Genomic DNA, 90,706 nt, shown 5'->3' with positions numbered 1-90,706 from the left:
CTACCTTATAGTCTAAAGTGGCTCAGCTTTTTTCCAGCGTTTCCACCATAATGGATCACATTTTTCCTGGCGTTAGTGGCTCAACTTTTTTCTGGCGACTGGCTCAGTTTTTTCTTGACAATCGCACATTAAGTCTAACCGAGTAAGCTAGGGTATCCACTAAATGAATTATCGATGTTAGAACTATCAATTGATATACGGTTTTTTCCATAATTTTTCCCTCCATAAAAGGTACAATTAGTAAATAAAATATAACCCCTTATTTTTAAGGAGTTATATTTTATTTGCATTTGATATGTGTTCCAAGTGCTTCCATTTTGTACGTTTAGCTATAATTATTGATTGTACCAGGTGCGATTGGCAGTATCTGCCGGTTAAATCTCGCAGTAGCAGGTGCTGATGAACTAGCAACTTTATTAGTTATGCTGAAAGTACCATAGGTAATTGGGCTAGTTATAACCAGGGGTAAACCAGAGGAACCATCCCCTGGTTTAACATTTCTTATCCACCAACTTTAACTGGCGTTTCTTATAAAACAGAAAAATAAATATAAGAGTATTTACTAAAAAGTTTAAGAAAATAATAGCGATAGAATCTTTTGTGTCTAAACTATTATAGTTAAAAATAAAGGATAATAATTGTATGGGGAAAATGAAAAATAAAACAAATCTAAATAAATATTTTATATATTGTAATTTATCTATCGTCCATTTATTAATATAAAAAAAACCGCAAAAAATAAGTACCAATCCAATAAGAGTATTTTCAATAAGATTTTCTGGTGTAAAGAAATTTTGAATAATCATGGTTATACCAAGAGCTAATGGTGCCCCACTAAAACTTACCTCATGCTTTTCAGACAATTTGGTACCCCCTTTATGGTAGATGTGCTTAACCACATCTACCATAAACATTTAAACTATAGCTCAGAACATACTCCATTTTGCCAAGCCATATTACAAGCTGTTTCACAAGCCCAGAACGTATTTGGTTGTTCAATAAATACCAAACATCCTTTAGTACAAGCAACGAGACTGGAAAATGTATAAACCCACTTGTCAAATATTCCAGCCCCTTTTAATTCTGAGAGGCTATTTAGTGAAACTTATATTGGAATAAGGTAAACTAAAACCACCTCCTTTATTTATAGACAGAAAAAGGTGGTTTTTGGTTTTAAAAAATTATCTTTTTATTTCGACATTATTTTATTTATAGGGATTAATTAGGAATACATAGAAATGTTATAAAATTTTTTGGGCACTTAGGGGGACGTCTATATTAAAACGATTTTTTATCAGTGAGCATTTTGCATATCAAAAATGCTTGGTTTTAAATCATCTGTTGACTTGCAGTGTAACTACGAAGTAGCAGCGGTTACTGCACCTACCAGGGCTGGTGCTTTTGTAGTAGCCATAACTGCTCTAGGTGGAACTGGAGCGGCTGGATATAGTTTATATTCCCCCTGTCACCTGCGGCCTTTGGATCACTTATATTATGAATAAAGGAATTATTATTGTCTAAAAAGAAATTAGAATAGTAATATATATAATATTGAAATTATTGTCCAATACAAAGGGGTGAAAATAATGGTGTCTGAAGTATTCCCCAATATTTATCTTAATGAAATTCCTCTACCTAAAAATCCGCTTAAAGCACTCAATAGTTACATATTTGTATCTGACAAAAGAAATCTAATTATTGATACCGGCTTTAACCTTGATGCATGCAAGGATGCTTTTATGAAGGGTGTTGAGGCACTAAATATTGATCTAGCCAAGACCGATTTAGTCCTAACCCATATGCATGTTGATCATTCAGGACTAGCTGATGATTTAAGAAAATCAGGCTGCCAGGTTTTTATTAGCAAATTGGATGGGGATATACTCAATTCTTTTCGTACTTCAACACATACTGTAATTGAGAAAATGAACAATCTGCTTGATCTAGACCAGAAAGGCCTGACAGCTAATAACAAGGATTTTGGCAAGGGCAGTACCCAACTACTTGATTATTGTCCAATCGATGAAGGAGATATATTTGAAGTCGGTGCTTATATACTGGAAGTGATCAATATTCCAGGACATACACCTGGCCACATTGCTTTATATGAACGGAAACATAAGTTGCTGTTTTCCGGTGATCATATTCTTAATGAGGTTACGCCAAATATTACCTTTTGGGGTCATGAGCTGGATAGTTTAGGAAAATATATCGATAGTCTCAAGAGGGTAGCTGAGTTAGATATTGATTTGGTCTTCCCTGCACATCGCAGCATGGTCAAAGATTATCATAAACGGATAAAAGAACTCATTATCCATCATGAGTATCGATTAGAGGAAATATTAGAAATACTCCGAGAAGGTAAAAAAACAGCCAGTCAGACAGCAGCAAAAATGCATTGGGATCTGATCTATACTAGCTGGGAAGATTTTCCTGGAACACAAAAATGGTTTGCCTCCGGTGAGGCTATGTCACATCTAGAGCATTTAGTCTTTAAGGGCATAGCCCAAAGAATAAAGGATAATGAGACTGTTTATTACCAATTGCTATAGGGTGTCAAGGGCGGGGTGACAGCGTGACAAGGGAACGGGGTTGTTGACATATTTTTTCAGTACATGTCAACAACCCCGTTCCCCGTCACCCTCAATATATAGCGATACATGAAACCGTTTACTATCTTTTTGTGTCTAATATATAGCATAAGAGAGGGAGATGTTCTTGAAGCAAGTTATTTACTTATTCATAAAAAATTTTTTAAAAATTACTGCTATTTTTTTAATATTTAATTTTTTGTTTGTTAAGATTCCTGTGTATCAAGCTGTTTTAATTTGCTTCGTTACTTCAATTCTTAATTCATATTTTATTTATGTGTCAAGGGGACGGGGTTGTTGACTTAATTGTCACCCCCCTAAGGTTAAAGACCCTAGTAGTGCCGAGAGGCACAACCTATAATGTATAATAGGGGGTATTTCATGGCTATTATAGGAAATAGATTAGTCTCAATACTATTTTTCATCGCTTCTTTCGAGGTTTATTTAATACTGCAGAAAATGATAATGACAAAGGTTTCGAATACGATTTTTACTCCCATTGAAGGGCAAATAATTCTGATATTATGCTCACTCGTTGTCATGCTTGGATACATATCACTTCATATTCCCAGCTTGTTAGAAGATAAAAAGCACTACACGATCGGTATTGATATTAAAAAACTAACAACGTACACTCTATTTGGCATCCTGCTTCACTTTCAATATATTATTTATTTTAATTCTAAGCTCAGTTTTTTACTTGGTAATAAATACTATAACATTTTGGTTAACAGTGATTCCCATGTTATCGCCTCTATACTTTTAGGGTATGGCATTGTTAATTCACTAACAAAAAACCAAGCTTCGGCACCATTATAGCATGAAAATTGTGACTCAATGAAGAAAGGGCGACTAGGGGTCGCCCGTACAATCCAAGCCCAGGCCATTATTACGAATAGCCAATCGCTAACTGCTAACAGCTAAAATCACTTTCTCCTTTTCGCCAACTCCCTGTATATTTCCTCGGTACGGACCCCTTGATTGGCCAGCAGCACCAACAGGTGGTAGATCAGGTCGGCGGCTTCGTAGGTAAGTTCTTCTTGACTGTTTTTGGCTCCGATGATTACCTCGGCGGACTCTTCACCGATCTTTTTGCAGATTTTATCCACACCTTTATCAAAAAGGTAAGTGGTATAGGACCCCTCCGGACGTTCTTCCTTACGGCTGAGGATCACCTGAAACAACTGCTCAATGATTTGCGGCCCCATTTGATCCTCTGGATTGCCGTAAACCATAGAAGGGTCGAATTTCTTTTCTCCCTGCACCGTTACAGTACCATCCTGGTTGACCTGGTTATGAAAACAGGAGCGATAGCCTTCGTGGCAGGCAGCTTCCCCCACTTGCTCAGCCAATACCAGTAGGGTATCAGCATCACAGTCATAATATAGGCCCTTCACCCGTTGAACATGGCCAGAGGTTTCACCCTTTTGCCACATCTTCTGGCGGCTGCGGCTGTAAAACCAAGTCACTCCGCTGGCCAGAGTTCTTTGCACCGCCTCCCGATTCATCCAGGCCAGCATGAGGACTTCCTTCGTAGCAACGTCCTGCACAATGGCAGGGATTAGTCCAGCTTCGTTATATTTGAGGTTTTCTAGGTTGAACTGCATTTTATCACCTACTTTGTAATATAGCCTTCAGCTTTTAGCTGTTAGGCTATTCGAAAATGGCCATGGCTAAAAAGCTGACGGCTAAATTCTCACCGGAATCCCTCGCTCTTGCAAATACCTTTTAGCCTGCTCGATAGTATACTCGCCAAAATGAAAAATTGAGGCTGCCAGGGCTGCATCGGCCAGTCCCTCGGTGAGGCCCTGGGCTATGTGTTCCAGGTTGCCTACTCCGCCGGAGGCAATGACAGGAATTTTCACATGTTGGGCGATGGTGCGGGTAAGGGCCAAGTCAAAGCCCTCCTTGGTGCCATCCCGGTCCATACTGGTAAGCAAAATTTCCCCGGCACCCAGTTCCTCCGCCCGAACCGCCCATTCCACCGCATCCAAACCCGTGGAGGTACGACCGCCGTGAGTAAACACTTGCCATTTTTCCGGTGCCACCTGGCGGGCATCGATGGCCACAACGATGCATTGACTGCCGAATTTATTGGCCCCCTCGGCAATCAATTGAGGGTTTTTTATGGCTGCGGTATTAATACCAATCTTATCTGCCCCGGCCTTTAGCATCAGCCTCATATCCTCCACGGTCCGAATACCGCCACCCACGGTAAAGGGGATAAAAACTTCCTCGGCGGTACGGCGAACCATCTCCACCATGGTGGCGCGGCCCTCGGAGGAAGCGGTTATATCCAGGAATACCAGTTCATCGGCTCCTGCCCGATCATATAGGGCCGCCAGTTCCACTGGATCGCCGGCATCCCTCAGGTTAACAAAATTGGTACCCTTCACGACCCTGCCATTGTCAACATCCAGACAGGGAATAATTCTTTTCATAAGCATACTTTATTCCTCCCCCATGGCTATGACCAAGGCCTCTGGCAGTTTTACTGCACTGGTATAAAGTGCCTTTCCTAGAATGGCCCCCTCCACACCCTGTGGCTCCAGCTTTTTAAGCTGTCGAATATCTTCCAGGGAAGCAACACCCCCGGAGGCGATTACTTTAAGGCCGCTGTCCCTGGCCAGTTCCCCGGTGGCTGCCAGATTGGGGCCGGCAAGTTTACCGTCACGCCGAATATCGGTAAAGACAATTCTCTGGATACCCATCCCTTTCATTTCCAGTGCCAGTTCCAGAGCCGTTTTCTCTACTGTTTCCCCCCAGCCCTGGATGGCTACCCGACCATCCTTGGCGTCGATACCCACCACGATCCTCTCACCATATTTCTGTCCGGCCTCTGCCACCAGACCCGGATTGATAATGGCTGCACTGCCCAGGATTACTCGGTTAACGCCCAGGGACAATAAATCTTCAATGGTAGCCAGATCCCGGATACCGCCCCCCACTTGCACCGGCACCTGGACACACTTGACAATCTGAGCAATGGCTTGTCTATTGCGGGGTTGTCCGGCAAAGGCCCCGTCTAGGTCCACCACATGGATAAATTGGGCCCCTTGCTCCTGCCACAACCTGGCCATACTGCCGGGGTCGTCGGAATATACCGTTGCACTGTCCATGCGTCCCTCTACCAGACGCACACACTGTCCTTCCTTCAAATCAATGGCCGGAAATAGGATCATACACCCACCAGCTTTCCAAAGTTCTCTAAAATACGCATCCCCAGAGTACTGCTCTTTTCCGGGTGAAACTGAATACCAAAAACATTATCCCGTCCAACAATGGCCGGAAATTTTACCCCGTATTCTGTTAGTCCCAGGGTAAGTTGCTCCTCGGTGGGCTGCACATAATAGGAATGCACAAAATAAAAGGCTGTCCCATCGGGTATTCCTGCCAGTAGGGGGCTTTCTCCTTTTATCTCCACTTGATTCCAACCCATATGAGGCACCTTCAAAGAACCGGCGGGAAAACGTTTTACCCGACCAGGGAAAATACCCAGTCCCTGGGTGCTGCCAAATTCTTCGCTGGATTCAAAAAGTAGTTGCTGACCTAAACAAATGCCTAAAAAGGGCTTACCCGCTTCTATCGCACCGTGAATGGCCTCCACCAGCCCGCTGTTTTTTAAATTATCCATGGCATCGGCAAAAGCGCCCACACCCGGTAAAACCACCGCCGCTGCAGCGGCCAATTGTTCGGGTCTTTGTATAATTTCCGCCTGGTAACCAGCCTGGCCGAAGCCCCTTTGTACACTGCGCAAATTTCCCATGCCGTAATCAATAATGGCAATCATGTTACAACACTCCCTTGGTGGAGGGAATCCCGGTCAATCTCTGGTCCCTGGCTACAGCCTGGCGCAAAGCCCGGCCCAGGGCCTTAAAGGCCCCTTCGATAATATGATGTGTATTACGGCCATTGAACATCCGAACATGTAGGGTCAGGCCGCCATTAAGGGCCAATGCCCGAAAAAATTCCTCCACCAGTTCCGTGTCAAAATTCCCCACTTTCGCTGTGGGTAAGGGTAAATCAAATTCCAAGTGTCCCCTGCCGCTAAGATCCAAAGCCACCAACACCAACGCTTCATCCATTGGCACCAGGGCATGGCCATAACGGACAATACCACTTTTATCTCCCAGGGACTGCCGTATGGTCTGACCCAAAGCAATCCCTACATCTTCTACGGTATGGTGATCATCAATATAGGTATCCCCCTGGGCTTTAATCACCAAATCCAAGGCCCCATGTTTAGCAAATAAACAAAGCATGTGATCAAAAAAACCAACACCCGTGGCAATCTGAAACTGACCGCTGCCATCAAGATTCACTTCTATGGCAATGTTTGTTTCAGAGGTTAACCGTTCAATTTTTGCCTGTCTATTTTGCATCCTGACAGGCCTCCCTTAGCTGATCGAGAACCTCGGCCAGTGCTTCGATAAAGATTTTATTTTGCTCCAGGGTGCCCACAGAAACGCGCAGGAAACCGGGCAATTCTGGCCCGCCCAGCTTACGAATTAGAACACCTTTTTCTAAAAGCCCCTGATAGATAACTTTACTGCTGTAATTGGTTCGGAAAAGAATATAGTTGGCCAGTGAGGGGAAAGGAGTTACTCCTTCCAGCCCCTGAAGTTGTCGATAAACCTGCTCTCTTTGTTCTTTGATGGCCTTAATTTGTTCCTGAAACAAAGCCGTATGTTCTAAAATCACCTTAACGGCTGCCTGGGAAAAGGAATTTAAATTAAAGGGTTGTTTCACCTTTTTAATTTGACGCAGCACATCTGGGTGGGCCAGCATGTAACCCACCCGCAGACCAGCCAGGGCAAAGGCCTTGGAGAAGGTACGCAGGATAACTAAATTTGGGTACTTATTTAATAGTGGCGTAAAGTCCTCTCCGCCAAATTCCAGGTAGGCCTGATCCACCACCACCAGGGAACTGACCTGCTGCAAAATACCCTCTATTTCCTCCAGGGTGGAACTGTTACCGGTAGGGTTATTGGGAGAACAAATAAACACAACCCTGGTCTCAGGTTTTCTGGCATAACTTATCAGTGCAGGTACATCAACGGAAAAATCACCGCGTCGGGGTGACGGAATGACTCTGGCACCGGCAATCATGGCGTGTATTTTATACATGGAAAAGGTTGGATTGGTAATAATCACCCGCCCATCGGTACCAAAGGTTAATAATATATTAAGTATCAGTTCATCGGAGCCATTGCCTGCCATAACCTGCTCTGGAGACACCTGGCAATATTGGGCAATGGCTTTACGTAGTTCAGTGGCTTCACTGTCTGGATAACGTGTCACCAGTTCACCAGCCACCAGGCTTCCAAGCTGCCTTGCTATTTCTTCCGGGAAGGGGAAGGGGTTTTCATTGGCATCCAATTTGATGACATCGGGATACAGGTGAGCATCGTAGGGTATCAGCTTCTCTAAATCAGGGCGAATCAGGTTGGCAACATTAAAAGTCTCACGCATCTTTTTCACATCCTTTAACGTAAACGCACTTTAACAGCATTGGCATGGGCCTGTAAACCCTCCACCTCAGCCAGACGTATAATATCCGGTCCCAGCCTTTGCAAACTTTCCTCCGAAAAGGCAATGACACTGGATTTTTTCATAAAGGTATCCACGTTTAGCGGGGAATAAAAGCGAGCAGTACCACCGGTGGGCAGCACATGGTTTGGCCCGGCCAGATAGTCACCCACTGGCTCAGGGGAATAATGACCCAGGAAAATTGCGCCGGCGTGTTTTATTTTGCCTAAATACTTCATGGGGTCATCCACCAGGATCTCCAAATGTTCTGGCGCGAAACGATTGGCCCACTGCAGGGATTCGTCAATGCTTTCTGTTAGAATAATGGCACCATGCCTGGCCAGCGACTGGCGAGCAATTTCCTGTCGCGGCAGTTCCGCAAGCTGTCGCTTAAGTTCTAGGCTTACTGCCTCGGCCAGGGCAGTATCGTGGGTCAATAAAATGGACGAGGCCAGGGCATCATGTTCAGCCTGTGAAAGCATATCCGCCGCCGCACAATCTGGTTTGGCGGTATGATCAGCCACCAGTAAAATTTCACTGGGGCCAGCCAGCATATCAATGCCCACGACTCCATAAACCTGTCTCTTAGCCAGGGTTACGTAAATATTACCAGGCCCAGTAATTTTGTCTACCGGGGCAATGGTTTCTGTGCCGTAGGCCAGAGCCGCCACTGCCTGGGCCCCGCCCACTTTATAAATTTCAGCCACTCCGGCTTCCGCCGCAGCCACCAGGGTGTAGGGGTTGACCTTCCCGTTACTCATGGGCGGTGTAACCATAACAATTTGTGCAACCCCGGCTACCTTGGCAGGAACTGCATTCATTAACACAGAGGAGGGATAAGAAGCGGTACCGCCAGGCACGTAGATCCCTACCCGCTCCAGGGGTATGATTAACTGACCCAGCACCGTACCCTCAGAATCTGGTTGAAACCAGGAGCGCGAGAGCTGTTTTTGGTGGAAGTTCTCAATCCTTTCCCTGGCCAGTCGGAGGGAAGCTAAAACCTCCTGATCCACTTGTTGGTAGGCTTCTTCAATTTCCTTTGGACTAACCCTGAGGTCTGCTGGTGCCAGGTTAGCCTTATCAAAACGTCGGGCAAAAAAACATAGGGCTTGATCACCCTGTTCCCTTACTTCCTGTATAATGGAAGCAACTCGTTGGGCAATTTCCCCCTGTTGTTCTGTCCGATTCAGCAATAAACTATTAATCTCTGTCAAATCGGTTGATTTGATAACCCTAACCAGCCCCATTTAGCGTCCCCTCCTCCACCACTTGCCTCATTCTTTCTACCAGGGGATTGATTCTATCACTCTTTAACCGATGGCTAACTCTGTTAGCAATTAACCGGGTGGTTGAACTCAAAACATCTGCCACAGGTATTAGATTGTTCTCACGCAGGGTGCGTCCGGTGGATACTAAATCCACAATCATTTCTGCCAAACCCACAATGGGTGCCAATTCAATATTGCCATGCAGTTTAACAATTTCCATTTGCATACCCTGGTGGCGAAAAAATTCCTCTGCGATGCGGGGAAATTTAGTGGCTACCCTGGTTTGATTCCAAAACTGAAGTTCTTGCTCCTCTTTTCCCTTAGGAACAGCCACCACAAAGCGACAACCGCCATATTTTAGATCTAAAAGCTCATATACATCCTTATGTTGTTCCATGATGGTATCCTTCCCCGCCAAGCCCAGATCTGCTGCCCCATATTCAACGTAGGTGGGAATATCTGTGGGCCGACAGATAATAAAGCGTACTGCTTCCTTTTCCGATTGCAGCAGTAGTTGACGCCCGGGATCCTTCATAAACTCTATATCCAAACCAGCCAAACCCATGAGTTTTACGGTTTCCTTATACAAGGTCCCCTTGGGTATGGCAATGGTCAATAAATCTTTGGCTGCTACCACATTATCACCTCTTTAACTTATTAAATTATTAATATAATAGTATGGTAAATGTATAATTAGTCGGTGTCAAGAGAAAGTTTTCCATGTAGAATAATTAATTGCAATTTATACTATTCGTTTTATAATGGGTTCCGCGGTAACAAGATAATAATTATCGAGATGAAGCTTCGTTTACCCTAATATAATAGAAAAACGCCGATTTACCGGCGTTTTTCTATTTGCTATGAGTCCATTGAAAGGTTAGCATTAATATCCTTCACTCTCGCTCGGATGACAAAAGGGTTTTTATCCTAAAAAACCAACTCCCTACTATTGCCATCCTTATCAACATAAATCCCCCTGGCAGCCCCCAGGCTTCTGGCTTCCGCCTTGGCTTTGGTTGGTGGATATTCGAATAGGGCAATAACCACCTTCTGGCCTTGCTCCCGGAGTTCCCTAGCCACTTGCAGAGCCTTAGCCAGACTCCCATCCTCCCAAGCCACCAGTACATCTGGTGCTGGTTCCTTCGGGGGACCCTGTAGACGCTCCAAGGCCACCAATACACGCTCCAGGTTCACGGCAAAGCCAGTGGCAGGCATGGGGTAACCAAAATTGGCCAGCAACTTATTATAGCGGCCACCACCACAAATGGGAAAACCCATGGCAACGGTATAGCCTTCAAAGACCAGTCCTGTATAATAATCCAGACCCCGCAAAAGGCCGAGATCCAGTGTAATATTTTTTTCCACACCATAACAAGTAAGACCCTGATAAAGCTGGTGCAGATTCTCAATGGCATCTGCGGCCGGTCCCGGTTGAGCCAGTTCACTGGCCCGGTCTAAAATTTCCGGCCCACCCCTCAGTTCAATTAAATCTAAAGCCCGACGGGCTTCCTCCGGGGTAGCCGCATGGGAAGCCAAGATTTCTTCCACTTTCACAAAATCCTTATTGCCCAGTGCTTCCTTAAGGTCCTGGGCCACTTCCCTGGGCAGCCCCAGTTGCTCCACTAAACCATGAAATATCCCTACATTGCCAATGCTAATTTGGAAATCCTCCAGCCCGGTTTGCTTAAGATATTCTGCCACCAGGGCTACCACTTCGGCATCTGCGCCTGGGGAAGAGGGGCCCATCAGTTCTACCCCAGCTTGATAAAATTCCCTCTGACGCCCCACCTGGGGTAATTCATAGTTAAATACATTGGCCAAATAAAACAAACGCAAGGGCGGTGTTATACCCTTCATGCGGGTGGCCACAAGGCGGGCCATCGGCCTGGTCATATCCGGGCGCAGGGCCATCAGATGACCCTGGCGATCTAAAAACTTAAAAAACTTCTCTTCCTGCAGTTCCTCAGAGGACAGGTTTTCCATATACTCAAAGGTAGGGGTAACAACTTCTTTATACCCCCAGGTCTCCACTAGTTTTGTGAACTTTTCCTTAAGCCCGCGCATTAAGTGAGCTTCCGCAGGCAGCACATCCCGCACACCGGGTGCCAGGCGGCCAAATCTGCTTGATGTCATAGAGTCACCTCTTTTATTCTTTTGATTTGTCATTTTGTACTGGGCTGGGATCAGCCAGCCTCCTTAATACCAGCTTGTAACCGTCAGCCCCATAATTTAAGCAGCGCTTAACCCGACTGATGGTCGCTGTGCTTGCCCCGGTATTCGTGGCAATTTCACCATAAGTTCGATTGGCTTCCAACATTTTTGCCACTTCCAGTCGTTGAGCCAGGGAGCGGAGTTCGGATACGGTACATATATCTTCAAAGAACTGATAGCATTCATCAATATTCTCCAGGGACAAAACCGCTTCGAAAAGGCGGTCATTGAGTTTATCTTTTAATTTACCCTGATATTTCAAGGAAATCCCCCCCGTGCTATCTATTATTATGACCAAAATAAGCTTTTTATCATATGTTTCCTCTACCCCTTTTCGACGTTAAAGCATTAAATCCTTTATGATATTATTATTTTAAAGTAACAAATTATTTTTGAAGCCAAGCAGCCTGACCCTATAAACACTATAAACAAAATTAAAAACTTTTCTTCTTGTTGTTCCCCTGAGGAGCGGTTTTAGATATACTCATAGGTGGTTAACATTTTATACCCTCACGTCTCCACTCGTTTTATAAATTTCACTTTAGGCTCGCGCACTAAGTGAGCGTCTGCAGGCAGCATCCAGGTGAATCATGCAAAAATACAAGCCCACCCCTTGAAAGGAAGGATTTAGCATGCCCCATGAGAACCTTGAAAGCCTTGGCATTTCCATTGGTATTCTGTTACTCTTTTTGTTATTTAGAAAGCTTTTTACCAAATACGTTTTCCGACTAATTTTATTTATAAGTAAAAAAACACCTACTGATTTTTTCTCTCACCTATGTCTTTCATTTGAACACCCTTTTCGCTGGCTCTTTATCATCATTGGTATTTATGTTTCAGCCGGTTATTTTCCTTATATTGAGCAAACAAACCCTATATTCTTAAAAATAATCCGGTCTTCTGTAATCGTTATTGTTGCTTGGGGATTATACAATCTCTCTTCTCGTTCATCCATTCTATTTAATAAAATAAATGAACGAATGAACATAGAAATCGACCAAATACTAATCCCCTTTATTTCAAAAGCTATCCGCTTTATTATAATTGCCATCAGCTTTAGCATTATCGCTCAAGAATTTGATTATGATGTAAACGGTTTTGTAGCCGGACTTGGCTTAGGAGGCCTGGCCTTTGCATTGGCAGCAAAGGATGCTATTGGCAACTTGTTTGGCGGCGTAGTTATTATTACTGAAAAACCTTTTTCCATCGGTGATTGGATAATGACCCCTAGCGTTGAAGGTACTGTGGAGGATATTACTTTTCGCAGTACAAAGGTACGGACTTTTGCCCAAGCAGTTGTAACAGTACCCAATGCAACCCTAGCTAACGAAAACATTACCAACTGGAGTAAAATGGGAAAACGACGTATTACGTTCAATTTAAGAGTTACCTATGATACACCCAAGGCTAAATTAGAAAAAACGGTAAGCCAAATAAAGAATGTGTTAAAAAACCATCCGGCTATTCACCCGGATACAATTTTTGTAACCTTTGATAGCTTTAACGAGAACAGCCTCGATATTTTCCTCTATTTCTTTACCAAGACAACTGTTTGGGAAGAATTTTTGAAAGTAAAAGAAGAAATTAATTTTATTATTATGCAGGTATTCGAAGAAGCAGGCGTATCCATGGCCTATCCAAGTAGAACGATTTACTTTCGTTCCCAACCAGAAGCTCTCTCAAAGGTTGAAGTGGTATTTGAACGTGAGAACCAAGAATAGCCTGCCGCTTTATTTGAATGTTTTCTTTTGGGTCTTTTTCTTCGGCTAAGACAACGAAAGGCCAAACCGTCAGATTATGTTTGACAGTTTGGCCTTTTCAATAATTCAATAACATCGTTGTTCATAGACCGCTATTTAGCGGATGGCTATTCTCTGTTTAATGCCCGGTGGGCGATGTCTGATCGATAGTGTGCTCCCTCAAAATGGATAGCCTTTACTCCCTGATAAGCCTGCTCAATGGCTGTGGAGATATCTGGGCCGACGGCGGTTACGCCTAAGACTCGGCCGCCAGATACAACGGCTTGGCCATCCTTTAGGGTTGTCCCAGCATGAAATACTTCGACTCCGGCAGGAACCTGATCACAACCGGAAATAGGCATACCCTTTTCATATTCCCCGGGGTAGCCCTTGGCAGCCATTACCACGCAGACGGCGGCCTGATCCTTCCACTGCACCGATTGCTGGGCTAGGTTCCCTTCTAAGATGGCTTCCATAATATCCACCAAATCGGTCTCCAGCAGGCCAAGTACCGGCTGAGTCTCCGGATCACCAAAACGGGCGTTAAATTCCAATACCTTGGGTCCCTGGGGAGTTACCATTAAACCGGCATAGAGCACACCCCGATAGGGCCGGCCTTCGGCGGCCAAAGCTTTTACGGTGGGGTAGAGAATATCTCTCTCCACAATTTTGGCCAGTTCCGGTGTATAGACCGGTGCCGGGGCATAGGCCCCCATGCCACCGGTGTTGGGGCCGCTATCTTGATCACCCACCCGTTTGTGATCCTGGGAGGCCACCATGGGGACAATGGTTTCCCCCTCCACAAAGGCAAGGATACTTACTTCTTCCCCCTGTAAAAATTCTTCAATGACCACCCGATCCCCGGCTTTGCCAAAGGCCCGTTCGGCCATAATGATATCCACTGCAGCCAAAGCGGTTTCATCATCCATGGCTACAATGACTCCCTTGCCTGCGGCTAAGCCATCGGCCTTGATGACACAGGGGGCCCCGTATTGCCGCACATAGGCCCTGGCTTCCTCTGCTTCTTCAAAGGTGGCATAACGGGCTGTGGGGATATTGTATTTGGCCATAATATCCTTGGCCAAGGCTTTGCTGCCCTCAATTTCCGCAGCAGCCTTGGAGGGACCAAAGATCTTCAGCCCTTCCTTTTGGAATAAATCCACGATGCCGTTGGTAAGGGGTATTTCCGGTCCCACCACGGTGAGATCAATTTGTTCCTTTTGGGCAAAATTTAACAGACCTTGATTGTCCTCTGCGGCAACGTGAATGCAGGTAGCAATTTCGCTGATGCCAGCATTACCCGGGGCACAATATATTTCCTTGACCCGAGGGCTTTGTTTAAGCTTCCAGACCAGGGCATGTTCTCGCCCGCCGCCGCCAACCACTAAAATTTTCATTACAAGACCACTCCTGCTAAGCTATTTAACCCCTGCCAATCTTAAATTCCTAATGCTTAAAATGCCTCATACCAGTGAAGACCATGGCAATGCCATGTTCATTGCAAGCCTGAATAGACTCTTCATCCCGGATGGAACCACCGGGCTGAATGATAGCCTTAATCCCAGCCTTGGCCGCTTCGTCCACCGTATCCCGGAAGGGGAAGAAGGCATCACTGGCCAAAACAGCCCCCTGGGCTTTGTCACCGGCCTGTTCAAAGGCAATCCGGGCCGAACCAACGCGATTCATCTGTCCTGCACCAACACCAATGATTTGGCCGGCCTTGCCCAGCACAATGGCATTGGACTTCACATGCTTGACCACAGTCATGGCAAAAAGCAGATCTTTTAATTCTTCTGCGGAGGGTTGCCTTTCGGTAACAACCTTCAACTCATCCATGTTTAATACCAGCCGATCGGCCTCCTGCACCAAAAGACCACCATTAACCTTACGAACTTCCAATACATCCTTGGTTTGCTCTATCAGTTCCCCGGTGGTCAGCAGCCGAAGATTGGCTTTCTTCGTCAATATCTCTAAAGCCTCGCCGGTAAAGTCCGGCGCAATAATGGCCTCTAGGAAAATCCTAGACATTTCAGCAGCGGTTGCTCCATCAAGTATGCCGTTAACTGCCACAATGCCACCAAAGGCAGAGACAGGATCTGCTTCAAGAGCCCTTTGATAAGCTGCCACTAAACTCTCGGCTGTGGCAGTACCACAGGGGTTGTTGTGTTTAATAATAACCGCACTGGGCTCGGAAAATTCCCTTACCAGTTCCAAGGCACTGTTGGCATCCAAAATATTATTATAGGAAAGTTCCTTGCCGTGCAGTTGGCGGGCATTGGCAATGCAAGGCCCGCTGATGGCAGGATCTCTATAAAAGGCAGCTCTTTGGTGGGGGTTTTCTCCGTAACGCAGCTCTTGAGCCTTTACGAAGGAAAGGTTAAATTCCGGGCGGAATATTTCATCATCTGTCACCTGCCCTAAGTAATTGGCGATGGCTGTATCGTAACTGGCAGTGTGGGCAAAGGCTTCTCTGGCTAGGGCCAAGCGCAGTTTAGCAGATAATTCTCCCCGCTCCTTCAGGGCCGCCAGCACCTCACCATATCTTTGGGGATTGACCACAATGCCCACATAGGCATGGTTCTTGGCCGCCGCCCGAACCATGGTGGGTCCACCAATATCAATATTCTCGATGGCATCTTCCAGGCTAACATGGGGTTTAGCAATGGTCTCCCGGAAAGGGTAAAGATTAACCACCACCAGATCAATGGGGGTAATCTTGTATTGCGTTAATTGCCGGAGATGTTCCTCGGTACGCATGGCCAGAATGCCACCGTGCACATTGGGGTGTAAGGTCTTTACCCGACCGTCCAGAATTTCTGGAAAACCTGTCACCTCTGAGATATAAACCACGGGTACCCCAGCCTCCCGCAAGGTTTTGGCTGTTCCCCCGGTGGAGATAATCTCCACACCCAGTTCTGCCAGACCCTGGGCAAAGTCAACAAGACCCGTTTTATTGGATACACTGATTAAAGCGCGTTTTACTTGCACAAACCTTCACGCCTTTCTTTCGAAATTTAGCCATTTGCTTTAAAACCCTTGGCAGAAGGCCCTGGGCCTTTTGTGCAGGTTTTGGCTTTTGGGTCTTTCGCTCATGGCTCACGGCACACGGCCAGCGTATTATTCCGCAGACAGCAGAACCATCCCTTGTCTTTACTTGATATACACCCGCCGGCCTTCGACCTCTAAGCGTCCTTCGGCATAGAGTTGAATGGCTTCCGGGTAAAGCCGGTGTTCCTGCTCTAAAATACGGGCGGCCAGGGTCTCTTCGGTGTCATCACCTAAAACCGGCACTGCTGCCTGCAAAATGATCGGTCCTGTATCCATACCTTCGTCGATGAAATGTACGGTACAGCCAGATATTTTAACCCCATACTGCAGGGCGTCCCTTTGACCATGCAGGCCGGGAAAGGACGGCAGCAGCGCTGGGTGTATATTCATTATTTTATTGGGAAAGGCCTGCAATAAAGGTTCCCCCACCAGTCTCATATAGCCAGCCAGACAAAGAAGTTGTACGCCGGCCTCCCGAAGTAGTTCCACCACAGCCTGTTCATACTCCCTTTTACTGGGGAAGGCTGCCATCTCCAGGCCATAGGCGGCAATCCCCGCCCGGCGGGCCCGCTCCAGGGCATAGGCCGCTGGTTTATCACTGATCACCACCACCACTTCGGCGACCAGGGAGCCGGCTTGGCAGCGATCCATAATGGCTTGCAAATTGGAACCCCGGCCCGAGGCCAAAACACCTAATCGTAATTTTTTCATCAGAATTATCTCCCTCAGACCTTCACGGACTCATACCGAACCTGTGGCGCACCGCTCTCCACCCGTCCAATCCGATAGGCTTGCTCCTGGCAGCTTGCTAAATCCTGCATGATCGCCGCTGCCTCTGCTGCCGGAACGATCAATACCATACCAATGCCCATATTAAAGGTGCGCAGCATTTCTTCCGGGGCCACTCGGCCTATTTTTTGAATCAGCTTAAACACCGGCAATACAGGCCAAGTCGAGGGATCCAATACCACCTGAACCTCAGGGGGCAGAATCCGGGGAAGATTTTCTGTTAAGCCGCCGCCGGTGATGTGGGCCATCCCCTTAATGGAATACTTCTCTAGCAGACTTTGCACGGATTTAACATAGATACGGGTGGGCATCAGCAGTTCGTCCCCCACTGTCCGGCCAAGTTCTGGCAGGAAATCAGTGACACTGTAGCCAGACACCTCTAACAGGGCCTTACGGGCCAGGGAATAACCGTTACTGTGTAAGCCCGAGGAACCGAGACCTATGACCACATCCCCGGGTGCAATATCTTTGCCGTTTATTAGGCGGCTGCGATCCACCACACCCACAGCAAAACCAGCAATATCATATTCCTCTTCGCCATAGAAACCCGGCATCTCAGCCGTTTCTCCACCAATCAAGGCGCAGCCAGCCTGACGGCAGCCTTCGGCAACACCCTCCACGATCTCGGCTACCCTTTCTGGTTGGAGCTTACCCACAGCCAGGTAATCCAGGAAAAAAAGTGGTTCTGCGCCCTGGACTAAAATATCATTGACACACATGGCCACGGCATCAATACCGATGGTATGGTGAACACCCGTCAGTTGAGCCACCCGCAGTTTGGTGCCCACCCCATCGGTGCCGGAAACCAACACGGGTTCCTTATATTTATCTGTATTTAAGGCAAAAAGTCCGCCAAAGCCGCCAATCTCGGTAAGAACTTCCGGTCGCAGGGTGCTGCGTACTGCTTGTTTCATCAGCCCCACGGCACGGTTCCCTGCTTCAATATCAACCCCGGCACCAGCATAGGTAAGGGACTTTGCTTTTTGTTCCGTCATCGCTACACTCCCCTATTCCAGACTGTTCTTAGCCTTTTTATTCGTCTTGGGCACTTCTACCGGGTAGTTTCCATCAAAACATGCGGTACAAAAGCACTCTTCTTTTGGTGCAAAAATCTGTAATAAACCTTCCAGACTTAGATAATGCAAGCCGTCTGCCTCGATGGACTGACAGATCTCATCCTGAGACATCTTGGCGGCAATTAACTCCTTTTCATCCGAGGTATCAATGCCGTAATAGCAAGACCGCAGAACTGGCGGTGAACTGATCACCATATGAACTTCTTTGGCCCCGGCCTCCCTGAGCATTGTCACGAGCTTTTGACTGGTGGTGCCCCGTACGATGGAATCATCCACCATCACCACTCTTTTGCCCTCCAGCACCTCCCGGATGGGATTTAATTTAATTTGTACCCCTAATTCCCTCATTTGCTGGGTGGGCTGGATAAAGGTCCGGCCAATGTAACGGTTTTTCATCAGCCCCTCTTCAAAGGCAATACCTGCCTCTTCGGCATAACCTCTGGCTGCCGCGGTACCGGAATCCGGCACCGGTATCACGATATCAGCATCTACCAGATATTCCTGGGCCAATTGACGCCCCATCTCCCGGCGTACCTTGTTGACATTATAGCCATCCATGGTGCTATCGGGGCGGGCAAAGTAAATATACTCAAAAATACAATGGGCTGGCCGGGGGGCTTTCAGACCTTGGGTGGAATTGACCCCGCTGCGGTCAATGCGCAGTATTTCACCTGGTTCCAGGTCACGGATAAAGGTGGCACCTACCGTGGTTAGGGCGCAGGATTCCGAGGCCACCACATACCCTTCTCCCAGGCGTCCCAGACAAAGGGGACGAAAACCATGGGGATCCCGGGCCGCATAAAGGGTATCCTCGGTCATGATGAGCAAGGAATAGGCACCTTTAACGTCGATCATGCACTTCATGAGGGCCTCTTCGATGCTGTTGGTATTGTAACGGGCTATTAAGTTAACCAGGACTTCACTGTCCGTGGTGGATTGAAAGACTGATCCGGTGGAGGCCAACTGAATACTTAGATCCGCAACATTGGTAAGATTGCCATTGTGAGATAAACCCAGCATGCCTTTGGCGTAACGGAAAACCAGCGGTTGGGCATTAAGGGGTTGGCTGGAGCCAGTGGTGGCATAGCGCACATGACCAATGGCAGCAAAGCCGGAAAAACTATCCAAACTGTGACAGGCAAAAACCTCCGGCACCAAACCCATGCCCTTACGCAATTCTATGCCGCCGCCATCCGCCACGGCAATACCAGCGCTTTCCTGGCCCCTATGCTGCAAGGCAAAAAGACCGTAATAGGTAAGCCGGGCCACGTCCAGGCCCGGTGCATAAATGCCAAAAATGCCACACTCCTCCGCCGGCTTATCCGGGTAAAGTATGGGGTCTATTTCATTAAACATTCAATCGCCCCCCGCCAGGTTTCTTCTAACTTTGCTACGGGTAGGTTGACTAGATTGCCGCCGCAGCCGCTGCAACCAGGATTAACCACATTAATATTTAGGTCTGACCCGGCCACCTGGCCTAACTGAGTATAGGGTACACCGACATCTACCAATTTTTTCACCAATTCTACCCCTTTGTCAGGCGGGGTAGAGATTACGATGCGGGATTGACTTTCACCAAAGAGCAGCGCATCCCCCCGGAACCGACGCACCATGGTGATATCCGCTCCCAGACCGCCAGTGATGCAACACTCGGCCAGGGCTACTGCTAAACCACCCTCGGAACAATCATGGGCAGATTTAATCAGGCCGCTTTTTATTTCAGACAGCACAAATTGCTGTACTCTTTTCTCTAAGTCCAAATCCAATTTAGGTGCTTGGCCTTTTTCCAGGCCAAAATGCATCTTTAGATATTCGCTGCCACCCAACTCCGGCAGAGTTTCACCGATGAGGAAGATGGTATCTCCCTCCTCCTTAAAGCCCTGGGTGCAGACTTTATCAAGATCTTCCACCAGGCCTACCATACCAATGGTCGGTGTGGGAAAAACGGCATTGCCCTTGGTTTCGTTATATAAGCTAACATTACCGCCGGTCACTGGCGTTTCCAAGACCCGGCAAGCTTCTCCCATGCCCTCGATACAACGCCAGAAGGTCCACATGACTTCGGGTTTTTCAGGATTACCAAAGTTCAGGCAGTTGGTGACAGCCAGCGGCTTGGCCCCTGAGCACACCAGATTGCGGGCGGCCTCGGCCACAGCAATGGCTGCCCCGGTCTTTGGGTCCAAATAACAAAAACGTCCATTACAGTCGGTGGTCATGGCAATTCCCTTTTTGGTACCCTTGACCCGGAGCACAGCCGCATCGGAACCAGGCAGTACCACGGTATTGAGACCCACCATGTGGTCATACTGCCGATAGACATATTCCTTGCTGGCAATGTTAGGGGAAGCCAATAATTTTAACAATATCTCGTTATAATCTTCCGGCAGATTAAGCTGTTCCAGCGGGTAATTCTGTACCTCTGCCAAATAAGCGGGAACCTCCGTGGGCCGCTGATATAAGGGTGCTTCGTCGGTCAGGGCCTTGGCTGGTATTTCCGCCACCACCGCTTCCCCTTCCTTCAGGCGCAGGATACCGTCTTCGGTCACCTGTCCCACCACCACACAGTCCAGATCCCACTTGGCAAATATTTCCTTAACCTTGTCCTCGCTGCCTTTTTTCACCACCAACAGCATGCGTTCCTGGGATTCTGAAAGCATTAATTCATAAGGGGTCATGCCTTCTTCCCGGCGGGGCACCAAAGCTAAATCCATTTCTAAGCCGGTACCGGCACGACTGGCCATTTCACAAGAGGAACTGGTCAATCCAGCCGCCCCCATGTCCTGAATACCCACTACATAATCGGTTTTGATGACCTCCAGGCAGGCCTCCAATAGCAGTTTTTCCATAAAGGGGTCCCCCACCTGTACGGCTGGGCGCCTCTCTGCTGCTGCTTCGCTAAGTTCCTCCGAGGCAAAGGTCGCTCCGTGGATACCATCCCGACCGGTTTTAGCACCCACCACCATCACGGGGTTGCCGACACCGGAGGCCACACCCTTTTTAATATCCTTTTGCTCGATTAAACCAACACACATAACATTAACCAGGCAGTTGTCTTCATAACTGTCTGAGAAATAAACTTCGCCACCCACCGTAGGTACACCGATGCAGTTACCGTAACCGCTGATACCGGCCACCACGCCATCAAAGAGATAACGTACCCGGGGATCGTTAAGCTCCCCAAAACGCAGACTATCTAAAACAGCAATGGGTCTTGCTCCCATGGTGAAGATATCTCGTAAAATACCACCCACACCAGTAGCGGCACCCTGATAAGGCTCAATGGCCGAAGGGTGGTTATGGCTTTCGATCTTAAACACCACGGCCTGTCCATCACCGATGTCGACAATGCCAGCATTTTCGCCTGGTCCCTGGAGAATGGCCGGTCCCTCGGTGGGTAAGGTTTTTAAAGCTGGCTTGGATGTTTTGTAGCTGCAGTGCTCTGACCACATCACAGCAAAGATACCAATTTCCACATAATTGGGCTGACGGCCCAGTATTTCTACAATGCGCTGGTACTCAGAGTCGGTCAAACCCATCTCACGCCAAACCTTTGCTTCTATTGTCATTAGCCACACCTCCTCTGCCAGGCTGCCAATAGGGATTTAAAAATAACTTGTCCATCGGTATTGCCCAGTATTTCCTCGGCACAGCGTTCTGGATGAGGCATCATCCCAAGCACATTGCCCTGCTCATTGCAAATACCAGCGATGTTGTTAAGGGAACCATTGGGATTGGCCTCTGGGGTAATTTCACCCTCTTTAGTACAATAGCGGAAAACCACTTGGTTATTTTCTTCTAATTGTTTAAGCGTTTCCGAATCGACATAATAGTTTCCCTCTCCATGGGCAATGGGAACCTTCATAACACTGCCCAAATTCCCCAGGGTTGTAAAGGGGGTACTATTGTTCTCCAGCCTTAAATAGGTATCGTGACATAAAAAAGATAAATTTTTATTGCGATGCAGTGCACCGGGCAGCAGACCTGCCTCGGTCAAAACTTGAAATCCATTGCAAATTCCCAGCACCAGGCCGCCTTTGCGGGCAAATTCAATAACCGGTGCCATTACCGGAGAAAACCTGGCAATGGCACCACAGCGTAAGTAATCCCCATAGGAAAAACCCCCGGGCAGCACAATGCAATCATAACCCTCCACGCTGCCGGCTTTATGCCAAATGTATTCCGCCGGCTGTCCGGTGACAACTTTGATGGCATGCAGGCAGTCGGCGTCACAATTGGAGCCAGGAAAAACCACCACTCCAAATTTCACGCTTTACACCTCCACCAATTCAAATGTATAATCTTCAATCACCGGGTTTACCAACAATTTATCACACATATCACGCACTTGTTTTTCTGCTGCATCCCTATCGGCGGCTTCAATATCCACCACCATATACCGTCCAATACGGACTTCAGGAACATTGTCATAGCCCAGAGCAAAAAGGGATTTACGAACCACATTGCCCTGAGGATCTAGTACACTCTTCCTAAGGGTAACGTAAATCTTTGCTTGAAACACGCTAAACCCTCCTTGTATCTTATTGTTAAGCAAAAATGTGTTGACCTTTTCAGGTAGAATTTATTAATATATGATAGGCGTAATGTCGAATCTTGGCTATCGTCTTAACAGCCATGTGCCATGAGACTTGGGCTTTTTTTGCCTGTTTATGATTTGGGGTATGAAGACTCATGGCCCAATGTTTATTCTTCCCCAGTCAACCTTCTTAGTACCTCCTGATAAGCTCCTTCCACATTGCCAAGGTCTCTGCGGAAGCGATCCTTATCTAATTTCTCGCCGGTGGCTTTATCCCAGAAGCGACAGGTGTCTGGAGAAATTTCATCACCCAGGATGACTTGACCTTGGTGAACCCCAAATTCTAATTTGAAATCGATCAGGTCAATGTTAACTGGGGCCAGGAATTCTCGCATAATGGTATTTACTTTAAGGGCTGTTTCTTTGATGAAGGCCATTTGCTCAGAGGTGGCTAGATCGAGTGCAGCAATGTGTGAAGCGTTGATTAAGGGGTCACCCAATTCGTCATCTTTATAATAATATTCAAGAACGGTTTTCGGCAGAATCGTTCCCTCGGGCAATCCGACTCTTTTTGCCAGGGTGCCTGCTACGATATTGCGTACCACAACCTCTACTTTGATGATTTCCAAGGCCTTAACAATCATTTCCCGATCATTGACCAACTCAACAAAGTGAGTGGAAATCCCATTGCTTTCCATAAGCTTAAAGAACACGGCAGATACCTTATTGTTGACGATGCCTTTATTATCAATGGTACCTTTTTTCTGTCCATTAAAGGCAGTGGCATCATCTTTGTACTCTACCCAATAATGGTCAGGGCTATCGGTGCGGTAAACCTTCTTGGCCTTACCTTCATACAACATTTCCAGCTTTTTCAATTAGGTCCTTCCCCCCTTTCCTTTTAACTAGCCGAATATTGGCTTAGCAGGGTGCTTATTATCCCCTATTTAGGGGATAATAAACTTTATTTTTATAAACCAAACCGAGCGTAAATATCGTCGATATGGGATAAATGATAGCTGTAATCAAATAGATCGGTTAGTTCCTGGGAAGTTAAATGCCCTTTGATATCTGCATCTGCTTCCAATCGCTCGATAAACTTAGTATCCGTGCGCCAGGCTTCCATGGCATTTCTTTGTACCAGTTCGTAGGCTGTTTCCCTGGTTAAACCTTTATCCACTAGGGCCAGTAATACCCGTTGGGAAAATACTAAGCCAAGGGTTTTTTCTAGGTTACGTTTCATGTTTTCCGGGTACACCAGCAGTTTTTCCATAATGCCGGTAAAGCGGTAGAGCATAAAGTCCAAAGCCGTGGTACTGTCGGGAATGATCACACGTTCTGCAGAGGAGTGGGAAATATCCCTTTCATGCCACAGGGTCACATTATCCAGGGCTGCCATGGCATTGGCCTTAACCACCCGGGACAAACCGGAAACATTTTCGGCTGTGATGGGATTCCTTTTGTGAGGCATGGCTGAGGAACCCTTTTGACCCTTGTTAAAATACTCTTCCACTTCCAAAATATCTGTCCGCTGCAGATTGCGGATTTCCGTAGCAAACTTATCCAGTGAAGCAGCAATGACTGCCATGGTGCAAAGATATTCAGCGTGACGATCCCGTTGTAAAATCTGGGTAGATACCCGGGCTGGTTCGAGACCAAGGCTTTTGCAGACATAGGCTTCAATTTTGGGGTCAATATTGGCATAGGTTCCTACGGCACCGGAAATGGCCCCCACACTTACGGTCTTAATGGCCTGCTGTAGGCGCTCCATGTTGCGCTCGGTTTCTGCCACCCACAGCAGCATCTTCAAACCAAAGGTCATGGGCTCCGCATGAATTCCATGGGTTCTCCCAATCATGAGGGTTTGACGGTGTTCCTTGGCCCTTTCCAGCAGTACCAAACGCAGTCGTTCTAATTTTTCGAGGATAATTGCACCGGCTTCTTTCATACGTACACACTGGGCAGTGTCTACCACGTCTGAAGAAGTCAGCCCCATATGAATATACTTAGAATCCTCGCCCACGTTTTCTGCCACACAGGTCAAGAAGGCAATCACATCGTGACGGGTAACCTCTTCAATCTCCAGCACCCGCTCAACATCAAAGGATGCCTTGGCCTTGATATTTTCCAATGCCTCCTGGGGAATTTGTCCTAGTTCCGCCATAGCCTCGCAGGCAGCAATTTCTACATCCAGCCACTTTTGAAATTTGTTTTCATCAGACCAGATCTGCTTCATTTCGGGCAAGGTATAACGTTCTATCATTGGTTCGGTTCCTCCGTTTCAATTCGGTTACTTATTATTAAGGTAACCCTCTACACCCAGCTCTTTCAGTTTGCTGTCCTTGGCCTCCACTTCCCTGGCCAACTCTTCCTTCATCCGGTATAACTTTTTTTCCAGTGTATCATCGGCCAAGGCAAGGATTTGAGCTGCTAATATGGCAGCATTCTTGGCACCATTGATGGCCACTGAGGCCACCGGAATTCCCGGTGGCATTTGGGCGATGGAATAAAGGGCATCTACCCCATCTAAAGCGCCGGATTTTACTGGCACGCCAATAACGGGTAAAACAGTATGAGCCGCGATGACGCCTGGCAGGTGGGCTGCCAACCCGGCTGCGGCAATAATGACCTTTAATCCCCTGACCTTGGCAGTACGGGCATACTCAGCGGTTTTATCCGGGGCCCGATGGGCTGAGGATATGGTTACCTCATAGGGGATTTCCAATTGATCCAGCATTTTAACTGTATCTTTCATCAGCGGCAGATCCGAATCGCTGCCTAAAACAATTCCAACCAAAGCCTTCATCACAGTACCTCCTTTAGTTTTACTCGCCACCCAGGAATAGGTAGCGGGCCACAATAATTACGAACAGCAGATACATCATCCAATGTACTTCTTTAGCACGACCGGTGACCACCTTTAAGACGGTGTAGAAAATGATACCGGCAGCGATACCATTGGCGATGTTATAGGTAAAGGGCATGATAATAAATGTCAGGAAGGCTGGAAAGCCTTCGGTAAAATCATTAAAGTCAATGTCGCCAATGGCAGATGCCATCAGCAGACCTACGATAATTAAGGCAGGTGCGGTGGCTGCATTGGGAATCAGACCAGCCAACGGAGCAATGACCAGGGCCAACAGGAACAAAACACCGACGGTCACCGCAGTTAAACCCGTTCGTCCACCTTCGCCAACACCGGCAGCACTTTCAACATAGGAAGTGATGGTACTGGTACCCATAAAGGAACCAAAGGAAACACCCATGGCATCTACCAGCATGGCTTTACCAATTTTAGGGGACTGACCATTTTCGTCCAATAACCCAGCCTTACCGGCAGTTCCTACCAGGGTACCAAAGGTATCAAAAAGTTCCACAAAGGTGAAGGTAAAGACCACGGTCCAGATACCTATTTCAAGGGCACCCATAATATCTAATTTACCAACATATACATTGCTCAGATCGGGTAAAGCAAAGGGGCTGAAGTTCTCAGGAATTACGGTAACACCAAAGGGTATACCGATAATGGTGGATAAAAGAATACCAATTAACAGGGATCCTTTAACTCGTCTGGCCATTAATATACTCGTAATAACAAGGCCAATAACAGTAACGATTACGGATGGATTATGGAAGGAGCCCATGGATAAATTCCACTCAAAAAACTTTAGGGTCGCTGCGCCGCCCGTTTGCAGTCCCTCCAAGGTAGGCGGTATCACCGGGCCTGCTACAACAATGGCTAATTCGGAAAGTTTAAAACCAACGATGGTAATGAATAAACCAATACCAACGGTAATAGCCCGCTTCATGGAGTTAGGGATAGCAACCATTAGGATTTGACGAATCTGTGTTACGGTTAGAATAAGAAAAATAATACCAGAAATAAATACAGCACCCAATGCTGTTTCCCAGGCCATTCCTTGTCCCTGGGCAGCAATGGAAGCAAAGTAAGCATTCAGACCCATACCAGGGGCCAGTGCGACGGGAAAGTTTACATAGAGACCCATGGCAATTGTAACAATACCGGCAGCCACGGCAGTACCAAAAAATACAGCGTTCTTATCCATGCCAGTCCCGGCTAAGATATTGGGGTTCAGGAACAGGATATAAGCCATTGTCATAAACGTTGTCAGACCGGCTACCACCTCTGTTCTAACGGTGGTGTTGTTCTCCTTGAGCTTGAATAACTGTTCCAGCACGTTGAATTTCCTCCCTTAGTTGTCAGTTCCAGCTGTATTAGGCATAAGTGTTTCATAGGTATTATTTACTACGGAAAAAGTTTCATGCAGCTAGGCTCCAACCAAAACAAAAAAAGCCCAGCACGATAGGTCTCCTCACATAGAGTGAAACCTACCGCCTGGGCTTTTATCCCTATCGGTGTAGCGCGCTAACGCCTGTACCGCTCGGTCCAAACCAACCAAAAGGTTGTGGAACCCTAGGTACACTTTCCCTCCCGTAGTCGGGCAATTACGGTCGCCCGGTAGAAACACCTGGGCCAATTCCCAAGCATATACGGAACAATTCATTTTGTACAACCTCATAGTAACAAGAGCTCACTCCTTTGTCAACGAGGAAAGGACAAATTTTTACAAAAAATCTACTAGCCGTTGGCCTTTAGCCATCATCCCTCAGCTATGTCATCCTGAGCGATAGCGAATGGAACAAGGTGCCTGTCCCCTTGTCCCTAAGGAGTTTCTTCTTGAATGTTTTTTAGCAATGAACAACGATATAGGTATGCCGCCAATAAATGAATCTTTTCCATATCCTCATAAAACTCCACGCTTGCTGCATTCAGCATGGTGCGGAGAACCGTGGCCCCGATGGTGATCGTATGCTGCGGTAAGTGTAACTCAATCTCAATATCCTGCCCGGATACCAGACGCTTCGGAGTGAAAAAGTAAACCCCACCGGCAGAAATATTAATCGTTTTGGTGTGAACCTCTCGTTCATCAACCCGATACAACATGGTTAACTCTACACCCAAGCGTAAGTATTTCCGTTTCTTTTTTTTACCCAGATTTGGTGGTACATAAACACAAAACTGATTTTTCAAATCTTGACCCAGGAAGCATATGTAACTATCAAAAACCAGAGACTTGTCCGGCTCGGTAAGAGCTACCGTTATTGGTTGACCGGGATTCATGATGGCCTCTTGCTCCGGATTAATGACTAAATAGGTGCCATAATCCGCTATTATATGTCCTTTATACTCCCGCCCCGAAGCAACATCCCGCATCGTTATCAGGCTATTCTTTGTAAATGGCCCTTGGTTGCTACTCATTTGTCTCTCCCCTTAGGTTTAAAACATTGCTATTATTCCTTTCGGCTTTTCTCATTCGTTCTTAAATAACCTTGTCATTTTCGTTCCTAAATGAAGAGAACAATATGAATAGACAACCCCTGCAACCGGGATAATACAGGGGCTTAAACCGGAATATCCATCATCCGTAAACGTTTCTTTTTCTTTATTTCAAATTGTATTTAGACCTTTCTAACCAGTTCAGATTTTAATTTCATAGCTCCAAAACCATCAATTTTACAATCAATATTATGATCTCCATCAACCAGACGTATATTTTTTACTCTTGTACCCATTTTTAAGACGGATGAACTTCCTTTTACTTTAAGGTCTTTGATTACCGTTACAGAATCACCATCGTTTAAGACATTCCCATTTGCATCTTTGATAATCTTTTTATCTTCACTATTGTCAGTCTCTAATTCTAAAGTCCACTCATGACCACATTCTGGACAAATCAAAAGACTTCCATCATCGTACGTGAATTTTGAATTGCATTTTGGGCAATTGGGTAAACTACTCATAATTTTCACTTCTCCATTCATTATGTTAATTCGATATGCTTATATTCTGCCATATCCTGTATCGATTTGCTACCTTTGAGACAATCCAGTACCATTCATTGATAATCAATCTTAATTTGAACCATTACACGCCTTGATCTGTTTACCAAATAACGTCCAACAGGGGAAAGCAAAGGAACCATTCTTTTGCTTCCTTTTTATATTTTCGGCTTTCATCATGCCACTTTTCCTTAAATACTACTTTTATTCTTCGATCCTCAGTTGATCTTATATCTTTCCCCAAGTATCCCAAATGCTGTTTCCACTTAGTCATTTTTTGATTTCAGCCAGTTCCTTTGAGTTTTTTCTTTTGCTGGCAAAACAAAACTGGTGGTTTAGATGACCTAAAAAACAGTCAAAATTCTAAACCACCAGCCCTAAGAAATCAAACCTATCTAACCTTTATAAACCCCGGCATTACGCCACTTTTACCCTACTCCCACTCAATGGTGCCGGGAGGCTTGGAGGTGATGTCGTAAACCACACGGTTTACTTCGGCCACTTCATTGACCAGGCGGGTGGAGATATTGCCCAGTACATCATGGGGGATCTTGGCCCAGTCGGCGGTCATGCCGTCATGGCTGTAGACAGCTCGTATCACTATGGCATGGGCATAGGTACGCCCATCACCCATAACACCAACGCTGCGCATATTGGGTAATACGGCAAAGTATTGCCAAATTTCTTTGTTCAGGCCAGCGTTTTTAATTTCATCCCTTACGACAAAATCAGCTTCCCGTAGGATGTCCAGCTTCTCTTTCGTGATTTCACCCAGGATACGAACGGCTAAGCCAGGGCCTGGGAAAGGTTGGCGCCAGACAATTTCATCTGGAATACCCAATTCTCCTCCCAAGCGACGAACTTCATCCTTAAAGAGCCAGCGCAATGGTTCCACTAATTCAAATTTCATATCTTCTGGCAGGCCACCTACATTGTGGTGCGACTTAATTACCTGAGCAGTGGCTGTGCCGCTTTCCACAACATCTGGATACAGAGTTCCCTGCACCAGAAAATCAATTTCACCCAGTTTACTGGATTCTTCTTCAAAGACCCGGATAAACTCAGTGCCAATGATTTTACGCTTTTGTTCTGGGTCCGTCACGCCCTTTAGTTTGCCTAGAAAACGTTCTGAGGCATCCACATGGATTAGCTTAATATTAAACTGATCCCGGAAGGTTTTCACAACTTGCTGGGCTTCATTCTTCCGCAGCAGGCCATGATCAACAAATACACAGGTCAAATTATCCCCCACAGCACGGTGTACCAAAACCGCAGCCACTGAGGAATCAACGCCGCCGCTAAGGGCACAGAGCACCCGACGCTGACCAACCCTTTGCTTGATCTCCTGCACTGCCTCTTCTAGGAAAGAACCCATACTCCAGGAACCGCTGCAGCCGCAAATATCAAAAAGGAAACTCTTTAAAATTTCCATGCCCTTGGGGGTATGAATCACCTCTGGGTGGAATTGAACGGCATAAAGTTTTTTTGCCAGATTGGCCATGGCAGCGACTGGTGCCTTTTCAGTTTGCGCAATAACCTGAAAACCAGGTGGTACTTGCTCCACCCTGTCACCGTGGCTCATCCAACATTCCTCATCGGCGGTGAGATTCTTCATAATATTGTCACATTGCATTACCTTTAAGGTTGTTCGACCATATTCGTGCATTTCTGCAGGAACCACCTTGCCCTGCAGTTGATGCGTCATAAGTTGCATGCCATAACAAATACCCAGTACCGGAATACCAAGCTCATAAACCGCCGGGTCAATGGCAGGTGCCTTTTCACCGTAAACACTGGACGGCCCCCCGGAAAAAATAATGCCCTTGGGGTTTTTGGCCTTTACTTTTTCAATGTTTATACTGTAAGGTTCAATTTCACAATACACATTGCAATCACGAATTCGGCGGGCAATCAGTTGGGTATATTGGCCACCAAAATCGAGAACCAAAATTAATTCCTGTTCAGCCAGGGACATGGACAAACCTCCGTTCGAATTAAACTAATTTAAGTTATTTTGCTAATCGCAAAATTATTGGGATAAGACAAAAGGTAAGCAACTTAGCCTTGGTAAATCTCCGGCTTTAATACGGCAATGTAGGGTAAGTTGCGGTAAAGCTCGTTATAATCTAAGCCACAGCCCACAACAAATTCATCGGGAATTTGGAAACCGTTATAGTCAATGGGAACCTCAACTTTACGCCGGTCGGGTTTGTCCAACAAGGTGCAGATTTTCACACTGGCAGGTCCCCGTGATTTTAGATTTTCAAGCATGTACTGCAGGGTAAGCCCGGTATCTACAATGTCTTCCACAATAATTACATGTTTGCCTTCTATGCTTTTATCCAGATCCTTTAATATCCGCACTACCCCGGATGAGACGGTGCCTGCTCCGTAACTGGATACAGCCATAAAATCAATAAAGATCGGCACCTCAATATTTCGCACCAAATCAGCTAGGAAAATTGTGGCACCCTTTAGAATCCCTACCATTAAAATACTTTTCCCCTGATAATCCTGGGAAATTTGTTGTCCTAACTGTTGAATCCGTTCTTTAATCTGCTTCTCATCTAATAATATCTTTTCCACGTGGGGATGCATTTTTTTCACTCCTTACCAGTCATTGCCTACCAAATGAGCATAACAAAAATAGTCATTTTTCGTCAATAGCCCATGTAGATTATAGTTATAGATTTTCCGATTAACACATAAAAAATGCCGTCTCAAATGATACGACATTTTTTTATCTTAGAATGGTTTGAATGGCTGATGGCTATTATCTAATTCGTCGGCGCAGCTATTTGTAGGTCTCTGTTATAGTCCCAAATCTTTATTTTAATATCCAAGCCGTTACCGTCATTTTCAGGTCGATTGGCGTTAATAAAGGCTTGACGAATGTTTACATTCTTTTTATCAACCCAAACTTTATAGTAAAAATCTGAAAACTGCTCTTCCAAATACACATTTTCAACATTGGGTTTTAATTCATAGACGTAACACGCTTCTCCATTCAAGTCCTCTTCACCTAACAACTTGATTTCTGGAATGTCTTTGAAATTAAAATTAGCCAATGGGTTCAGTTCCGTGATAAAAAGTTCGGATTGTGATAGTTTGATATCCTTTAAGGTAAGCCATTTGCCAGAAAAGGGATCCTTCATGTAGGTGTTATCACTGACTTGGGTAAACTCCACCGGGGTTTTTAGAACAGTTCCCTTGATATGTACTTTATCCGGCATCACTCTTTCACCTTCTACCTTACTGTAAAAACCATTGTCCCCCAACAGCTTGGATTCTACATCAAAGCGAAAGCTTTTACTGGCAAAGGTATTGTATAGTGCAGTTTCAAAGGTTTTTTTGTTATCTAACTGGCTAGGGCCTGAAAAAATAGTACCAATCAAAAAAACTCCCAGGACAATGACAACAGCCACCGCTGCTATGGGAACCAGTTTACGCCTATTTAATAAAATCCATCTTGGTGTAAGCACAGACAATCCCCCCAGCTTTTATCTTCTATGTATTAATACGGTGAGACGTTCTACTTTATTCCACCAACACATGAAAAATACACCAGGGGTAACAATAAGAGGCAGCGGGTGGTATAATATACCTGTGAATTTTTTCTAATGCGGGAGTGATTATGTGAGTCTGAAAGACATGCAAAGGGATGTGGATGCTTGGATTGGTCAATTTGAAGAGGGCTACTGGCATCCACTATCCATGCTGGCCCGTTTGACCGAAGAAGTAGGTGAACTGGCCCGGGAGGTTAACCATCTCTATGGTCAAAAACCAAAAAAAGAAGGGGAACCGGAAAACAACCTGGAACTTGAATTGGCCGATATCCTATTTATTGTAGGGTGCTTTGCCAACTCTCTAAATATTGATTTGGACAAGGCCTTTGACAATATGATGGAAAAATACCGCCAGCGGGACAGTAACCGCTGGACCCGTATTGATAGTAAATAATCGTAATGGGCATGAGCCGTGGCCAAAAAGCTGAGGGCTATTATTTTAAGGGAGGTAATTTAGATGCCGAAGGTATTATTAGTAAAAAAAGCTGCTTTGCATCCCCTTTCCCTGTTGGATCGTCTAACTAGGAACTTCGTTCAGGAAGATTATATTCTATCTCACGGGTTTGCTAACCTTGATATTTTATTCAACCGGATGGCTACCCTAAGCCAACAAGGCCGAGGCCAAAAAATCGTTTTTACCATTTACCCGGGTGGAGATTGTTCTTTTATTAATACCATGAAGGATAACAGTGCTTTTATGGACTCAAGCACAGCCGGTTCCCCTGACCAAACCATAACCTTTATCCAGGAGAATATATTGGGGGTCCTGCTAGGCTTAACTCAGGAGGAGCAACAGGAGATTGTTAGTATGGAGGATGTACCCGCGGCCCTTAAGGCCCTGGATGATGGGGAGTATGCATTGGGATTTATTTATTAGCCATCAGCCTCTAACCTTTCTCATGCCGACACAAGAGCACGAGGGGACGGTTCTTTTGTGTTGTTCTATGGAACAACACAAAAGAACCGTCCCCTCGTGCTTGTGCTCTCTAATTATACCGCCCCAGGCGTTTAATCCTCTCCATTTGGCTGATGATGTTGGTGATGCGGACGCCGAAGTTTTCGTTGACTACCACTACTTCTCCGGTGGCCACTAGGGTGCCGTTAACAAGGATATCTACCGGTTCATCGGCCAGGGAATCCAATTCTACCACTGAGCCAGGTGCTATTTTTAAAACATCCTTAATGGGCCTTTTGGTTCTGCCCAGGATAACACTGACCTTGAGCGGAATGTCCAGGATTAAATCCAGATTCCTTTGCTCTAGGGAGCCTAAGGAAAGGCTGGGTTGTGTCTGGGTTGGAAAAGTTGGGACAATTGGTTCGGAAGTCGGAGGGGATAAAGGTTCCTCCTTAAACATATCTGCCAATGGATCTAACTCTGAGGGTATGTTGTCACCCGTCCGATCTGCTGCAGGTCGGGTCTGGGTTGGGGGCTGCGGTTCTTCCATGGCCATGCCCATGATATCCCTTAATAGCAACTCTGCTTCCTCTTTGGCAGTCTCCACTGACATGATCTGCATAATTTCTGTGTCCACCAGATCGCCAATTTTCATATCAAAGGAGACCACCACAATAACATTCTCGATATCCTCTGGTGGTTGGGCCAGAGGATCACCCTTTGTCATAAGTAAATTGGTTTGCGGTGGGGATATATTAATGGTCCGCTGAAACATTTGGGACAGGGATGTTGCGGCGGTGCCAATCATCATATTCATAGCCTCAGATGCTGCACTAATTTCCATTTCCGAGATTTCTTCAGACATGGGGGTACCGTCCCCCCCCATCATCAGACTGGCCATGGTAGCGGCATCGTTCATCTTTATCACCAGTACGTTATAACCATTCAACCCTTCGTTAAAGTCAACCTTAATGACTAAATAAGGGACTTCAAAGGAACCAAATAATTCCTCCTTGGATAAAATCTTAACCCTTGGACTGGTGATATTTACCTTTTGACTGAGTATCTCAGACAGGGTTGTGGAAGCCGAACCCATGGAGATGTTGCCGATCTCTCCCAAGGCATCCATTTCTTCCTCTGTCATTAATTTACCGTAATCCAGTTTCTCTTCCGTTAAAGCCGGACCTTGATTATCCGGCATTTGTCCTTGCAGCATAGCATCAATGGCTGCTTGATCCAATAGGCCGGAACCCTCTGTTACCCCTTGTTGTGTTTCCGTACCCATAACAGCATTTTCAGTATCTGCCGCCAAGGAATCCGGTTCATCATTACCAGACATTTGCCCATTCATTAAGGCATCAATTTCCTCTTGGGTCAATAGCTTAGACATTTTCCCACGCCTCCTCGGCCAGTGAAGTCACCTGAACCGCCAGACTCTGGCCGACCGTACCCACTTGCACCTTATACTTTAATTCGTCATCAATTTGCATATCCAAGTCCTGGGTAAAGCCCCTGTCAAGGGGCAACACATCCCCTACTTGTAGCTGTAAAAAATCCTTAACCGAAAGATCTGCATTTCCCATAATAACGCGAATAGCCACATCGGATTCACCCAGCCAATATTCCAGTGCCATAAGTTCCGATTGCTCCTGTTCCGTTGGCCTGGTAAACTGGCTGGCCATGGAAAACTTAGACAATATGGGATCCAACAAACTATAGGGCAGGCATACATTGATTAAGCCCCTTACTTCACTCCCAACTCCGGTGGAAAAGGTAATCACCACAACAATGTCATTGGGGGACATCAGCTGATGGAGATGAGGGTTGGCATCAATAGACTCTATTCTTGGTGTCACTGACATGGTATCTTTCCAACTGATTGTAAGATGATCTAACAGCTGTTTGATGATCTTATTGGAAACTGACAGCTCAATATCTGTTAGCTCCCTAACTTTTCCGGGCATTTCCCCGGGACCACCAAATTGAAGGTCAATAATGGGGAATAAGAACTGTAGATTTGTCTCCAACAAGGCAGACCCTTTCAGGGGTGCCAAGCTAAAAATTGTCATCACCGTAGGACTAGGCACAGAATTAATAAATTCTTCATAGGTAAATTGACCAATGGAAGCAATTTCTATGGTAATGGGTGTCCTTAAATAGCCAGATAAAAAGTTAGAAAGCAGCCGAGCATAACCCTCATGTAACACCTGAAGGGTGCGCAGCTGTTCCTTGGTAAATTTATTTGGCCGTCGGAAATCGTAGGACTTATATTTCTTTTCTTCTTTACTTTCAATGGCCTCCTGGGATACTTCACCAGACAACATGGCTGCCAGCAGCGAATCAATTTCCCCTTGGCTTAAAACTTCCTTGGACAAACTTTACACCCCCTTGCTGAAAATTCAAGTAAAGAATCCATTAGGCCCGGGAAAGGACACGCTCAATGGCTTGCAAAATACGGTCTTGCTGAAAGGGTTTGACAATAAAATCCTTGGCCCCGGCTTGAATGGCTTCCATAACCATGGCCTGTTGACCCATGGCACTGCACATAATGATATTAGCAGCGGCATCAAGGGCACGGATGGACTTAACACCCTGGATACCATCCATCTCTGGCATGGTGATATCCATGGTCACTAAATCCGGCTTCAGTTCTTTATACATTTGCAGGGCTATGGCCCCATTCTCAGCCTCTCCTACTACCTCATAACCATTCTTGATCAAAATATTTTTAATCATCATACGCATAAATGCCGCATCATCAACAATAAGAATACGTTTACTCATGTTCCTTACTCCTCCTAAATTAAATTGATAACCCCAATGAGTTAAATAATGTATGCAAGGAACCTTGCTCGGTTATCAGGAAAAAATGTCCTTTGATTTGTTCATGATCTTCAAAGAGCCGTGTTTCGATCATTAAAACTTGTTCCTCAACGTATCCGCCAGCAATCATTGATGTACTTATCACAGCACCTAGCATATCCGTCGCAAACATGGGAACAGTGGGAATCATGCTTAAACCAGTCAAGGTAGAAATGGCACTGAGAAAGGAACCGGATAAAACGTTACCTATCTCTTTAACCACAGACTCTCCCATCTCATCCAGTTCCTGGGTGGTGCCCTGTTCCATGCCCATCAACATGTCAACGAGTTTAAAGGTACTATCCAGGTTAAAAAGAAAAAGAATCTGTCCAGGAACATCTCCGGTTAATCTTAGACTAACACAACAGACCACTTCCTCCAGGCCGCCCACCAATTCCATGATCTCGTCCAGCATGAGAAATTTACTCTGGGGAACAGCCATATCAATTCGTTTATTGACCATGGTGGCCAGAGCGGTAGCTGCATTACCCAGACCTATATTGCCTATTTCTTTTAATACATCCAGATGACTCTCCGACAGTACCCGGTTTTCGCTCATTTCATCCCATCCCTTCAGCCATCCGTTGGTTAGTTACTTTTTTCGATAAAAACAAGGGGAAACCTTCTCAAAACCCAATTCCGCATAATTAAAAATAGTTTCACTACCCCCAATAAACAAATAGCCACCGGAATTTAGGGATTGGGCAAAACTCTTATTAACTTTATCCTGGGCCTCCCTGGTAAAATAAATGGTGACGTTGCGACAGGCGATTAAATCGTAGCCCCTGGGGTATTGATCAGCCAACAAATTATGCTGCTTAAAGGTCACCCTGGCTTTAATTCCATTGGTGACTAAATATTTCCCTTGCTCTATTGTAAAATACTTGGCTAACCGATTTGGTGAAACATTTCTAACCGAGTCCGCCCCATAACTTCCATTTGCTGCTGCCTGTAAAATGGTATTATCAATATCCGTGGCATCAATCTGATAGCGATTGCCACCTTTCGCTATCTCCTCCATTATTATAGCAATGGTATAGGGTTCACAGCCATTGGAGCAAGCGGCACTCCATATTTTCAGATTACCTTTCTTTTGCAGCAGGTCCGGCAATATCTTGGTCTCCAGGGTTTGAAACATTTTAACGTCCCTAAAGAATTCTGAAACATTGATGGTCAGGTAATCTAAAAACTCATGCCAGGCATTTTTATTCCCTGTTAAATGCTGTAAAAAGGCCTGGTAATCGGAATATTGCTTACGACTAAGTAAATTATCCAAGCGTCTTTTTAATTGATTTTCCTTATAACTGTTCAAATCAAGACCAAAGGTCTGAAAAATTCGCTCCTTAAAGCGATCAAAATCCGTCATTTTATATCACCTTTAATGGCGTACCAATGGTTCTTATGGTTACCTGGCCGGTGGTTGTATCAAAGATCATGGTTCTACCACGATTGCCGCCCAATTCTTCCGCCAAAACCCTGATACCCAACTGGGACAGGATATTTTTCGTCATCACCGCGTTGCGCTGACCAATATTTAGGACAAATTTTTCGTCCAGACCAGAAAACATTTGGGCCCCGCCGACCAATTTAGCGGTTAACCGACTGGCATTGCCACCCTTTCTCTTGATCTCACTAATCATTAAGGGAATCCCCGTATCCGCAAACTTAGCCGGTTTTGATACATTATTAAATTGTTTACTGTCAGGCAGCATAATGTGCAAGAGCCCCCCGACTTTGGCAATGGAATCATAAAGTGCTACCCCAACACAGGAACCCAACCCCAGGGTTATCAGGCGATAGGGTGAAGCTGTGACCTTATAATCGGCTATACCCACTTGTATTTCAGCGTTTCCCTTTGACAGCTCCATGTATACCCCCCTTAGGTTTATGCATTACTTTCTAAGGTTATTTGCCCTATCCCACATCTCATCCGCGGTTTGGACGGTCCGTGAGTTAGCGGCGTAAGCCCTTTGGGCTTCAATCATACCAATCATTTCCGAGGCTAAATCCACGTTTGACCGCTCCAGATAACCAGAACGAATGGCACCAAAGCTATCTTCACCTGGCACCCCAGAGGTTTCTTCTCCACTGGCCTCGGTTGCCAGGTAGAGGTTGCTGCCCTTACTGGCTAAATTTGAGGGTGCCGGAAAGGTAAACAACTCAATATTCCCTACATCTTCCCGTTGGCCATCCGAAAATCTCTTGCCCCAAACCGTTCCCTTTTCATCAACTGTATAGGATTGATAAGTTTCGGGGTCCAGTTCACCGTCCCAAACCAATTTGTAACCACTGGGGTTGACCAGCACGGTTTCACCATCTATATTCACAATAGACAGGGACCCATCCCTGGTATAATACTCTTGCTCATCATCTTCAAAGGGAGAGGTCACTTTAAAGAAACCTTGGCCTGCTATGGCCAAATCCAAATCCAGGCCGGTATTTATCAGATCCCCTTGATCGATCACCCTGGCCATAGAAATGAGCCTAACCCCGGCGCCACTCTCTGGTCTAGGCTCTGTGACCACAGCAACGCCCTCTTCGCCTAGGGCTTGGCGAACTATCTCGCCAAAATTAGGCGTGCTTTTTTTATAGGAAGTGGTGTTGATGTTGGCAATATTATTACCAATGGTATCTAATCTCAGTTGGTGGGCCCTCATTCCCGATGCCCCGCTGGCCAATGTTTTTATTATCAATTAAACCACCTACTTATTAAAAGTATCTATCGAAATTCTTACATTTTATTTAACACGACCCACTTGGTTAATGGCTTTATCCAGCAATTCATCACTAATTTGCACGAGCTTTTGACTGGATTCATAAATCCGGGATACTGGAATGATGTTGATCATTTCTTGGATTGGGTCTACATTGGATTTTTCCAACCAACCCTGGTTAACCTTGGTGACCATAGCCGATTCGGCGGTTCCTTCTGGGTCCTCAAAGTAATTACCATCGGCTTTCCTTAATAAACTGGGGTCGGCAAACTCCACGATTTGCAGCCGATCAATTTCTTCCGTTTCTTCACCCCACCCCACCAGGATGGTGCCGTCCCCTTTTATCGTCAAATTTTCTGTATCTTCCAAGGTAATGGGGCCGCCTTCACCTAATACCGGATAGCCTTCATTGTTGACTAGGGTCCCTTCTGCATTTATTTCAAAGGAACCATCCCTGGTATATAATTGTTCCCCTGCTTCATTTTCCACCACGAAAAAGCCTTTTCCTTCTAAGGCCAAATCTGTGGCATTACCGGTTTCGGTCAAGGGACCGGGTCTATAGTCAATATGAACCTGAGCAATCAGGTTACCCAGGTTACCTTCCCCAATGGCCTGGCGCCTGGCCCCTGGGCCCTTATTCTCCAAGGCCAATTGCAGGGCTTCAGAAAATTGGCTATCCACCATGGCGTTTCTTTTGTAGCCGGTTGTGGATTGGTTGGCCAGGTTGTTGGAAACGTTATTTAACTTAGCCTGTTGTACATTCAGACTATTCATGGTTATATATAATCCGCGCAGCATTTGTTAACCTCCAACGAACTATTTAAGGGAGTTCTCCAGGTTTTTTCGTAATTTTTTTATCACCTGTGCATGAAGCTGGCAAACCCTGGATTCAGAAACTTCTAATACCTGTCCTATTTCCTTAAGGGTTAATCCTTCACTGTAGTAAAGAGAAAGAATTAATTTTTCCCTTTCAGCCAAAGTCGCCACCGCTTCTGCCAACAATCTTTTCATGTCTTGTTCTTCAATTATGCTTAAGGGGTCAAGGCTGTTGCTATCCTCCAGAAGTTCAATTCTATTGATTAGGCTGCCATCGTAACCGTAGACCTCTTCATCCAAGGACTGCAAATACATTTTACTGGCATTTACCATTAGTTGATGGACTTCTTCTATGGACAGACCCATTTCCTTGGCTAATTGCTCATGGCTAATGGCCTCGCCCTTCTCCCTTTCCCAACGCTCACTGGTGCTTTTTAATAACTGCAGCTTTTGCCAGGCTGTTCTGGGCAGCCAATTTTGCCGCCTCACCTCATCCAGCATGGCTCCCCGGATACGATGATAAGCATAGGAATCAAAGCTATGTCCCATGGCTGGGTCATATTTATCCAAGGCCTCCATTAGACCGATGACACCGTAGCTCTCCAGATCCTCCTTCGAGATAAAGGACGGCAGTTTTACGGCTATTCTCCCTGCCAGATGTTTAACCAGTGGTAAATGATGCAGGATTAATTTCTGCCTGTCTTCCAAGTCACGAAAGGTTATGTATTTATCCCATAAGAAATCAATCGACATGCTTTCCACATCCAATTACTGCCTGTGTTTTATTTGAATCATTCGTTCAAAGACAAAGGCCATAATCATATCCTGCTGCTGGGGTCTAATATCTGTAAACTTAACACCGATGTGATATACTTTAGCTCCCTCATCAATTAGTTGACAACGCATGACCCTGGCTGACAGTATAAATTCTTCGGATTTCTTCTTTGCCTTTAGAAATAAGGGAACCCTTAACTGTAACTTAGTGCCTTGATTAATCGGTTCTTTTGATGCAAACTTTAAACCTCCACCACTGATGTCCACGGTACTAACCCTTTTATATTTTGGCTGTTTGTCATCCGCCACCTGCTCAGCATATTCAATATTCAACATAACAGGTACCCGGGCAAACTCCCTTAGCTGCACTCTGGTAATTTCCGAGTCTTTTGGGTGCCTTAAAATATACATGGGCAGTTTATCCTGTTCTACCCTTCTGCCTAAGGTCTCGGTAACAAATAGGTAGGCACTGCCTTCCCCCATGTATTTTACTCGTACCTGCTGTCTGTGGGCTAAAACAAGAGGGTGCTTATTAGCAAAGGGGATCGGTACATAGATACCCTTTTTGTCCATGTCATACACTGAGCTAATATATTGCTCATCTGATTCCATCGTAAAAATGAAAATCCTTTGACCAATCCTTAGTTTTTCTTCCGCCACTCTATCAGCTCCCTAACGAAACAAACGCATTAATTTTCCAAAGAAACTCTGTACTCCCTTGGATTGCTCCTCTCTGTCGGAAAGCAACTGGCTGGCTATCTGGGATAAATTTTTCGACGCTGGAGCAGAGGGGGAAAGGGTAACATAGGGTTTCTGAGTTTTTACTCCCTTTACGACCGCTTTATCTTCCATGATAAAACCCAAATTTATTAAACTCACCTGCAAAAATTGATTGGTGGTGGATTCCATTGAACGAAAGGTTTGCTGGGCCTCCCTTTCATTGGTTGCCTTATTAACAACCAGCATAATATCCTGATGAACATTGTATTTGCTTAAAACCTTTATCAGACCATAACCATCGGTCAGGGATGTGGGTTCCGGTGTCAGCACTACAATAACCTCATTGGCTGCCGCCACAAAACCTAACACCGTCTTGGAAATACCTGCGCCGGTATCAACCAGCACAAAGTCGAATAGGCGATCCAATTCCTCCAGGCCCTGTCCCAGACGTTTTCTGGCCTCTGTATCCAAATTGGCCAATTCCACAAAACCAGAACCACCGGAAATCACCTTGATTCCTTGGGGGGAAGCAGTAAGGATTTCCTCTATGGTCTTGCCATTAAATAAATAATCATACAGAGTATATTCCGGCGCGATACCAAGTAAAACCTCCGCGTTGGCCATACCTAGGTCTGCATCAAAAATAACCACACGGTGGCCCCTTCGTGTAAGTTCTACGGCCAGGTTAACCACCAGATTTGATTTACCAACACCGCCTTTACCGCTGGTAACAGCTATTACTCTTGCCCTCGAGTGACCGTTAACAATTCTCATAGCTTTCGGCACTCCTAAACAACAGATTGGCTAATATTTTCGGGTAAGCCCTTTTAATATCATCCGGTATGCTCTGACCATCTGTATAGTAGGCAATGGGCAGTCCGGTACGGCTTACCACATTAAGCAGAGAGCCTAGGGTAGCTGTTTCATCCGTTTTGGTAAAAATATATTTATTGAAATTTGCCATGCGGAAATCTTGAATGGTCTTAAATAAATCACGATCTTTGGTACTGGCATTCAAGACCAGGAAAATATCATGCTCCGGCGGCAGAACCTCCAGAAAACCCTTCAGTTCCAAGACTTGCCCTGTGTTATAGGAGGAGCGGCCCACCGTATCAATAAAAATGTGTTCCTTGTCCTGGTGTTTTTCGATGGCCCGACTTAACTCAGCCGGAGTCATAACCACTTCTACAGGCAAATCCATTGACTGGCCATAAATATTAAGTTGGTCTGTACTGCCAAAACGGTAAGTGTAAATCGTAATCAGGGCAATGTCTTTCTTTTCTAAAACCCTAAACTTAGTTGCCATTTTCATGATTGTTGTTGTCTTGCCCACCCCTGGTTGACCAATAAAGGTCAGGCAGTGGGCATCCTGTTCACCCTTATAAGCCGATTTTAAAATCTCTGCTGTCTGACTCATTAATATTAATTCAACCATGTCGTCTACTTCGTTAGCCTTTAGCCTAGGGGATGCAGCATCTAATACCGTTTTAGCCACAGCCGACTGAATATCCATATTTAATAACTTCTGCAACCAACTTTGATAGGCTTGGTCACTGTTGTGTACGGATTCTATGGCCTTAACCTGGCCATTGATCGCTCCTTCAGCCATTTGCAAGAGGGCTTCATCTAACAGGGGCTGAAAACTGGTTTCTGCCATTTTTATTTTAGCTATCTGTTTAGAAAACGGATCATTGCTGCTTTGACTCCTGGTCAGAGGAAATTCCATGTACTTTCGTTCCTCCGATTTCTTAGCTGGCTGGCTTTCTGCTGCTATAGCTGCCGTTTTAGGCGTTATGGCTGGCAGTACCGGGGCATCATCCAGCACTGCCGTCACCTCCAGGGATTTTTTAAACCAACCTAGCCAGCCCTTGCCATTAACCCTTTGGCTGCTCACAATAACCGCCTCGGGACCCAGGTCTTGTTTTATTAATTGGATGGCCTCTTGCATTTCATTGACGGTATACTTTTTTATTTTCAATCAATGCTCACCGTCCCAATGGCTTCTACCTCTATGTTTGCCGGTATTTCATTTAATGACAACACTGCCAAATTTGGCAAATACCTTTCAATTAACCGCCTAAATGGTAATCTTACCCTTGGCGAACAAAGCAGTACCGGATTGGCCCCCCGCATGGTTACATCTTCCACTACGGTATTTAATTGATCCAACAGCTTTCTTACCAATTGCGGTTCAAGTACCGGATAGGACCCAAACTGCGTCTGTTGAATGGCCTCCTGAATATTTTGCTCCAATCTCGGATGAAGGGTCACCACCGATAGTTTACCCTGCTCTCCGACATACCTTTGACAAATCGTACGGGATAAACTTTGTCTTACTGCATCGGTTAAATAATCCAGATCTTTATTTATTCTCACTCCATCCGCCAAAGCCTCTAGGATGGTTACTAAATCTCGGATGGGCACCCTTTCTTTTAAAAGATTCTGCAATACCTTTTGAACTTCACCTAGGGAAAGTATATCGGGTAATAGTTCCTCCACCACCGCTGGCTGCTTCTCCTTCACCACATCGACAAGTTCCTTTACTTCCTGCCGACCCATCAGTTCATGGGCATGCTGCCGGATAATCTCGGTTAGGTGCGTTACCAGCACGGTAGAACAATCCACCACAGTAAAGCCATTGAGTTCTACAAACTCCCGGTCCTGACCGGTAACCCACCAGGCTGGTAAATTAAAGGTAGGTTCTGTGGTGGGAGTGCCGTTGAATTGCAAATCCTGACCCAGGGGGTCCATGGCCAGATGATGACCTGGCATCAGATCGCCACTAGCCACCTCCACGCCCCGGATTTTTATGACATAGGCATTGTAAGGAAGTTGCATATTATCCCGGATACGGATGGGACGAACTAAAATACCCATTTCTGAGGCACACTGGCGGCGCACCGCTGCTAATCTTTGCAACAAATCGCCCCCCTGGGCCTCATCTGTTAGTGATATCAAATTGTAGCCAATTTCTATTTCTAAAGGGTCTACCTGAAAATAGCTAAAGACATTTTCCGGCTCCCTTTTTTGCTGTCTTTGGGTTTGGGCCACTTCGGCCTGCTGTTCTGCCAGTTCCTTTTGTTTGCGCTCCTGCATGAGGGCTTTGGCAGATAATAGCAAGAACCCGGCCATGGATAAGATTAAGAGGTTGGGCATGGCTGGAATTAAGCCAATCACCCCTAATATACCACCGGCCAGCAGCAGCACCTTGGGAAAATTTAAAAACTGTTTGGAAATATCACTGCCAAAGGAGCCGTCGGAGGAAGCCCTGGTCACCAAAATGCCAGCCGCCGTGGAAATTAAGAGGGCGGGTATTTGGGCCACCAAACCATCGCCGATGGTAAGAATGGTAAATTTCTTGAGGGCTTCGGTCATGGGCATGCCCATTTGCACCACCCCAATGACAAAACCACCTAAAATGTTGATTAAAAGTATGACAATGCCTGCAATGGCATCGCCACGGACGAATTTACTGGCACCATCCATGGCACCAAAAAAATCTGCTTCCTTCTGCAGCCTGATCCTTTTGGCCCTGGCCTCATCTTCGGTAATGAGACCTGAGTTTAGATCAGCATCAATACTCATTTGTTTACCTGGCATGGCATCCAGAGTAAACCTGGCACCAACCTCAGCCACCCGGCCGGAACCGTTGGTAATCACCACAAACTGAATAATGGTAATAATGATAAAAACCACTGCACCAACGACATAGTTGCCGCCCACCACAAATTGGCCAAAGGCATCAATGACCTTCCCAGCAGCCCCATCCCCCAAAATCAAGCGGGTTGAAGAGATATTTAGAGAAAGTCTAAATAATGTGGTTACCAGTAACAGCGAAGGAAAAATAGAAAACTGCAATGGTTCAGTGGTAAACATGGTAATCAACATAATCACTAAACCAAGGGACATGCTGAGGATCAGGAAAAAATCCAACATGCCCGGCGGCAAGGGAATAATAATCAGCAGCACAATGCCGATAACTAAAGCGGCAATGATGATGTCACTATACTCTTTAATTCTTCCAACCCTCAACGTCTGTGCTGCCACTGCTAACTTTACCTCCAAAAATACTAAGAGTTTTATAACCCTTTATTTTTCATACGGTAAACCATGGCCAAAATTTCCGCCACCGCTTGGAACATTTCCGTCGGTATGGCCTGGCCCACCTCCACATGTGCATAAAGAAAGCGTGCCACTTCGACATCTTCGATAATCGGTACCTGATGCTCTTGGGCAATTTCACGAATTTGCCGGGCCAGATGATCCATGCCCTTGGCTACCACCATGGGTGCGTCCATGGGTTGTTCATACTTTAAGGCCACCGCATAATGGGTGGGGTTCGTTACCACCACCGTAGCCTGGGGCACTTCCTTGCGGGCCAGGTTGGACAATAACTGACGCTGCATGCGGCGCAGCCAGCCCTTAATCTGGGGGTCCCCTTCGGTCTGTTTATATTCCTCTTTGACCTCTTGCTTAGACATACGCATCTGCTTTTTAAAGGCATAGCGCTGGTAGATTAAGTCCAACAGAGCAATCCCCAGATAGACCACTGCCCCCCAAAGGATTACCTTTAGAGCTATGGTCAGCACCTGATTCAATATGGTCCGCGGTGGTGAGTGGTAGATGGCCAGCAGGTTGGCCATCTCACCCCTAACAGAGGCGTAAACAACCCAACCCACAATGATAATCTTTAATAGTGATTTAACCAGCTCAAACATGGCGCGACTACTGAACATATTTTTTAAGCCCTTGAGGGGGTTAAGTTTTTCAAACTTAGGCTTGATAGCCTCGGGGGCCAGCATAAAACCAACCTGGGCGATATTTATACCCAATGCCACCACTAACATGAGAATAAAAAAAGGTACAAAAACAGCAAAAACATTTAACATGAAATCAATTAATAGCTGCGGCAGGTGGCTATCCTGCCCAGGATTTTTTACAAAGTTATTAAAATAACTATAAAAATAGGCGTGCATGTGGGTAATGATATTATCCTTATACAGGAGAGCAAAGAGACCGGTTATTAACAGCAGCAATGACCCATTGAGGTCCGCACTCTTAGCAACCTGACCCTTACGCCTGGCTTCCTGCAGCCTACGGGGCGTCGCCTGCTCAGTTTTTTCCTGGGAACCTTCTGGCATCAGGCCAACCCCTTCAACAAAAGTAATAAATCTCTATGCAGGGTATCAAACAAGTATTTAAAGACGGAGGTTAAGGCCGGCAAAAGCATGGCCAAAGTGGAAACCCCCACCACGATTTTCAAAGGAAAGCCCAGCTGAAAAATATTCAACTGAGGTGCCGTTTTGCCGATTAGTCCCATGGACAGGTCGGTAATAACCAACACAGCCACAACCGGGGCACAAATTTGTACCGCCAAAGCAAAGGTATCGGTAAAAATACGTATAATTAGCAGTGTTATTTCACCATTAATCCCGGCCGCCGTAAGGGGCACCAATTCATAACTTTTCGCCAGAGCGCGGATCAGGGTATGGTGACCATCGACATTCAGATATAATAACAGGGTCATAAAGAAAAGAAACCGTGAAATCAAGGTATTCATGCTGCCGCTCAAAGGGTCCATCACAGCAGACATAGCAAAACCGATTTGAAAATCCAGTAATTGTCCCGCTATGCGAATCACGTTGAAAAAGAAGGTACAGACCAATCCCAGGGCCAGACCCACTCCCACCTCACTGACCACAGCCAAGCCAAAGCCCCACAGTCCACCGGGAAAACTCGTGGCTGCCGGTTCCACCAGAGGAGTTACCAAGATGGCCAATACAAATCCTAAGCCCGCCTTGACTAAGGGTGGCACACCTGGTATGGCATACAGGGGACAAGCAAAGATAAAGGAAACCATGCGGACAAAAACCAAAAAAAATGTCGTTATTAAATCCAGATTCAGCACGTCCTGCACCCCTAGCGGATTAGGTTTGGTATTTGTTCATATAAGCGGGTGGTAAAGCGGATGGCGATATTTAATAACCAGCCGGAGGCCACGATTAGGGTCACAAAAACAGCCACCATTTTCGGCACAAAGGAGAGGGTTTGCTCCTGGATTTGGGTGGTGGCCTGAAAAATGCCAATGATTAAACCAACCAGCATGGCTACCCCTAGGGTTGGGATAGACAGAATCACCACCATCATCAAAGCTTCCCGGGCTAAGTGTAATACATAGGTTTGTGTCATGGCTCAGCCCTCCTAGCGAAAAGTCTCTACCAAAGATTTTATCACCAAATACCAGCCATCCACCATCACAAAGAGCAATAATTTAAAGGGCAGCGCAACCATCACCGGCGGCAGCATAAACATACCCATGGACATCAGGGTACTGGCCACCACCATGTCAATGACCAGAAAGGGCACAAACAAAACAAAGCCAATTTGAAAGGCCGTTTTTAACTCACTGATAACAAAGGAAGGTACCAGCACAGACATGGGTACCTGATCTACGTTTTGGGGCTTGTCCATTTTGGCAATGTTTAAAAATAACCCCAAATCCTTTTCTCTGGTTTGCCGTACCATGAAATCCCTCAGTGGTTTAGCTGCCTGATCTGTGGCTTGTTCGTAGGTTAATTGGTTGGCTAAATAGGGTTGAATGGCATCTTTATTGATATCTTGATATACCGGTTGCATAATGAAAATGGTTAAAAACAGAGCCAAACCAATTAACACTTGATTGGGCGGTGTTTGCTGGGTACCTAGGGCAGTACGTAAAAAGGAAAGCACCACAATTATCCGTGTAAAGGAGGTTAACATCATCAAAAAGGCCGGTACCATGGACAGCAGGGTTAAAAAGATGAGTAGTTTGACACTGTCCACCACCTGTTGGGGTTCCGTGGCCGTTTCTACATTTAAATTGATGTTGGGTATCGGGATCAGGGGCTCAGCGGCTACCCCCTGGGGCTGCAGGAACAAGAACAAAACGGTCATTATAACGAAGATGTATGTACTATTTTTTATCCTGTTGATCACTTCCCTGACACCCACTCCCGCCTTTTCCTTGCCGCCTACCCGCTAGGTATTGTTGTGTTTGTTTAAACTGCTGGGACAAAACTTCTTTAAAATGAACCGCTGAATCAGTACCTATACCCGAGGTGTTAATTTGCTCCGGCAAAGCGTCAAATTCTTTTAATAGGGTAACATGATTTTCCTGGCAGGCCACCAGATAATACCTACCCCCTATCTCCACTAGGGTCAGACCAGCCTTAGGTCCCAGGGGTAAATGATCGACCCGGCGCATATATTTGCTGCCCATCGCTGCCCCTCCGGCACGGGACAAGCCATACTTGATGGTTAGGTAGGCCATGACTAGGATTAAGGGCAGCAGGGTTATTACCTTGATAAATAGCCAAAGGGTTTCGTTGTCCATTATTCACTCTCTCGTCTGGGTTTTTTAGGGGGAATAATAGAGTTAATTCTCACAGCAAACTTATCGTTGACAATGATGATTTCCCCCTGGGCTGTTTTCTTATCATTGACATAAACACTGATGGCATCCCCGGCAGATTTCTCCAAGTCCAGTACGGACCCCACATCCAGACTTAAAACCTCACGGAACTTGAGCAACCTCTCCCCCAATTCCGCGCTGATGGTTACCTTAACATCATCAATGTGACTTAGACTGGTTTTTATACTTCTTTCCTGCCGCAAAGAATCCAAGGGAGGAAAGCGGACCTTTTTTATAGCCGCTTCCTCCTTGGCTTGTGCACTGTCCAGCTCACCCAGAAACCGTTCTATTTCTTTTTCTGTCATCATCATGCATCACCCTTACTGAGTGAGATATTCAGCGAAGTATACCCGCAGAATTTTACCCTTTTGGAGATTTTTGTTTATCTCCGTCTGTAATTCTGCCGCCACCTTGTCAATACTCTCCGGCGGCTGTACATCGGCCATTTTCTTTTTGCGAATGACTCGAATGATACAGTCTTGTAGCAGCACTTTGCTCTTGCTTAGTTCCTCGGCCAATTTCTTATTTTCTTTGTTTGCTTCATATTCCAGAACTGGGGTGAGTCTCATAAAATTGTTACCACCTGGGTCAGCAAGGTTAACCAGCAAACTGCCCATGCTAAAGGTAACCAATTTCTCCGGGTCCGGGCCAGTTTCTTTGGGGCTGTCGGTGCTTTTCAGGTAAAAATATCCACCCAAACCGATGCCTGTGATGATGATGAGTATAAGTATAATCAGCAAGGTTTTTATGGAAAAGAAACTCTTTTTTGGCACCTGCGGCGCTGCTTCATTTGGTGGCACTCTTTTATTCACCCTTTACACTAGAATTCTTCTCTAACTAATAGACTATCGTTTCAGTTGAATTAGTTCCTCCAGTAGGCTGTCAGATACTGTAATAACCCTGGCATTGGCCTGGTAGCCCCGCTGGGTGGTGATCATGTTGGTAAATTCCTCCGTCAAATCAACGTTGGACATTTCAAGATAATTTGAGTTAATGGTTCCAAAGCCAGATTGATTCGCTTGCCCTGCCTTTGGCTCCCCTGACGAAGTTGAAGTATTAAAGAGATTTCTGCCGGCCTTCTCCAGACCTTCGGGGTTTTGGAAGGTCACTAGCTTGATGATACCCTCTTTTTCCTGTTCCGGAGGTGTCACAGAAGCAGCCGTACCTGATACTTTGTCCGGCTTATCACCCATCAAATCCCCGGCATCCGCTCCACCAATATTGATTTCCGGGGTTTCACCAATTACACCGTTATCCAGGGTCTGCAGCAGCAATTTACCCTCGTTTGTATATTCAACCTTAATCTTGTTTTCGCCAATCTTTTTGTCAATTAATTTTGCTAAGGCAGCTTTTAAAGAGTCTCCATTGATAATGTTAGCAAACCCTGCTTCCTTTTTCTCCCCGGCGGTAAAGGTATATTTAGTACCATTATATTCAATAAAAAAGTCTTTATTAGACCAGTCGGCGGAATTTGACCCTTTTTCAGTTTTATCGGTATAACCAACTAGGTCAACGGCACCATCACCCCTGATCCTAATTTGCGGTATAGTTACTCCATCATTTGGGGTTCCCACGGTCGAAAATTCCAGGTGGTCGATATTCCATTCCACTTTTACATTGGGCACGCTACCTGATACAGTCATACGTGTATCCAGTAACTTTTGTATTTTATCGGCTAAATCTTTCCCGCTGGTAACCTGATCCAACCCGGTGGGGCCAGCTGCTCCACCAATCTTCGAGAAATCATCGACAGTGGTTACTTCTTCCCAACCATGGCCGGTATCAATATAAAAGGTTTTTCCTGTCCAATCCTTAGGTACCACTTCTGTACCAATGTTAGTTATAGGTGGAGTAACACCCGCTTCCAAAGATCCCATATATTTTCCAAAACCGTCTCCACCTATTGTAATACTTGGTTTTACAAATTTAGTTGGTGTTGTACCTGATATGGTCATTTCACTTGTTTTGGTTTGGAATACCAGACCGCCGTTGGGGCTGCTGTCATAGGAAACCACCACTTTGTCCTTTAAAGCGCTACCATCAATTGCCTTTTGTAATTGCGCGGCTAAGTCATACCAACTCTTAACATTCGTTAAACCGGTATTTAATGTAACTGGTCCAATGGGAGTGAGTCCATCGGAATATTCCAATGTAAATCCATACTCAGCAGAATCACTCATATCGATAGCTTGGCCATCAATACCAAGTGGGGCTACATGCGGGCTGCTGCTATTCCCTCGGATCATTGCTTCCTTCAAAGGTTGTGCCACTGGATTAATGGCAATGCCCTTAATCACAGCTTCCTCCACCTTAGGTGATGTGTATTTGGGGGCACCTTTTATACTTGCCTGAGTAGCCGGAATAACAATAGCTTGATTGTCGTTATTGGAAAATTTCAGTGGTTGACCAGCCGTGTTCGTACCTGTGATGGCTCCATCCGGACCAATATTGATCGTTGAAACAGGTCCGTTCAGGACTTGTATATCTTGATGAGTCATGGATTGTACCCTTAATCCATCACTATTTACCATGTATCCTTGCTTGTCAACAAAGAAAATACCTTCTCTTGTATAAAAATCATTAGTGCCGTCACTAACCACAAAAAAACCGTTCCCCTGAATCGCTAGATCAAGGGTTCTGCCGCTGCTCTGCATGGGACCCTGGGTGAAGTTGTTGGATACGGAACCCACCGCCATACCTAAGCCTACTTGAGCAGGATTTGTACTATCCCCACCCGAACGAACGGTTTGACTTAAGGTATCCTGAAAATTCACCCTGCCTGATTTATAGCCAGTAGTATTTACGTTGGCAATATTATTACCGGTAACATCCATTCTTGTTTGGTGGTTTCTCATGCCAGAAATTCCAGAATATAGTGAACGAAGCATTCTTTTCCTCCTTACTAATCCGCCTCAGTCGGTCGGCGGATTAAGGCAGCTTCCTTGCGGGCCGGCTGCAAATTATTTTAAAATAACCGCACTATCTATGTTGGTGAAGACATGTTCCCCCATGCTCTTGCCATCCATTGCCGTAACTACGGTGCGGTTTGTTATACTGGTAACCAAAGCTAAATCTTTATAAAGAATTAAAGAATCCTTAGATCCTTTAGCAGCAGCCTGTTGAACTGCCCTATTGATCTTGGTAAAATCTTCCTGCGAAAAGGATATATTTCTCTCTTTCAATCTTTTCTCAGCATGGGCAGATATTTTTACCTCCTGCTGCTTGACTAACTCCTGATGAAGCAACTCATCAAAGGAAACATTACTCCCCTGGTTCCTCTGGCTGAGCTGACCCGCCTTCTTCGTCTGGGCTGGGTTCAGTTTCGGTGACATCGTCGGGAGGCTGCTGGGAGGGATCATCTGGTTCTTCAGGTTCTTCAGGTTCATCTGGTTCATCAATTACTCCCCTTTCCAACGCAACGATCTGGTCTAAGCTAAAGGGTTTGCCAGACACCCAGATATTTACACTGTTCTTCCCCATTGACACCCTTTCAACTTCACCAATAAGCTGTTCTTCTCCATTAATTAAATTCACCCGCTTGCCAATTAACGATGCAGCATGGCTTAACTCCTGGAGATGATATAGCCTTTCCATATTCGTGTTTAGATTTGTCATTTGCTCCAGGGAAGTAAACATTGCCATTTGTTCAATAAACTTGCTGCTATCCATTGGATTAGAGGGATCCTGATACCGAAGTTGGGCAATCATAATTTGCAGGAAAGCGTCTTTATCCAAGGTTTTCATCGGTTCTTGGGTTTTTCTATTCTCATAATAAAGATCTTCATTGGCCGCCTGATTAACTTGCAAGAAAACACCTCCTTACACAACGAGATTTAAGCCTGAATTCGGTGATATTGCACCACCAACAGGCAACGATTCCTCTACCGAATTAGTTTCTGTTGGATACCCTTTTGCCTTTTTCGGACCGTTCTCCTGCCATCGCTGCCTTTCAGCAAAGGAATTTTGATCCCCCTGATCGTTCGTTTGTTGCCCCATAAATACCGCTGCTTCACTTAACCGAATGTTTTGTTGGGCCAGAAGTTCCCTAAGCTGGGGAAAGGCCGTTTCCAAGGCTTCCTTGGCTAAGCCAGAGGATGTCAGAAACTGCGCAGAAAGTTCGCCCTTGGACCAGATTAGTTTTACGGTTACTTCGCCCAGGTGTTCCGGTTGCAGCCTCATCTTTAATGCGGTATGACCCGCGTGCTGTTGTACAAGCAAGCCCTTCACCATTTCATGCAGTTTGGCTGGCAGTTGTGTTAGCGGAACATCCTTTGGTAGGCTGCTGCTAGCCTCCATACCCTTACCATTCGCATTTTGCGCCAAATTATGACTACTTGGCCCTAGGCTATCCCGGTTGAGATTATCCGGTAAGGGCTTCGTCTCTTCCCTCAGCCTGGGTACTACTCTGTCAGTGGAACCTTGGTTAACCTGATTGCCGATCCCTTTATCCGGGACACTTTTTTCAAAAGCTAAAGGAATGGCTGCTTTTTCCTTTACTAATTGTTTAGCAGGCTGCAATTCCGTATCAAGGCTTGACTCTATGGTTGATTGGGTTTCTATAACATCTTCAATAGGCTGGTCGGAGGAAACCTTACGAATCCCATCTTCCTTTTTAATAAATTTTGGCATCAACTCGACAATTTGGATATTTTCCGGATTTTTATCAAAAGGGCTGGAGTCAACCTCTTTAATAATGGTATTTATCCCATTTTCAAAACCAGAAAAATCCTGCTTCTGCATCACTGGGCTATTTCCAGCTTGCAGCTTTGGCGAATTAGCAGCTTGGGCAATTCTTTCATTGACCATTGGTCCAACCTGAATCTGTCTTTTCCCCTCAACCACTGAATCGACATGCTCCAACCCATTGTCCGCCAGGCTTAACTCCGATAAACCAGCATCTTTAGCGACCAGACCTACCTCTTCGGGTACATTTAAGGTGACACCCTTCACCCCCCCTGATGGATTGTCAGTGCCTTCTGGTTGGCCAATGCCGCTTGGGACTTCATTTGTCCTGACAGGGGTATCATTCGCAACATATAATGGTAAAATTAGCCCAGCGCCATCTTCTAATGGCAATGTTTGTCTCACTGCATCAGCATCTTCTTTGTTCAGATTCATGTCGGTTTCTGCTTGGGCTTGTTCCTGATCCCCTTCAAAATCGGTTAACATACCAGGATAAAGGAATCCTTCAACCAAACCAGGATCGTGTGAAAAATCCTTAATCAATCCATCAGAAGCTGTATCCTGATTGCAATTAGAACCTAATAGGCAATCTAATAACAATGCAAACCCATCACCTTTTGAGCCCTTGGCCGGTACTCCCTGACCGAGAACCTCTTTCTCATAAAGAACCTTATTTACTTGAATGCTTCATCACCTCCTTTTACAGATTCGTTCTATAAGGTTAAAAAGCCTTTCTACCAAATCCCAAAGTAGCCATTTCGTCGATTTCCTTCTGTTCCAGAATGGCTAGGAATTCTTTGAACTCGACCAGTTTTTTCTCCTTCAGCCTTTCCAAAACCATCCGTTCCTGACAGGCCTTCAGGGTTTCCCTTTGTTTCACCTGAAAAATTTCCTGGACTTTCTGAAGCTGCTTTTTCTGACGGTTTATCAATATCTGTAACTGATCCCGATATAGAAGAGTTCTCAGGGTTTCATCGGAACCCGAGACAGTCTCGGAAAAACGCATATTATCATCATATCTTTTTTGGGTGCCTGCCAACTGTCTTTGGCAAATGTCACATTCCTGTCGGGCCTTAGACTGTTCCAGCAGGGCTTGTTCCTCTTTCTTCTTCCTATGCTGTAATAACTGTTCCAACTTAAATTGGAATCCTTTCATCTACCTACCCCCGATCAAAGAAGCTAAAGCATTTAGGGTTTCTTCATAGCCGCTGTAATCAGAGGGCGGCTGTTTTAAAAAGTTTATGATGCCATCATATTTAGCTAACGAAAGATCAATTTTAGGGTTCGAACCCTTGACATAGGCCCCGATGTTAATCAAATCCTCTGCCTCCCGGTAAGTGGCCAGCAGATCCTTAACTACACCGGCCTGGGCTTTATGTTCCTCAGAAGCAATATCTGGCATTAGGCGGCTGACACTTTGTAATACATCAATGGCTGGGTAATGGTTGGCTGAGGCCAGTTTTCTGGTTAAAACAATGTGGCCATCCAGAATACCCCTGACAGCATCTGCTATTGGTTCGTTGAGGTCATCGCCATCCACCAGCACCGTGTAAAAGGCGGTGATGGAGCCATTCTGACCCATGCCGGAACGCTCCAGCAGCTTGGGCAGCAGGGCAAAAACCGACGGGGTGTAACCCTTGGTGGCTGGTGGTTCGCCCACTGCCAGGCCCACTTCCCGCTGGGCCATGGCAAAACGAGTCACTGAGTCCATCATTAACATAACATCTAAACCTTGATCCCGAAAATACTCGGCAATGGCGGTGGCCACAAAGGCCCCCTTCAGCCTAACTAAAGCCGGCTGGTCGGAGGTGGCGGCTACAATGATCGATCTGGCCATGCCCTCTGGCCCCAGATCCTCCTCCAGGAACTCCAGCACTTCCCGGCCCCGCTCACCGATCAGAGCAATGACGTTGACGTCGGCACTGCCATGCCTGGCAATCATGCCCAACAGCGTACTTTTACCCACACCGCTGCCGGCAAAGATACCAATACGCTGGCCCTTGCCACAGGTGAGCAGGCCATCCACCGCCCGAACACCGGTGGGCAGCACCGTGTCGATTCTTTTTCTTTTCAGTGGGTGGGGTGGTTTATTGTCCACCGCAAACTCTTCTCCCTGGACATAGTCTGTTGCCCCTTCTTGTTCCCCTAAGGGTTCGATGGGTCGGCCCAGGCCATCAAGAACCTTACCCTGTAGGTGTTGCCCCACCCTAATGGTTAGATTGTGCCCACTGGGTACCACGGCACAACCGGGGTAGATACCCCGTAATTCGCCAAGGGGCATGAGCAGGGAGAATTGATCCCGGAAGCCCACCACTTCGGCCCGTACTGGTTCGGCCTCGCCCTGGACAATGATGTCACAGACCTCACCTATGCGGGCAGAAATTCCCTGCACTTCAATCATCAATCCAACGACCCTGGTTACTTTGCCGATGGGTTTAATAACCCTGGCTCGATTTATTCTTTCTTTATAGGGACTAAGGTTAACCTTATAGGTCATCCCCTCACTCCTCTTTCCCGTAAAGGGCCTTTAACACTTCCTGCCAGCGGGTTTCCAAGGTGGCGTCCACCGTACCCTGGTCGGTCTCGATTCTACAACCGCCGGGTGTTATGTCGTTATCCACCAAAATGTTCATTTCTACTTTGCCAGGCAACCCTTGCAGCAGTTCATTTTTTCCCTCTTGTACCATATGATAATCTGCATTGTTTACGTAAAGATTAACAAGTGGTTTATTTTTTATGAAATTAATACATTCCCGGGCAATTTCCATGATGGTATGAGGTTCCACGGCTAATTGAGTCAGCACCACCCGTTCCGCCATATCCACTGCCAGGTCAACGATCTCAGCTTCCATTCTTTCTAGGGTTTGTTCATAAATCTCCTTGGCTTGACGCAAAACGTCGCTGGCCTGTTGACGGATCCTGGCAGCCTCTGCCTCGGAAGCTGTGATTCCTTCTTGCCAGCCGGTTTGCTTGGCCTGCTCCTTTAGTTGTTGAGCCTCTTTCTCTGCCTCTGCCAGGGTCTGTCTTTGCAGTCGCTCAGCCTCTTGCCCTGCCCTGTCCAGAATTTCCTCTGCTTGCTTCCTGGCAGTGGCAAGAAGTTCTTCCGGGGACAGATCCGCTTCCTTCACAGGGGGTGGTGCCAGTACCTTTAAGGGTATCAACTGACCTTGTTCTTCCACCGCTGCACTTTTAATAACCTTAAACAAGGATAGCATCCTCCCCACCCCGGGAAATTACAATTTCACCCGCTTCTTCCAGGCGTCTAATTACATTGACAATTCGCTGTTGAGCCTCTTCAACCTCTTTCAAACGCACTGGCCCCATATAGCTAATCTCGTCCTTGAGCATATCTGCGGCACGTTTGGACATGTTTTTGTAAATGCGGTTGTTTACCTCCTGGTTGGAACCTTTCATAGCCAGGGCCAGATCTTTGTTGTCTACTTCACGCAATACCTTTTGAATCGAAACATCGTGTAGTTTAACAACATCTTCAAAGATAAACATCAAACGGCGCACCTCTTCACCAAGAATCGGGTCAGCCTGTTCTAAATCCTCGAAGATCGTTTTCTCCGTAGCCCGGTCCACTCGGTTTAAGATATTGACCAGGCACTGCACACCGCCCACCACCGTCTCTTCATGCTGGGCCACCGAGGCAAGTTTCTTTTCCAGAACCTTCTCCACCTCTTTGGCCACATCCGGCGATATTCTATCTAAGATGGCCACTCTGCGGGCAACTTCGCTCTGCAACTCAGAACCTAACTCAGCCAAGATAACCGCCGCCTGGTCTGGCTTCAGATAGGAAAGCACAAAGGCAATGGTCTGCGGATGCTCCTCCCGTAAAAAACTCAAAATATGTCTGGGGTCTGTTTTGCGCAAGGAACCAAAGGGGACAGACTGCATGGTAGAGCTGATTCTTTCCAGGATTTCTGTGCCCTTTTCATGGCCATAGGTCTTTTCCAGCAGTTCCTTGGCATAATTCACACCACCGTTCAGCAAATAATCACGGGCTTGAATTAACTGAACAAACTCTTCTACCACTTGTTTTTGAATTTCATTCGGTACTTTATCCATTTCTGCAATAGCACCGGTAATTTTCTCAACCTCGTCTTCGGAAAACTCATGTCTTAGCAATCTAGATGAAATGTCTGCCCCAAGGGAGATAAGTAATATAGCAGCCTTTTGTTCTCCAGTAAGTTTTTCATATTGACTCATGACTTCTCTTCACCTATTCCCTAAGCCATACTTTTAATACAGCAGCAATATCCTTGGGCCGATCCTCGGCCAATTCTTTAAGTTGCTTTTGTTTGTCCTTCGGCAGGGGAATTTCCCACTTCGGTTCTTCCTCTTCCTCCGGTTGTATCGTCCCAACAGGTACCACTGGCGGCGTTTCTACAACGATTGGCTCAGCTTGAGCCTTCTTTTTACGGCGACGGCGCAGCCAATAAGCAATGAGCAGCAGGAGGATAAGCAGTCCTCCCACAGCCGCTGCTATGGTCATATATAAAAGTTCTTTTTCCTTTTGGGTATTATCCGGTTGTTGTTCTTCAGGAAAATCATATTGGCTTTGGTCAAAGGGCATGGCGGAAACCATAATTTGATCGCCCCTCTGTTGGTCAAAGCCAATGGCCGCAGTGACTAATTGTTCGATCTTTTCCTGATCCAAATTTGTTACCGATTCATCTAAAACCACTGCGGTGGAAAGCCTGATTAGCCCGCCGGGAGCCTGCACCACAGACTGGGTCATGGAGCCATGCTGGTAATTTCTTATATCATCTGTCTTGGTATAGCTGTCTTGACCAGTGGCATACTCCCCAGGAATACTTTGACCGGGCATTTGTGTCGTGGAACCTGGAACACCACCGCCACTGCCGCCGGTACCTTCCTCATTAATGCTTCGCTCACTAACAATAGGCCCTGGCAAAACCTCGGTGGTATTGGTTTGTTGCTGGTTAAAGTCCATTTCAGCAGTAACCATAGCCACTGCTTTGTTTGGCCCTAAAACCTTAGCCAACATATTTTGCACCCGGTTTTCCAGTTCCTTTTCGTAGGCTCGGCGAATCTGCTGCTGCTTTTCCAGAACGGTACCTGAATAACCAGCACCCGCTATACCGGCAGAATCCTTGAGAAAATCATTTAAGACATTCCCCTCGGTATCAATAATATGTACATTGTCGGTCTGTAAGCCTTCGACACTGCCGATAATCAAATCATTGAGACCCTTCACCTGTTCCGGTTTTAATTTGGCGCCGGGCTTTAATTTAATTACCACAGAGGCTGAGGCCGTGCCCTCATCATCAATAAAAACACTTTTTTTAGGCAGTACCAGATGAACCCGTGCCTGATCAACACCCTCCACCTTAGTAATGGTGCGACTTAATTCTACCTGCAAGGCCCTCTGGTATGATATCTGCTGTTCAAAGTCTGTTTCGCCAAATTTACTTTTGTCAAAAAGCTCAAAACCACTTCCCACACCTGTTAGCACACCATCACTGGCCAACTTCACCCTTATTTCATCCACTTGGCCCTGGGGCACCAGGATGGTTGTCCCCTGATTAGTCAACTGGTAGGGGATCTTTTCGCTTTCCAGTTGGGCAACTATGTTTCCGGCATCCTTGGGTTCCAGATCTCCCAGCAGAAGCGCATAATTAGGCTTTGCCAAGCTTGTTGTTAAGTAAACCAGACCCGCCAGAATTACCGCACTGACCAGGATGACTAATACTTTTTTGTTTTGACTTGTTTCCTGCCAACGCTGTTTAAGTTTATCCAGCAGGTCTCTAAAATTCACAAAACCACCTCAAAGCAGATTACAATTGCATTCTAGATATTTCTTGATAAGCTTCTACGATCTTATTTCTTACTTCCACGGCCAGCTGCATGGTCAATTTTGCTTCCTGCATGGCCCCTGTTACCTGATGGATATCCTGAATTTCCCCCACCAGAAACCTTTGGGTCACTTCATCGGCCTTGATTTGAACATCATTTAATTTTTCTATGGCCTTATCTAATACCTCCCCAAAACCAGCTTCCCCTGCGTACTTGTTATTAGCAGTTGTTTCAGACACCGGCAAGGTCATGGGTACAGGCAAAATATTCATCTGTTACGCCTCCTAACCCCGGGAGATTTCTAAAGCTTTGAGGGCCATGCTTTTGGCCGCATTTAAAGCGGTAACGTTTGCTTCGTAAGTTCGACTGGCCGTAATCATATCAATCATTTCATTTACAATGTTGATATTGGGATAGGCTACATTCCCCTGCTCATCGGCCAGTGGGTGACTGGGGTCATTGACAATACGCGGTGGAGCAGAGTCCGCCACAATGGCCTTTACCCTAACACCGACCCCCTTCGGTTCCAGTCCGTTGGCCTGGAAGGTTTGCCGGAGTTGTTCGGCAAAAAGCGGTACCTTCCGGCGGTAAACCGGACTGTTTGGGTCATTGGGCCGACTGGCCATATTCATATTGGCAATATTATTGGAAATCAAATCCAATCTCAGCCGTTCAGAAGTCATACCCGAAGCACTGATACCAAAGGTATCAAACAATCCCATCGTCCCTACCTCCTACCTCCAATAACAGTCCCTAATAGACTAAAGCGATCAATAAGCCCCTGCGCAATGACATCATGTTGAATGGTCGTGGCGGCTAGATTGACCATTTCTTCATCAATGTCCACATTATTGCCATCAAAACGCATGGTTGTTTCTTTTACCTGCTTTACCTCGGGCTTTATTTCAGGGCCTACTACTCCGATATGCAAAGGATGTGTTCCCTTTAGTGGCGCACCGGTTTTTCCTATGGCCATCTGCAACTGATCCTCAAAACTAACATAGGATTTTTTAAAACCCGGCGTGTTAATATTCGCAACATTATTGGCAATCACCCTCTGGCGCAAAGCAGTCGCATCCAAACCCCTCTGCAGCATAGTAAACATCGTGGTATCGAATATATTCATCAAAATCACCCTTATTTTTATTAAAACTTGCTAAAGATGGCTTGCGATATCATAGGTAAATAGACCTAGATTGATGTTTAAAATAGCATAAATTATCTAACGTTGTAAAAATTCGACAATTTTACCACAAACCCCTTTACCCAATGGTAATTTGTAATGTTTTTTTAATGTATTTTTGTGGGGAAATCATAAAACGTCTGTATAAAAGCACAGACGTAATAGTTGTTTCCTTTTTATACTTTTCTAGATTAATGTTATTTATCGTCGAAATGTACTTATACATTATTTTATTTGAAAACAAGCTGACTTGTCTATGCTTATTTATACGACTTTGGTCCAGTATTAACTAGGACTAGCGTCTAATTATTTTGGTAATATCTTCCTATATTCCGTTAACTATTTCAACAATTTTTTTAATGCTTTCTTCGTCAATTTTCGATTGTACCGGTAAATTAATAACCCGCTGGTAAAAATCTTCGGCCCTTGGACAAAGGGGACCTTCGATGGTGCAGACATCCGGGTGCCCCTGCCACAAATAAATAGGATGCAAGTAAATAGGGTAGAATTGAACACTGGCAGGAATACCCTGCTGAATTAACCGCTCAACAATCTCCCGTCGCCTGTTGATAAGCTGTTCTCCCTTTAAAAGCACGGGGAAAGAATACCAGGCAGCATCCCCTACCGCTTCATTCTTGGGCAACTCCAGCCCTGAAAGTTCTGCCAGCCCGGCAAAGTATTTCTTTGCAATTTCCCTTCGCTGGGCCTGCATCTGATTCATTTTTGCAAGCTGCGGGAGACCCATGGCCGCTTGCAGGCTGGTCATTTGGTAATTAAAGCCTATTTCCTGAGCTTCGTAATGCCAGGGGCCTTCATTTTTTATCCATTCAGCTTGGTCAAGCATTAGGCCGGTATCACGAAATAAGGTCAGCCAGCGGTAATACTCTTGGGAATGGGTCGTTACCATACCGCCCAGTTCGGTGTAAATCCCCTGGGCATGGGAAAAATCAAATACCGTTAGTGGGCTAACCGTTCCTACTTTCCTGCCGCCATAGGTTGCACCCAGGGCTTGGGATGCATCTTCGATGATGACAATTTCTTTCCCTTGAATAATTTTTTCCAATTCAACCATGGCACAGGGTTGTCCCGCGTAATGGGTAGCGATAATCGCCTTGGTTTTATCCGAAATACGCCAACGAACTGCTTCGGGATCCAGCAGCCCTGTTTGTTGATCGATATCGGTGTAGGTAGGCACAGCGTCTAAATAGCGAATGGCGTGGGCCACTTCCGGATGAGCATTGGGAGATAAGATAACCTCATCTTTATGACTTACCCCAGCAGCATAAAGGGCCGCATGTAAAGCAGCGGTGCCATTGGCTACCGCCACAGCATACTTAGCACCTATGACATGGGCAAAGGCCTCTTCAAACTCTTTGACGATTTTCGTTCTTTTTTCCATCGACTAAGCCCCTTTGCAAATTTTAGCAACTATTATTATAAGATGGATTGTTTAATTTAAACAACTGAAAATTAAAGGAAGTATCGTAAAGCTGCTTTTTAGCAGCAAGCGATACTCCCTTTGAGTGTCATTTAGTACCTTTATCATCCCGAGCGACAGAGAAGACTCCTAATGCTCGATTCTACTTAATAAGATCCTTCGCTATTGCTCAGGAGGGACCGGACAACTTCCTAGGCAAATTTATCCACTACTAAACCAAGCACTTTTTTAAAATAGGCTACCATGTTTAATACTCTTTCCGGGGGTATTTCACGAATTACAGATTGATCCTTAGGGTTAACAATTTTAACGATGTACTCCCCGCTTTTTTCATGCAGTTTAAAACGCAGTTCCGTATTGTAAGTCTCCATGGTTTGGTTTAGCTTCTCTATGGCCTGCTCTGCCTGGCCCTTATTAAATTCCCCTGACTTTTCTCCTTTTTCTGAAGGGTCTTGGAAATCCCTTCCTAGCTCCTCTTCCACTTTATCTATTTTTTGGGGGGCATCTTCCCTTAAAGCAGACTGTTGAGGATAACCAATTGGTAAACCTGTAACCCCACCCAAACCCTCTATCATTTTTCTCCCCCTTATATTCTATTTTTTATTATCAATAAAGTAGCCATTGCTTTGCCTTTGGTATGGATAATAGGCTTGTTGGATAACCTTACGATTCATTACATCTTTTATTTTCCCTTTGATAAGAGCCTGTGTTTTCATTATGTTCTCCTTATGTTGTGCATCAAGCGCGATGACCTCTTTGATTATCACTTGGATCTGAAGCTTTAGGTCTTGAATCTGCTTATTCTCTGGTACTGTAGACAAGCTAATCTGCTGATCAAGTTCATCAACCTGACCCATCAGTTCCTGACGCTTCGTTAATAACGCGTCTAAGTCATTTACTTCGTCATCACCAATCGCACCGGACATCTCGTTGGTGACCCTCCATATACCTTGGACTAAACTTTTTTTATTTTGGTAAAGTGCTTCAAGTGTTTTGTTAGCCAAGGGAAATACCTGATTTTACTTGTTTCACAGCCTGTATCCAGGTGTCTCGGAGCTCCTCAGCAAATCCGGTAACTTCCTGAAGAATCTCATGATCCTTTTTTAGGTTCCCTTCCACCAGCCTGCGACTCATATAATCATACATTAGCTCTAGATTTTTTCCCACCTCCATACTGGTGTCCAAGGTATTCATGAGGTGGTTTACTATTTCCTGGGCATGGGTAATGGAATTATGGGCTAACTGGATATCCTTTTTGGTTATATATCCCTGAGCCAGCTTTAGATCCTTCACCAGCCTATTATAAAGCATTGTGGTTAATTCCTCGGGACCAGCACTCATAATGGCATTTTGCTGGTAATTTTTATAGGGATCTTTGGCAATCATTGCTTTACCTCCATCCTTTTTAAATCAGCTATCAGGATGTTTCTTACACCACTGGTTTTCTATAGCTTTTTTCGGTTGTTTCTCAAGTTTCTTGAGTGTATTTATGGTACATTAGAAAGAAAACCTTTCAGTTTTTTGCAAGGAGGCTTTTATTTTGGAGCAATCGACAAGGATCACCTTTGCCCAGGGTCTGCCGGGTTTTGAAAACCTGCGCCAATTTAGCTTGAGTCATGCCTTTGAAGAAACAGAACTATACTACTTGCAATCCAGTGAAGAACCGGACATCTGTTTTCTCTGCATCAACCCTTTTCATTATACAAAGGGTTATGAATTTGTTTTACCGTCAACCGTCCAGGAGGAACTGACAATAAAGCACTTGTCCGAGGTTGCTGTTTTCAACATCGTTACCATTAATGGTGGCCTGGAACAGGCCACTGTCAACCTACAAGCACCGATTATTATTAACACCGCCCTGGGAAAAGGTGCACAGGTGGTTTTAAATGATACTGTCCATAATATTCGAGAGTCCCTGAAAAATTTATTGCAAGGGACGGTGGCAAAATAATGTTAATTCTATCCAGAAAAAAGAACGATTCCATCCGTATTGGTGACAACATCACCATTACGGTAGTGGAAATTAGTGGGGATACCATTAAAATCGGTATTGATGCCCCAAAAAATATCCAGATTATTCGCAGCGAATTGTTAAAGGCAGTTGAACAGGAAAATAAAAGTGCTGCCTCTCCTCGGTCTGCGATTTTTGATCTGGCTCAATTAATTAAAGGTGACCAAAAATAAACCAAAAAACACAGGGGGACGGTTCTTTTGTGTCGTTGAAAACGACACAAAAGAACCGTCCCCCTGTGTTTTTCTCGATTTATTGGCCGCCCCCGAATTGCTGCATCAGCCAGGCATTTTGTTGGTTTAACTGATTGATTGCCGTTTCCATGGCAGAAAACTGCCGCCAATAACGGTCCTCTATTTGCTTGAGACGAGTTTCCCAAGTTTTGATATCATCATTGACATGGTCAATGCGTTTGCCTATATAACTCTCATCTACTTTATTACCGTGGGCCCCGGCTTTATCAATAATGGTATCTATACCAGCAGTGACATGATCTGAAAGTCTCTGGGCCACACCATTAGAACCAGTAAATACATTCATAACTCCCTGCAGGTCATTTTGGATCGCCTTTTTTAAGGTATCTTCCCTTATTTCCAACTTACTGGACATATAGTCCGCCGTAGTGACAATACCTAGCTTTGATAAGCCAACCATGGTAGCCCGTAGTTTATCTCGAACATCCTGCAGAGTCGTATCGTTGCGCAGCATACCACTGCGGGCATTTTCCTTCCATTGGTCAACCTGGCTATCTGTTAACTTTTCCCGTTGAACCTCTGTAAGGGGCCAGGTATATTCTTTATAGCGTTTTTCGGATAGTTTGTTATCAATGGTTTCAATAAGTTTATTGTATTCATCGACAAATCCCTTGATGCTATTGTATACCGCATCATTGTCGGTTTGCACCTTGATCATGGTGGTGGCATTGGGGTCTGCATTTTGCAGTGTATAGGTAACGCCGTTTAGGGTAAACTCGTTGGTTTTGTATTCGGTAATTTGTACGTTATCAATTACCACATCGGCGTTTCTGCCATTGGATATGGCATTGATTGCCGGGGTATCTTCATCCGTCAGCTTTAACTTCTGGGCCAGCGTGTTATTTACCACTTCCAACCCTTGATCTTCACCTGTTTTATTGGTAAACAGGAAAAAGCGATCGATGGTGTTATCATAGGAGGCCCGAACATCCCAGCTTTTCCCCCCTGAAACCTTAGCTGTCACTGCCTTTGCCACATCTGGTTCATTGGATGTGATAAGTAACTCTCCGGCACCATTTTTGGTCAGGGTTGCTCCTTCCGGTTTAATCTTATCAATAATATCTGAAATAATCGCATCCCCGGTTTTAAAGGCAGGGTCGGAAATATCATACAAGATATCTGCCTTGAGGTCTGACTTTGCCAGGCTTTCCGATTCATAGCTAGAATTTGCCTTATTCCAAAGGGCCACTGTTTTATCACCAATGGTAATGGTTAACCCCTCTGCCAGGGCACTGTCAGCAAGCTTTAGGGTTTGCACTTGCTTTTCCGTGGCAGAGGCCCGCTGGGTGGTATTTAGAGACACCCCCGCAGAAGTATGGTTATTAATTCTCCCTACCAGATCATAAATGCTTTCCGTTTTTGGGTCCAGCTTAAAGACCACATCGTTAACCACAAATTCCAAAGCTTCCGTATAATTCGTGTCAAATTGGCCATTTAAGGTGGCTAGGTTTTCCTTCGAGCCTATTTTGGAACTACTGGTTAAGGAGGCACTCTCCGCCAGATGATTGACCGTAATGCGATGGGTTCCCTCATGGGCCAAGGAACTGGCCGTCGCTTTGACGGAATTTTCATTGGATGAGCTAGCGGTTCTGGCCAGAAAAGTTGATTGTAGCTTCATGTTGAAAAGATTATTATCACGAAAGCTGCGAAAGGTTGAATTAATGGTTCTATAGTCCTCTTGCTGCCACTCCAAGACCTGCTTCTCTTGCAGCAATTTATCCATTTTCATGTTCTGGACTTTCATCAAGTCCCTTACAATTTGATCAACATCCATGCCGGAGACTAATCCGCCGATTCTCATAGAAGAAGACATCTCATCTACCACCTTCCCGTGAAACTCTACTTTATTTATCGGCAGCTAAGTAATTTTCTTTAATAATTTATAGCAGGCAACCGATTTGAAATTAAAAAGCAACATGGTAGGCTTGCCTGTTTTAAGCATTGTGGAGGTAGCTTCTGGGAAAAGTAGAAGAATTGCTAATTAATCCCTTCTCACCTTCTTAATCAAAAAGTCAGACAAAAGTAATTCATATTCGACAAATAACGTGATATAAAAAATAAAGAATAAAATATAATATATACGCATCAATATTAAGGATCATAAAATCCAAAAGCAAGTAATTTGCATAAAGTACATTTTAAATATTCTAAATATTATTGGAGGTAAGTTTATGAGCATTTTTAAGAATTTAAAACTAGGTACAAAAATAACGCTATGTTTTGGGGTAATTCTATGTATTCTTGTTAGTATTGGAGCCAATTCAATTTATACATTGAATACGGTCTCTAAAAATTCAGATAAAATAGAACTGTATAATCAGAGAATTGATTACCTTCGAGAAGTCAAAGGTGATTTTGGTATGGCAATCGCTTCATTCAGAGGGTATTATGCTTATGGTGAGGATAAATATATCGATTCATACCAAACGGAAATGCAGAAAACAAAGGGTCACTTGGAAGAACTTCTCCTAATTGCTGAACAAGCAAATGCAGATAAGATTACCGAAATAATTAAAGATCTTAATGCTTATGATAAAAGGATTACCGAAGAGTACATCTTATTGGTGGAGAAATGGTATGAAACTTTTGAAACAAAAGATGACGTTGCTAATGAGCTTTACGATGCTAAAATTACTAGTCTAGCTGGGGAATTAGTACCAGTTACTACACGGTTAACTGAATCACTAAATACCCTCATTGAAGACAATGATCGTTTAATTAAACAAGAGACTAGCCAAATTGATACCTCTATGAAAAATGCTAGCGTTATCGCTATCAGCGCAATGATACTGTCTGTAATTATAGCAATATTCCTAGGCTTGTTAATAATCAGGAGCATTAAAGTCCCGGTTGTTCAGTTATCACAAGTTGCAGATAACATGGCCAACGGAGATTTTACTAAATCGGTTGTTATTAATTCCGGTGATGAACTTGGTGATCTTGGTAATTCCTTTAACAAGATGTCTGAAAATCTAAGGTTTTTAATTGGCGAAATAGTTGGTTATGGAACTAGTATAGCGGCCCACAGTCAGGAACTTGCGGCCAGTAGTCAGGAGATAAGTGCTTCTACCCAAGAAGCAGCCAGTACAACCAATGAGGTTGCAGCTATGTCTGAACAGGCCATGGATTTATCTAACCAAACCCTGAATGAATCTAAAAAAATGTATGAACTGGCTCAAGAGGGAAATGTCTCTGTCAATAACACGATTCATATGATTAATGGAATTGCTCAGGTTGCTAGCGAAACGAGCAAGAGCATGGATTTCTTAGGGGAGGTTTCCATTAAAATAGGAAGTATCACGGATACCATCACTCGGATTGCAGATCAAACTAATTTACTTGCCTTAAATGCCGCTATTGAAGCTGCACGCGCAGGGGAACATGGGAGGGGCTTTGCTGTTGTGGCAGAAGAGGTTAGAAAACTTGCAGAGCAATCTAGTACAGCTGCCAAAGAAATAGGGAATCTAATCAAAGATTCAACGAATACGGTAGATGAATCTGTTAATAATACCAGCAGAACCATGAAAGCGATCTCCGACGGTGTAAGTCTAGCTGAACAGGCTGGGGTATCAATAACTAATATTATTACTGTAATGAATAAAAATGTTTCTATGACAGAAAAGATTAGTACGGATATAAAACATGCTTCAATGGGAACTTCTCAGCTATCTGCTACTTCGGAACAAATAGCCTCTACCACCGAACAGATGGTAAGTGCCGTCCAAGAATTAGCAAGTATCGCCCAAAACCTACAAGTCTCAGTTGAAAAATTTAGAGTTTAACCAATTTCTCTGACCCTGGCATCTTTTAGCAGGGTCAAATTTTTTCTGATACTTAAGTAAGCAGGGGCCGTCCCCTTCTGGGGGAACTAGAAGTCCCAAAGGGCTTGCGGTTCCTTCCCTGAGCAAAAAGTTAGTAGGAAATTTTATCTTTTTAGAGAAGTATACAATTTAATACGAAGTAGATTTTAGCATGGATAACAATCTATCAACGGGGCACGTAACAAGGCGGGTGGTTATTATAAGCAACCTTATGTTAATTGACAATAAAATTTTATCCGTTATCATTCAATACTTGCAGGAAAAAATTTCACCCTATTTAATTGTCCTTTTTGGCTCAGTGGTAAAAGGAAATCTGAGGGAGAGCAGTGATATCGATATTGCCTTTTTAAGTGACCAACACTTTAGTGACTATGAAATATTTATGTATGGTCAGGACCTTGCCGATAGGATAGGAAGAGATGTAGACTTGGTGGATTTAAATAAGGCATCAACCGTGTTTCAAACCCAGGTAATCAGTTCAGGAAGAGTTATCTACTGTGAAGACGAAAGAAAAAGAATGCAATTTTACATGCTTGCTTTAAAAAAATATGCCCGTCTAAACGAGGAACGTCAATGCATTTTTGATAAGTTAATGGAAAGAGGCACTATCTATGATTAATGATGTGATAATAAATAAGTCACAGGTTATTAAGCGCTGCCTGGATCGAATTAATGAAGAATATAAGGGGGATGTGCAAAATCTGCACAACTATACCAAGCAAGATTCCATTATCTTAAACCTGCAACGTGCCTGTGAAGCAGCCATTGATCTGGCCATGCATATAATTGCGGAAAAAAACTTAGGCATTCCCCAGAGTAGTCGCCAGGCCTTTGATCTACTGTGCCAGTATAATATTATAGAAAAGGAACTAGCTGAAAGATTAAAAGCAATGGTTGGTTTTCGCAATATCGCTGTACATGATTACCAGACTATTAATCTAAACATAATACAAAAAATTATTGAATATCATTTGGGAGATTTTAAAATATTTACGAACAAACTCTTGCAGATGTCACAAAACAGCAACAACAACTTCCTGTAGTAGCTAATCCCCCTTCTATGGATTATGTAAAAAAGCTGCAGCTCTACGAAAACCACCGAGTCCGGGAGTATTGGATAACTAATATATATTGAGCAAACTATAATAAAACATCACATTGATATTAAGGCGGTGAAATGAATTGTCCCACATATTTGATGCCAAGAAAAAGGCCAAGTTAGATGACCCTCGAAGAAAGGAACTGATACCACAAAACAAGGTATTTTCCTATTTAGGGATCAAAGCAGGGGAAGTGGTTCTGGATATGGGCTGTGGTATTGGTTTCCTGACACTGCCGGCAGCCCAGACGGTGGGTGCCGGGGGATTTGTCTATGGCCTGGACATCCAGGAGGACATGTTGGTGGAAGCCTTAACCCGGTCCAAGCAAGAAAATCTTTATAATATCGCTTGGGTTTTAACCTACCCCGACAAAATTGCACTTCCCTCCGCCAGTGTAGATTGTGTTATGTTAGGCATGGTTGCCCATGAGGTACCGGATCTAGCACAACTGCTAGCTGAGTGCAGCCGAGTACTTCGGCATGGTGGCAGGATTGGTATTGTGGAGTGGAACCAAACCTTCATCGAAATGGGTCCCCCCCTAGATCATCGTCTAAAACCAGAAACCTTACAGGAGAACCTAATGCAACAGGGGTTTACTGACATCGCTGTTCACAATATCAGCCAGGGAGTTTATCTATTAATAGGTATTCAATAAAAAAGGCGAAAAAGCGGGGCCAGGCTTGCGTTATTGTATTTCAATTTTGCAATAATGCAAGCTTAACCCGCTTTTTCTCAATTTCTCCTGGGGCCGTGATACTAAATCTCGAATTTTAGGGAATTTTTTTGGGGGGTACCCGGGGGTACCGCTTTTCTCTAGGATCAAGTTCTTCATTAAAGAAAGCGCCTTCAGAAAGTAACACCACTTGCTATACTAAGTACTTATAAGGGGTATAATTTTGATAAAGTAAAACTGAGAGGTGAAAAAACTTGAGTTTCTTTACCTCCATTCTACTCGGGTGGCAACAACTATGCATAGTCATCTATGTTATTCCCCAGGTAACCAAATGCTTCCTGGGGAATTGTATTTTCACTATTATCCATCATCTTGGTTAACAGGTTGCTGTTTTGTTCAGCTGTGTTTAGCGCCTTCTTCAAAACTGAAACACCAACATCCTGCTGTAGCTGAGCTTGATTCTTAATTATGGATAATGCTGCAATATCCATGAACAGCGCCTCCTATCGTCTCAATTAACACTCTTTGTTATTGTTAAATTCCCAGTTGTCTAACAAGCTTAGAAAAACTCCATTATTGTCGAATTTTAGGGATACTGGGTACCGAAACTCTTCTTTATTAGCGAAGGAACTGGCAAAAGGCTGCTGTTCAGTTGAGGACATTCAACGAAAACTAAAATTTTTTTAATTTTTCATTGCCTCCTTTACTATAATTAATGCCTCATCAAAACTATTAACAGTATAGATTTTATTAATGATTTTATCCAAAATATTCAAGTCATTAATTTTTTTTACTTCTGATTGTAGACCTAGAGACTGATCCTTAAATCTAGCATCAAGGTATTTACAAATGGAATCCACCATACCCTCGGTTCTTCCTTCCATTTTACCTTCAGCCTTAGCACCAACTATCATGGATAGTTCATCCCTAGCGGCTTTTTCTCTAAGCTCATACAGCCTGCGTTCTTTTTGGTTCTTGAAAAAAATCTGTTCAATCGTCATAGCTTTGCGAATTCCGGGGTTTCCCATGGCAATTTCCTCCATTTCTTCTCCCTGAATATTATTTAAATAGAGTAGCCATTCCTCTAAGCTATTTTGCGGCTTCCTTTTTAGTTTCTTTATCTTCTCTAACTCTATGAAATGTATTTCCAAATCGTCGTTAAGTAACTCTCCGCTTTCATCCTCTCTAAGGTGAAAGGTATGGTGATATTTACCTTTACTGCTGAACCAGTCAAAGCCAAGGATGTTAATCGTGATGGTCTTCCTAAGATGAATAAAATTTTGACCGCTGGCCAATTGCCCATGGTACAATCCTGACCAGTAGAACAAAGTGCGCTTATCAATATTATATTTATTAACTATCTGGACTTCAATATTCACCAATGCACCAGAAGCTGTTTTTGCCAAGATATCAAGTCTAGAGGCCTTGTCAAGTAGGTATTTGGGGTCTAATTCCCGATCCAACAACTCAACTGTGATCAATTCCCGTCCCGGTAATGGCTCCAATACTGCATTTAGGAAACTAACAAGTGCTTCTTTACCTTCTTCCGATCCGAGTATCCTCTTAAAAGCGTAGTCGTTTGTCCGGTTGATAGCTTTTATTTCCGCCAAAGAACTCACTTCTTTCCATACTACTTTCTATAAATTATATCAGATAATTAGGTACTACTTAAGGGGATTGGTAAAAACACAGAAGGAGCAGAGGTTTATTGGGTATCTTTTATTGCATCCTGAATTATATATGCAGCGTCTTCCATGCAGTCGGTTTTGTAGATTTTCTTTATTATTTTATCCAATACAGCCAAATTATTGATGGCCCTTATTTTTTCCTGAAGGCTAGTAGACGCATCAACAAATTTAGCATCGAGGTACATACAGATGGCATCCTGCGCCATTGCGACCTTCCCCTCTGCTTTGCCTTCTTCCTTCGCACCAACTACCATAGAGATTTCATCCCTGGCTGCTTTCTCCCTTAGTTCGTATAACCTACGCTCTTTCTTATTCTTAAAGAAGATTTCTTCAATAGTCATCGCTTTGCGGATGCCAGGGTTAGCCATAGCAATCTCCTCCATTTCTTCTCCCTCAAGATTGTTAAAGTACATCAGCCATTCCTCTAATGGATCTTTGGGCTTCTGCTTTAGGTTGGTTATCTTTGGAAGTTCCAGTAGGTGGATTTCTATATCTTCGATAAGCAATTCTCCGGTCTGGCCTTCCCGGAGTCGGAAGGTGTGTTGGTATTTGTCCTTTCTCTTATTCTTATCCCAATAAAAGCCTAAAATGTTAATTGTAATGGTTTTTCTAAGACCCGTAAAATTCTGTCCGCTGGTCAGTTGCCCATGGTATAATCCTGCCCAATAGAAGAGAGTTCGTTTCTCTATATTGTATGGGTTGTTGACTTGGACTTCTATATTTATCAATGTACCCAGAGCTGTTTTAGCCACTATGTCTAGCCGGGCTGCTTTGTCCAGCAGGTATTTAGGATCATTTCACGGTCCAGTAATTCCACCCAGATCAGTTCTTTTCCAACTGCGGGCTTAAGTACGGCATTCAGGAAGCTGATTAATGCATCTTTGCCCTCTTCTGATCCCATGATCCTCTTAAATACGTAATCATTGGTGCGATTAATCCCCTTTACCAAGCCCTCACCCCCAAGATTTTCTTACCAAAATATTAGATCAGATTCTTAACTCTATTTTACCAAAAGGCTTTGATAAATTAAGACTGTTCTTCAACTGGGAAAGTTGAGTATTTAATTTTAACTGTAGACCCGGAGACGGTGCCTGGTTCCATCCGCTGGGAACCTTTCATTCCCGTTTATCAACCTCATACGAAGGCGGTACCTGGCACCGCCTAGCTAATTTTTTATTGAAACCACCAGACCCAAAAGAAATACATGCAAAACCGCCAATTCTGTAGTTAACTGAAATACCAGACACTTTAGCAAATTCCGATTTTTCAAGACCGATAGCTTCAGACAAAATGACATGAGCAATAAAATTAGTAAATAGTGCAACAGTTAGGCGATTATCATAGAAAAAATATAATGGGACAAGGTGCCTGTCCACTAATGTCTCAGAAAATTGGCTTGTCAACCCCGGAAACAACTTTCACACCATACATATCTGCGTAGCAGGTCCTCCGTACGGTTTCCTGTGCGCGGGTTGTTATATAATAGTCGCTTATTTGGAACAGTGGACGCTCATCAGGCAAATTGTCAATAAGCAAAACAATGTTTTCATTTTTTTCTTGTCCTAGCTTTACCACTATGGAATCAATTTCTTCCATATAACGCCGTATAAATACTTCATTTGGCACGCTGTCATCGTAATTTAAATACATTACTAGTTCTGCCTCGTTGGTATCGCCATATCTTCGGCAAAATTCCTGGATAATATATTCGGTTAGAGAATAGCTTGCGTCAAGGTCAGGAAACATAAGAATAATCGGTTTTGTTTTTTTATAGTTAATTGATGGAAGATCAGTTGCTGGCTCTTCGTAAAACCGCTCAATAAACTCATCAATTCTTTTAGTAAACATCTTTTTGTTTTCTTGCAGCTTTTCAATATCCCAAAGCCACCACGATATTTTTAACAGTTTTTTAATTTGTTCTTCGGCAAAACGATACTTAATAATTGTCGCAGGGTTACCACCGACAATTGCGTAAGGCGGCACATCGCTTACAACATGCGAATTTGCGGCAATGACAGCCCCGTTATGTACAGTTACACCGCTCATGATAGTTACACCGCTACCAAGCCAAACATCGTTTTGAATAATAATTTGATTATGCTGTTTCAATACGTTTTCTTCCGTGACATCACTTAAAAATGAACATGCACCAGTAGTTACACGCTTATAATCATGGTTAAGGGAAAGCATAAATTTGATTTTATCGGCAAACGAACAGTATTTTCCGATATGCAGATTATGGGCGATTCGTTCGGTATCGAAGTTTATACCACTTTGAATCTCACAGGATACAATAAACGAATCACGATCAATAACCATTAACGGGAATTGTGGTTTATTATTTTCTATGGTAGCCATCACGGTTGTAATATCCGTAATTTGCTTCGGTTGAACCGAAAAGTTCATCATCATTTGAATCATTCCTTATCATTGCCAGCGGAATATCAGTTAGCTATTTTCATATTCGCAAAGGCACCAAATTTTAGGGGTACCGGGCACCTTCACTCTTCACTAAGTTAATCGTTAGCTGAGAAGATGAAAATGATTTCTTATTTTACTTTTTAGCAAAACAAAAAAGTCAGCCTGATTATTTCAGTCTAAACTAACTATCACTTAAATTACAGGAACAGCCCCCATGGTTAAATCAGACATTACTGTAGCTTCATTGTCAGATGAAACACCGTTTTACTATACCGCATATATACAATAAGACATTGCAAAAGGTAGCTCAGATGGCAGATATCTCAAATAAAACTGATAAGCGGGATCAATTCTGTTAATTAACAGCGGCACATCAACAATGTCGGCAAGCTTATGGTAGCTGTCTACCACTATCTTAGGATGCTCATTTTTGATGTGATACTTGGCACCAAGGATCGCCTCTTTGTCAACGCCTTCCACATCAATTTTTAAAAAGGTAATTTCTTCTTTGATATCTTCATCTAAAGGAACTATTTCCACTTTATACAGGCCATTGTTCCCCAATTTGTTGCCCTCAAAAGGACCCGCCACACCATTCAAATACATTTCGCCACGCTTGTCAGATACACCCTTCCAATTATTGACCACGTTGTTGAGTGGTGCCAGATTCTTCTCCAACACAGCAAAGGTCTCTTTGGAAATTTCATAGGTATAAATTCGTTTATAATTACGCCCATATGTATTGACAAAAGATGCTGCTGTATCGCCAATATATGCTCCAGCATCAACAAATACCTCGTCCTTTTGATACTTGATGATATCTAAATCAAAATTGACTGGAAATATATTATCTCCAGCTTTTGCTATCCCCTCAGTAGAAAATGTCAGCCAATTATTGATAATAGCATTCAAAACATTTTTCGACCGGTAATCGCACAGCCTGCCATAAAACCATTCGAAATCAGCCACCCGGTTTTTTAAAACCTTCATTCGGTTAATTAACAACGAATTGTCAGTGCCATTTGGACCATCAAGAACATTATTCTCAAAATACCATCCTCGGTATTTCACAGTAAGATCATGATACAACACTTCATTTTGCTCTTTAATTGTCTTCAAGTGTTCAAAAGCAAACTTACATAAGTCTTTGAAGCTTGTCTTCTTAATAAACTCCATATAGTAGAAAAACTCAGTATCCACACTGTTGTGAAAGGAATTAAGCAACGGTTTTTTATGATACTTATCCGATACCAGCAGTACAACTACATTCTCAAACCAAGCATCAAACAATGGCTTTAATTCTGCAAAGCAATTCTCAGATTTTAATTTGCCGATATAATTTAGCACCTGCGTTGCATCTGGAACCCTTCCTGCATAAAAGGCAACCGATTCAAGATGCGTAAGACAAGCTGAAACAGCTTCTAAAATGTCATCGACCAGATACTCATTACCTGTAATACCATTATCGGCCAAATAATCAATACCATCATTAGCCGCAGTTAAGACTGATATGATCTGCCGTATTTCCTCTGCCGCCATTGATACCGCCTCCTCATTCTCCTCGTTTCAGGCTTACATACTCCCAATTTTTATCTTTTTCACTCATGATATATGGCGGCATTATCGGCCATACTATCCCAAACGCTGGATCGTCAAATCGGTAGCCAACTTCCGTATCCGGTGTATAATACTCTGTCACCAAATATAATACCTGCGCATTATTCGTCAGTGTTAGATACCCATGGGCGCAGCCTTTCGGAACATACAGGCCAACCCCATTTTCCGCTGAAAGTATCTCACCAACCCACTCACCATAAGTCGGTGAGCCTTCTCGAACATCCACACATACATCAAATACCGCGCCTTGTACACAGGTTACCAGCTTGTCTTCCGCTGCCTTACCAGCTTGAGAATGCAATCCCCTGAGTGTGCCTTTGCTTCGATTAGTTGACAGGTTCATTTGCGCGATATCGCCACATAGTCCTGCCGCCTCCAGTTCACGGCGGCAGAACATGCGGGAAAATGTCCCGCGCTCATCGGCAAACGGCTCGCGTTTGACTAGGTAAGCACCTACTATTTTTGTCGCTGTGATTTTCACCACATAACTCCCCTAACATTTACGTCTTAGTAAATGACGTAATCTTATTCTTAATGCCTAAATCACGAATTTGCTTCTCAATGACTTCTTATATGCGCTAGGCAAATAAAAATAGTAGCATTCTATCCTTGAAAGACATGCTCTGCCTGAATTTTACAGCAATATATTAATCAGACACGCTCACATTATATTGCTCTGCGCTTTCCGTAAAGGGAAGATTTGAACTCTTTCGCATATATACGGATTCGGAACTAATAAAAATTAGTGTTTCGTCCGACCATTAATAAACGTATATCATTTTCCGCATACTCTTTATTAAAACAAATAAAATCACATACCATATCGAATGTCATATCTTTTATAGACTTGTACGTCTCAGCAAAGCACCGTATATCCCCGAGTAATTGATGAACCTGCTCGGCGCGTTTTCCTGGTTAATCCCCGGTTAATTTCCCAAACATCATAACCTGCCTCAATTGCTTTCTGAGTACAATGCCAGCTAATATTTACATTACCGCCGATCATCAAAACCTTCAATATTATTTACCTATTCATCTTAAGAGTTCTTCACGATAATTATCAATATTATCCAATGTCGCTGATTCTATTTCCATACATTTATCACACAAGAACTGTTTCCGGCCTATTTCAGCGTAAGTGTTCGAGTTGTATTTGGCGAAGTGTCTCACCATTCCAAATTTCACAAACACTTTGTTCCCTTACATTACCTATATTCTTCATATGGTTCCAGTCAACAATTCAATGTGTTACTGTACCGTCCGAATTAACTGTCAAAATATAAAAAATGCGCGAACATACGATAATCTCTTGCGGTAGTTGCATTTGCACCTGAATAAATATTTATATATTTGACTTAATATTTTCCAAACCCTGGCCAACAGTTAGCTATATATTCAACTGCAATTTCATCACAAATATTGCCAAATAGGTCATAGAAATGTTGCTCTGTTTCATCGTCCAAATTATTAACCATTGTTTTGATAAATATATGGCAATTTCCCTTGTTTTCATATAAATCACAAATATTTTCTATGAATTTTTCAAAATCAATCTTTGTGTTCATATCCGTTTATATCCCTCACCACTTAGCGCTTCCACCGAAATATTTATCCTTGATCGTCCCGCTTCCACCAACTTCCTGTTCAACATAGGATTAAGGAGAGTTCCATTTGTTGTAAGATCAATAGCGTCAAACTTTCCAGAATCTCTTCCGTAAGCAATCATTTCAGGCAGATTTGGATTTACAAGCGGTTCTCCTTCTTTAATATAGCCGAAGGACTTTTATGTGGTCAGGAAACTCCTTGCAATCATAATAATTTTCATAATTCCAATACTTTCTTTTTTTCTCTATAGTCCATAAATTTTCATATGTACGACTACACGGGCAAAAAGTGCATTTCAAATTGTATACGCTGGATGGGGCTAAATATAAATGACGTTTTGAATGGAATCACAGTCTCTAATTTTGTTCGTTCCTTAAAATATCGTGTGCCTTTTTGAGCTTTCATGTAACAACCTGTCCCTTCAATTGGTTTCTCTTTATTCCGTGAATTGTCATATCGTTAATCGCTTTTGTTTTTTGCTCCGACAAAGTTAGACAGCATAAAGTACGGTTTCTATATAAGATTCGCTGTAATGACGCAGATAAAACTGATAATCTGTCCGAAACTCCTTGAGAATGCAAGGTAATTCGTATAAATCCTCAAATTTATGATAAACGCACAAAGCAAGTTGTGGTTTATGTGTCTTGATAATATTTTCTGCTCCCAGCAATGCCTGTTTTTCAGCACCTTCAACATCCATTTTAATGAAAGTCGGTATATCCTGTTTGTTTGAAAAAAAAGTGTCAAGTGATGTAACAGCAATCTCAATATCCCCATCTTCTACTATAGCACCAGCCTTTGCAGCAGGGAAAAATCTCAAAATTGCGTCTTCACTCCACACTCCTTTCTGCGTAATAGAAATCCTGTCGCTCTGTAAATTACATTTTGCAATACTTGTACTATCTGGTTCGAATCCATAGATATGCTGATATTTCCCTCTTGCTCGACGGATAAATTCTTCAGCGGTATCTCCCGCATAAAAGCCGCAGTCCACGAAAACTTCCGATTCAGTCAATTGAACTATTCCAGATTCAAAATACTGATTATCATACGGCGCATGCGGCATTGCTTCCCAAAGCAATAAGTGACGGATTCTATCCAGCAGCACCCGCTTTGAGCTATCATCTGAAAGACAGTCCCATAACACTCCATACCGCTCTATATGGGGGAGGGGATCGTCCTCCTTTTGAATAGTCTCTAATATATAAACAGGTAAAAGAAGTTGCTCTGGCGTTATCACCGTTCCTTGAAAACCGGTTTCTATCAGCTTTACTCGGATTTGGTCATAGTAATAGGCATTATGGTTGGATGTTCCCATTACCACTATCCTATTCGTATAGCTTGCATTCAACTCTTCTGGCACAATTAATGGAATGCCTGTCGTTTTATCTATGCCGCTGCGAAATGTATCACAAAAAGCCTCCGCTTTGATCCCCTGTTTCATCAGATACGAATAAAGAATTTGTCCCAAATTACCTGATCCATAGATAACAAAAGGATTTTTGCGAAGTGTGTCTAGAAGATTGTCTAGTCTTTTCCTATTTTCCCCTGCTATATATGCTTTCTTAATCTGAGTCAATTCTGTATAAAAGTTATTCATTATATTGGCATCCTCTCTTTACTCTCTAAGTTGTTTTGCCCAAAGAGCCAACCTTCTGTCTTCCGGAAAATAGGCATGATAATGGCGGGGAGATCCTTTGGTAGGTTCATGGAAGATGAGACCCGAATCCCCGGCGCGATCCATAAGAAAACAATCCTTGTCAGCATCCACACAGGACAAAAACCAATCGGCCGGCATATCACCGAAAAAGTCGGCAAAACAATGTATTCTTTTAGGCTGGTAACTTGCCCGGCTGCACCGCTCCCAAAAGCGCTCCCGGTTTGGTTCGACAGCAAAACGGGAAAGTATATCCCGGCAAGCTGCTTGTCCCATTTGCACTGCAAACTCCCTGTCCGCATAAAGCCGCCAGATTGCCTTCCTATAGTCCTCCGGATTTTCAACCAACAACCCGGTCTTACCGTTGCTGATAATAACGCTTTCCACACACTGATTGAGAGCCACCACTGGTAGCTCTGCCGCCATCGCCTCCAACAGTGCATTTTCCGTAGCGCCAAAATGCTGCGGATTTAAGAGATACCCGAACATATCCATGCGGGATAGTAACTTAGGAACATTATTAACTTGTCCATAAAATGAAAACCGATCAGCAATCCCCTTTCGCCTTGCGACAGCAAGAATCTCTGTTTGGGTAACAGGACTTCCCACCATGGCAAATTCAACGTTTGGCACAGTAACTGCGGCGCAGAAATCCACAAAATTAGGGTGCAGCTTGCAAAATCCATGTGTCCCAACATACCCGATGACAAATTTGTCATGCGGCGCTCGCTTGAGCCCAGCAAATTGTTTCAAATCCCCCAATCCATATACCACGTCAAAATGCTCGCTGATATACTTGGCCCCCATTTTTTGAATCTGAGGCAACTGCAAGCTATAAGGCGAAGCAAAAATAACCTGATCGAAGCGTTCTAAAAATTCAGGGTTGAGCGCGGGAAAATAATTGCCGGATACATGGCACCAAAGCATGCTCCGGATGGGGATGACTGGAAACTCAAACAAAAATCGGGTCAGCGCGGGATGATGCGTCCAGTTAAATACTACAATATCAGCTTCCGCTATTTCTCGCCTAATTTCGCCTTCATCGGTTGCAAAAAAAACACGGAAACCTTCCTGCTGGACTTTAGCAAGTGAGCTTTTATCAATTGGTTCCTCTAAAAGCAGGATGGACTGCTCTCGTCCGCAGGTTCCCAAACCAGCGTAGGCAGAACCAATGCCTCCTCCCATATGCACGGCGATATGCAGAATTTTCATAGCTGCCGCCTTATGGCCTTAATGCAATAATCTTTAATACACAACCGGTTTAGTGTTGCCTGATCGGAATCTGGGTTAGCCGCCTTTAGCTTATTCATCAAAAAATTCTGATCGGCTACGGATAGACTTTCCAGGTCGGCAGAAACAGTGCAATCAACCGCACCGAATAGCTTCAAACATGCAAGGATTTCGTTTAACGGTGTATTCGCAGGCAAATCAGGATCAGACGCTACTTCTATGCCGACAGAGCGCAAAAACGCGCAATAATTATCGGTATTACGGACTTTAAACAACAGCATGCCACCAGGTTTGAGAAAACCATATAAAGTTTGTAAAAGTCTAACTGGCATTGGATAGGTATTGACAGGTTCGCCGAGTACAACAACATCAAATGCATCGTTCATATAATGCTGCTGGATGAAGTCAATTCTGTCACACGTAACTTCGTCACACGCCGTCTGTAAATCAAGATAATACTTCGCAGCCGTTGTGAAGGCATATGACGTAACATCTTTAGTCCCGCGCCGTTTCAGGCGGTTGCGTATCTCTAAGGCAGGAGTGCCGCAGCGCACATCAACGGTCATGGCCTTCACCTGGTTTGGAAGACGGGCAGAGTCAAGAGGTGCGAGTAGCGTCAGCTCGAAATTGCTTATATCATCCCACGGATCGATACCATGATATTTTTCACGGTAAACGGCTCGCCCACTTTCCAGGCTCGCCTTAAATGCCGCTGGATCCTTATCCTCTAGATTGCGGAAATCATGATCGTGACAAACCCAAGTATCACGGCAAAGGACAAGCTTGTAACCCATGCGCCGTATGCGGGCGCAAAGGTCATCTTCAATAAAATCATGCGAGTAAGCGGCATCAAATGTACCAACATTATCTAAAACCTCCCTGGAAAAAAAGCTAATTACGCTGATAAGCCGTAGCCGCTCCTCCCATTTTGCCGGGTCGCTTTGATTGAATGCAGCGGCTTTTTTTTGCATATCATCAAAATCAGAAAACCTTAGCTTGACTTCCTGAAGATTGGACACATTAGAAGAAACAGGCTCAACAAAACCAATCTTTGGATCAGATTGGTAACACTTCAACAAATTACTTAACCAATTCCGGGTTACATAGACGTCATTAGGTATATTAACAAGGTATTTGCCTTTAATAAGGCTAATGTAATATCTATAGGGCAAAGCTGCTCCTCTGTTTTGGGTCATATGAATAATTTTTTTATTTCTGTATGGCACTGACTGAAAGAACTCCAACGTCCCGTCATCACTGCCATTATCAACCAATATGAGTTCGTAATCCACATCCTGGGTATATTTCAGAATACATTCCACGCAATATTTAGTCTTATTTAGACGATTATATCCCTGAACAACAATAGAACATGTCGGCACATCCGGTTTGTCATACATAAAATAAGCGTTTTTACGGTTTTTCCATATATCATCAGATGGCGAAGGCGGTATCAGCGTATCCGAATTAATAACAATTGGTTCAATATAGTAGTCGTTATTCACTGTTTAATTCCTCCCTAAATTCGGCTCATCCAACACTTGTCTTTCTCAGACTTCCACGCACTTCTTAATCCCTTCCGTCAGGGCAACCTTGTGCCGACATGCGGCTCCATGACCTCCCGACGGCGGTATGGCCGTTCGCCCCAGCCGATATTCAGCCGTTGACCGTTTGATACAGAAACACTATTATTTGTATCACTATTTCCAGCAATACAAAATTGTTTCAAGCATTCTTGGTGAATGGTGTCTTATTGCCATTTTATATTCAGGCACCAGCGAGTGAATGTATCGCGGTATTTCAAACAAATCCTCTGGCTTATGGTAAATACTAATTGCCAACTTAGGTTTGCACCTCTTTATCAAATTTCTGGCACCCTTCAACATACTTAACTCAAATCCTTCAATATCAACTTTAATCATTGACACTGTTTCATCGCCAATATAACTATCCAATGAATACACCTGTACATCTTCGTCCGCTGCCCCTTGCACTAAACCAAAATGACTACCTGACGGGGATTTGCAATTATACGAGTAGGACAAGAATGAGTCAGTTTCTCCTAGCCCCGCTCTCACTAACCTAACCTTTTTAGGGTCAAAGCCCCATTCTTGACTCAGTCTTACTAAACGGCGCTCCATAGCTTCAAATTGAATCTTACCCGGCTCAAATGCATATATTTTCTGAAATACTCCAGTTACATTCCAAATAAACCGTTCTAAAGTATCACCAACGTACGCTCCTGCATCAACAAAAACTTCTTGTTCCATCCCTAAAAACTCCGGTAGAGAAAAGAATTCATCGCGCTCCATTACTTCACGACAATACTTACTTGTTCCTAATAACATAGACTTTAATACAGCTACTAATACGTTTTTAGAATGATCATCTTCTAACAGTTCCGAATAGACAAACCTTATTTCACTTTGCATTTTGGCCACCACATAGGCATCAAAAGAAATATGGGGTATTGATAACTGCTGCAATTGCTCGGATATCTCACGGGTGTAATGCTTAGCCGTTATAACAACCAAAGGATTGTCAAGTCTTGCTAATTCTTCTGGAGAGATTATCAATATACCATCTAAAAATGAGCCCTGTTTACTGGCATCATTATCACACCAAAACTTAACACTCACATTATTTTCATTAAAATATTGCTGAGCTAATTTACCTGCCAAACCGGTACCAAACAAAATGATATCTTGTTTGTTTGCTCTTACTTGCAGATCATTAGGAATATTTAGCGTCTTAATAATCCCAGTAATGCAATCCCACTTTGTTTTAAGTCCATATAAGCCCTCAGCTTGGGCAAGAACGTCGCCACTCATATCATCAATCTGCATAACAGTAACTAACCTCCAAAACACATCTTCATTAGACTCCCAAACACCTCTTTATCCCATCCACCAACCCAATCTTTGCCTCCCAGCCTGGCAACCTTGTATCGACATGCGGCTCCATGACCTCCCGGCGGCGGTATGGACGCTCTCCCCAGCCGATATTCAGGCGTTTGCTACTGACCATTTCGTACAGAGCGGCGATTTCACGCAAGGTATACAGTTGGTCAGGGGCAATGGTATATGACGGCATTTCGTCTGTCGATAAATCTTTAGTATATTGTCCCGCCAGCAAAAAGGCATCCACCACATCGTCAATATAGACAAAACCTAAACGCTGCTGGCCGGGCGACATGGCAAGCCGTTCGCCACTAGAGGCTATTCGCTTGAATAATGTAAATAGCTTTGGCCTAGGATCATTGGGTCCGTAGGTGTCTAACAGCTTCAGGGTAATCATTTTTAGCAACCCTACCCGGACATAGTAAGCGGCCAACGTTTCGAAAGCCTGCTTGGTTGCCGCATATAGATTGACCGGATTATAGGCCTCCTGCTCAAAATGCTGCCAAACCGTCCCAGTATTAACAAGCTGTCTGACTTCGGTTGCCGCCATGGCTTCCAATAACTGCACGCCAAGCAGCAAATTGCTGTCCAACAGTTCCTTTATATCCCAGCTATCATGCTCGGCCACAAACTTAGCAGCCAGATGAAAAACTATCTCAGGCTGGGCTGATTGAAAAATCTCTATCATTCCTGCCGTTGTGCCGTCATGCCGGTGAATGACAACAGGCAGAGCACTAATGGCAGATTGCTCTATTTGTGAAGCAGCACGGGTAATTATATGTACTTCGACACCATTTTTTATCAATCTTTTTACCAAATTTGAGCCAATAAAACCGGTAGCCCCGGTTACAAACACCTTGTTCATGTTATTTCAACCTCGCAATTGCAGTACATGTTCGTATTCCTTAATCTGTTCCACAGTAAAGGAAAACATATCCGTATAGGAGTGGTCATAATACCTTTTATACCATTCAACCGTTCTTTTTATGGCCTCACGACAGGAGAAAACTGGCTGCCACTTTAGATATGCCTCGGCTTTGCTGATATCAAGCTTCAGCAAGGTGGCTTCATGGGGCTGCTTAAGTGCTTCTGTTTCTACGCTTCCCGTTCCCCACTCCTTGATTGTCAGCTTGAGAATATCCTCCACTGACAAAACATCGGTATCTCGGGGGCCGAAGTTCCAGGCGCTGCCGTACTTTTCCGGCTCATCCAAGAGCAGCGCTCCTAATAAGAGATAACCAGAAAGTGGTTCCAGCACATGCTGCCACGGGCGGGTAGAGAACGGGTTTCTGATCCGAATGGGGCGATTATCTACCACTGCCCGAACAAAATCCGGTAACAAGCGATCAACCGCCCAATCACCGCCGCCAATAACATTCCCGGCCCTAGCCGAGGCCAGACCGATCCCGCTACCAGTGAGAAAGCTGCTGCGAAAGGCGTTCACAACAAGTTCCGCGCAGCCCTTGCTGGCGCTATAGGGGTCATAGCCACCAAAGGGGTCGGTTTCCCGATAGCCGTAAACCCATTCCCGGTTTTCATAGCATTTGTCGCTTGTAACCACAACAATAGACTGGATCGTCCCGGTATGTCTGGCTGCTTCCAATACATTAACTGTACCCATGACATTGGTCTCAAAGGTTTCCTTTGGCTCAAGATAGGAGTAACGCACCAACGGCTGAGCGGCTAAATGAAAGATGATTTCCGGCTTATAGGTTTTGAATACTTGCGTCAAGGCGGCTTGGTCGCGCACATCGGCTTCGATACTGATGATATGCTTGTCTAAGCCGCAAGCGCGGAACATGGCCGGTTTTGTTGGAGGCTTACGCGCATAGCCAATAACCTTGGCTCCCAGGGTTGTGAGCCATACTGACAGCCAGGAACCTTTAAAGCCGCTACAACCTGTTACTAATACCGTCTGTCCGGCATAGGCTTTCTTCAAGAGTTGAAAATTCAAGCTATCTCCACACCTTCCACGGCGCTTTGCCGCTGTTCCAGTGGTATTCCAATGCGCCCTTGTCTCGTTGCGTGTCCATACATTGCCAGTATCCATAATGCCGGAATACACCCAATTGGCCATCCGCGCTTAATCGCATAAGTGGCGCCTGCTCAAAAGGCATCATATCACCGTCGATATAGTCAAATACTGCCGGTTCCAGCACCATAAACCCTGCATTAATCCAGTTGGTATCTTCTTTTGCTTTCTCCCGAAAGCCGACGACACAATTTTTGTTCTCGTCCAAATCTAGAACTCCATAGCGTCCGCTGGGCTGAACTGCGGTAACTGTTGCCAACATCCCAGAGGCTTTGTGCTGTTGGAGCAAGGCGCTGATACCGATATTGCCTAGGCCGTCGCCATAAGTCATCATGAAGGTTTCATCGCCAATATAAGGCTGGATACGCTTGATACGCCCGCCGGTCTGGGTGTTAAGCCCGGTGTCCACCAATGTTACCTTCCACGGTTCTGCGATGTTGTTATGAATGGTCATCTTGTTTCCATTGGTAAAGTCGAAGGTCAAATCGGAATTATGCAGATAATAATTTGCAAAATATTCCTTGATAACAAAGGCTTTGTAGCCACAGCATATGACAAACTCGTTAAAGCCAAAGTGGGCATAATATTTGAGAATATGCCATAGTATCGGCACACCGCCAATTTCGATCATGGGCTTCGGGCGCAAATGAGATTCCTCGGATATTCTCGTACCCAGCCCACCAGCCAGAATAACTACCTTCACTTTGTAGGATCGCCTCCATAACCGTTCACTTTTAACACTTTCGAGCAAAAACTTCCATGTAACCATTGTTTCGTTTAGACATAGTGTAATTAATTAATTTGAATCCATGTTCTTTAAGTAATCTATCTAAAGATTCTTTAGAAAAATAATTTAATATTCTTCCAGATCGCACAGTCCAGTTCTTATCCTTCATTACCCTGGCGTAACCACTTTCAAAGTTTGGTGTTTCTATATAGAGCAAGCCATCCGTATTTAAAAGTTTATCTATCTTCCGAAGAGTATCTCGGGGTTCCGGCATTTCTTCTAAAACACATCCCAGCGAGATTACATCATATTGGTTATTTTCCTCGAAGTTTTCCAAGGTACAATTATAGACAGCAGCACCTAGGGTTTTACCACTAAGCTGTGCTAACTGGTCTATTGGTTCAATGCCAGATACCTCAAAGCCATGTTCCAATGCAACAGCGATAAATTTACCACTACCGCTGCCGATATCTAAAAGTAAATTACCTTTCGCCAAGGAACAAATTTCCCGCATGGTTTCCTGGTAATGGATTAATTCCCCGGCCATACCTTTGATCAGGGATACCGCTTTTTCCTCTTCCAACTCATAGGAAACTTCTTTAGGCATCTGGGCTGCAAATAGATGGTTGCAGGAAGCACAGTATCGCCAAACCTTAATCGCCGAGTGTTCGGAGGAAAACTCGGGATGAAGAATGGTGTTGTAGACCGCCTGCAGCCCAGCCAAACTGCCGCACAGCGGACAGCTTTCCACCGGCTTACTTTCGAGTGGCTGATAAATATAATGCCGGTTTTCGTTGGCTTGATCGGCGATCAAGGTTTCGGCAAAGGTGGCATTAACGGCAAAAGCCTGCTCATGACAATATAAAGACATGGCCGGATTGTGCAAGCGGGTATAAATTTCGCCTAGGCGGTAGTAGTGGATGTCTTTCTTAAACTCCTGCCGCAGCAGACGGAGAATGATGGTATGGGCGCTGATGTCCATGTCTTTTTCCAGATATTTTTCGGCCAGAGCAAAGAGGGTATTGAGTATCAAGTCCGGTAGTTTGACGGTGTCCGGTTTGGTTAGTTCCTCCAATGTTTCTTGGGTCAGGTCTTGGATTTTCTGCAGATCGTCAGCGGCTGAAATATCGCTGACTTTGCCTGTCCGCACCATATCAGTAAAGGCTACATATTCTTTAAAAATAGGTTCATATTTATCATATAATTTTTGTGCCTTGAGAGTAATAAGATCATCCGGACTAGCTTCAATCATTTGCTTGAGATAGATAATTATATTGCGATCTATATCAATGTGCTTGCTTTCGAGGGCTGTTTTAAAGTAATCTACCGACTTGGCATAGTCTTTCACTAAATAATAGCTAAAGGCAAGCAGTTTTTTCATTTGGGTCTTAAAGTGTTCGTCTTTAAAATCGTGTAAATATTTTTGGGCCAAAGCAATGGTTTTTAGGTTATCTTTATAGGTAACATAGCACTCCATAATGCCGGCGGCCACTGCCATGGGTTGTTCCGTAAAGAAGCTTTCCAGCTTGGCCAGATCCTCGGCTTGTCCCAGATAAAACATATACCGATATAACTGTAAATAGGCGGAAATCTCCTCCTGGGAGGGCATTTCCAGCTGTTGGTCAGTAAGATATTTATTGAGAATGGCGGCAAAGGCAGGACTTAGGGAGGATCGGTATTTTTCATAAAGATCAACCCTCTTTTTACATAATATCGCCAAAGCAGCAAAATATCGGTCGTCTTCCTTGCCTGCATTAAAATAGGCGGTCATGGCGGTCTCTACAGCAGTTTCTTCTTGGCCCACCAAAATCATAGCACAATAGGTGGTTTCATCCTGTCCTTCAAATTCTTGGTTATATTTCATGGCGTAGTATAAAAAAACCTTAGACAGCCGGGAAAACATGAGTTGCTTGGCTAAAAACTCGACATGATCTTTATTCTTGATGTCATAGATACTATTTAAAAAGACAATGATATCTTCCGCGGACTGATCCCTAATCAACTGCAGCAGTTCTTTAAAGGGGTCATCCTGCAGTGGTTTTTCCTGCAGGGATAATACAAGGTGGTCAAAAGCGATCTCAGGCTGATGCTTTGCTTTATAAATCTCGGCCAGATGCCAATAGGCTTCCGGCAGCGACTTATCATAGGAATTCATATAAGTACTCTTATATTCTTTATGCAACTCAATCGCTTTTTTAAAAAACTCCAAGGACTGATCAAAGTCAAAGTTGTGGTAATAAATAGCTTTTAAATGATAATGGATCGGTAATTCCGGATATTTTTCGATTGCACCTTCGATGTCTGCCATAATCTCCCCGAAGGTAAATTTACCCAGGTTATTTCGTTTAATACTAATGCCGTGTTCATAAATACCAACCAGAACATTTGTCAATGAAATGACCTGTTCACAATCTGGCTGCTGAAAAAACAGTTCATAAAACTTTAAGGCTTCCCTGTAATTCCCTATCATAGCATTTTCCCGGCAGAGGTAAAAATAGGTAGCCGTCTTCGCTTGGCCGCTACGATAAACATCGTACAAAATTTCTAAATTGCGGCGTGATTTGCCTACGATCTTGCCCTGGGAGTAGCCACAGTGATAGATCTCCAATTCCTCCAAGGTCGCCGTCTGAACAGGCCGATCATTTATTCTGATGTCTTCATGTATTTTCCCCGCATATTGTATCCCACAAGCATTTTTAAGAATTCTGACAGAGGAGTTTTTAGAGCTGATAAAACCAGTCGTCTCATCAACATTGCACAAAATGGTTTTAATTGCCGCTACGTTCGGTAATTTTTCTACCTTGTTCAGGACTTTAAAGATGCGGTCGTCACTTAGCTTGGGGACAAACCATTCGTCCGCATCAAGAAAAATGATCCAGTCTCCCTGGGCCTGTTCAAGAGCAAAATTTTTGGCGGCTGCAAAATCGTTAATCCATTCAAAGTGTAAGACCCTAGCACCTAAGCCTTCACATATCTCTACCGTATTATCAGTGGAACCGGTGTCTACAATAATAATTTCATCAACCACATCCTTATAACTTTCAATGGACCTGGCTATATTTTTCGCTTCATTTTTTACTATTGAACAAGCTGATAACCTCATCTTTAAAATCCTCCGCATGGTAAATATTAAATTACTTAGTAGATAAAAAACGGGGGCAAGCCCCCGTTTTTTAATCAATAAATGCCTATTATCTGAGAAGCTGCAGTACACCCTGAGGTTGCTGATTGGCTTGGGCCAGCATGGCCTGAGCAGCCTGGGTAAGGATGTTGTTTTTGGTAAACTCCATCATTTCCTTAGCCATATCTACATCGCGGACACGGCTTTCAGCAGCGGTAAGGTTTTCAGAGGTAGTACCCAGGTTATTGATGGTGTGCTCCAGACGGTTCTGGTAGGCACCCAACTTGGAGCGTTCCTCTGATACAGTCCTAATAGCATTGTCAATAACAGTAATAGCCGCAGAGGCCTTTTCGGTTGTACTGATGTCAAGGGCTGCCTCGTTTAAGTTTTTATCCACACCGGTGGCACTTACGCCAGCAGTCTTGGTAAAGGTAGCTTTCTCTGCACCTTCTTTAATTTGACCAGTGGCAGAGAGATTAGCACCGCCGCTGATGCCCAGAGCTTTGGCGCGCATATCGCGGATATCAATGGCAAAGAATTGCCCTTCGTTGGCACCTACCTGGAAGATGGCTTCAAACTTGCCGCCGTTACCTCCAGCAGAGCCGGCAAAACCAAAGTAATCTTTGAAGGCTTTTAAGGACTCTTCATTCTGCTCAGTAGCCGTAAAAGTAATTATGCCATTAGCCGCTTTTGCATCAATTTGTCCGGTAGGATCAGTCGTTTTGCCATATGTTCTCTCGTTAATTTTCTCCTCAAGTTTTTTTGCTAACTCTTCAGCGGTAATATCCTTGAGCGCCTTAGGTTTACCATTACTATCCACAAGCTCGTTCAATTTAACATACTTGGTGACAGCGGTATCCAGCTTGGAGGAATCGTTGGTAAAGACATAGTCAGCTCCGCCAAAATTAAAGCTGCTGCCATTTACATCAAAACCGGTTTTGCCGGTAAAATCAAGGGTGGCTTTAGGCTGAGTTTTGGTTACTTCGACACGTCCGACATTGTTGGTTTGCATAGCGAAGGTTCTCTCATCAAAACCTATCGGTACCTCGGAAGTAAACTTAATGGTATCGCCTTCACGCTGAGCACCAAGATTTCCGGTAGTGCAAGCTATACCCTCAATTGTTAATTTTCCGGTACCATCATCAAAATTAGCTGTATACAAATCGCTTATTTTATGAGCATTATCCACTGTATTATTCGCTGATAACAACTCTCTAACCGCCTTTTCTAAAGCTGCTCCCAGACTGGCGGCCTCTACGTTTTTCTCGGCATTAAACTTAATAAAATAAGAACTCGTGTTATCTGCTGACCCTGTAGCAATAGCATCGCCTGCAGTTGCTACCCCAGTAGCGCTGTTCGCAGCTTGCAAGGTAATGGTCAGCTTCTTGCCATTAACTTCAAAGGTAAATTGGGCACCATCTGCCTTAGAAGCATCAGCGGCTAAAATACCGTTGGCGCCAACGGAAAGTTCCATTTTTGCTGTAACGCCTTCTACCGCATTCATACCACCTTCTATGACCGCCTTGGGAATAGGACCACCAGCATTAGCAGCAGAAGAAGAAGCACTGCCGCCATTGATCAGCTTCATGGTGTTAAACTCGGTGGTGTTGCCAATTTTGTTAATCTCAGTGGTTAGCTGGTTAATTTCAGCCTGGATCTTTTCACGATCATCCTGCGTGTTGGTTCCGTTGGCTGCTTGTACAGCCAATTCTTTCATCCTCTGTAGCATGGAGTGGGTTTCTTGCATGGCACCTTCTGCTGTTTGAATTAAGGAAATACCATCTTGGGAGTTTCTGTTGGCTTGATCCAGACCGCGAATTTGGCTTCTCATTTTTTCGGAGATCGCCAGACCGGCAGCATCGTCACCGGCTTTGTTAATTCTCATACCGGAAGATAGTTTTTCTAATGAACGGGAACCTGCAGCGTTGTTGTTGCTCAACTGACGATAGGTGTTTAGGGCAGCAATATTATGGTTAATTCTCATCCTTCATTCCTCCATGAATATATTTTCTTACCGCATCCTTGCGGTAAAAGCTTGATCCGGTCGGCCGCCCGGAATTTTGCCTTATGTTAGTTATTTCGGTAGATATTTCGATAAGTTTAGGACTAATTAACCTGTTTTTGTGTTTTATATTAAAATAAAAATGCTCAGGGTCGAGTAGAGCAGGGCTCTTTAACTTAGGAGGCTGCTGCTCTATGGTTAAATTGGCCCTGGTACCCTCACAGAACCGGACGTGCCCAATTAAGGCATACGGCTCTTCATACTACCATTTACTTG

At 44.5% G+C, this 90,706-nt stretch carries 92 protein-coding genes, 1 pseudogene and 1 riboswitch; of the genes and pseudogenes, 11 read left to right on the top strand and 82 right to left on the bottom strand.

The window, feature by feature from the left end; all coding sequences use genetic code 11:
- Positions 1-491 precede the first annotated feature (491 nt).
- The gene (locus tag V6C11_RS03250; protein WP_333529646.1) at positions 492-863 is read right to left on the bottom strand and encodes a hypothetical protein; all 372 of its coding nucleotides are present in this window, start codon (positions 861-863) and stop codon (positions 492-494) included.
- Positions 864-1,586: 723 nt separating this feature from the next.
- Between V6C11_RS03250 and V6C11_RS03245 the strand changes: the two genes are divergently transcribed.
- Both V6C11_RS03245 and V6C11_RS03240 read left to right on the top strand, forming a co-directional pair.
- Entirely contained in the window at positions 1,587-2,552 is a 966-nt protein-coding gene (locus tag V6C11_RS03245) for an MBL fold metallo-hydrolase (RefSeq protein WP_333529645.1), read from the top strand.
- A gap of 420 nt (positions 2,553-2,972) precedes the next feature.
- Positions 2,973-3,410, top strand: coding sequence for a hypothetical protein (locus V6C11_RS03240; protein WP_333529644.1), 438 nt, complete (start codon positions 2,973-2,975; stop codon positions 3,408-3,410).
- 107 nt (positions 3,411-3,517) lie between these two features.
- On the opposite strand, the gene hisIE is transcribed toward V6C11_RS03240, so the two are convergent.
- The 10 genes from hisIE to V6C11_RS03190 form a co-directional block, all read right to left on the bottom strand.
- Positions 3,518-4,198 carry a bifunctional phosphoribosyl-AMP cyclohydrolase/phosphoribosyl-ATP diphosphatase HisIE gene (gene hisIE / locus V6C11_RS03235; RefSeq protein WP_333529643.1) on the bottom strand — a complete coding sequence of 227 codons (681 nt, stop codon included), beginning with the start codon at positions 4,196-4,198 and terminating at the stop codon, positions 3,518-3,520.
- An 81-nt stretch (positions 4,199-4,279) separates the two neighbouring features.
- The gene (gene hisF, locus V6C11_RS03230; RefSeq protein WP_333529642.1) at positions 4,280-5,038 is read right to left on the bottom strand and encodes an imidazole glycerol phosphate synthase subunit HisF; all 759 of its coding nucleotides are present in this window, start codon (positions 5,036-5,038) and stop codon (positions 4,280-4,282) included.
- A gap of 3 nt (positions 5,039-5,041) precedes the next feature.
- Positions 5,042-5,773 carry a 1-(5-phosphoribosyl)-5-[(5-phosphoribosylamino)methylideneamino]imidazole-4-carboxamide isomerase gene (gene hisA, locus V6C11_RS03225; RefSeq protein WP_333529641.1) on the bottom strand — a complete coding sequence of 244 codons (732 nt, stop codon included), beginning with the start codon at positions 5,771-5,773 and terminating at the stop codon, positions 5,042-5,044.
- Positions 5,770-6,381, bottom strand: coding sequence for an imidazole glycerol phosphate synthase subunit HisH (gene hisH, locus V6C11_RS03220; protein WP_333529640.1), 612 nt, complete (start codon positions 6,379-6,381; stop codon positions 5,770-5,772). The genes hisA and hisH overlap by 4 nt, the downstream gene beginning before the upstream one ends.
- A 1-nt stretch (position 6,382) precedes the next feature.
- Positions 6,383-6,973: an imidazoleglycerol-phosphate dehydratase HisB gene (gene hisB, locus V6C11_RS03215; protein ID WP_333529639.1), complete on the bottom strand. Its 591-nt coding sequence runs from the start codon at positions 6,971-6,973 to the stop codon at positions 6,383-6,385.
- The gene (gene hisC, locus V6C11_RS03210) at positions 6,963-8,063 is read right to left on the bottom strand and encodes a histidinol-phosphate transaminase (protein ID WP_333529638.1); all 1,101 of its coding nucleotides are present in this window, start codon (positions 8,061-8,063) and stop codon (positions 6,963-6,965) included. The genes hisB and hisC overlap by 11 nt, the downstream gene beginning before the upstream one ends.
- A gap of 14 nt (positions 8,064-8,077) precedes the next feature.
- Positions 8,078-9,367, bottom strand: coding sequence for a histidinol dehydrogenase (hisD, locus tag V6C11_RS03205; protein WP_333529637.1), 1,290 nt, complete (start codon positions 9,365-9,367; stop codon positions 8,078-8,080).
- Positions 9,354-10,025 (bottom strand): ATP phosphoribosyltransferase, encoded by a 672-nt coding sequence (gene hisG, locus V6C11_RS03200; protein ID WP_333529636.1) that lies wholly within the window; start codon positions 10,023-10,025, stop codon positions 9,354-9,356. Before hisG ends, hisD begins: the two co-directional genes overlap by 14 nt.
- Before the next feature lie 290 nt (positions 10,026-10,315).
- Positions 10,316-11,521 carry an ATP phosphoribosyltransferase regulatory subunit gene (gene hisZ / locus V6C11_RS03195; RefSeq protein ID WP_333529635.1) on the bottom strand — a complete coding sequence of 402 codons (1,206 nt, stop codon included), beginning with the start codon at positions 11,519-11,521 and terminating at the stop codon, positions 10,316-10,318.
- 13 nt (positions 11,522-11,534) lie between these two features.
- Positions 11,535-11,861: a YerC/YecD family TrpR-related protein gene (locus V6C11_RS03190; RefSeq protein WP_333529634.1), complete on the bottom strand. Its 327-nt coding sequence runs from the start codon at positions 11,859-11,861 to the stop codon at positions 11,535-11,537.
- Between the two features lie 370 nt (positions 11,862-12,231).
- Between V6C11_RS03190 and V6C11_RS03185 the strand changes: the two genes are divergently transcribed.
- A complete protein-coding gene (locus V6C11_RS03185) occupies positions 12,232-13,320 on the top strand; it encodes a mechanosensitive ion channel family protein (protein ID WP_333529633.1) in 1,089 nt (362 codons plus the stop codon).
- A 146-nt stretch (positions 13,321-13,466) separates the two neighbouring features.
- On the opposite strand, the gene purD is transcribed toward V6C11_RS03185, so the two are convergent.
- The 17 genes from purD to V6C11_RS03100 all read right to left on the bottom strand — a co-directional run bounded on the left by purD (position 13,467) and on the right by V6C11_RS03100 (position 32,129).
- Positions 13,467-14,735 (bottom strand): phosphoribosylamine--glycine ligase, encoded by a 1,269-nt coding sequence (gene purD, locus V6C11_RS03180; protein WP_333529632.1) that lies wholly within the window; start codon positions 14,733-14,735, stop codon positions 13,467-13,469.
- A gap of 49 nt (positions 14,736-14,784) precedes the next feature.
- Positions 14,785-16,326: a bifunctional phosphoribosylaminoimidazolecarboxamide formyltransferase/IMP cyclohydrolase gene (gene purH, locus V6C11_RS03175; protein WP_333529631.1), complete on the bottom strand. Its 1,542-nt coding sequence runs from the start codon at positions 16,324-16,326 to the stop codon at positions 14,785-14,787.
- A gap of 162 nt (positions 16,327-16,488) precedes the next feature.
- On the bottom strand, positions 16,489-17,097 hold the full coding sequence (purN, locus tag V6C11_RS03170) for a phosphoribosylglycinamide formyltransferase (RefSeq protein WP_333529630.1): 609 nt from the start codon (positions 17,095-17,097) through the stop codon (positions 16,489-16,491).
- A 14-nt stretch (positions 17,098-17,111) separates the two neighbouring features.
- Positions 17,112-18,170, bottom strand: coding sequence for a phosphoribosylformylglycinamidine cyclo-ligase (gene purM / locus V6C11_RS03165; RefSeq protein ID WP_333529629.1), 1,059 nt, complete (start codon positions 18,168-18,170; stop codon positions 17,112-17,114).
- Positions 18,171-18,182: 12 nt separating this feature from the next.
- The gene (gene purF / locus V6C11_RS03160; RefSeq protein ID WP_333529628.1) at positions 18,183-19,607 is read right to left on the bottom strand and encodes an amidophosphoribosyltransferase; all 1,425 of its coding nucleotides are present in this window, start codon (positions 19,605-19,607) and stop codon (positions 18,183-18,185) included.
- Positions 19,592-21,817, bottom strand: coding sequence for a phosphoribosylformylglycinamidine synthase subunit PurL (gene purL, locus V6C11_RS03155; protein WP_333529627.1), 2,226 nt, complete (start codon positions 21,815-21,817; stop codon positions 19,592-19,594). Before purL ends, purF begins: the two co-directional genes overlap by 16 nt.
- The gene (gene purQ, locus V6C11_RS03150) at positions 21,817-22,518 is read right to left on the bottom strand and encodes a phosphoribosylformylglycinamidine synthase subunit PurQ (RefSeq protein WP_333529626.1); all 702 of its coding nucleotides are present in this window, start codon (positions 22,516-22,518) and stop codon (positions 21,817-21,819) included. The genes purL and purQ overlap by 1 nt, the downstream gene beginning before the upstream one ends.
- Before the next feature lie 3 nt (positions 22,519-22,521).
- Positions 22,522-22,770: a phosphoribosylformylglycinamidine synthase subunit PurS gene (purS, locus tag V6C11_RS03145; protein ID WP_333529625.1), complete on the bottom strand. Its 249-nt coding sequence runs from the start codon at positions 22,768-22,770 to the stop codon at positions 22,522-22,524.
- Between the two features lie 182 nt (positions 22,771-22,952).
- On the bottom strand, positions 22,953-23,663 hold the full coding sequence (purC, locus tag V6C11_RS03140; RefSeq protein WP_333529624.1) for a phosphoribosylaminoimidazolesuccinocarboxamide synthase: 711 nt from the start codon (positions 23,661-23,663) through the stop codon (positions 22,953-22,955).
- Between the two features lie 92 nt (positions 23,664-23,755).
- Positions 23,756-25,048, bottom strand: a complete 1,293-nt coding sequence (purB, locus tag V6C11_RS03135) for an adenylosuccinate lyase (protein ID WP_333529623.1) — start codon at positions 25,046-25,048, stop codon at positions 23,756-23,758.
- 27 nt (positions 25,049-25,075) lie between these two features.
- Positions 25,076-25,591, bottom strand: a complete 516-nt coding sequence (purE, locus tag V6C11_RS03130) for a 5-(carboxyamino)imidazole ribonucleotide mutase (protein WP_333529622.1) — start codon at positions 25,589-25,591, stop codon at positions 25,076-25,078.
- Positions 25,592-25,610: 19 nt separating this feature from the next.
- Positions 25,611-26,984, bottom strand: coding sequence for an NCS2 family permease (locus tag V6C11_RS03125; protein WP_333529621.1), 1,374 nt, complete (start codon positions 26,982-26,984; stop codon positions 25,611-25,613).
- 237 nt (positions 26,985-27,221) lie between these two features.
- Positions 27,222-27,321, bottom strand: a riboswitch (purine riboswitch).
- A 148-nt stretch (positions 27,322-27,469) separates the two neighbouring features.
- On the bottom strand, positions 27,470-28,066 hold the full coding sequence (locus V6C11_RS03120) for a PilZ domain-containing protein (RefSeq protein ID WP_333529619.1): 597 nt from the start codon (positions 28,064-28,066) through the stop codon (positions 27,470-27,472).
- A gap of 200 nt (positions 28,067-28,266) precedes the next feature.
- Complete coding sequence (locus V6C11_RS03115) at positions 28,267-28,608, bottom strand: zinc ribbon domain-containing protein YjdM (protein ID WP_333529618.1); 342 nt, start codon at positions 28,606-28,608, stop codon at positions 28,267-28,269.
- Positions 28,609-29,080: 472 nt separating this feature from the next.
- On the bottom strand, positions 29,081-30,622 hold the full coding sequence (gene guaA, locus V6C11_RS03110) for a glutamine-hydrolyzing GMP synthase (protein WP_333529617.1): 1,542 nt from the start codon (positions 30,620-30,622) through the stop codon (positions 29,081-29,083).
- An 83-nt stretch (positions 30,623-30,705) separates the two neighbouring features.
- A complete protein-coding gene (hpt, locus tag V6C11_RS03105) occupies positions 30,706-31,245 on the bottom strand; it encodes a hypoxanthine phosphoribosyltransferase (protein WP_333529616.1) in 540 nt (179 codons plus the stop codon).
- A gap of 179 nt (positions 31,246-31,424) precedes the next feature.
- A complete protein-coding gene (locus V6C11_RS03100) occupies positions 31,425-32,129 on the bottom strand; it encodes a hypothetical protein (RefSeq protein ID WP_333529615.1) in 705 nt (234 codons plus the stop codon).
- A gap of 154 nt (positions 32,130-32,283) precedes the next feature.
- Here V6C11_RS03100 and V6C11_RS03095 point away from each other — a divergent pair, with 154 nt between their 5' ends.
- Positions 32,284-32,607: a nucleotide pyrophosphohydrolase gene (locus tag V6C11_RS03095; RefSeq protein WP_333529614.1), complete on the top strand. Its 324-nt coding sequence runs from the start codon at positions 32,284-32,286 to the stop codon at positions 32,605-32,607.
- A gap of 63 nt (positions 32,608-32,670) precedes the next feature.
- Complete coding sequence (locus V6C11_RS03090) at positions 32,671-33,090, top strand: hypothetical protein (RefSeq protein ID WP_333529613.1); 420 nt, start codon at positions 32,671-32,673, stop codon at positions 33,088-33,090.
- Positions 33,091-33,199: 109 nt separating this feature from the next.
- Here V6C11_RS03090 and fliY read toward each other — a convergent pair whose 3' ends face one another.
- From fliY to fliS, 36 genes are all read right to left on the bottom strand, one after another.
- Positions 33,200-34,498, bottom strand: a complete 1,299-nt coding sequence (fliY, locus tag V6C11_RS03085) for a flagellar motor switch phosphatase FliY (RefSeq protein WP_333529612.1) — start codon at positions 34,496-34,498, stop codon at positions 33,200-33,202.
- Positions 34,491-35,483 carry a flagellar motor switch protein FliM gene (fliM, locus tag V6C11_RS03080; protein ID WP_333529611.1) on the bottom strand — a complete coding sequence of 331 codons (993 nt, stop codon included), beginning with the start codon at positions 35,481-35,483 and terminating at the stop codon, positions 34,491-34,493. The genes fliY and fliM overlap by 8 nt, the downstream gene beginning before the upstream one ends.
- Before the next feature lie 40 nt (positions 35,484-35,523).
- On the bottom strand, positions 35,524-35,892 hold the full coding sequence (locus V6C11_RS03075; RefSeq protein WP_333529610.1) for a response regulator: 369 nt from the start codon (positions 35,890-35,892) through the stop codon (positions 35,524-35,526).
- A 19-nt stretch (positions 35,893-35,911) separates the two neighbouring features.
- Positions 35,912-36,529, bottom strand: a complete 618-nt coding sequence (locus V6C11_RS03070; protein ID WP_333529609.1) for a chemotaxis protein CheC — start codon at positions 36,527-36,529, stop codon at positions 35,912-35,914.
- A 33-nt stretch (positions 36,530-36,562) separates the two neighbouring features.
- Positions 36,563-37,336 carry a CheR family methyltransferase gene (locus V6C11_RS03065; protein WP_333529608.1) on the bottom strand — a complete coding sequence of 258 codons (774 nt, stop codon included), beginning with the start codon at positions 37,334-37,336 and terminating at the stop codon, positions 36,563-36,565.
- Between the two features lies 1 nt (position 37,337).
- Positions 37,338-37,838 carry a chemotaxis protein CheD gene (locus V6C11_RS03060; protein ID WP_333529607.1) on the bottom strand — a complete coding sequence of 167 codons (501 nt, stop codon included), beginning with the start codon at positions 37,836-37,838 and terminating at the stop codon, positions 37,338-37,340.
- A gap of 24 nt (positions 37,839-37,862) precedes the next feature.
- On the bottom strand, positions 37,863-38,663 hold the full coding sequence (locus V6C11_RS03055; RefSeq protein ID WP_333529606.1) for a flagellar hook-basal body protein: 801 nt from the start codon (positions 38,661-38,663) through the stop codon (positions 37,863-37,865).
- Between the two features lie 45 nt (positions 38,664-38,708).
- Entirely contained in the window at positions 38,709-39,482 is a 774-nt protein-coding gene (gene flgF / locus V6C11_RS03050; protein ID WP_333529605.1) for a flagellar basal-body rod protein FlgF, read from the bottom strand.
- An 18-nt stretch (positions 39,483-39,500) separates the two neighbouring features.
- Positions 39,501-40,253, bottom strand: coding sequence for a sigma-70 family RNA polymerase sigma factor (locus V6C11_RS03045; protein ID WP_333529604.1), 753 nt, complete (start codon positions 40,251-40,253; stop codon positions 39,501-39,503).
- Between the two features lie 15 nt (positions 40,254-40,268).
- Positions 40,269-40,934 (bottom strand): flagellar brake protein, encoded by a 666-nt coding sequence (locus V6C11_RS03040; protein ID WP_333529603.1) that lies wholly within the window; start codon positions 40,932-40,934, stop codon positions 40,269-40,271.
- Between the two features lie 12 nt (positions 40,935-40,946).
- On the bottom strand, positions 40,947-41,768 hold the full coding sequence (locus tag V6C11_RS03035; RefSeq protein ID WP_333529602.1) for a MinD/ParA family protein: 822 nt from the start codon (positions 41,766-41,768) through the stop codon (positions 40,947-40,949).
- Complete coding sequence (flhF, locus tag V6C11_RS03030; protein WP_333529601.1) at positions 41,755-42,972, bottom strand: flagellar biosynthesis protein FlhF; 1,218 nt, start codon at positions 42,970-42,972, stop codon at positions 41,755-41,757. Before flhF ends, V6C11_RS03035 begins: the two co-directional genes overlap by 14 nt.
- On the bottom strand, positions 42,969-45,041 hold the full coding sequence (gene flhA / locus V6C11_RS03025) for a flagellar biosynthesis protein FlhA (protein ID WP_333529600.1): 2,073 nt from the start codon (positions 45,039-45,041) through the stop codon (positions 42,969-42,971). The genes flhF and flhA overlap by 4 nt, the downstream gene beginning before the upstream one ends.
- Positions 45,042-45,073: 32 nt before the next feature.
- Positions 45,074-46,135, bottom strand: coding sequence for a flagellar biosynthesis protein FlhB (gene flhB / locus V6C11_RS03020; RefSeq protein ID WP_333529599.1), 1,062 nt, complete (start codon positions 46,133-46,135; stop codon positions 45,074-45,076).
- The gene (gene fliR, locus V6C11_RS03015) at positions 46,135-46,902 is read right to left on the bottom strand and encodes a flagellar biosynthetic protein FliR (protein ID WP_333529598.1); all 768 of its coding nucleotides are present in this window, start codon (positions 46,900-46,902) and stop codon (positions 46,135-46,137) included. Before fliR ends, flhB begins: the two co-directional genes overlap by 1 nt.
- Positions 46,903-46,913: 11 nt before the next feature.
- A complete protein-coding gene (fliQ, locus tag V6C11_RS03010) occupies positions 46,914-47,183 on the bottom strand; it encodes a flagellar biosynthesis protein FliQ (protein WP_333529597.1) in 270 nt (89 codons plus the stop codon).
- 12 nt (positions 47,184-47,195) lie between these two features.
- Positions 47,196-47,966, bottom strand: a complete 771-nt coding sequence (fliP, locus tag V6C11_RS03005; RefSeq protein WP_442886020.1) for a flagellar type III secretion system pore protein FliP — start codon at positions 47,964-47,966, stop codon at positions 47,196-47,198.
- On the bottom strand, positions 47,947-48,366 hold the full coding sequence (fliO, locus tag V6C11_RS03000; protein ID WP_333529596.1) for a flagellar biosynthetic protein FliO: 420 nt from the start codon (positions 48,364-48,366) through the stop codon (positions 47,947-47,949). The genes fliP and fliO overlap by 20 nt, the downstream gene beginning before the upstream one ends.
- Entirely contained in the window at positions 48,366-48,752 is a 387-nt protein-coding gene (locus V6C11_RS02995; RefSeq protein ID WP_333529595.1) for a FliM/FliN family flagellar motor switch protein, read from the bottom strand. Before V6C11_RS02995 ends, fliO begins: the two co-directional genes overlap by 1 nt.
- A gap of 12 nt (positions 48,753-48,764) precedes the next feature.
- Positions 48,765-49,244, bottom strand: coding sequence for a flagellar basal body-associated FliL family protein (locus tag V6C11_RS02990; protein ID WP_333529594.1), 480 nt, complete (start codon positions 49,242-49,244; stop codon positions 48,765-48,767).
- A 45-nt stretch (positions 49,245-49,289) separates the two neighbouring features.
- Entirely contained in the window at positions 49,290-51,332 is a 2,043-nt protein-coding gene (locus V6C11_RS02985; protein ID WP_333529593.1) for a flagellar hook-basal body complex protein, read from the bottom strand.
- A 72-nt stretch (positions 51,333-51,404) separates the two neighbouring features.
- Positions 51,405-51,776 (bottom strand): TIGR02530 family flagellar biosynthesis protein, encoded by a 372-nt coding sequence (locus tag V6C11_RS02980; protein WP_333529592.1) that lies wholly within the window; start codon positions 51,774-51,776, stop codon positions 51,405-51,407.
- Entirely contained in the window at positions 51,706-52,251 is a 546-nt protein-coding gene (locus V6C11_RS02975) for a flagellar hook capping FlgD N-terminal domain-containing protein (RefSeq protein ID WP_333529591.1), read from the bottom strand. The genes V6C11_RS02980 and V6C11_RS02975 overlap by 71 nt, the downstream gene beginning before the upstream one ends.
- Positions 52,252-52,263: 12 nt before the next feature.
- Entirely contained in the window at positions 52,264-53,727 is a 1,464-nt protein-coding gene (locus V6C11_RS02970) for a flagellar hook-length control protein FliK (RefSeq protein ID WP_333529590.1), read from the bottom strand.
- A 121-nt stretch (positions 53,728-53,848) separates the two neighbouring features.
- Positions 53,849-54,283 carry a flagellar export protein FliJ gene (gene fliJ / locus V6C11_RS02965; RefSeq protein ID WP_333529589.1) on the bottom strand — a complete coding sequence of 145 codons (435 nt, stop codon included), beginning with the start codon at positions 54,281-54,283 and terminating at the stop codon, positions 53,849-53,851.
- Entirely contained in the window at positions 54,284-55,624 is a 1,341-nt protein-coding gene (gene fliI, locus V6C11_RS02960) for a flagellar protein export ATPase FliI (RefSeq protein WP_333529588.1), read from the bottom strand. It abuts the gene before it with no gap.
- Between the two features lie 4 nt (positions 55,625-55,628).
- Entirely contained in the window at positions 55,629-56,342 is a 714-nt protein-coding gene (locus V6C11_RS02955; protein WP_333529587.1) for a FliH/SctL family protein, read from the bottom strand.
- Complete coding sequence (fliG, locus tag V6C11_RS02950) at positions 56,326-57,339, bottom strand: flagellar motor switch protein FliG (protein WP_333529586.1); 1,014 nt, start codon at positions 57,337-57,339, stop codon at positions 56,326-56,328. Before fliG ends, V6C11_RS02955 begins: the two co-directional genes overlap by 17 nt.
- 13 nt (positions 57,340-57,352) lie before the next feature.
- Entirely contained in the window at positions 57,353-58,912 is a 1,560-nt protein-coding gene (gene fliF, locus V6C11_RS02945; protein ID WP_333529585.1) for a flagellar basal-body MS-ring/collar protein FliF, read from the bottom strand.
- A 19-nt stretch (positions 58,913-58,931) separates the two neighbouring features.
- A complete protein-coding gene (gene fliE / locus V6C11_RS02940) occupies positions 58,932-59,222 on the bottom strand; it encodes a flagellar hook-basal body complex protein FliE (protein ID WP_333529584.1) in 291 nt (96 codons plus the stop codon).
- Between the two features lie 12 nt (positions 59,223-59,234).
- Positions 59,235-59,672: a flagellar basal body rod protein FlgC gene (gene flgC, locus V6C11_RS02935; protein ID WP_333529583.1), complete on the bottom strand. Its 438-nt coding sequence runs from the start codon at positions 59,670-59,672 to the stop codon at positions 59,235-59,237.
- 5 nt (positions 59,673-59,677) lie between these two features.
- Entirely contained in the window at positions 59,678-60,076 is a 399-nt protein-coding gene (gene flgB / locus V6C11_RS02930) for a flagellar basal body rod protein FlgB (protein ID WP_333529582.1), read from the bottom strand.
- A gap of 382 nt (positions 60,077-60,458) precedes the next feature.
- Complete coding sequence (locus V6C11_RS02925) at positions 60,459-61,532, bottom strand: DegT/DnrJ/EryC1/StrS family aminotransferase (protein ID WP_333529581.1); 1,074 nt, start codon at positions 61,530-61,532, stop codon at positions 60,459-60,461.
- 230 nt (positions 61,533-61,762) lie between these two features.
- Positions 61,763-62,146 (bottom strand): flagellar protein FlaG, encoded by a 384-nt coding sequence (locus tag V6C11_RS02920; RefSeq protein WP_333529580.1) that lies wholly within the window; start codon positions 62,144-62,146, stop codon positions 61,763-61,765.
- A gap of 18 nt (positions 62,147-62,164) precedes the next feature.
- On the bottom strand, positions 62,165-62,497 hold the full coding sequence (locus tag V6C11_RS02915; protein WP_333529579.1) for a hypothetical protein: 333 nt from the start codon (positions 62,495-62,497) through the stop codon (positions 62,165-62,167).
- 70 nt (positions 62,498-62,567) lie between these two features.
- Positions 62,568-62,957 (bottom strand): flagellar export chaperone FliS, encoded by a 390-nt coding sequence (gene fliS / locus V6C11_RS02910; RefSeq protein WP_333529578.1) that lies wholly within the window; start codon positions 62,955-62,957, stop codon positions 62,568-62,570.
- 154 nt (positions 62,958-63,111) lie between these two features.
- On the opposite strand from fliS, the gene V6C11_RS02905 reads away from it, so the two are divergent.
- Entirely contained in the window at positions 63,112-63,522 is a 411-nt protein-coding gene (locus V6C11_RS02905; RefSeq protein ID WP_333529577.1) for a flagellar assembly protein FliW, read from the top strand.
- Positions 63,522-63,755 (top strand): carbon storage regulator CsrA, encoded by a 234-nt coding sequence (gene csrA, locus V6C11_RS02900; protein WP_333529576.1) that lies wholly within the window; start codon positions 63,522-63,524, stop codon positions 63,753-63,755. The genes V6C11_RS02905 and csrA overlap by 1 nt, the downstream gene beginning before the upstream one ends.
- A gap of 79 nt (positions 63,756-63,834) precedes the next feature.
- Here the strand turns inward: csrA and fliD are convergent, their stop codons facing one another.
- Positions 63,835-65,649: a flagellar filament capping protein FliD gene (fliD, locus tag V6C11_RS02895; RefSeq protein WP_333529575.1), complete on the bottom strand. Its 1,815-nt coding sequence runs from the start codon at positions 65,647-65,649 to the stop codon at positions 63,835-63,837.
- Positions 65,650-66,007: 358 nt separating this feature from the next.
- Between fliD and V6C11_RS02890 the strand changes: the two genes are divergently transcribed.
- From V6C11_RS02890 to V6C11_RS02875, 4 genes are all read left to right on the top strand, one after another.
- Positions 66,008-67,618 (top strand): methyl-accepting chemotaxis protein, encoded by a 1,611-nt coding sequence (locus V6C11_RS02890; protein WP_333529574.1) that lies wholly within the window; start codon positions 66,008-66,010, stop codon positions 67,616-67,618.
- A gap of 250 nt (positions 67,619-67,868) precedes the next feature.
- Positions 67,869-68,276: a type VII toxin-antitoxin system MntA family adenylyltransferase antitoxin gene (gene mntA, locus V6C11_RS02885; RefSeq protein ID WP_333529647.1), complete on the top strand. Its 408-nt coding sequence runs from the start codon at positions 67,869-67,871 to the stop codon at positions 68,274-68,276.
- Positions 68,269-68,700 (top strand): type VII toxin-antitoxin system HepT family RNase toxin, encoded by a 432-nt coding sequence (gene hepT, locus V6C11_RS02880; protein ID WP_333529573.1) that lies wholly within the window; start codon positions 68,269-68,271, stop codon positions 68,698-68,700. Before mntA ends, hepT begins: the two co-directional genes overlap by 8 nt.
- Positions 68,701-68,839: 139 nt before the next feature.
- The gene (locus V6C11_RS02875; protein WP_333529572.1) at positions 68,840-69,412 is read left to right on the top strand and encodes a class I SAM-dependent methyltransferase; all 573 of its coding nucleotides are present in this window, start codon (positions 68,840-68,842) and stop codon (positions 69,410-69,412) included.
- 311 nt (positions 69,413-69,723) lie between these two features.
- On the opposite strand, the gene V6C11_RS02870 is transcribed toward V6C11_RS02875, so the two are convergent.
- The 17 genes and pseudogenes from V6C11_RS02870 to V6C11_RS02795 all read right to left on the bottom strand — a co-directional run bounded on the left by V6C11_RS02870 (position 69,724) and on the right by V6C11_RS02795 (position 90,412).
- Positions 69,724-69,921, bottom strand: coding sequence for a YjfB family protein (locus V6C11_RS02870; protein WP_333529571.1), 198 nt, complete (start codon positions 69,919-69,921; stop codon positions 69,724-69,726).
- Positions 69,922-70,113: 192 nt separating this feature from the next.
- Positions 70,114-71,040 carry an Rpn family recombination-promoting nuclease/putative transposase gene (locus tag V6C11_RS02865; RefSeq protein ID WP_333529570.1) on the bottom strand — a complete coding sequence of 309 codons (927 nt, stop codon included), beginning with the start codon at positions 71,038-71,040 and terminating at the stop codon, positions 70,114-70,116.
- Positions 71,041-71,135: 95 nt separating this feature from the next.
- A pseudogene (locus tag V6C11_RS02860) lies at positions 71,136-72,019 on the bottom strand (Rpn family recombination-promoting nuclease/putative transposase).
- A gap of 482 nt (positions 72,020-72,501) precedes the next feature.
- Positions 72,502-73,530, bottom strand: a complete 1,029-nt coding sequence (locus tag V6C11_RS02855) for a CatB-related O-acetyltransferase (protein WP_333529569.1) — start codon at positions 73,528-73,530, stop codon at positions 72,502-72,504.
- A gap of 276 nt (positions 73,531-73,806) precedes the next feature.
- On the bottom strand, positions 73,807-75,078 hold the full coding sequence (locus tag V6C11_RS02850; RefSeq protein WP_333529568.1) for an FkbM family methyltransferase: 1,272 nt from the start codon (positions 75,076-75,078) through the stop codon (positions 73,807-73,809).
- 13 nt (positions 75,079-75,091) lie between these two features.
- Positions 75,092-75,637: a dTDP-4-dehydrorhamnose 3,5-epimerase gene (gene rfbC / locus V6C11_RS02845; RefSeq protein ID WP_333529567.1), complete on the bottom strand. Its 546-nt coding sequence runs from the start codon at positions 75,635-75,637 to the stop codon at positions 75,092-75,094.
- Positions 75,638-76,285: 648 nt separating this feature from the next.
- On the bottom strand, positions 76,286-76,378 hold the full coding sequence (locus V6C11_RS18635; protein ID WP_442886019.1) for an SPASM domain-containing protein: 93 nt from the start codon (positions 76,376-76,378) through the stop codon (positions 76,286-76,288).
- Positions 76,379-76,511: 133 nt separating this feature from the next.
- A complete protein-coding gene (locus tag V6C11_RS02840) occupies positions 76,512-76,721 on the bottom strand; it encodes a hypothetical protein (RefSeq protein WP_333529566.1) in 210 nt (69 codons plus the stop codon).
- A gap of 530 nt (positions 76,722-77,251) precedes the next feature.
- The gene (locus tag V6C11_RS02835) at positions 77,252-78,361 is read right to left on the bottom strand and encodes an FkbM family methyltransferase (RefSeq protein WP_333529565.1); all 1,110 of its coding nucleotides are present in this window, start codon (positions 78,359-78,361) and stop codon (positions 77,252-77,254) included.
- 18 nt (positions 78,362-78,379) lie between these two features.
- On the bottom strand, positions 78,380-79,630 hold the full coding sequence (locus V6C11_RS02830) for a glycosyltransferase family 4 protein (protein ID WP_333529564.1): 1,251 nt from the start codon (positions 79,628-79,630) through the stop codon (positions 78,380-78,382).
- Positions 79,627-81,153 (bottom strand): glycosyltransferase, encoded by a 1,527-nt coding sequence (locus tag V6C11_RS02825; RefSeq protein WP_333529563.1) that lies wholly within the window; start codon positions 81,151-81,153, stop codon positions 79,627-79,629. Before V6C11_RS02825 ends, V6C11_RS02830 begins: the two co-directional genes overlap by 4 nt.
- 195 nt (positions 81,154-81,348) lie before the next feature.
- Positions 81,349-82,494, bottom strand: a complete 1,146-nt coding sequence (locus V6C11_RS02820) for an FkbM family methyltransferase (RefSeq protein ID WP_333529562.1) — start codon at positions 82,492-82,494, stop codon at positions 81,349-81,351.
- A 31-nt stretch (positions 82,495-82,525) separates the two neighbouring features.
- Positions 82,526-83,413 (bottom strand): NAD-dependent epimerase/dehydratase family protein, encoded by an 888-nt coding sequence (locus V6C11_RS02815; RefSeq protein WP_333529561.1) that lies wholly within the window; start codon positions 83,411-83,413, stop codon positions 82,526-82,528.
- Positions 83,414-83,419: 6 nt separating this feature from the next.
- Positions 83,420-84,502: a CDP-glucose 4,6-dehydratase gene (gene rfbG, locus V6C11_RS02810; protein ID WP_333529560.1), complete on the bottom strand. Its 1,083-nt coding sequence runs from the start codon at positions 84,500-84,502 to the stop codon at positions 83,420-83,422.
- A gap of 1 nt (position 84,503) precedes the next feature.
- Positions 84,504-85,283: a glucose-1-phosphate cytidylyltransferase gene (gene rfbF / locus V6C11_RS02805; RefSeq protein ID WP_333529559.1), complete on the bottom strand. Its 780-nt coding sequence runs from the start codon at positions 85,281-85,283 to the stop codon at positions 84,504-84,506.
- A 31-nt stretch (positions 85,284-85,314) separates the two neighbouring features.
- Positions 85,315-88,410: a glycosyltransferase gene (locus V6C11_RS02800; RefSeq protein WP_333529558.1), complete on the bottom strand. Its 3,096-nt coding sequence runs from the start codon at positions 88,408-88,410 to the stop codon at positions 85,315-85,317.
- A gap of 88 nt (positions 88,411-88,498) precedes the next feature.
- On the bottom strand, positions 88,499-90,412 hold the full coding sequence (locus tag V6C11_RS02795) for a flagellin N-terminal helical domain-containing protein (protein WP_333529557.1): 1,914 nt from the start codon (positions 90,410-90,412) through the stop codon (positions 88,499-88,501).
- Positions 90,413-90,706 lie beyond the last annotated feature (294 nt).

The organism is Desulfotomaculum sp. 1211_IL3151, assembly GCF_036763075.1.
Taxonomy (GTDB): domain Bacteria; phylum Bacillota; class Desulfotomaculia; order Desulfotomaculales; family Desulfotomaculaceae; genus Desulfotomaculum.
Note: the sequence above shows the minus strand (reverse complement) of the source record. Positions and strands in the feature narration are given on the sequence as shown.

Bases quoted from the DNA above. Each gene is read 5' to 3' on its own strand.
- hepT (WP_333529573.1), top strand. From the start codon at position 68,269: ATGATTAATGATGTGATAATAAATAAGTCACAGGTTATTAAGCGCTGC.
- fliS (WP_333529578.1), bottom strand. From the start codon at position 62,957: ATGATTGCCAAAGATCCCTATAAAAATTACCAGCAAAATGCCATTATG.
- hisH (WP_333529640.1), bottom strand. From the start codon at position 6,381: ATGATTGCCATTATTGATTACGGCATGGGAAATTTGCGCAGTGTACAA.
- hpt (WP_333529616.1), bottom strand. From the start codon at position 31,245: ATGCATCCCCACGTGGAAAAGATATTATTAGATGAGAAGCAGATTAAA.
- V6C11_RS03070 (WP_333529609.1), bottom strand. From the start codon at position 36,529: ATGAGCGAAAACCGGGTACTGTCGGAGAGTCATCTGGATGTATTAAAA.
- hisA (WP_333529641.1), bottom strand. From the start codon at position 5,773: ATGATCCTATTTCCGGCCATTGATTTGAAGGAAGGACAGTGTGTGCGT.
- V6C11_RS02795 (WP_333529557.1), bottom strand. From the start codon at position 90,412: ATGAGAATTAACCATAATATTGCTGCCCTAAACACCTATCGTCAGTTG.
- V6C11_RS03240 (WP_333529644.1), top strand. From the start codon at position 2,973: ATGGCTATTATAGGAAATAGATTAGTCTCAATACTATTTTTCATCGCT.
- V6C11_RS03065 (WP_333529608.1), bottom strand. From the start codon at position 37,336: ATGACGGATTTTGATCGCTTTAAGGAGCGAATTTTTCAGACCTTTGGT.
- V6C11_RS02850 (WP_333529568.1), bottom strand. From the start codon at position 75,078: ATGGCGGCAGAGGAAATACGGCAGATCATATCAGTCTTAACTGCGGCT.
- fliJ (WP_333529589.1), bottom strand. From the start codon at position 54,283: ATGAAAGGATTCCAATTTAAGTTGGAACAGTTATTACAGCATAGGAAG.
- V6C11_RS18635 (WP_442886019.1), bottom strand. From the start codon at position 76,378: ATGAAGAATATAGGTAATGTAAGGGAACAAAGTGTTTGTGAAATTTGG.
- V6C11_RS02955 (WP_333529587.1), bottom strand. From the start codon at position 56,342: ATGCTATCCTTGTTTAAGGTTATTAAAAGTGCAGCGGTGGAAGAACAA.
- flgF (WP_333529605.1), bottom strand. From the start codon at position 39,482: ATGCTGCGCGGATTATATATAACCATGAATAGTCTGAATGTACAACAG.
- hisD (WP_333529637.1), bottom strand. From the start codon at position 9,367: ATGGGGCTGGTTAGGGTTATCAAATCAACCGATTTGACAGAGATTAAT.
- V6C11_RS02870 (WP_333529571.1), bottom strand. From the start codon at position 69,921: ATGGATATTGCAGCATTATCCATAATTAAGAATCAAGCTCAGCTACAG.
- hisZ (WP_333529635.1), bottom strand. From the start codon at position 11,521: ATGACATCAAGCAGATTTGGCCGCCTGGCACCCGGTGTGCGGGATGTG.
- V6C11_RS02815 (WP_333529561.1), bottom strand. From the start codon at position 83,413: ATGAACAAGGTGTTTGTAACCGGGGCTACCGGTTTTATTGGCTCAAAT.
- fliD (WP_333529575.1), bottom strand. From the start codon at position 65,649: ATGTCTTCTTCTATGAGAATCGGCGGATTAGTCTCCGGCATGGATGTT.
- V6C11_RS03245 (WP_333529645.1), top strand. From the start codon at position 1,587: ATGGTGTCTGAAGTATTCCCCAATATTTATCTTAATGAAATTCCTCTA.
- V6C11_RS02985 (WP_333529593.1), bottom strand. From the start codon at position 51,332: ATGCTTCGTTCACTATATTCTGGAATTTCTGGCATGAGAAACCACCAA.
- purB (WP_333529623.1), bottom strand. From the start codon at position 25,048: ATGATAGAACGTTATACCTTGCCCGAAATGAAGCAGATCTGGTCTGAT.
- purL (WP_333529627.1), bottom strand. From the start codon at position 21,817: ATGACAATAGAAGCAAAGGTTTGGCGTGAGATGGGTTTGACCGACTCT.
- V6C11_RS02840 (WP_333529566.1), bottom strand. From the start codon at position 76,721: ATGAACACAAAGATTGATTTTGAAAAATTCATAGAAAATATTTGTGAT.
- V6C11_RS03185 (WP_333529633.1), top strand. From the start codon at position 12,232: ATGCCCCATGAGAACCTTGAAAGCCTTGGCATTTCCATTGGTATTCTG.
- hisC (WP_333529638.1), bottom strand. From the start codon at position 8,063: ATGCGTGAGACTTTTAATGTTGCCAACCTGATTCGCCCTGATTTAGAG.
- hisF (WP_333529642.1), bottom strand. From the start codon at position 5,038: ATGCTTATGAAAAGAATTATTCCCTGTCTGGATGTTGACAATGGCAGG.
- purF (WP_333529628.1), bottom strand. From the start codon at position 19,607: ATGTTTAATGAAATAGACCCCATACTTTACCCGGATAAGCCGGCGGAG.
- V6C11_RS02920 (WP_333529580.1), bottom strand. From the start codon at position 62,146: ATGATAGAGGGTTTGGGTGGGGTTACAGGTTTACCAATTGGTTATCCT.
- purE (WP_333529622.1), bottom strand. From the start codon at position 25,591: ATGAAGGCTTTGGTTGGAATTGTTTTAGGCAGCGATTCGGATCTGCCG.
- fliE (WP_333529584.1), bottom strand. From the start codon at position 59,222: ATGAATATTTTGCCTGTACCCATGACCTTGCCGGTGTCTGAAACAACT.
- flgB (WP_333529582.1), bottom strand. From the start codon at position 60,076: ATGAATATATTCGATACCACGATGTTTACTATGCTGCAGAGGGGTTTG.
- V6C11_RS02820 (WP_333529562.1), bottom strand. From the start codon at position 82,494: ATGCAGATTGATGATATGAGTGGCGACGTTCTTGCCCAAGCTGAGGGC.
- V6C11_RS02915 (WP_333529579.1), bottom strand. From the start codon at position 62,497: ATGTCCGGTGCGATTGGTGATGACGAAGTAAATGACTTAGACGCGTTA.
- V6C11_RS03060 (WP_333529607.1), bottom strand. From the start codon at position 37,838: ATGGAGCTGTCAAAGGGAAACGCTGAAATACAAGTGGGTATAGCCGAT.
- V6C11_RS02980 (WP_333529592.1), bottom strand. From the start codon at position 51,776: ATGTCACCGAAACTGAACCCAGCCCAGACGAAGAAGGCGGGTCAGCTC.
- purM (WP_333529629.1), bottom strand. From the start codon at position 18,170: ATGACGGAACAAAAAGCAAAGTCCCTTACCTATGCTGGTGCCGGGGTT.
- purN (WP_333529630.1), bottom strand. From the start codon at position 17,097: ATGAAAAAATTACGATTAGGTGTTTTGGCCTCGGGCCGGGGTTCCAAT.
- fliY (WP_333529612.1), bottom strand. From the start codon at position 34,498: ATGTCTAAGCTATTGACCCAAGAGGAAATTGATGCCTTAATGAATGGG.
- V6C11_RS03045 (WP_333529604.1), bottom strand. From the start codon at position 40,253: ATGTCGATTGATTTCTTATGGGATAAATACATAACCTTTCGTGACTTG.
- V6C11_RS03090 (WP_333529613.1), top strand. From the start codon at position 32,671: ATGCCGAAGGTATTATTAGTAAAAAAAGCTGCTTTGCATCCCCTTTCC.
- flhB (WP_333529599.1), bottom strand. From the start codon at position 46,135: ATGCCAGAAGGTTCCCAGGAAAAAACTGAGCAGGCGACGCCCCGTAGG.
- V6C11_RS03035 (WP_333529602.1), bottom strand. From the start codon at position 41,768: ATGAGAATTGTTAACGGTCACTCGAGGGCAAGAGTAATAGCTGTTACC.
- V6C11_RS02835 (WP_333529565.1), bottom strand. From the start codon at position 78,361: ATGAATAACTTTTATACAGAATTGACTCAGATTAAGAAAGCATATATA.
- V6C11_RS02800 (WP_333529558.1), bottom strand. From the start codon at position 88,410: ATGAGGTTATCAGCTTGTTCAATAGTAAAAAATGAAGCGAAAAATATA.
- V6C11_RS02830 (WP_333529564.1), bottom strand. From the start codon at position 79,630: ATGAAAATTCTGCATATCGCCGTGCATATGGGAGGAGGCATTGGTTCT.
- V6C11_RS02855 (WP_333529569.1), bottom strand. From the start codon at position 73,530: ATGATGATGAACTTTTCGGTTCAACCGAAGCAAATTACGGATATTACA.
- fliQ (WP_333529597.1), bottom strand. From the start codon at position 47,183: ATGACACAAACCTATGTATTACACTTAGCCCGGGAAGCTTTGATGATG.
- V6C11_RS02995 (WP_333529595.1), bottom strand. From the start codon at position 48,752: ATGATGACAGAAAAAGAAATAGAACGGTTTCTGGGTGAGCTGGACAGT.
- csrA (WP_333529576.1), top strand. From the start codon at position 63,522: ATGTTAATTCTATCCAGAAAAAAGAACGATTCCATCCGTATTGGTGAC.
- V6C11_RS03120 (WP_333529619.1), bottom strand. From the start codon at position 28,066: ATGAGTAGCAACCAAGGGCCATTTACAAAGAATAGCCTGATAACGATG.
- V6C11_RS02925 (WP_333529581.1), bottom strand. From the start codon at position 61,532: ATGGAAAAAAGAACGAAAATCGTCAAAGAGTTTGAAGAGGCCTTTGCC.
- V6C11_RS03115 (WP_333529618.1), bottom strand. From the start codon at position 28,608: ATGAGTAGTTTACCCAATTGCCCAAAATGCAATTCAAAATTCACGTAC.
- hisIE (WP_333529643.1), bottom strand. From the start codon at position 4,198: ATGCAGTTCAACCTAGAAAACCTCAAATATAACGAAGCTGGACTAATC.
- flgC (WP_333529583.1), bottom strand. From the start codon at position 59,672: ATGGGATTGTTTGATACCTTTGGTATCAGTGCTTCGGGTATGACTTCT.
- hisB (WP_333529639.1), bottom strand. From the start codon at position 6,973: ATGCAAAATAGACAGGCAAAAATTGAACGGTTAACCTCTGAAACAAAC.
- guaA (WP_333529617.1), bottom strand. From the start codon at position 30,622: ATGTCCCTGGCTGAACAGGAATTAATTTTGGTTCTCGATTTTGGTGGC.
- V6C11_RS02890 (WP_333529574.1), top strand. From the start codon at position 66,008: ATGAGCATTTTTAAGAATTTAAAACTAGGTACAAAAATAACGCTATGT.
- V6C11_RS03075 (WP_333529610.1), bottom strand. From the start codon at position 35,892: ATGAGTAAACGTATTCTTATTGTTGATGATGCGGCATTTATGCGTATG.
- fliI (WP_333529588.1), bottom strand. From the start codon at position 55,624: ATGACCTATAAGGTTAACCTTAGTCCCTATAAAGAAAGAATAAATCGA.
- fliG (WP_333529586.1), bottom strand. From the start codon at position 57,339: ATGAGTCAATATGAAAAACTTACTGGAGAACAAAAGGCTGCTATATTA.
- purD (WP_333529632.1), bottom strand. From the start codon at position 14,735: ATGAAAATTTTAGTGGTTGGCGGCGGCGGGCGAGAACATGCCCTGGTC.
- fliO (WP_333529596.1), bottom strand. From the start codon at position 48,366: ATGGACAACGAAACCCTTTGGCTATTTATCAAGGTAATAACCCTGCTG.
- mntA (WP_333529647.1), top strand. From the start codon at position 67,869: ATGTTAATTGACAATAAAATTTTATCCGTTATCATTCAATACTTGCAG.